This window comes from Pseudomonas sp. CFBP 8770 (assembly GCF_014841705.1).
Lineage (GTDB): Bacteria > Pseudomonadota > Gammaproteobacteria > Pseudomonadales > Pseudomonadaceae > Aquipseudomonas.
The window spans coordinates 343,458-458,800 of the sequence record NZ_JACYUL010000002.1 but is presented as its reverse complement, the minus strand read 5'-3'; the positions used below and the strand labels follow the sequence as shown (position 1 = coordinate 458,800).

Annotated in this window: 87 protein-coding genes, 3 tRNA genes and 1 pseudogene (1 of these 91 only partly in view); 33 read left to right on the top strand and 58 right to left on the bottom strand. The window is 63.5% G+C overall.

The annotated features are described in order from the left end of the window. From IFT98_RS06880 to IFT98_RS06810, 16 genes and pseudogenes are all read right to left on the bottom strand, one after another. Window positions 1-722 carry the 5' portion of a ketoacyl-ACP synthase III gene (locus IFT98_RS06880; RefSeq protein WP_122475930.1) on the bottom strand. It extends 205 nt beyond the left edge of the window, so only the first 722 of its 927 coding nucleotides appear in the window; the start codon lies at window positions 720-722; its stop codon lies beyond the left edge, outside the window. Between the two features lie 270 nt (window positions 723-992). Beyond that, window positions 993-2,576, bottom strand: coding sequence for a flagellar hook-associated protein 3 (locus tag IFT98_RS06875; protein WP_192047838.1), 1,584 nt, complete (start codon window positions 2,574-2,576; stop codon window positions 993-995). 13 nt (window positions 2,577-2,589) lie between these two features. Further along, the gene (flgK, locus tag IFT98_RS06870) at window positions 2,590-4,632 is read right to left on the bottom strand and encodes a flagellar hook-associated protein FlgK (RefSeq protein WP_122794841.1); all 2,043 of its coding nucleotides are present in this window, start codon (window positions 4,630-4,632) and stop codon (window positions 2,590-2,592) included. Between the two features lie 11 nt (window positions 4,633-4,643). Beyond that, window positions 4,644-5,324 (bottom strand): flagellar assembly peptidoglycan hydrolase FlgJ, encoded by a 681-nt coding sequence (flgJ, locus tag IFT98_RS21185; protein WP_446730815.1) that lies wholly within the window; start codon window positions 5,322-5,324, stop codon window positions 4,644-4,646. Then, window positions 5,316-5,846: pseudogene (locus IFT98_RS21180) on the bottom strand (rod-binding protein); the annotation flags it as partial. The pseudogene IFT98_RS21180 and the gene flgJ, both read right to left, overlap by 9 nt. Before the next feature lie 11 nt (window positions 5,847-5,857). Then, the gene (locus IFT98_RS06860; protein ID WP_122475937.1) at window positions 5,858-6,967 is read right to left on the bottom strand and encodes a flagellar basal body P-ring protein FlgI; all 1,110 of its coding nucleotides are present in this window, start codon (window positions 6,965-6,967) and stop codon (window positions 5,858-5,860) included. A 12-nt stretch (window positions 6,968-6,979) separates the two neighbouring features. Beyond that, window positions 6,980-7,675, bottom strand: a complete 696-nt coding sequence (flgH, locus tag IFT98_RS06855) for a flagellar basal body L-ring protein FlgH (RefSeq protein WP_043186005.1) — start codon at window positions 7,673-7,675, stop codon at window positions 6,980-6,982. A gap of 70 nt (window positions 7,676-7,745) precedes the next feature. Beyond that, window positions 7,746-8,531 carry a flagellar basal-body rod protein FlgG gene (gene flgG, locus IFT98_RS06850; protein ID WP_043186004.1) on the bottom strand — a complete coding sequence of 262 codons (786 nt, stop codon included), beginning with the start codon at window positions 8,529-8,531 and terminating at the stop codon, window positions 7,746-7,748. 49 nt (window positions 8,532-8,580) lie between these two features. Next, window positions 8,581-9,318, bottom strand: coding sequence for a flagellar basal body rod protein FlgF (locus IFT98_RS06845; protein ID WP_122475939.1), 738 nt, complete (start codon window positions 9,316-9,318; stop codon window positions 8,581-8,583). A 233-nt stretch (window positions 9,319-9,551) separates the two neighbouring features. Further along, window positions 9,552-9,737, bottom strand: a complete 186-nt coding sequence (locus tag IFT98_RS06840) for a hypothetical protein (RefSeq protein WP_192047915.1) — start codon at window positions 9,735-9,737, stop codon at window positions 9,552-9,554. 13 nt (window positions 9,738-9,750) lie between these two features. Continuing rightward, window positions 9,751-11,061 (bottom strand): flagellar hook protein FlgE, encoded by a 1,311-nt coding sequence (flgE, locus tag IFT98_RS06835; RefSeq protein WP_192047837.1) that lies wholly within the window; start codon window positions 11,059-11,061, stop codon window positions 9,751-9,753. A 28-nt stretch (window positions 11,062-11,089) separates the two neighbouring features. Beyond that, window positions 11,090-11,791, bottom strand: a complete 702-nt coding sequence (flgD, locus tag IFT98_RS06830) for a flagellar hook assembly protein FlgD (RefSeq protein WP_192047836.1) — start codon at window positions 11,789-11,791, stop codon at window positions 11,090-11,092. 15 nt (window positions 11,792-11,806) lie between these two features. Beyond that, window positions 11,807-12,250 carry a flagellar basal body rod protein FlgC gene (flgC, locus tag IFT98_RS06825; protein ID WP_122713719.1) on the bottom strand — a complete coding sequence of 148 codons (444 nt, stop codon included), beginning with the start codon at window positions 12,248-12,250 and terminating at the stop codon, window positions 11,807-11,809. A 3-nt stretch (window positions 12,251-12,253) separates the two neighbouring features. Continuing rightward, a complete protein-coding gene (flgB, locus tag IFT98_RS06820; RefSeq protein WP_122475947.1) occupies window positions 12,254-12,661 on the bottom strand; it encodes a flagellar basal body rod protein FlgB in 408 nt (135 codons plus the stop codon). Window positions 12,662-12,896: 235 nt separating this feature from the next. Further along, window positions 12,897-13,724: a protein-glutamate O-methyltransferase CheR gene (gene cheR / locus IFT98_RS06815; protein ID WP_122476757.1), complete on the bottom strand. Its 828-nt coding sequence runs from the start codon at window positions 13,722-13,724 to the stop codon at window positions 12,897-12,899. Window positions 13,725-13,772: 48 nt separating this feature from the next. After that, window positions 13,773-14,699 (bottom strand): chemotaxis protein CheV, encoded by a 927-nt coding sequence (locus IFT98_RS06810; protein ID WP_122713720.1) that lies wholly within the window; start codon window positions 14,697-14,699, stop codon window positions 13,773-13,775. A 58-nt stretch (window positions 14,700-14,757) separates the two neighbouring features. Here IFT98_RS06810 and flgA point away from each other — a divergent pair, with 58 nt between their 5' ends. The 4 genes from flgA to IFT98_RS06790 all read left to right on the top strand — a co-directional run bounded on the left by flgA (window position 14,758) and on the right by IFT98_RS06790 (window position 17,257). Continuing rightward, complete coding sequence (flgA, locus tag IFT98_RS06805; RefSeq protein WP_122713721.1) at window positions 14,758-15,510, top strand: flagellar basal body P-ring formation chaperone FlgA; 753 nt, start codon at window positions 14,758-14,760, stop codon at window positions 15,508-15,510. 149 nt (window positions 15,511-15,659) lie between these two features. Beyond that, window positions 15,660-15,965, top strand: coding sequence for a flagellar biosynthesis anti-sigma factor FlgM (gene flgM, locus IFT98_RS06800; protein ID WP_122713722.1), 306 nt, complete (start codon window positions 15,660-15,662; stop codon window positions 15,963-15,965). A gap of 49 nt (window positions 15,966-16,014) precedes the next feature. Next, window positions 16,015-16,482, top strand: coding sequence for a flagella synthesis protein FlgN (locus IFT98_RS06795; RefSeq protein WP_122794844.1), 468 nt, complete (start codon window positions 16,015-16,017; stop codon window positions 16,480-16,482). A gap of 28 nt (window positions 16,483-16,510) precedes the next feature. Continuing rightward, the gene (locus IFT98_RS06790) at window positions 16,511-17,257 is read left to right on the top strand and encodes a flagellar brake protein (protein WP_192047835.1); all 747 of its coding nucleotides are present in this window, start codon (window positions 16,511-16,513) and stop codon (window positions 17,255-17,257) included. 35 nt (window positions 17,258-17,292) lie between these two features. Here IFT98_RS06790 and IFT98_RS06785 read toward each other — a convergent pair whose 3' ends face one another. Then, complete coding sequence (locus IFT98_RS06785) at window positions 17,293-18,585, bottom strand: MFS transporter (RefSeq protein ID WP_192047834.1); 1,293 nt, start codon at window positions 18,583-18,585, stop codon at window positions 17,293-17,295. A gap of 116 nt (window positions 18,586-18,701) precedes the next feature. Next, on the bottom strand, window positions 18,702-19,943 hold the full coding sequence (locus tag IFT98_RS06780; protein WP_192047909.1) for a glutamine synthetase family protein: 1,242 nt from the start codon (window positions 19,941-19,943) through the stop codon (window positions 18,702-18,704). A gap of 309 nt (window positions 19,944-20,252) precedes the next feature. Between IFT98_RS06780 and IFT98_RS06775 the strand changes: the two genes are divergently transcribed. Together IFT98_RS06775 and IFT98_RS06770 are read left to right on the top strand one after the other, a co-directional pair. Continuing rightward, window positions 20,253-20,978, top strand: coding sequence for a helix-turn-helix domain-containing protein (locus IFT98_RS06775; RefSeq protein ID WP_163007416.1), 726 nt, complete (start codon window positions 20,253-20,255; stop codon window positions 20,976-20,978). Between the two features lie 108 nt (window positions 20,979-21,086). Further along, on the top strand, window positions 21,087-21,527 hold the full coding sequence (locus tag IFT98_RS06770; RefSeq protein ID WP_185794495.1) for a winged helix-turn-helix domain-containing protein: 441 nt from the start codon (window positions 21,087-21,089) through the stop codon (window positions 21,525-21,527). Here IFT98_RS06770 and IFT98_RS06765 read toward each other — a convergent pair. The 4 genes from IFT98_RS06765 to IFT98_RS06750 form a co-directional block, all read right to left on the bottom strand. After that, complete coding sequence (locus tag IFT98_RS06765; RefSeq protein WP_122713729.1) at window positions 21,524-22,774, bottom strand: HlyD family type I secretion periplasmic adaptor subunit; 1,251 nt, start codon at window positions 22,772-22,774, stop codon at window positions 21,524-21,526. The two genes, IFT98_RS06770 and IFT98_RS06765, sit on opposite strands and share 4 nt — an antisense overlap. A gap of 14 nt (window positions 22,775-22,788) precedes the next feature. Next, window positions 22,789-24,969, bottom strand: coding sequence for a type I secretion system permease/ATPase (locus tag IFT98_RS06760; protein ID WP_192047833.1), 2,181 nt, complete (start codon window positions 24,967-24,969; stop codon window positions 22,789-22,791). Next, entirely contained in the window at window positions 24,966-26,435 is a 1,470-nt protein-coding gene (locus IFT98_RS06755; protein WP_342214137.1) for a TolC family outer membrane protein, read from the bottom strand. The genes IFT98_RS06760 and IFT98_RS06755 overlap by 4 nt, the downstream gene beginning before the upstream one ends. Before the next feature lie 135 nt (window positions 26,436-26,570). Next, a complete protein-coding gene (locus IFT98_RS06750) occupies window positions 26,571-45,518 on the bottom strand; it encodes a BapA/Bap/LapF family large adhesin (protein WP_192047832.1) in 18,948 nt (6,315 codons plus the stop codon). Between the two features lie 603 nt (window positions 45,519-46,121). On the opposite strand from IFT98_RS06750, the gene IFT98_RS06745 reads away from it, so the two are divergent. Then, window positions 46,122-47,264, top strand: a complete 1,143-nt coding sequence (locus tag IFT98_RS06745) for a M14-type cytosolic carboxypeptidase (RefSeq protein ID WP_192047831.1) — start codon at window positions 46,122-46,124, stop codon at window positions 47,262-47,264. A 28-nt stretch (window positions 47,265-47,292) separates the two neighbouring features. Then, complete coding sequence (gene zapE, locus IFT98_RS06740; RefSeq protein ID WP_446730813.1) at window positions 47,293-48,408, top strand: cell division protein ZapE; 1,116 nt, start codon at window positions 47,293-47,295, stop codon at window positions 48,406-48,408. 12 nt (window positions 48,409-48,420) lie between these two features. Here zapE and IFT98_RS06735 read toward each other — a convergent pair whose 3' ends face one another. Continuing rightward, on the bottom strand, window positions 48,421-50,298 hold the full coding sequence (locus IFT98_RS06735) for an AMP-binding protein (RefSeq protein WP_192047830.1): 1,878 nt from the start codon (window positions 50,296-50,298) through the stop codon (window positions 48,421-48,423). 157 nt (window positions 50,299-50,455) lie between these two features. Between IFT98_RS06735 and IFT98_RS06730 the strand changes: the two genes are divergently transcribed. Continuing rightward, entirely contained in the window at window positions 50,456-51,766 is a 1,311-nt protein-coding gene (locus IFT98_RS06730; RefSeq protein ID WP_192047829.1) for a leucine-rich repeat-containing protein kinase family protein, read from the top strand. A gap of 167 nt (window positions 51,767-51,933) precedes the next feature. On the opposite strand, the gene IFT98_RS06725 is transcribed toward IFT98_RS06730, so the two are convergent. Then, window positions 51,934-52,638 (bottom strand): YebC/PmpR family DNA-binding transcriptional regulator, encoded by a 705-nt coding sequence (locus tag IFT98_RS06725; RefSeq protein WP_192047828.1) that lies wholly within the window; start codon window positions 52,636-52,638, stop codon window positions 51,934-51,936. A gap of 113 nt (window positions 52,639-52,751) precedes the next feature. Continuing rightward, complete coding sequence (locus IFT98_RS06720; RefSeq protein ID WP_122475985.1) at window positions 52,752-53,303, bottom strand: NADPH-dependent FMN reductase; 552 nt, start codon at window positions 53,301-53,303, stop codon at window positions 52,752-52,754. A gap of 175 nt (window positions 53,304-53,478) precedes the next feature. On the opposite strand from IFT98_RS06720, the gene IFT98_RS06715 reads away from it, so the two are divergent. Then, window positions 53,479-53,688 (top strand): hypothetical protein, encoded by a 210-nt coding sequence (locus tag IFT98_RS06715; RefSeq protein ID WP_122475987.1) that lies wholly within the window; start codon window positions 53,479-53,481, stop codon window positions 53,686-53,688. Between the two features lie 61 nt (window positions 53,689-53,749). Beyond that, window positions 53,750-54,652, top strand: coding sequence for a LysR family transcriptional regulator (locus IFT98_RS06710; RefSeq protein WP_122794861.1), 903 nt, complete (start codon window positions 53,750-53,752; stop codon window positions 54,650-54,652). Here IFT98_RS06710 and IFT98_RS06705 read toward each other — a convergent pair. From IFT98_RS06705 to IFT98_RS06690, 4 genes are all read right to left on the bottom strand, one after another. Continuing rightward, on the bottom strand, window positions 54,635-55,219 hold the full coding sequence (locus IFT98_RS06705; protein WP_342214136.1) for a GNAT family N-acetyltransferase: 585 nt from the start codon (window positions 55,217-55,219) through the stop codon (window positions 54,635-54,637). The two genes, IFT98_RS06710 and IFT98_RS06705, sit on opposite strands and share 18 nt — an antisense overlap. A gap of 6 nt (window positions 55,220-55,225) precedes the next feature. Next, window positions 55,226-55,957, bottom strand: a complete 732-nt coding sequence (gene dnaQ, locus IFT98_RS06700; RefSeq protein WP_122713741.1) for a DNA polymerase III subunit epsilon — start codon at window positions 55,955-55,957, stop codon at window positions 55,226-55,228. A 125-nt stretch (window positions 55,958-56,082) separates the two neighbouring features. Further along, window positions 56,083-56,535 (bottom strand): ribonuclease HI, encoded by a 453-nt coding sequence (gene rnhA / locus IFT98_RS06695; RefSeq protein WP_122713742.1) that lies wholly within the window; start codon window positions 56,533-56,535, stop codon window positions 56,083-56,085. Further along, the gene (locus tag IFT98_RS06690; RefSeq protein ID WP_122713743.1) at window positions 56,535-57,305 is read right to left on the bottom strand and encodes a class I SAM-dependent methyltransferase; all 771 of its coding nucleotides are present in this window, start codon (window positions 57,303-57,305) and stop codon (window positions 56,535-56,537) included. The genes rnhA and IFT98_RS06690 overlap by 1 nt, the downstream gene beginning before the upstream one ends. A gap of 81 nt (window positions 57,306-57,386) precedes the next feature. Here IFT98_RS06690 and gloB point away from each other — a divergent pair, with 81 nt between their 5' ends. The 8 genes from gloB to fabI all read left to right on the top strand — a co-directional run bounded on the left by gloB (window position 57,387) and on the right by fabI (window position 68,044). Further along, the gene (gene gloB, locus IFT98_RS06685) at window positions 57,387-58,166 is read left to right on the top strand and encodes a hydroxyacylglutathione hydrolase (RefSeq protein WP_192047827.1); all 780 of its coding nucleotides are present in this window, start codon (window positions 57,387-57,389) and stop codon (window positions 58,164-58,166) included. Window positions 58,167-58,265: 99 nt separating this feature from the next. Then, entirely contained in the window at window positions 58,266-59,711 is a 1,446-nt protein-coding gene (locus tag IFT98_RS06680) for a lytic transglycosylase domain-containing protein (protein WP_192047826.1), read from the top strand. A 141-nt stretch (window positions 59,712-59,852) separates the two neighbouring features. After that, window positions 59,853-61,694 (top strand): extracellular solute-binding protein, encoded by a 1,842-nt coding sequence (locus IFT98_RS06675; RefSeq protein ID WP_192047825.1) that lies wholly within the window; start codon window positions 59,853-59,855, stop codon window positions 61,692-61,694. After that, window positions 61,691-63,523 carry an extracellular solute-binding protein gene (locus IFT98_RS06670; RefSeq protein ID WP_192047824.1) on the top strand — a complete coding sequence of 611 codons (1,833 nt, stop codon included), beginning with the start codon at window positions 61,691-61,693 and terminating at the stop codon, window positions 63,521-63,523. The genes IFT98_RS06675 and IFT98_RS06670 overlap by 4 nt, the downstream gene beginning before the upstream one ends. A gap of 1 nt (window position 63,524) precedes the next feature. Next, window positions 63,525-64,598 carry a microcin C ABC transporter permease YejB gene (locus IFT98_RS06665; RefSeq protein WP_122713748.1) on the top strand — a complete coding sequence of 358 codons (1,074 nt, stop codon included), beginning with the start codon at window positions 63,525-63,527 and terminating at the stop codon, window positions 64,596-64,598. 1 nt (window position 64,599) lies between these two features. Next, complete coding sequence (locus tag IFT98_RS06660; protein WP_192047823.1) at window positions 64,600-65,619, top strand: ABC transporter permease; 1,020 nt, start codon at window positions 64,600-64,602, stop codon at window positions 65,617-65,619. Window position 65,620: 1 nt separating this feature from the next. Then, window positions 65,621-67,231, top strand: a complete 1,611-nt coding sequence (locus IFT98_RS06655; RefSeq protein ID WP_122794868.1) for an ABC transporter ATP-binding protein — start codon at window positions 65,621-65,623, stop codon at window positions 67,229-67,231. Between the two features lie 18 nt (window positions 67,232-67,249). Further along, window positions 67,250-68,044, top strand: coding sequence for an enoyl-ACP reductase FabI (fabI, locus tag IFT98_RS06650; RefSeq protein WP_122476006.1), 795 nt, complete (start codon window positions 67,250-67,252; stop codon window positions 68,042-68,044). A 291-nt stretch (window positions 68,045-68,335) separates the two neighbouring features. Here fabI and IFT98_RS06645 read toward each other — a convergent pair whose 3' ends face one another. The 6 genes from IFT98_RS06645 to tig all read right to left on the bottom strand — a co-directional run bounded on the left by IFT98_RS06645 (window position 68,336) and on the right by tig (window position 76,780). After that, on the bottom strand, window positions 68,336-70,210 hold the full coding sequence (locus tag IFT98_RS06645; protein WP_192047822.1) for a SurA N-terminal domain-containing protein: 1,875 nt from the start codon (window positions 70,208-70,210) through the stop codon (window positions 68,336-68,338). A gap of 171 nt (window positions 70,211-70,381) precedes the next feature. Next, entirely contained in the window at window positions 70,382-70,654 is a 273-nt protein-coding gene (locus IFT98_RS06640) for an HU family DNA-binding protein (RefSeq protein ID WP_049858847.1), read from the bottom strand. A 143-nt stretch (window positions 70,655-70,797) separates the two neighbouring features. Then, window positions 70,798-73,194 carry an endopeptidase La gene (lon, locus tag IFT98_RS06635; protein ID WP_192047821.1) on the bottom strand — a complete coding sequence of 799 codons (2,397 nt, stop codon included), beginning with the start codon at window positions 73,192-73,194 and terminating at the stop codon, window positions 70,798-70,800. Between the two features lie 151 nt (window positions 73,195-73,345). Continuing rightward, window positions 73,346-74,632, bottom strand: coding sequence for an ATP-dependent Clp protease ATP-binding subunit ClpX (clpX, locus tag IFT98_RS06630; protein WP_122476011.1), 1,287 nt, complete (start codon window positions 74,630-74,632; stop codon window positions 73,346-73,348). 104 nt (window positions 74,633-74,736) lie between these two features. Beyond that, the gene (gene clpP, locus IFT98_RS06625) at window positions 74,737-75,378 is read right to left on the bottom strand and encodes an ATP-dependent Clp endopeptidase proteolytic subunit ClpP (protein WP_122476013.1); all 642 of its coding nucleotides are present in this window, start codon (window positions 75,376-75,378) and stop codon (window positions 74,737-74,739) included. A 91-nt stretch (window positions 75,379-75,469) separates the two neighbouring features. Then, entirely contained in the window at window positions 75,470-76,780 is a 1,311-nt protein-coding gene (gene tig, locus IFT98_RS06620) for a trigger factor (RefSeq protein WP_192047820.1), read from the bottom strand. A gap of 312 nt (window positions 76,781-77,092) precedes the next feature. On the opposite strand from tig, the gene IFT98_RS06615 reads away from it, so the two are divergent. Then, the gene (locus tag IFT98_RS06615; protein WP_192047819.1) at window positions 77,093-79,261 is read left to right on the top strand and encodes a GAF domain-containing protein; all 2,169 of its coding nucleotides are present in this window, start codon (window positions 77,093-77,095) and stop codon (window positions 79,259-79,261) included. Between the two features lie 85 nt (window positions 79,262-79,346). On the opposite strand, the gene IFT98_RS06610 is transcribed toward IFT98_RS06615, so the two are convergent. The 3 genes from IFT98_RS06610 to IFT98_RS06600 all read right to left on the bottom strand — a co-directional run bounded on the left by IFT98_RS06610 (window position 79,347) and on the right by IFT98_RS06600 (window position 79,682). Beyond that, a tRNA-Leu gene (locus IFT98_RS06610) sits at window positions 79,347-79,431 on the bottom strand. Between the two features lie 57 nt (window positions 79,432-79,488). After that, window positions 79,489-79,564 (bottom strand) — tRNA-His (locus tag IFT98_RS06605). Between the two features lie 41 nt (window positions 79,565-79,605). Then, window positions 79,606-79,682, bottom strand: a tRNA-Arg gene (locus IFT98_RS06600). A 290-nt stretch (window positions 79,683-79,972) separates the two neighbouring features. Between IFT98_RS06600 and folD the strand changes: the two genes are divergently transcribed. Beyond that, window positions 79,973-80,827, top strand: coding sequence for a bifunctional methylenetetrahydrofolate dehydrogenase/methenyltetrahydrofolate cyclohydrolase FolD (folD, locus tag IFT98_RS06595; RefSeq protein ID WP_192047818.1), 855 nt, complete (start codon window positions 79,973-79,975; stop codon window positions 80,825-80,827). A 157-nt stretch (window positions 80,828-80,984) separates the two neighbouring features. On the opposite strand, the gene IFT98_RS06590 is transcribed toward folD, so the two are convergent. From IFT98_RS06590 to IFT98_RS06565, 6 genes are read right to left on the bottom strand one after another with little or no spacing between them, the layout of a single operon-like run. Beyond that, window positions 80,985-82,730 (bottom strand): ABC transporter substrate-binding protein, encoded by a 1,746-nt coding sequence (locus IFT98_RS06590; RefSeq protein ID WP_192047817.1) that lies wholly within the window; start codon window positions 82,728-82,730, stop codon window positions 80,985-80,987. A gap of 46 nt (window positions 82,731-82,776) precedes the next feature. Next, a complete protein-coding gene (locus tag IFT98_RS06585) occupies window positions 82,777-83,049 on the bottom strand; it encodes a DUF2160 domain-containing protein (protein ID WP_122713756.1) in 273 nt (90 codons plus the stop codon). A gap of 10 nt (window positions 83,050-83,059) precedes the next feature. Continuing rightward, on the bottom strand, window positions 83,060-83,860 hold the full coding sequence (locus tag IFT98_RS06580) for a carbohydrate ABC transporter permease (RefSeq protein WP_122713757.1): 801 nt from the start codon (window positions 83,858-83,860) through the stop codon (window positions 83,060-83,062). A 7-nt stretch (window positions 83,861-83,867) separates the two neighbouring features. Beyond that, window positions 83,868-84,734 (bottom strand): carbohydrate ABC transporter permease, encoded by an 867-nt coding sequence (locus tag IFT98_RS06575; protein ID WP_122476022.1) that lies wholly within the window; start codon window positions 84,732-84,734, stop codon window positions 83,868-83,870. Further along, window positions 84,731-85,828, bottom strand: coding sequence for an ABC transporter ATP-binding protein (locus IFT98_RS06570; protein ID WP_192047816.1), 1,098 nt, complete (start codon window positions 85,826-85,828; stop codon window positions 84,731-84,733). The genes IFT98_RS06575 and IFT98_RS06570 overlap by 4 nt, the downstream gene beginning before the upstream one ends. Then, window positions 85,828-86,922, bottom strand: coding sequence for an ABC transporter ATP-binding protein (locus IFT98_RS06565; protein ID WP_192047815.1), 1,095 nt, complete (start codon window positions 86,920-86,922; stop codon window positions 85,828-85,830). Before IFT98_RS06565 ends, IFT98_RS06570 begins: the two co-directional genes overlap by 1 nt. A gap of 256 nt (window positions 86,923-87,178) precedes the next feature. Here IFT98_RS06565 and IFT98_RS06560 point away from each other — a divergent pair, with 256 nt between their 5' ends. Next, window positions 87,179-89,095, top strand: coding sequence for a sigma-54-dependent Fis family transcriptional regulator (locus IFT98_RS06560; protein ID WP_192047814.1), 1,917 nt, complete (start codon window positions 87,179-87,181; stop codon window positions 89,093-89,095). Here IFT98_RS06560 and IFT98_RS06555 read toward each other — a convergent pair. Further along, window positions 88,985-89,815: an IclR family transcriptional regulator gene (locus IFT98_RS06555; RefSeq protein WP_192047813.1), complete on the bottom strand. Its 831-nt coding sequence runs from the start codon at window positions 89,813-89,815 to the stop codon at window positions 88,985-88,987. The two genes, IFT98_RS06560 and IFT98_RS06555, sit on opposite strands and share 111 nt — an antisense overlap. A gap of 232 nt (window positions 89,816-90,047) precedes the next feature. On the opposite strand from IFT98_RS06555, the gene IFT98_RS06550 reads away from it, so the two are divergent. From IFT98_RS06550 to IFT98_RS06520, 7 genes are read left to right on the top strand one after another with little or no spacing between them, the layout of a single operon-like run. Further along, window positions 90,048-91,073, top strand: coding sequence for an ABC transporter ATP-binding protein (locus IFT98_RS06550; RefSeq protein ID WP_192047812.1), 1,026 nt, complete (start codon window positions 90,048-90,050; stop codon window positions 91,071-91,073). Then, entirely contained in the window at window positions 91,070-91,915 is an 846-nt protein-coding gene (locus IFT98_RS06545) for an ABC transporter permease (protein ID WP_122713762.1), read from the top strand. The genes IFT98_RS06550 and IFT98_RS06545 overlap by 4 nt, the downstream gene beginning before the upstream one ends. Before the next feature lie 3 nt (window positions 91,916-91,918). Next, window positions 91,919-92,713: an ABC transporter permease gene (locus IFT98_RS06540; protein WP_122476031.1), complete on the top strand. Its 795-nt coding sequence runs from the start codon at window positions 91,919-91,921 to the stop codon at window positions 92,711-92,713. Beyond that, window positions 92,713-93,003, top strand: coding sequence for a (2Fe-2S)-binding protein (locus tag IFT98_RS06535; RefSeq protein WP_192047811.1), 291 nt, complete (start codon window positions 92,713-92,715; stop codon window positions 93,001-93,003). Before IFT98_RS06540 ends, IFT98_RS06535 begins: the two co-directional genes overlap by 1 nt. Continuing rightward, window positions 93,000-94,355: an FAD-dependent oxidoreductase gene (locus IFT98_RS06530; protein ID WP_192047810.1), complete on the top strand. Its 1,356-nt coding sequence runs from the start codon at window positions 93,000-93,002 to the stop codon at window positions 94,353-94,355. Before IFT98_RS06535 ends, IFT98_RS06530 begins: the two co-directional genes overlap by 4 nt. Before the next feature lie 5 nt (window positions 94,356-94,360). Continuing rightward, window positions 94,361-95,494, top strand: coding sequence for an FAD-dependent oxidoreductase (locus IFT98_RS06525; RefSeq protein WP_192047905.1), 1,134 nt, complete (start codon window positions 94,361-94,363; stop codon window positions 95,492-95,494). After that, a complete protein-coding gene (locus IFT98_RS06520) occupies window positions 95,491-96,531 on the top strand; it encodes an ABC transporter substrate-binding protein (protein WP_122713767.1) in 1,041 nt (346 codons plus the stop codon). The genes IFT98_RS06525 and IFT98_RS06520 overlap by 4 nt, the downstream gene beginning before the upstream one ends. 168 nt (window positions 96,532-96,699) lie before the next feature. Here IFT98_RS06520 and cysS read toward each other — a convergent pair whose 3' ends face one another. After that, window positions 96,700-98,082, bottom strand: coding sequence for a cysteine--tRNA ligase (cysS, locus tag IFT98_RS06515; RefSeq protein ID WP_192047809.1), 1,383 nt, complete (start codon window positions 98,080-98,082; stop codon window positions 96,700-96,702). Between the two features lie 29 nt (window positions 98,083-98,111). Next, window positions 98,112-99,809 carry a glutamine--tRNA ligase/YqeY domain fusion protein gene (locus tag IFT98_RS06510; RefSeq protein WP_122713769.1) on the bottom strand — a complete coding sequence of 566 codons (1,698 nt, stop codon included), beginning with the start codon at window positions 99,807-99,809 and terminating at the stop codon, window positions 98,112-98,114. Window positions 99,810-100,038: 229 nt separating this feature from the next. On the opposite strand from IFT98_RS06510, the gene IFT98_RS06505 reads away from it, so the two are divergent. Together IFT98_RS06505 and lpxH are read left to right on the top strand one after the other, a co-directional pair. Continuing rightward, the gene (locus tag IFT98_RS06505; protein WP_122476043.1) at window positions 100,039-100,542 is read left to right on the top strand and encodes a peptidylprolyl isomerase; all 504 of its coding nucleotides are present in this window, start codon (window positions 100,039-100,041) and stop codon (window positions 100,540-100,542) included. Continuing rightward, window positions 100,539-101,273 (top strand): UDP-2,3-diacylglucosamine diphosphatase, encoded by a 735-nt coding sequence (gene lpxH, locus IFT98_RS06500; RefSeq protein ID WP_192047808.1) that lies wholly within the window; start codon window positions 100,539-100,541, stop codon window positions 101,271-101,273. The genes IFT98_RS06505 and lpxH overlap by 4 nt, the downstream gene beginning before the upstream one ends. A gap of 100 nt (window positions 101,274-101,373) precedes the next feature. Here the strand turns inward: lpxH and IFT98_RS06495 are convergent, their stop codons facing one another. The 3 genes from IFT98_RS06495 to IFT98_RS06485 all read right to left on the bottom strand — a co-directional run bounded on the left by IFT98_RS06495 (window position 101,374) and on the right by IFT98_RS06485 (window position 104,735). Further along, entirely contained in the window at window positions 101,374-102,906 is a 1,533-nt protein-coding gene (locus IFT98_RS06495) for a DHA2 family efflux MFS transporter permease subunit (protein ID WP_122713771.1), read from the bottom strand. Between the two features lie 57 nt (window positions 102,907-102,963). After that, window positions 102,964-104,190, bottom strand: a complete 1,227-nt coding sequence (locus IFT98_RS06490; RefSeq protein ID WP_192047807.1) for an HlyD family secretion protein — start codon at window positions 104,188-104,190, stop codon at window positions 102,964-102,966. 71 nt (window positions 104,191-104,261) lie between these two features. After that, window positions 104,262-104,735, bottom strand: a complete 474-nt coding sequence (locus IFT98_RS06485; protein ID WP_192047806.1) for a MarR family winged helix-turn-helix transcriptional regulator — start codon at window positions 104,733-104,735, stop codon at window positions 104,262-104,264. Window positions 104,736-105,036: 301 nt separating this feature from the next. Here IFT98_RS06485 and dacB point away from each other — a divergent pair, with 301 nt between their 5' ends. Further along, window positions 105,037-106,497, top strand: a complete 1,461-nt coding sequence (gene dacB, locus IFT98_RS06480) for a D-alanyl-D-alanine carboxypeptidase/D-alanyl-D-alanine endopeptidase (protein WP_192047805.1) — start codon at window positions 105,037-105,039, stop codon at window positions 106,495-106,497. Between the two features lie 54 nt (window positions 106,498-106,551). On the opposite strand, the gene rlmKL is transcribed toward dacB, so the two are convergent. Continuing rightward, a complete protein-coding gene (rlmKL, locus tag IFT98_RS06475; RefSeq protein ID WP_192047804.1) occupies window positions 106,552-108,828 on the bottom strand; it encodes a bifunctional 23S rRNA (guanine(2069)-N(7))-methyltransferase RlmK/23S rRNA (guanine(2445)-N(2))-methyltransferase RlmL in 2,277 nt (758 codons plus the stop codon). Window positions 108,829-109,360: 532 nt separating this feature from the next. Between rlmKL and rmf the strand changes: the two genes are divergently transcribed. Continuing rightward, entirely contained in the window at window positions 109,361-109,576 is a 216-nt protein-coding gene (gene rmf, locus IFT98_RS06470; protein ID WP_008368461.1) for a ribosome modulation factor, read from the top strand. An 88-nt stretch (window positions 109,577-109,664) separates the two neighbouring features. Here the strand turns inward: rmf and IFT98_RS06465 are convergent, their stop codons facing one another. The 7 genes from IFT98_RS06465 to rraA all read right to left on the bottom strand — a co-directional run bounded on the left by IFT98_RS06465 (window position 109,665) and on the right by rraA (window position 115,336). Continuing rightward, entirely contained in the window at window positions 109,665-110,693 is a 1,029-nt protein-coding gene (locus IFT98_RS06465; RefSeq protein WP_192047803.1) for a quinone-dependent dihydroorotate dehydrogenase, read from the bottom strand. A gap of 147 nt (window positions 110,694-110,840) precedes the next feature. After that, window positions 110,841-111,875, bottom strand: coding sequence for an OmpA family protein (locus tag IFT98_RS06460; protein WP_122713777.1), 1,035 nt, complete (start codon window positions 111,873-111,875; stop codon window positions 110,841-110,843). Window positions 111,876-111,978: 103 nt separating this feature from the next. After that, window positions 111,979-112,569 carry an RNA polymerase sigma factor SigX gene (sigX, locus tag IFT98_RS06455; RefSeq protein ID WP_122476059.1) on the bottom strand — a complete coding sequence of 197 codons (591 nt, stop codon included), beginning with the start codon at window positions 112,567-112,569 and terminating at the stop codon, window positions 111,979-111,981. 103 nt (window positions 112,570-112,672) lie between these two features. Continuing rightward, window positions 112,673-113,497 carry a mechanosensitive ion channel family protein gene (locus IFT98_RS06450; RefSeq protein ID WP_122794887.1) on the bottom strand — a complete coding sequence of 275 codons (825 nt, stop codon included), beginning with the start codon at window positions 113,495-113,497 and terminating at the stop codon, window positions 112,673-112,675. Between the two features lie 3 nt (window positions 113,498-113,500). Then, on the bottom strand, window positions 113,501-113,743 hold the full coding sequence (locus IFT98_RS06445) for a CrfX protein (RefSeq protein ID WP_122713780.1): 243 nt from the start codon (window positions 113,741-113,743) through the stop codon (window positions 113,501-113,503). Between the two features lie 84 nt (window positions 113,744-113,827). After that, a complete protein-coding gene (locus IFT98_RS06440) occupies window positions 113,828-114,823 on the bottom strand; it encodes a zinc transporter ZntB (protein ID WP_192047802.1) in 996 nt (331 codons plus the stop codon). A 27-nt stretch (window positions 114,824-114,850) separates the two neighbouring features. Continuing rightward, window positions 114,851-115,336: a ribonuclease E activity regulator RraA gene (gene rraA, locus IFT98_RS06435; protein WP_122476067.1), complete on the bottom strand. Its 486-nt coding sequence runs from the start codon at window positions 115,334-115,336 to the stop codon at window positions 114,851-114,853. Window positions 115,337-115,343 lie beyond the last annotated feature (7 nt).

Below are 115,343 nucleotides of genomic sequence, written 5' to 3'. Positions count from 1 at the left end.
GCACTGCCCTGGTGGATGCAGTAGGCGTCGACGTCGGCACTGGTCAAACCCGATTCATCGAGCAATTCGTGCAGGTGCGCCGGTACTTTCAGCAGAGCGAAGTTGAACACCTGTCGGCCGTTCATGAAGAACACGCCATCGGTGACTTTCAGGTGCGGGGCGCCGGAACCGTCGGTACCGAACTTGGCCTTGCCCAGCTGCCAGGGCGCGTCCTCACCCATCCAGGTGGCGGTAGCCGCGTCACCGAACAGCATGGTGGTGTTGCGATCCTCGGGGTCGACGATCTTCGAGTACGGGTCGGCAGTGATCAGCAGGCCGTTTTTCAAGCCAGCCGCTTCCATGAAACCCTTGAGCGCATAGATGCCGTACACATAGCCCGAGCAACCCAGGCTGATGTCGAACGCTGCAACGTTGGTCGACAGGCCGAGCTTATCCTGCACGATGGCGGCAGTGTGCGGCAAGCCCTCCTCGTCCCCGTTCTGGGTGACGACGATCAAGGCATCAATGGACTCGCGGGACAGCTGCGGATTGCTGGCGAACAACGCGTTGGCCGCTTCCACGCAGAGGTCGGAGGTTTCCTGGTCGTCAGACTTGCGCGGCAGGAAGGCCGAACCGATCTTGCCGATGATGAAATCTTCATCCTTGGCGAATTTGGCACCTTGGGCGTAGTTGTCCAGGCCTTCGGCAGGCACGTAACTCGCGATGCTTTTTATGCCAATCATTGTGGCTTCCCAATACAAAGGTAGCTGGAGGCCATTACGCGGAGCGTTTGCGCAATGCCATCGAAAAGGGTGTCAGGCGGCGCCAGCCCTGGTGAGACGGCGCCACTGCTGCCAGAAACGAAGCAGCTGCAGGCCGCTGATTCAGCGGCCCGGCAATACATAAGTGTGAAGATGCACGATTCGACCCATTGGTCACACAGGTATTGTGCCATAGGCGGTAGGAAATGGCGCGCGGCGGGGTCGTGGTAGACGGGGCCTGCGCCCCGCCGATCAGAGTTTGTTGAACAGACTCAGCTGGGAGATCTTCGCGAAGGCCAGCTGCGAGGCCTGCAGCATGGTCTGTTGCAGACTCAAGGTCACCGATGCCGTGGCGAAGTCGGTGTCGGAAATCGCCGACTGCGTGCTTTTGTTGGCCAACGCCAGGCTGACGTTTTCGTCATTCTGGATAGCCAGCGAGTTGAGCCGCGCACCGATCTGCCCACGGGAGATGTCGATGTTCTCGTTGGCGCTGGCCAGGTTGCCCAACGCCGAGTCGGTGGCGTTCTTCAATGCCAGCGCAGACTTGGCGTCGGTCACCGGTATCTCCAGCGCGGACTTGAGCTGGTGCAGCGTATCCAGCACGTTCTGGGTCTTGTGGCTGTTCGCATTGACACTGAAGCTGTCGCCGGCGCCAGCCTGGCCCGAAATATTGAAGGTCACCCCCGCCGCTGTGATCGAGCTGCCAGTGGCACCGGCAACCACTGCACCCTTGCCGATGGCTTGGCTGGAATCGGTCAGCGGTTGGGCGTAGACCTCGTACTCGCTGTCGCTGGTGAACTTGATCACTGCCCCCCCAGCCGGGAACGCTGCGGAATAGCGCTCGGTATCGATCACCTTCGCGCTGGTCAGCTGCGCGGTAGAGGTATTGGCTGCGCTGCGGGTGGAACTGATGCTGTCCGGCTTGCTGCCCAGGCTGAACGTGCGCCCTGCCATGTCGGCATCGGCAACGGTGCCCAGCGCGCTCTGCTTGGCCGCCACGTCGATGTCGAACTCCACACCGTACAGGCTGATAGTGGTACCACCGTCGGCCTTCGGGTCAAAGGTGCCGTTGCCAGTGACCTGCGAGGTCACATCCTGGTTCTTGCTGTTGGTGAGGGTGAACTGCGTGCTGCTGGTGAACGTCAGCTTGTACGGCTGGCCGTCGGTAAACGCCTTGTTGTAGGTAGTCAGCGATTCGAGACGGCCATCGGACACGGTCACCAGGCCGTCGTCGACCACCGGTGCGGTCATGGTGGTTTGCGTACGGCTGGTGTTCACCGCTGTTTCCAGAATGCCGTAACCGGTGTCGTTGGTCGCCAGTTGCAGGGTATCGGACACCTGCAGGCTGAGCTGGGTCTGGTCGCCCTGGTAGGTATAGCTGCCGTCGCTGTTCTGCACATAAGGTGGCGTGCTGGTCTTGGAACCGGAGAACATGTACTGGCCGTTGGCGTCCTTGGTGTTGAGCAGGCCAAGAACGTTCTTTTCGATCTCGCCGATCTCGCTGGCGATCGAGGTGCGGTCGGCATCGCTCAGGCCGCCGTTACCGGCCTGGATGGTCAATTCCTGCGCGCGCTGCAAGGCCGTGGTGATGCTGTCGAGCACACTTTCTTCCTGGGTCAGCGAATTGGTGACGCTGGTCATGTTGCCGCTGTACTGGGTCAGCAAGGTGCTCTGCTGCTGCAGTTGCAACAGCTTGGCGGCGCCGACCGGATCGTCTCCGGCACTCTGGATGCGATTGCCCGAGCTGATCTGCGCCTGGGTCTTGGCGGTGTCCGAGAAATTCTTGGAATAGCCGGTCGCGCTTGTCTCGAAGTACTGAGAAGTGGAAATTCGCATGGTCGACTATTCCTTAGAGGGCGTTGATCAGGACGCTGAATGTTTCCTGCGCAGCCTTGATGATCTGCGAGGACGCCGTGTAGTACTGCTGGAACTTCACCAGGGAGGCGGCTTCGTCGTCCAGGTTGACGCCCGATACCGAGTCGCGGTTGGTCTTGGCCTGGGTCAGCACGGCACCGGTGGCCTTGGTGTCGACGGTGGCCTGGCTGGCCTTGGCGCCAACCCGCTCCACCAGCGACGCGTAAGCACTGGTGAAGCTCATGCCGGGGTTGCCCGCCGTCGCGCCAACCGTGGCCTTGGTCTGCAACGCCAGCAGTTGCGTAGCGTTGCGGTTGTCGGACTTGCCATCGGCGTTGAACGACACGGTGTAGCTGTCGTTGACCGCAGGGGTGCCGCCCACGGTGGTGTCGAAACTGAAGGTCAACTGCTTGCCATCGGCGCCGTTGACGGGCTTGCCGTCGGCACCCACCACCGGCACGGTCAGGCTCAGGTTGTTGCTCTGGCCAGGCACGATGGTACCGCTGCCAATACTGGTACCTGAAGCGTTGAACAGGCTGTAGCTCTGCGCGCCGTCGGTGGTCTTGCCGAACACCAGTTTGACCGGCGACGAGGTTTCAATGCCGCTCTGCAACTGGCTCAGGGCCGTGCCACTGTAGATGTCCAGCTTGCTGCCCAGCACCGGCTGGGTAAAGGTGCCTGTGCCCGAGTTGCCGACGGTCGCCGTGCCGGTGAGCGGCGCGGCGAAGGCCAGCTTGTTCGAGTCGGTCAGCGTGGTGGTGATAGCGCTCGCGCCGCTGCGCGTCGGCGTCACGACGAAGCTGTCGCCGCTGGCAACCTTGCCGTTCAGGCCCAGGGTGACACCGTCGATCACCGGTGCCGGGGTGGCGCCCAGGTCGAAGCTGCCCATCGACGTGCCGTCCGAACGGGTCACGCTGTAGGCGGTGGTGCTGCTGAACTTGACGTTGTAGTCGTAGATGCTCAGCTTGCTGGAGTCGGCAACGGTAACGCTCAGGTTGCCCGAACCTGCGCTGTTGGTGGACGCCGCCAGACTGCGGTTGGCGGTTGCGGTGGCGCTGTTGATGCTGGCGAACACCGACGAACCGAAGTCACCGTTGAGGTCGATACCCCTGCCCAACTGGCTGTTCAGGGTGTCGCTCACGACAATGGCGGTGCGCCCCAGCTCGTTGATTGCCGGGTTCAGGGCATCGCTGCGAAAGCGCAGCAGGCCGCCGATCTCGCCGCCGGTAGTGACCGAGGTCACGTCGGTGCTGTAGCCCTGGTACTGGATGGTCAGGCCATACTGGCTCTTGTCGGCCACACCGGGTGTGGCCACCAGCGAATTGGCCGAGCTGCCGGTCACCAGCGACTGCCCCGAGCCCAGGTAGACGTCGTAGTTGCCGTCGCGCTGCTGCACGCTGACACCGACCAGCTCGTTGAGCTGGCGAACGTTTTCATTGCGCGCATCGAGCAGGCTGTTGGGCGTGGAACCGGTGCCCGACATCTCGGTGATCTGCCGGTTGAGTTCGGCGATGTTGCCACTCAGCTTGTTGACCTGACCGGTCAAGGTCGTCAACGACGCATTGATGCTGTCGTTCTGCTGGCTGAACTGCGACGAAATCGAATTGAAGCGATTGCTCAGGGTTTGCGCCTGGGTCAGCAGCAGTTGCCGCGACGAGGTATCGCTCGGGTTCGCCGCTGCAGTCTGCACGGCGGAAAAGAAGCTGCTGAGCACGGCGCTGATACCGGTGCTGCCGTCAGACAGCAGTTTGTCGATGCTGTTGATCTGGGTGCTGTACGCGCTCGCGTCGTTGCTCAACGCAGTGCTGGTCTGCAGTTGGGTATCCATATAGCTGCTGTAGATACGGCGCACGTCGGAGATCGTGGTGCCGGTGCCCAGATAGCCCACGCCGATGTTCTGCAAGCCACTGGCAGTGTTCACCACCGACTGCCGGGAATAGCCCGCAGTCGCGACGTTGGCGATGTTGTTACCGGTGGTCGCCAGGGATGCCTGGCTGGACGCCAGACCGGACAGCCCTATGGAGATCAGATTCGACATGGGTTCAAACCTTATAGATTCGTGGTAGCGCTGGTGCTGCTGCGAGCGTAGGTCTCATAGCCTTGCATCTGCTTGGCGATCGAAGAGATCTTGCTGGCGTAGTTCGGGTCGGTGGCGTAGCCGGCCTTCTGCAGTTCCTTGACGAATTGTTCGGGGTTGTCCGCGGACTTGACCACGCCCTGGTAGCGATCGTTGTTCTGCAGCAGGCTGACCAGGTCGTGGAAGCTGTCTTCGTACGAGGTGTATGAGCGGAAATCGGCGGTTTCCTTGACCATCTGGCCGTCACGGAATTCGCTGGTGATCGCGCGGGCGTTCTCGCCCTTCCAGTTGCCGGTGGCCTTGATGCCGAACAGGTTGTGGCTGCTGCTGCCGTCGTCGGCGCGCATGATCGATTTGCCCCAGCCGGTTTCCAGCGCCGCCTGGGCGACCAGCACCTTGGGGTCGACACCGATGCGCGCAGCGGCTTTTTCGGCCATGGGCAGCATGGTCGCGATGAACTCGTCGGACGAGGCGAACGCGCGCTTGGCCGGGGCCAGGGGCGGCTGGGCGACGCTCTTCGCCAGGCTGCTGCCCTCGACCGCAGCGCCGCTGCGCACGGTCTTGGCCAGGCTGTTGAGCGGAGCATCGGCCGCCACGTTGATGAGGTTCTTGCTGCCACTGGCAGCCCCTGCTTCGGTGGCCGCCGACGGCACGATGCCGGCCACCAGACGGTCGGCAAGCTTGCTCGGCAACGACAGCCGACGCTGGTTGAGCAAGGCCATGTCGTTGTGGCCCACGCTGCCGGCGGCCTTGGCATCGGCCGATGCGTCGCGAGTGGCACCCAGCGGCTTGTTCAGGCTGTTGTCGGCATGGGCGAACGGATTCGCGCCGGCACGGGCCACGCCCTTGGTCTTGGACAACTGGCGCATGAGCACATCCTGCAGGCCAATGCCGCCACCCTCTTTGGACAGGGTCACGGACAGCTGCTGGTCGTACATCGACTGGTACTGCTTGGTGGTTTCGGTGTTCAGCGGGTTGTCCTTGGCCAACACGTCATTTGCCGAACGCATGGACTTGAGCATTTCACCGAGGAACAGCGACTCGAACTCCTGGGCCACCTTGCGCAGGTTGGCCTCGCTGTCGCGATCCCCGACTTTCAACGAGCTCAGGCGATTGAGGTCTGTGTAAGCCCCTGAATCCCGTGTTCCCGATACTCCGCCATTCGGCATTTCCATCAGCTGTTACCTCAAATCACGATCAGGTCGGCCTGCAATGCGCCGGCCTGTTTCAGGGCTTCGAGAATGGCCATCAAGTCACCGGGCGCAGCCCCCACCTGGTTGACCGCGCGGACGATCTCGTCGAGCGTGGTGCCAGGGCCAAACTTGAACATCGGTTTGGCTTCCTGCTGGGCGCTGACCCGCGAACGTGGCACCACCGCCGTTTCGCCACCGGACAAAGGCCCTGGCTGGCTGACGATCGGATCCTCGGTAATGGTCACCGTCAGGCTGCCGTGGGTCACTGCCGCAGGCGATACCTTGACGTTCTGGCCAATCACGATGGTGCCGGTGCGCGAATTGATGATCACCTTGGCCACCGCCTGCCCGACGTCGACATCGAGGTTCTCGAGGATCGACAGGTAGTCCACGCGCTGGCTGGGGTCGACCGGTGCAGTGACGCGCACCGAGCCCCCGTCAATAGCCTGCGCAACTCCCGGGCCAAGAAGCTCGTTGATCTTGTCGACGATGTGCTTGGCGGTCGTGAAGTCCGAGCGGTTGAGGTTCAGCGTCAGGCTGTTGCCCTGATTGAAGCCACTGGGTACGGCACGCTCGACGCTGGCACCGCCAGGAATCCGTCCTGCCGACGGCACATTGACGGTGATTTTCGACCCGTCGCGGCCTTCGGCGTCAAAACCACCGACGACCAGGTTGCCTTGGGCGATGGCGTAGACGTTGCCGTCGATACCCTTGAGCGGGGTCATCAGCAGGCTGCCACCGCGCAGGCTTTTCGAGTTGCCGATGGACGACACGGTGATATCGACCACCTGCCCCGGCTTGGCGAACGCCGGCAGGTCGGCATGGATCGACACGGCGGCGACGTTCTTGAGCTGCACGTTGCCCGAGCCCGGCGGCACCTTGATGCCGAACTGGGAAAGCATGTTGTTGAAGGTCTGCAGGGTGAAAGGCGTTTGCGTGGTCTGGTCGCCGGTGCCATTGAGGCCCACGACCAGGCCGTAGCCGATCAGCTGGTTCGTGCGCACGCCGGAAATGCTGGCGATGTCCTTGAGGCGCTCGGCCTGAACGCCGAACGCGGCGGACAACAGCAGGGCAGCGGCGATCAGGTGTTTGAAGTTGAGCATGGACGGGCGCACTCAGAAAGGGAACAGTGGGCTGGCGAAGAACCGGTCGAACCACCCCGGCTGACTGGCCTCGGCAAACGACCCGGTGCCCGAATAGGTGATGCGCGCATCGGCTACCCGCGTCGAAGACACGGTGTTGTCGGTGGCGATGTCATCGGCGCGGACCAGGCCGGAAATGCGCACCAGCTCTTCGCCGGTGTTGAGCGTCATCCACTTCTCGCCGCGGACCGAGATGATACCGTTGGGCAGCACGTCGGCCACCGTGACCGTGACCGAACCGGTCAGGCTGTTGTTCTGCGCTGCTGCCGCGGTGCCGTTGGTGGCGCGGGTGCCGCTGTAGCCTGCGTTGAGGCTCAGGTCGCCACTGCCCAGCGGGTTGTTGGTGTTCACACCCGCACCGAACAGCGAGGTCAGGCCCAGGCTGTTGTTGCTGTCCTTGCCGACCTTGGAGTTGGCGCTCTTGCTGGCACTGGTCCGCTCGTTGAGGGTGATGGTGATGATGTCGCCCACGCGGAACGCCTTGCGGTCGCTGTAGAGGTTCTGTTCGAAACCGGCTTGGTAGATCGAGCCGTTGTTGGCGGCAGCAGGCATCGGTGTGCGCGGCAGCACCGGGGCGTAGTACGGGTCGTTGGGCTTGGCCGGCGGCGCGACGCAACCGGTCAGCAAGGCCATTCCACTCAGGGCAAGAACAATCGAGACACGACGCATGACACAGACCTCATGGTGTAGCCGGCGCACGCGGCGCCCAGGTAGCTTGGGGGTTACGGATGGACCCGGGTTACAGGTTCTGGGTCAGGTTCTGCAGCATCTGGTCGGCAGTCGAGATGACCTTGGAGTTCATCTCGTAGGCACGCTGGGTGGTGATCATGTTGACCAGCTCTTCCACGGTGCTCACGTTGGAGTTTTCCAGGGTGTTCTGCAGCACCGTGCCAGCGCCGTTCAGGCCAGGCGTTGCCACTTGCGGCGCGCCGCTGGAGGCGGTTTCCAGGAACAGGTTGCCACCGATGGCCTGCAGGCCGGCCGGGTTGATGAAGTCGGCGGTCTGCAGGTTGCCGATCACCTGCGAGGCGGCGTTGCCGGCCGTAGTGATGGACACGGTGCCGTCGGTGCCCACGGTGAAGGTCTGCGCTTCGTTGGGAACGACGATGGCAGGTTCCAGCGCCAGGCCCTGGGCGGTGACGATCTGGCCATCGGAGTTCAGGTGGAAGGTACCGTCACGGGTGTAGGAAACGGTGCCATCAGGCTGCATTACCTGAAAGAAGCCGCGACCGTTGATGGCCATGTCCAGCGGCTGATCGGTGGTCTGCAGGCTGCCGGCGGTGAAATTCTTCTGGGTGCCGACGATGCGTACACCGGTACCGACCTGCAGGCCCGACGGCAGTTCGCTGTCCTGGGTCGACTGGGCGCCAGGCTGACGTTTGATCTGGTAGAGCAGGTCCTGGAATTCGGCGCGATCGCGCTTGAAACCCGTGGTCGACACGTTCGCCAGGTTGTTGGAAATCGTGGTCAGGTTGGTGTCCTGAGCCTGGAGGCCGGTCTTGCTGACCCATAGTGCTGGAAGCATGTGTCTTCTCCTGGAGCGCCTGGTTTACGGCGCGATCGCTACGCTGGAATTAGATTTGCAAGACCCGGGCCATGGCCTCGTCGCCTTCTTTGGCGGTGCTCATCATCTTGATGTGCAGTTCGAACTGCTTGGAGAGCGCCAGCACCGAGGTCATTTCTTCGACCGCGTTGACGTTGCTTGCCTCCAGGAAACCAGACTCGACGCGCACGGCGGCATCGGCCGGTGCCGGTTGGCCACTGGAGGTGTGGATCAGACCGTCCAGGCCCTTGGTCAGGGTTTTCACGTCCGGATTGACCAGCTTGATGCGGTCGACCTGGGCCATGACGTTGGGCGCCTGGCCCAGACCACGAATGCTGATGGTGCCGTCCATGCCGATCTCGATTTTCTCGTCGGGCGGCACGGCGATCGGGCCGCCGTTGCCCATGACCGGCAAACCATTGCCGGCGCGCAGTACGCCGAGGGCGTCGACGTTCATGCTGGCAGTGCGGACGTAGGCTTCGCCGCCGTCGGGTGTCTGTACGGCGATGAAGCCATTGCCGCCCACCGCGACGTCCAGATCCCGGCCGGTTTCCTGCAGCGCGCCGCCACTGAAATCGGTGGCCGGACGTTCGGTCAGGGCATAGGCCCGCGAAGGAAAGGTGTCGCCGAACACCGGCATGGAACGCGCCTGTTCCAGGTCACGCTTGAAGCCGGTGGTGGAAATGTTGGCCAGGTTGTTGGCATGCGCCTTCTGCGCCAGCGCGTTCTGGCTGGCACCGGTCATTGCCACATAGAGCATCTTGTCCACAGTTGTCTCCCTCGACGGGCGAATGCCGTCTACTGCTGTACTGAGAGAGGTAGAGCAATATGCGGGCCAACTTTATCCATACGGCTACAGCCCTTCTAGGACGGGGCTTGCAGCGGTGCGGCCGGAGCGGACTGAAAGCTTGACGCCGAAAAGTCGGCGCCGGATTGCCGCTAGCGGCAACGGGAGAATGGATTTACGTCACGACACCAGGGCGAGGCTCGACGGCGCCGTGTTCAACGACGGCAGCCGGCGTTGCTGAACGGCCCGGCGAAGCGACGGTAATGCGGGCCAGGGTCGACCTGACTGCACAGGTACCGCCCGCTTGCCAGGCTCTGGTAGATGTACCAGGGCGCTGGCGCCGCCACGGCCATCGCGCCGGTTGCGGCGATGGCCAGGGCTGCACAGAGGCACCGAATCACTGCCCTGCCCTCATCAGGTCATCTGGATGATGGTCTGCATCACGGTACTTTCGGTGGAAATGGTCTTGGCGTTCGCCTGGTAGTTGCTCTGCGCCTTGATCAGGTTCACCAGTTCGGCCGTAAGGTCGACGTTGGAATCCTCTAGTGCCTGCGATTGCAGGTTGCCCATGACGCCGGTATCAGGCGTGCCGATCACGGCGGTACCGGAAGCGAACGACTCTTTCCAGTTGGTGCCGCCGTTGGGCGCCAGACCCTGCATGTTGGCGAAGCTGGCCATGGCCACCTGGCCGATGACCTTGTTCTGGCCGTTGGTGAAGTTGGCGAACATGTTGCCCGTGCCGTCCACCGACAGACCGGTCAGCTCACCCGTGGCGTAGCCGTCCTGGGTCTTGGCCGAGGTGGCCGATGCCGAGTTGTATTGCGTGGTCGCCAGCATGTCCAATGCCACGCCACCGGCATTGGCCGTCGCGCCGTTGGGCGTCCAGGTGCCATCGGCGCCACGGGTGGAAGGCACCCAGCCGGCCAGGTTGAAGCTCTTGTCGGCATTGATGCCCAGGCCACCGGCCACGTCGCCCTGAGCAGGCACGATGAGGCTGCCGTCAGACTTGAAGCTCAAGGTGTTGACCAACGGCGTGGTGGCGGTCGGATCGGACGGATTGCGCCCATCGATGGTGGTGTGCATGGTCCAGCTGTTGGCCGTGGCATCCTTAACGAAGTACTGGTTCATCTGGTGGGCGTTGCCCAGGCTGTCGTACACATCGGTGTTGAACGTGTAGTTGTAGCTCTTGACGTTGCTCGGGTCGAACGGCGTGATGGTTGCCTGCGGCGCGCTGGAGTTGAGGTTGACGGTTTCGGCGATCTTCGAGGTCGCCTTGGGCTGCAGGTTCGCAGAGTCGATTTTAAGGTTGGTCAGCACGCCCGTCTGCACCACGCCGTCCTGGGCGTTGTAGCCCTGCAGGTTGTTGCCGCCCACGTCGACGACGTTGCCGTCCTTGTCGCTGTAGAAGGCACCGGCACGGGTGTAGAGCTTCTGGCCGCCATCGTTGAGCACGAAGAAACCATTGCCGTTGATCGCCAGGTCGAGGCTCTGCCCGGTCGAGGCGATGTTGCCCTGGGTGAACTGCTGCGACACGGCTGCGGTGGTCACACCACTGCCCACGCTGGTCTTGCCGGCCGTGGCGCGGATGGACGCGGCGTACTGGTCGGCGAATTCCGCGCGCGAGGATTTGAAGCCGGTGGTCGCGACGTTGGCAATGTTGTTGCCGGTGACGTTGAGCGCCTTGTTGGCTGCCGAAAGACCGCTGAGGCCGATATTGAAAGTCATGCTGTACTCCTGCGCCGAACGAAGCGGCTCAAATTCCGATGGTTTGGACTTTCGACAGCGCAACGCTACCCAGTCCAGCGAGGTTGAGGGTCAGTTCACCGCCGTTGGTGCCCATCGTGACGCTGTTCACCGTGGCTGGCAGGTAGGTGCTCATGGCCGTGGCGGTACCGTCGACGGTGGCTGCGGCCTTGAAGGTGTAGGTGCCGGCAGCGGCAACCGCGCCGTTGCTGTCCTTGCCATCCCAGGTGAAGGCGGCATTGCCGGCGGACTGGCTGCCCAGATCGATATTGCGCACCAGGTCGCCTTTGGCGTCATAGACGCCGACCGTGGTGTTGCTGCTCGACGAGGTCAGCGCCACCGAGCCGGTGAGGCCCTTGGTGGGGTCGACCACCGCGGTGTCGGTCTGGGCGATGACCGAACGGCCGACCAGCGACGAGGCCTGCAGCGCCTGGGACGATTGGTAGTTGTTGACGATGGTGCCCACCGACGAATTCAGGCTCTGCATGCTTTCCAGGCTGCTGAACTGCGCCAGCTGGGCCACGAACTCGCCGTTGTCCTGGGGATCGAGGGGGTTCTGGTTCTGCATCTGGGTCACCAGCAGCTGCAGGAACGCGTCCTTGCCCAACGCACTGCCGGCGGTGCCGGTCGAGCTGTCGGTGCTGCTGGTGGTCTTCTGCAATGAGTCCAGGACCGAGGCGCTCACGCCATTGTTAATGCTGGTAGTCGTCATCTGCGCTCGCCTCTATCACTGACCCAGGGTCAGCACCTTCTGCATCATGGTCTTTGCGGTGTTCATCAGTTCGGCGTTGGTCTGAAAGGAACGACTGGCCGAGATCATGTCGGCCATTTCCTCGACCACGTTGACGTTCGGGTAGTAGACGTAGCCATCCTTGTTCGCCGCCGGATGGTTGGGCTCGTATCGCGCTTCCAGATCGCTCTGGTCTTCGACCACGCCGGTGACCTGCACACCCTGCCCCGCCGAGTCCTGATCCTGGAACAGCGAACCGCTGTCACCGGCCTGCTGGCCCTGGAGCATGGTGGCGAACACCGGGTGCCGCGCACGGTAGGTCTGGTCGATGCTGGACGATACGGTTTCGGCGTTGGCGATGTTGCTCGCCACGGTGTTCAGGCGCGTGGTCTGCGCGCTCATGCCGCTACCGGCAATGTTGAAGACGCTGGCAAGGGACATGGCTTAATCTCCGCGAAGGGCCGATACCAGCCCTTTGAACTTGCTGTTGAGCAGGGTGAAACTGGCCTGGAAGTTGACCGAGTTCTCGGCGTAGTTCGACTGCTCGATCTGCGCATCGACGGTATTCTGGTCCAGCGAAGGCTGGGTGGAGATGCGGTACTGCAAGGTCTCGTCGCCGGAACTGAAGCCTTGGGCGGCAATGTGCTTGCTGCTGGTGGTCTGCAGGCCGAAGGCACCTTTGCCGTTCTGCTCGTTCTGGGCTGCCAGCACCGAGGCGAAGTCCAGGTCCCGCGCTTTGTAGTTGGGGGTATCGGCGTTGGCGATGTTGTTGGCCAGCACTTCGGCACGCTTGGCGCGAAAGCCCAAGGCCTGCTCGTGAATACCCAGCGCTTTGTCGAAACTGATGCTCATGTTGGTACCTATGCGGCAGACCAGATGGTTCGTGCAGGATAGATAGCAATCCGTGTGCCAAGTCTCGAAAAGCCCGTCCCATGCGGGTTGCGGGCCTGTCAGGCGGTGGGTGATGCCAGAAAAGCGGCAAGAAATTTCCGCTGGAGGGGAAAAGCGGCAACGCTGGCGCCAGAAAAATTGCCGCCCGTGCACCTTGTTCGCACGCCTCGGTGAAGGAGGCGCGCCAGGCGCGAGATCACTTGGCCTGGTAGATGATACCAGGGCTGCACTGCACCATCTGATACAGCTCGGGCAAGCCATTCAAGGCTTCGGATGCACCCAGGAACAGGTACCCGCCCGGCTTGAGGGTGCCATGGATACGGGTAAGGATGTCTTTTTTCACCTGTGCGGAAAAGTAGATCAGCACGTTACGGCAGAACACGATGTCGAACTTGCCCAACGCCGCATAGCTGTCGAGCAGGTTGAACGCACGAAACTCGACGCGACTGCGGATGGGCGCCTTGACTGCCCAGCGCCCTGGCGTCTTGGGGTCGAAGTAGCGCTGCAGACGCTCCTGGGAAAGGCCGCGGCCGATCGCCAGGCTGTCGTACTCGCCGCTCTTGCAATTGGTCAGCATACTGCCGGACAGGTCGGTGGCAACGATCTGCACACCCGATTTCAGCTGTCCCAGGTTGCTGCGCTCGAACTCGTCGATGGTCATCGACAGCGAATAGGGTTCCTGGCCGGACGAGCACGCCGCCGACCAGATGCGCAGGCGTGCGCCGGGGCTGGCCTTGATGCTTTCGGGCAGAACTTTGTTCTTCATCACTTCGAAGGGATAGGTGTCGCGAAACCACAGGGTTTCGTTGGTGGTCATGGCGTCCACCACCTGCTCGCGCAGGCCGCTGCGTGGCTGGGTCTGGATACGCTGCACCAGCTCGCCCAGGGACTTGATGCCCTGCTGCTCCATCAGCTTGTTCAGGCGGCTGGCGACGAGGTACTGCTTGTTCTCGCCCAAGAGAATGCCACAGGCTTTTTCCAGGAAGACCCGGAACTGATCAAAATCCAAATTACCCGTAGACACGGTGCCGCCTCTTGCTGGTTCGGTAGGCCGGGCGCAGGCGCCCGGCATTCATACTGCTGCCTTGATGCGATCGACGACCCGTGCCGCCAGGTCGTCGGGGCGGAACTTGGCAAGGAAATCGTCGGCGCCGACCTTCTTGACCATGGCCTGGTTGAACACCCCTGACAACGACGTATGCAGAATGATGTGCAGCTTCTGCATGCGTGGGTCGCTGCGGATCTCCGCGGTCAAGGTGTAGCCGTCCATCTCCGGCATCTCGATGTCGGAGATCAGCATGAGGAATTCCTCCTCCGGACGCTTGCCTTCGTCGACCATCTTGCGCAGGTATTCCAGGGCCTGGCGACCGTCGTTCAAGGCCACCACTTCAACCCCCACGGTCTGCAGGCAACGGGTTACCTGCTTGCGCGCCACCGATGAATCGTCGACGGTCAACACGCGCAGGGACACGGCCTTTTTGTGGGTCTCTTCGTCCACCACGCCAACCGAGATCGCTTCGGAGGTCGGCGCCACTTCGGCGAGGATTTTCTCGACGTCGATGATTTCCACCAACTGGTTGTCCACGCGGGTGACGGCCGTCAGGTAGTGATCGCGGCCGGTGCCCCTGGGTGGCGGATGGATCTCCTCCCAGTTCATGTTGACGATACGTTCCACCGAATGCACCAGAAAGCCCTGAATCTTGGTGTTGTACTCGGTAATGATGACGAAGGTATCGGTGGACGCCACAAGGCCCGCAGCGCCCGTGGCCATGTCCAGATCGAGGATCGGAATGGTCGCGCCGCGGATGTTGGCCACGCCGCGAACCACCGGATTGGACTTCGGCAATACCGTCAGTTTGGGGCATTGCAGCACCTCCCTGACCTTGAAGACGTTGATCCCGTAGAGCTGCTTGCCATTGAGGCGAAACAACAGCAGCTCCAGGCGATTCTGCCCAACCAGCTGCGTGCGCTGGTTCACCGAATCCATTACACCCGCCATGCCCAAACTCCTCTTGCGACCCGCTCGATATCGGCACGGGCCTTGCTATTAGCACTGCATGAACGCAAAAACGACAGTTTCTCGACACATCGCCGCGTATTTATTCTGGGCCGTTGCCACGGTGGGTGGCGCGGTGCTCGGCAGTGCGGCGCGCGCCGACAATGTCACATTGCCCGAACAGCTTATCGGTGTCACCCAGGGTTTTCTTGAGTTCACTGTTGAAGATTATCTGGCGACCTCGCAAATCCAGGGCCGCTACGAGATCGAAGTGAACAACCTCGACCCACGTCTGCGCATGCCCGGTTGCGACCGGCAACTGTCGGCCACCCTGGAAAGCCCGGCGCAACCCATGGGCCGGGTGACCGTACGAGTGCGCTGCGAAGGCGCTGCGCCGTGGACAGTATTCGTTCCGGCGCAGGTCCGGCTGTTTCGCGAGGTGGTGACCACCACCCGACCGTTGAAGCGCGACAGCGTGTTGACGGAGGCCGACGTGGCGTTGCGCGAACGCGACGTCGGCGCCATGGGTCAAGGCTTCCTGGTCTCGCTGGACGAGGCCGTGGGCATGAAGCTGATCCGACCGACGGTGATCGACCAGGTGCTCACGCCGGTATTCCTCGAGCAACAGGCGCTGGTGCTCAAGGGTGATCAGGTGGTGATCATTGCCCGCAGTGGCACCCTGGCGGTCCGCATGCCGGGCGAAGCGCTGGCGCAGGGTGGCATGAGCGAGCAGATACGTGTGCGCAACCTGAACTCCAAACGGGTGGTCAAGGCGCGTGTCACCGGGCCTGGACAAGTGGAAGTGGCGATGTAAAAGCTGGCCGGCGAACCGGAGTTTTCCTACACTAGGGGCCTACACGGGCCCGTAGCCGCGGCATCGGGCATTTGCGAAACAGCGCCTAAAGTTAATCGGGATTTGGCCGAAAACAAGGCAAGCGTCCAAATACCCAGAGGTTCAGAACAATGGTTATCGACTTCAACCGAGTGGGCAACTCGCCGTCAGTGCAGGGTACGTCGCGTACCAGCGCTGCCAAGGAAGTGGCCGCCGACACGGCCGTGCCAAGCACGCCCGCCGTGAAGAGCGGGGAACCGGTCACCTTGAGCGATCAGGCCCAGCAAATGCAGAAAATCACCGACAAGCTGAGCGATCAGCCGACTGTCAACAGCGCCCGCGTCGCCGAGCTCAAGCAGGCTATCGCCGAGGGCAGCTATAAAGTCGACAGCGAGCGCGTTGCCAGCAAAATGCTCAATTTCGAAGCCCAGCGCTAGCCTAGTCTAGGCGCCGGGGTTTCTGGACGCGTCAACGCCAGGGCTCACCATGCACGATCAAACGCTGTTGCAGCTGATTGAAGAAGACCTCCCGTACGCAGGGCAGCTGCTCGAGCTGCTGCGCGACGAGTCGCAGGCGTTGCAGAGCCGCGACATGGAGCTTCTGGAAACGATTCTGGCGCAGAAGCAGTCATTGATCGTGCTGCTCGAACAGAACGGACGCCGACGCAGCCACTTGCTCATGCAGCTTGGCCTGTCGGCGGATCGCGATGGCCTGCAGGCGCTGGCGCGCCAGTCGCACCTGGGCGATGCGTTGCTGGCCCGGGGCGATGCGTTGAGTCAGTTGCTTGCACAGTGCCAGGCCATCAATGCACAGGTGGGCCAAGGCATCGTGCGCCAGCAAGTGGCGACTGCCAACCAGATCCGCATCCTCACTGGCGCCGAGCCACCGTCGCTCTACAACAGCCGTGGCTCGACCGCGCGAATGGCCACCTACCGCGCCCTCAGCCAGGCCTGACTGCGTGTTCCCCGGAGTAGACCAGAACGTGTCAAACGCATCGAACGTGGAAGACGCCCCGCAACCGCCCAAGGTGCTTGCAACGCCCCTGGAAGTCGCCGCCAACTTGCGCATGCTTCAGGAAAGCCACGACCCGCTCATCATCACGTTTCACGAGCGCGCTCTGCGCTGCCAGAGCTTTGTGGTGGAAGTGGACCGGGACAACCTGCGCATCGTCCTCGATGAAATGATTCCCCGCGAAGGCGAGAAATACCTGGAAGCAGGTGAAGGATTCAAGGTCGAAGGCTTTCATGACGGCGTGCGCGTTGCCTGGGAAAGCCATGGCAACTGGACCATTACCCAGAAGCAAGGCAGCCGCTGCTATGTCGGCGCGCTGCCTGGCCAGGTGGTCTATCACCAGCGCCGCAATGCCTTTCGTGCCGCGCTCAAGCTGTCCCAACTGGTCGATGTGGAAATCGCCGGCAGCCGGCTGAAGAGCACCCTGGTGGGCAAGCTGCTGGATATCTCGGCCCATGGTTGCAAGCTGCGCTTCGAGGGCGACATCGCCGAGCGGTTGCAGTTGGGGCAGATCTACGAGCGCTTCAGCGCCGGCCTGCCCTTCGGCGCCATGAATACGGCGGTCGAGCTGCGCCATCTGCATTTTGAGGAGCGCATCGACACCACCTTCGTCGGTGTGCGCTTCCACAATATTCCGGGGCTGATGCAGCGGCACCTCGAGCGCTTCGTGCATCAATTGCAACGCGACGCACAGCGCTTCGACCGGGACGACTTCTAAACCCAGGCCGCGCCCCAGCGCGGCCTGGCGGCACGCTAGCCGGCCTTGGCGGGTTCTTCGTCGGCCGGCTCGGTGTTCTGCATCTGTTCCTGCACCATGTGTTCATCCACCCGCGGGTCCAAAGCTGCAGCCAACGGCGAGTTGGCGGCCGGCATGGCCACGTGATGCAACGGTGCGTCGTCCACGACGTGCAGGTTGGTCACTGCCTTCGGCCTGATCCGCCATACCAGCACCACGGCGAAGAAACTGAAGAAGGCGTACAGCATCTGGCTGCCGAACTGCTTCATCAGCACCCCTGCCACCAATGGGCCGATACAGGCGCCCACACCGTAGGTCACCAACAGCATGGCGGTGAGCGAAACACGCCGATCGGCCTCGACGTGGTCGTTGGAAAACGCCACGGCCAGTGGGTACAGCGAGAACTGCAGCAGCGACACCAGGAAGCCGGCTGCGAACAGCACCTCCAGCGGCACAGCTGGAATCAGCGCCAGGGGCAGCGCGGCAATGGCGATACCGACTGCCACGCAGCGGATCAGCAGCGCACGGTCGTAACGGTCCGACAGCCAGCCCAGCGGCCACTGCACCAGCAACCCGGCGAAAATGCACGAACCCATGAACAGGCCGACCTGCTCGGTGCTCAGGCCCTGTGCCGAGGCGTACAGCGGCGCCAGACCGTAGAACGAACCGACGATCAGGCCTGAGCCCAGCACGGTGCTCAGTGACTGCGGCACGCGACTGATGAAGAAGCGTGGCTCCATCGGTGCCGGGTGCATGGGCGCCGGGTGAATCCGCCGCGTCAAGGCCACCGGCACCAGGCACAGGGCAAAGCACAACGCGACCAGCATGAGCAGTTCCAGACCCAGCTGCGGATGCACCACCAGAATCAGCTGGCCCAGCACCAGGCCCAGGTAGGAAGCGATCATGTAGCCGCTGAACACCGCACCGCGTTGCTTGCTGTCGGCCTGCTCGTTGAGCCAGCTCTCGATCACCATGTACTGGCACATCATGCCCAGACCGACGATGACCCGCAGGAACAGCCAGGCTGGCAGGTAGTTCACCAGGCCATGGCCCAGCACGGCGGCGCCGACGATACCGGCGCAGGTGGCATAGGCACGGATATGGCCAACACGGGCGATCAACCTGTGGCCGATCTTGCCGCCCAGTGCCAGGCCGAAATAGTTGGCGGCCATCAGCGCACCCACCCACAGGCTGTCGACCTGCTCGGCCGACAGGCGCAGGGCCAGGTAGGTACTCAACAAGCCTGAGCCGATCAGCATCATCAGTGAGGCGAAATACAGGGCTCGAAAGTTTTTCCAGATTTGGCGCATTGCAGGTCCGCGGTAAAGGGTGTCGGAACGATCAGTTCACAGGCGACGCCCTTTTCAGCCACCTCGGTTGAGCGCAGCGGGGAAAAATCGTCACCTGCATGCAAGGTGTTGCAGGGTCAAGCCGGGGCCGCCAGCACCCGGCGTTCCCACGGCGTGATTTCGTCGAAGAAACTCGCCAGCTCCAGGGTCTTGGTCGCAATGTAGCCTTCGATGAACACATTGCCGAACAGTTCCCTGGCCAACGGGCTGCGCTTGAGACGCTCCAGGGCCGCATGCAAGGTACATGGCAACGACAATTCTTCCGGCACGGCCAGGTCGCCCTGCATGGGCTGCGAGGGCTCGAGCCGGTGCTCGATGCCGTGCAGGCCGGCGGCGAGGCTGGCGGCGATGGCCAGGTAGGGATTGGCATCGGCACCGGGCAGACGGTTCTCGACCCTGCGTGCGCAGGCAGCGCTGGCCGGTATGCGCAGCCCGGCGGCGCGGTTGTCATAGGACCAGCAGGCATTGTTGGGCGACGCATAGGGCTGACACAAACGCTGGTAGGAATTCACGTTGGGCGCCAGCAGCGCCGTGAAATCGGCCATGGCCGCCTGTTGCCCACCGATGAAATGACGAAAGGTGTCGGTGGGCTGGTCATGGGCATCGTTGAACACGTTCAGGCCGCTGTCCAGCGCCACCACGCTCTGATGAATGTGCATCGAGCTGCCAGCCACCCGCGCCAGCGGCTTGGCCATGCACACCACGCTCAGCCCATGCTTGAGCCCGACTTCCTTGAGCAAGTGCTTGAACAGGAAGGTTTGGTCGGCGAGCAGCAGCGGATCACCATGCAGCAGGTTGATCTCGAACTGGCTGACGCCCATTTCGTGCATCACCGTGTCGCGCGGCAGCCCCAGCGCTGCCATGCTGCGATAGACCTCGTTGAAAAACGGCCGCAAGCCATTGTTGGACCCCACGCTGAACGCACTGCTGCCATCCTCGCGTCGGCCATCCAGCCCGATCGGCGCCTGGAACGGCAGTAACGGGTCGGGATTGGCGGCGAAGACGAAGAATTCCAGCTCGGTCGCTACCACCGGCGCCAGGCCCAGGCGCGCATAGCGTGCAACCACTGTCTTGAGCAGACCGCGGGTCGACAGCGGGGATGACCCGCCGGTCAACTCCTCGGCATCGCAGACCACCCAGGCACGGGGCGGCTCGCTCCAGGGCAGGCGCTGCAACCGAGTCAGGTCGGCCACCAGTGCGACGTCGCCGTCGTCGGCGCCGTAGTAGCGGCTGGGCGGATAACCGCCCATGATGCATTGCAGCAGCACGCCGCTGGCCAGTTGCAGACGACGACCCTCCAGGAACCCTTCTGCCGTCATGACCTTGCCCCGCGGTACGCCATTGAGATCAGGTGTGACGCATTCGATTTCATCGACACCGCTCAAACGCTCGGCGACCGTACGCAGCCCTTCGCTACTCATTTCTCTGCCCTTGACGCTCAATGCCGTACTCGGCGATGTACACAAAATACGCAACGCAGCGGGCGGGTGACAAGTCACCTGCAGGAAGCGTTGCGAACAAGTCGCTTGCCGATAGCGTAGCGCCAGTACACAGTGTAGTGACTTGGATCCAAGCAGCTCGATGCTGCGCCTTGTTCGTCGGCTCGGCGAACAGCAGGAATGATACACATGGACGTTTTGGCTGCACTGTTTCACCCGCTTGAACCGCGTCTTCTCATGCTTTGCAGCGATACCTCACGGAGCGACTCGCTCGAGCGCTGCCTTCACCACCTTTCCCTGCCCGTCGAGGGCCTGCAGCCGGACTTGCAGCCGACATTCGACTACGAAAAGAGCCGGCACAAGGCCATTCTCGTCGAGCCTGCCCGTGGCGAACGACAACAGGGCGTCCGCTGGGTCGACGACATCCGTCGAGGCAACAGCTGGGCGTCGGTGCTGGTCGCCCTGACCGGCGCCGACCCCGCCATTCGCCAAGCCTACCAACACGCAGGGGCCGACCACGTGCTGCGATTGCCGGGCCCGGAGCAGGAGCGCGAAGCATTCTATCTCGCGCTGTTCCAGAACCCCGACTACTGGAATCTGGCCCCACCGGTGCTGGATCCCGTACGTCTGTGCCTGGAAGACGCGACGCGACGCCTGGACCTGACCTTTGTGCAGGTTCAGGTGGTTCTGGCGCTGCTCTACGCCCCTCATCACCAGCTGAGCTTCGACGATCTGGCGCAACTGCTGGGGCTTAATATGCGCACCTACGACGTGCGGGTGGTGGAGAAATTCGTCAGTCGCCTGCGCAGCAGCATTCGCCGAGCCTTCGGCACCCATGTCATCCAGAGCGTACGCGGTACCGGCTACCGCCTGATTCGCGGCTGCATCTCGCCCCCGCCCATCGCCTTTCGCTGAAAAGCGTTTTTCGACTGACCGATGGCCATTGGCGATTTTTTCAAAGCGTACTAGCCTTGAATTGATAGAGAAATTGGATCCAGCACCACGTTTTGAAGGAACGACCCCATGCCTACGGACCTTGGCAACAAATATTCTTCCGTCTATACGCAGCTCTATACGGCCCATCAAACAGCGGATGATGCGCAGCTCGCACACGGCCGCTGGTGGTTCAACGACATCGACCGAACCCTGACCCAGAACGGTATCAGCGTGGCCTTGACGCGCACCGAGTGCTCGCTGCTGAGCCTGCTCGCCTTCAGCAGCGAGCGGGTGGTCAGCAAGGAAGCGCTGATCGCCGGACTGGGCAAGAACCCCAGCCAGTACAACGGTCTGGAAATGTCCCTGAGCCGCCTGCAAAGCAAGTTTGGCCAATGCAGCGGTGGCGAACGCCTGATCCGCTCGGTACGCAACCGCGGCTACTGCCTGGCCCAGGTGGTGCGTTCGGCTTATTGCCCAAGCTGGAAATCGCCGGGGGGCCAGGCTGCCGAGCCCCCCTGCTCTTCCTAGCGTTCGCGCAGGGCTTCCTTGGCCCTGTTCAGCGGTTTTATCAAATAATCCAGCACTGTCTTGTGGCCCGTGGTGATGTCTACCGTGGCGATCATGCCGGGGACGATGGCGAATTTCTTCCCGGCCTTGTTCTCCAGCGAGTCGGAATCGGTGCGGATGAACACCCGGTAATAGAACACCTCGGGTTTCACTTCATCCTGGATGGTATCGGGCGAGATGGTCACCACCCGGCCGTCGAGCCCGCCGTAGATCGAATAGTCATAGGCGGTGATCTTTACCTTGGCTTGCTGATCGGGATGAATGAAAGCGATGTCGCGGGGTGAAATTCTCGCTTCGATCAGCAGGCGCTCGTCCAGCGGCACGATCTGCATCAATTGGCCATTGGGCGGCACCACGCCGCCGATGGTGGTGACTTCGATGTCCTTGACGATGCCACGCACGGGCGAGCGCAGGGTCAGGCGCGACACCGAATCGGAGCGGCCCTTGAGCACCGCGGTCAGGGTTTCCACATCGGCATTGGCCTTGGCCAGCTCCTCGCGGGCCCGCACCATGTAATCGGAACGGGCTTCGGTGAGCTTGAGCTCGAGCTCAGAGCGCTGCCGATTCAGCCGCAGTACTTCCACCCGGCTGGCCGCACCGGTTCTGGCCAGGTTTTCGGTGATCTGCAATTCGCTGCGCACCAGCCGCAGGGATTCGTTGATGCCGGCCAACGAGTCATCCAGGCCACGACGGCGAACGTTGTACAGCTCGGTTTCGGCCTTGAGCAAAGCCGGATAGGCGTCGAGCTCGGCCGGGAATTTCAGGGGCTTGAGCCCCACTTCGGCCTGCAGGCGGGCGACACTGGCCAAGGTCGCGCGGTATTTCGCCGCGCTCTCGCCGAAGTTGGATTCGGTCTTGGTCGGGTCCAGCTGGGCCAGCACCTGACCGCGTTCGACGATCGCCCCTTCGGTCACGTTCATCTCGGCCACGATGCCGCCTTCAAGCGACTGGATCAGCTGTTCCCGCGAGCTGGGAATGACTTTGCCGGTGCCGGTGGAGACTTCCACGACCTCGAAGAAGAATGCCCAGACGAAAAACGCCAGCAGCATCGCCACCGCGACCCACACCACGCGGGTCGCGCGCACCACGGTGGAGTCGTCGACACCGTCCTGGTAATACGACTGGCCCGGCGCACCGTCTTCGCTGAGCAGCGGGATGCGCTTGAATTCACCGGAGCCCAGCACCTTGAAAGACTTGCCTGTATCCATTGCCCTGCCCTCCTTCATTGAGCCGCGCCCTTGGGACGCGACAGTCTGGCGATGGCGTTTTCCTTGGTGTCGTCGATCACCACCTGACCGTTGTCGACCACGATGATCCGGTCGACCAGGGCCAGCACGCTGGTGCGATGGGTGGCAACGATGATCGTGCGGCCCTGGCCCCAGGTCGCCAGGTTCTGGATCAGCCGGCGTTCGGTGGTTTCGTCCAGCGACGCGGTGGGCTCGTCGAGCAGCAGGATGTGCGGCTGGCGGATCAGCAGACGCGACAGCAGCAGCGATTGGCGCTGACCACCCGACAGGCCGAGGCCGCCTTCGAGAATCAAGTGATCCATGCCGGTCGGGCACTGGCGCACGAAATCCAGCGCGCCGGTGATTTCCAGTGCAGCGATGATCTCCTGGTCCGATGCCTGCCCGGCACCCATGATCAGGTTCTCGCGCAGGCTGCCGTGGAACAGCCGCGAGTTCTGCGTGAGCAGACCGATGTCGCGGCGCACGTCGGCCGGGTCGATATGGCCCAGGGCAACGCCATCGAGGCTGATGCTGCCGCCGCTCAGGTCCAGGCCGCCGGCCAGTGCCTGGAGCAAGGTCGACTTGCCAGCACCGTTGCGGCCAAGCACGGCGATGCGCTCGCCCGGCGCGATGCTCAACTCGTTGACGGTCAGTGCCGGGGTACGTGCCTCTTCGCTGTACTTGAAGCTGGCGCGCTTGAGCTGGTAGCGGCCGCCGATCACCGGCAGGTGCACGCGCTGGGCACCTTCGGGGTGATCGACCGGCAGCAGCATCAGGCGGTTGAGCCCTTCCAGGGCAACCTTGGCCTGCTGCCAGCGGGTCAGCACATGGGTCAGCTGCGACACCGGCGCCATCATCCGCGAGGCCAGAATCGAGGCCGCCACCAGGCTGCCGGTGGTGAGGTCGCCGACGATCACCATGGGCGCACCGAACACGATGACGATGGCGAACACCGCGCTCTGCACGTTCTGCGTCCAGGCCACCAGGCCGTTGGTCAGGGTGCGCAGGCGCAGGCTGCTGTCTGCCGCCACGGCGTTGTAGTGGTTCCATTGCTGCTGGAAGCGCTGCTCGGCCTGCAGGCTCTTGATGTCGTCCATGCCTTGCACGGTTTCGACCAGCATGGCGTTGCGCAGCGCTGATTCGCGCATGGATTCGTTGGCCAGCCGCGCCAGCTTGCGCTGGGCCATCAGCCCCGGCACCACCATGGCCACCAACGCGCACAGCGGAATCAGCACCAGCGGCCCGCCGATCAGGTAGAACACCACCAGGAAGATCAGGAAGAACGGCAGGTCGGCCAGTGCCGTGGCAGTGCTGGATGTGATCAGGTCACGCAGCGATTCGAGTTCGCGCAGCTGCGAGATGAACGAACCGGTGGACTTGGGCCGCGCCGAGTTGCGCAGGCGCATCGCGTGGCCGAAGACCAGGTCGCTGACACGCAGGTCGGCGCGCTTGCCCAGCAGGTCGGTGATCTTCATGCGCATGATGCGCATGATGAAGTCGAAGGTGATCGCCAGCAGCACGCCGCCGAACAGCACGTACAGGGTGGGCAGCGATTCGGCCGGGATCACCCGGTCGTATACCTGCATGGAGAACAACACTCCACCCAGGCCGAGGATGTTGGCCACCAGCGAGGCCAGCATGACGTGCCCGTAGGGCCTGAGGTCGCGCAGCACGATCTTGCGGAACCAATGCTCGTCGTAGGGCTTGATGTAGTCGTTGGTGCGCACGTCGCTGACCGGCCGGGCCGGACGCAGGATCACCGTGCGCAGGGCGTTGTCGAGCAGGGTCTGGCGGTCGATGCTGCTCTGCAGCCCTTGGTCGCCGCTATAGGCGATGCCGATCTGCTCGTCGTCGCCGAGCACCTGGATGATGCCGACCTGGCCGTCCTTGAGCTGCACCACCAGCGGCGTGCGCCACTGGGTCAGGGTGCTCGGGTCGTAGCGGGCGAACTTGATGGTCAGGCCGGCCTGCCGGGCCATCTGCCGCAGGACGTCCTCGACGCTTGAATCGTCGGCACGCAGCGATGCGATACGCACGTTTTCCGCCGAGCATTCCAGGCGGTAGTGGCGCGCCACACCGAGAATCGCGTCGAGCCAGACCTGGTAGTCCTGGCGCGAAAAGGCTTGCGCGGGCTGTACCGATTCCGCGTCCAGGGGCAGGTTCACGGCATCGTTCATGGCAGTATCTCCACGCCTTGGATGGTGCTCTGATCGATCCGGTAGGCACTGCGCAGGGCGCCGGTGCTGTACAGGCAGTCGACCTGCAGGCGACGCAGGTCAGCCTCGGTGTTGGCCAGGTCGAAGCGCGACTGGTGGATCTCCTGTTCGGCGTTGAGCAGGTCCAGCAATGGCCGCGTGCCCAGCTCCAGGTATTGCTGGCCGTACAGCTCGCGGGCTTCGGAAATGCTGCCCTGGCGCGATTGCAGCGAGCCCAGCCGACGGTCCAGGCTGGCGGTTTGCGCCTGCGCTTCGAACAAGCCCTGGCGGGCCTGCAGGCGAGCGGCATCTTCGGCCGAGTCGGCGGCAGTCAGGGCATAGGTGGCTGCGGCGGTGCGCGCGGTGGTGGCACCGCCCTGGTAGAACGGCACGTCGAGGTTGATGAAGATGCCCGCCTGGGTACGGTCGATATTGGAATTGTTGCTGTTGTAGTTGCTGTCCAGGTAGTGGTTCAGCGTAGGGTCGACCGACAGCGTCGGCAGCCCATCGGCGCGGGCCTGGCGAATGGCCGCCTGGGCCTCGACCCGTTGCGCGTTGGCTACCAGGATGCCCGGCAAGGCGTTCATGTCCGGTTCTGCAGCGTTGCAGGAGGCCAGCAGCGACGGCGGAAAGTCGTCGTTGACGTCGAACGGCGCAGCGCGTCCGACCAGGTTGATCAGGTTGGCTCGCCAGCGGTTGTACAGTGCCTGATACTGCAGCAGGGTGGCCCGCGCGCCGTCTTCGCGGGACCTGGCCTGGACCACGTCGGAGCGAGTCGCGGCGCCCATGTCGCTGCGCTGGCGTGCCAGCTCGGCAATGCCGGCGATGCCCTTGATCTGCTCGCGAGCGACCTGCAGCAGGCGTTGATAGCGCTGCACCTCGATGTAGGCCTGGGAGGTGTCGCGCGCCACCTGATCGATGCTCAGCAGTACCTGGGCCTGACTGCGCGCGACGCGGGCCTTGGCAACGTCGACCGCACTGTCGACCTTGCCGAAGTCGTAGAGCATCTGCTTGAGCGAGATGTTCACCGCCTGGCTGGTGCCATTGCCGCCGTAGGAACTGTCGAGACCGCCACGCAGGCCACCGGTGATGCGTGGATAGTAGCCGGCACGCGCCACGTTGATGCCCTCGCCCTGCTGGTACAGGGTGCCGATCGCTTCACCGATGCTCGGGTGCCACTCCACGGCCAGGCGGACGGCCTGGACCAGGCCCAACTGGGTGCCGGTGGCCGGCGTGGCCAGATCGGCGTCATCGAGCCTGGCCCCCGCCGAACTGGTACCGGACAGGACCGCTGGCCTTGCAGCGTTGCGTGGATGCGTCCGGGCCGTCTGCTCGGGACGGGTTTCCAGTCGGCTGGGGCTGATGACCTTGAGCCCGGGTTCGAGGGTGTCTGCGGCATGTGCCGAAAGGCTGTAGAGCGGTGTGATGCCCAGTGCCAGAACGGCCACCGAAATATGCGTTGCAAAAGAGGTGCACTTCAAGCCAATCCCCCACTTCCTGCTCTTGATGGCACGCCCGATTCAGGCGGCGTGCGACTTCCTGCCGCGACGCCGGGCCCGCAGGCCCGACGCTGGTAGCGGGTATCAGACGACACTGATACCGCTCTGGACCCACAGATGGTGCGAGGGGTCCTCCTGGGGAGTGTAGACGTTGTACTGCACGCCGTTGTCCGTCTGCGTGGCGCCCGGCGCCCAGGTTGCGCCGGTCATGTGTACGGTGTCGTGGCTGTCGCCCAGAATCAGAAGCTTGTCGGTGCTGGCGTCGGTGACCGACAGCAGGTCGCTCAGGCTCAAGGTCAGGTTGACCTTGCTGGACTGGCTCAGGTCGATGACCTCGATGTTGTTGATGCGCGCCGCCAAATTGCTCAGGTCGATATCGGCATCGCCGCCGCTCCACTTCAACGTATCGGTCCCGGTACCGCCGTCCACCGACGCGAACGTCTGGTCGTAGATGACGATGGTGTCGTTGCCGTCCTGACCGTGCAAGGTCAGCGCCCCGCCCTGCACGCCATCGAGCAGATCATCGCCCGAAGTGCCTTGCGGGTCGTGCCGGTCGCTGCCGGCAACGGCAGCGTGATCGGCGCTGGTGTCGTCACTGGCGAACGACGCCAGGCGCGCGAAGGTAGCCGGCGCGGCGGCGTTGTTGAGGTTGATGGTCAGGGTGGCGGTATCGCTGGCTCCGGTCGGGTGGTTGAGTTGATAGGTGAACACGTCGGTCTGGCCAATCACGGCGCTGCCCTGGTTCAAGGTCGGTGTATAGGCATAGCTGCCATCTGCGTTGACCAGCAGCGCGCCATGGGCACCGGCAATGGTCACGCCATTGACCCCGGGCAGAACGAAGGCGCCGGCACTCAGTACGCTGAGCGAGGTGTACGAGGAACCCAGTACATCGGCGCCCGCCCCGGTCAGCAGGTTGCCCACCGCCGTGGTGGCGCTGCCGACCACGAAGGTGCTGGTGGACGTCGCCTCTTGCCGTACCGCGGCGGTGTAGCTCGATGCCACTCCCAGGCCACCGTTGGTGACGACCAGGCGGTAGGTGCCGGCAGTCTGGTCCTCGACGCGCACACCCACGCCAGCGCTGCCGACCGCGATCAGGTTGGCACCCGAATAGGACCCTACCTGAACATAGGTGCCGTTGGCCTGCAGCTTGGACAGCACGAAGTTGACCGGCGACAGCAGCGACAGGCCGCTGCCGGTGACCGACAAGGTCAGGTCGCTCAAGGTGTTCGGCGCCACAGTGAATGTGAACTCGCCGCGACCGCCGAGCAAGCTGCTGTCATAGCGACCGATCGTGGCCGTGTTGTCGGTGAACTGACCGACCAGGCTCAAGGCACTCGCCGCGGTGTCATTGATCGCGTCCACCAGGGTGGCATTGGCGGCCAGGTTGTTGGGGTTCCACACCTCATTGACGTTGGCGCTGTCGATGCGCACGTACAGATGGGCCGTCGAGCTCAAGCCATTGGGGTGCACCAACTGGTACTGGAAGTCTTCGACCTTGCCCACGCTGGCGACCGCCCCGCTCGGGTTATAGGTGTACTTACCGGTGGAATCGATGGTGAGCTGGCCGTACAGGCCCTGCACCATGGTGCCCGCACCGGCCGTTACGTAGGTGCCGTTCTTGAGTACCTGCAACACCGCACCGTTGTCCGGCCCGGTGCGGTCGGCCAGGCCGTTCACACCGGGATCGGTGATGACGTTGCCATCCAATGGCGCCGGGGTTCCGGTGAACTGGGTCAGGCTGGTGGTCACGAACTGGATCTGCGTGGTCAGGCTGTCGAGCAGCGAAACCAGACTGCTGGCGACCGTCAGGCGATAGTTGCCGGCTTGCAGCAAGCCGATGTCGGCCTGCACCTGGTTGGTACCCAGCCCGATCAGATTGAGCAACTGCGGATTGGTCGTGCTGTTGGCCAGGGTTACCCAGTTGCCGGCGGCGTTCTGCACCTCCAGAACGAAAGCCGACGCTGGCAGCACACCGAGCAAGGCGTTGTTGGTCACCGTGATCAACGGATCGGTCACGGTACCGGCAGCCACCGTGAAACCGAACGCCTTCACCTGGCCCAGCAGCAGGCTGACACTGGTGTTGGTGTACTCGCTGGCCACCGTGACCGGTGTGATGTTGACCGTAGCGGTTGCCAGGTTGTTGGAGGCGGTCACCGGTTCGTTGACGTCGATGTCCGGTGCCACCACAGCCGCGCCGGCGCTGACATTGCCGCGCCCGTCGGTGAGCGTGACACTCAGGCGCTCGCCGTTGATCTGCGCGGCGGTCAAGGCCACGGTGAAGGTACCATCAGCCCCCACGGTGACCGGCGCCACGTTGAGCACGACGCCGTTGGCCGCCTTGACGCTGACCGTGGCGCCCGGCTCGCCGGTACCGCGCAGGGTCAGGCCATCGCCCGCCACTACCAGCCCGGTGGCCAGGCTCGGTGGGGTCAGGTCCGGCGCGGTGGTGGTGGCCGTCGGCGAAACGTTGGCTGCGGCATCGGCCTGGCTGACGGTCAGCACCTGGCTGTTGATCTGCGCGGCATTGAGGGTAACGCTGTAGGTGCCGTTGGCGGCGACCAGCGCCGTGCCCAGCACGCTGGCGCCACTGCGCACAGTGACGGTGGCCCCCGCCTCGCCGGTGCCCGACACCACTGTGCCGCTGGCACTGATAGTGGCGGTTGGCGCAGCCGGTGGCGTGGTGTCGGCCACACCCAGTTGGCCCGCTGCGGACACGTTGCCGGCCGCATCGGTGAGGGTCACGCGCAGCGCGCCTCCGTTGAGCTGCGGCGCAGCCAGTGTCACGGTGAACAGACCCAGCGCGTTCACCGGCCCTTCGGCCAGCAGAGCGTTGTTGGCCCCGTAGACCTTGACGGTGCTGTTGGCTTCGCCCACGCCGCTCAGGCTCACGCCGCCGACCAGCAACAGCGCGGTCGGTGCGTTCGGCGCGGTGGCATCACGGGCCGTGAGTGTGGTGATCGGCGACGTCAGCCCAGCGGCGTCGGTCTGCACCACGGTCAGTTGCTGACCATTGAGCTGCGCGGCGCTGAGGCCGACGCTGAAGTTGCCGCTGGCATCGACCACGGCGTTGCCCAATGCCACGCCGCCGACGCTGACGGTCACCCGCGCGCCGGCCTCGCCCTGCCCGGTCACGGTGCTGCCATTGGTGGCCAGCGCGACGTTGACCAACGCCGTCGGTGGGGTGGTGTCGAGCGCCAGGAACGGCGTGCCCACCGACACATTGCCGGCGGCATCGGCCAGCTTGACGCTGAGCAATTGGCCATTGAGTTGCGGGCTGCTCAAGGTCACCGCAAAGGTGCCATTGGGCAGGACGGTGGCCGTGCCGATGGCAACCCCTGCAGCGTTGTAGACGGTCGCGATGGCACCGGCTTCACCGGTGCCGCTGAGGGTCTGCCCGGCATTGCTCAGGCCGGTGATGACCGGTGCCACGGGTGCGATGATATCGGGTGCAGCGATGCTGACCGCTGTCGACACGTTCTGCGCGGCATCCACCTGCACCGCCGTCAGGGTACCGCCGTTGGCCTGGGCCACTGGCAGCACCACGGCAAAGCTGCCGTTCAAACCGACCACGCCAGTGCCTACCACCACGCCGGCGGCATTGGTGACCCGCACGGTGGCGCCTACCTCGCCTCGGCCGGTAACGAGCGTACCGGTACCGTTGACGTCCAGTGCGGTGATGGGCACTGGCGCGGTGCTGTCGACCGAGGTGTAGAAGGTCGCGATCGACGTGAGCGCGCCTTTGGTGGCGTGCAGTTCGAGCACCTGGCCGTTGGCCTGGGGTGGATTGAGGGTCACGGTAAAGGTCGTACCGGTGGTGACACCGGTGCCGAGCACGGTCCCGGCGGCGCTGCGCACCACCACGGTAGTGCCCGCCTCGGTGGTGCCGGTCAGGGTCACGCCGTTGCTGGTGATGGTGCTGACCTGCGGCGCGGCCGGTGGCAGCTCCACAGGAATGTTCAACGAGGCGATACCCGAAGGATTGCCCGCCGCATCGGTCTGGATCACGGTCAACAGCTGACCACCGAGGGCAGCCGGCAGCAGCGGCACCTGGAAGTTGCCATTGACGTCGACCACCGCCGTGCCAAGCACCACAGGGGTCTGCCCGACCAGCAACCCGACACTGACGGTCGCCCCGGCCTCACCCTTGCCGGTGAGCACGGTGCCCGCGGCATTCACCACCAGTTGCGTGGCCAGGCTCGGTGGAGTGATATCGGGAACGGTCAAACGTGCCAGCGCGGATTTGTTGCCGGCGGCATCTTGGGCGTACACCTCCAGCGTCCCGCCATTGAGTTGTGCCAGGCTCAGCGGCACGCTGAAGGTGCCATTGGCGCCGACCAGAACGTTGCCTAGCGCAGCGCCCTGAGCGTTGCTCACGAACACTCTTGCGCCCGCCTCGGCCGTGCCGTTGAACAGCAGACCGTTGGCGCTCAGGCCCAACCCTGTCGGCAGCGCCGGTGGGGTCAGATCGGGGGCGTTGACGGTAACCCCGGCGGAGGTGTTCCCCGCAGCGTCGCGCTGGACCAGCAGCAAGGCTTCGAAGTTGGTCTGCGGGGTGCTCAGGGTGACGTTGAACGTGCCGTCCGCTGCAACGACAGCCGTGCCCAGTGTCGCGTTCAGCGGACCGGTGACGGTCACCGTCGCGCCGGCTTCGCCACGCCCGGTGACGATACGACCGTCGGCGCTGACCGCCGTCAGAGTCAATGCCAGTGGTGCGGTGACATCCGGTACGGCAAAGTTGAACGGCAGCGAGACGTTGCCAGCCACGTCGGCCTGGGTCACTACAAGCACCTGGCCGTTGAGTTGAGGGGTAGCCAGGTTGACGGTGAAATTACCATCGACATCGGCAGTGGCCGCGCCGATCTGCACGCCCAGCACGTTCTTGACTACGATGCGCGCGAGCGCTTCGCCGCTGCCGGTCAGTTGCAGGCCGTTGGTCGATACCGCCAGGTTGACCAGTGCGGTCGGGGCCTGGAGATCGGTGGCGGTGATGGTGACCGCAGCGGAGGCGTTGCCGGCGGCATCGACCTGGCGGACGCTGAGCACTTCGCCGTTGATCTGCGCCACGCCGAGCGTGACGCTGTAGGTGCCATCGGCGTTGACCGTACCGGTGCCCACCGACACATTGAGGTTGTTGCGGATGACCAACTGCGCGCCGGGCTCGCCGGTACCGGTGAGCAGCGTACCGGTCGCGTTCAGCGCCAGAATGGTCGGCGCCGCCGGAGGCGTGGTGTCGCCGGCCAGCAGGCTGCCGGGGCCCGAGACATTGCCAGCTGCGTCGGTCAGCGTCACCACCAGCGACTGACCGTTGAGCTGCGCCGGCAACGTCACCTGGAAGGTACCATCGGCGGCTACGGTGGTCGCCGTGCCCAGGGTCACGCCTTCCGCGTTCTTCACCAGCACGGTGGCATTGGCTTCGCCCACACCACTGAGCACGGTACCGCCGGCATTGAGCAGCAGTTGCGTCGGCGCAGCCGGTGGGGTCAGGTCCGGGGCGAAGATCGGTGTGCTCGCACCCACGTTGCCGGACACATCCGTCTGGGCCACGGTCAGCGGCTGATTGTTGATCTGCGCCGGCGACAGGGTCACAACGAAGCTGTTGTCGGCTGCCACTTGCGTGCTGCCCAGGACTACCCCAGCGGCGTCGCGCACGGTCACCGTGGCGCCAGGCTCTCCCCGGCCGGTGACAGTGGCACCGGTGGTGAGGTTGATTGCCACCTGGGTCAGCAAATCGGGCGCAGTGGTGTCCGGCGAATTGATCGTCGCAATTGGCGAGACATTGCCTGCGGCATCGGTCTGCACCAGGTTCAGGAGCTCGCCGGTGATCACCGCGGGCGTCAAAGTGACGCTGAAATTGCCCGCCGCCGATACCGGGCCGCTGCCCAGTACGGTACCGTCCAGGCGGGTCACGCTGACCACGGCACCGGGCTCGCCCTTGCCGGTCAACAGGCTGGTGAGTGCGCCGTCATTGCTGATGGCGATGTTGGTCAAAGGCACCGGCGCGGTGGTGTCGCCCGCCAGAATGGCGCCTGGCACCGACACGTTGCCCGCGGCATCGGTCAGGGTCACGCCCAGCGCCTGGCCGTTGACCTGCGCCTGGCTCAACACCACCTGGAAGCTGCCATCGAGCAGGACCGTGGCGGTGCCCAGAACGACGTTCTGAGCATTGGTAACGGTAACCAGTGCACCGGGTTCGCCCGTGCCGGTCAGCACAAGGCCCTGGTTGATGACCGCCAGATCGGCCGGCGCTGCGGGTGGCGTACGGTCGCCGGCGAGCGTGACGAGGGCCTGCGAAGCGTTGCCGGCCAGGTCGGTCTGCACCACGCTCAAGGCTTGGCCATTGAGCTGTGGCGTGGCCAGGTTGGCAATGAACACCCCGGTCACCGCCACCACAGCAGTGCCCAGCACCACATTGCCAGGGCCGGTGATCACCACGGTCGCACCGGCTTCGCCGCGGCCGGTCAGAACCGTGCCGTCGAGGCTGACCGACAGAGCGCCGAGGTTGGTGGGTGCGGTCACGTCCGGCGCCGTCAGTTGCGCTGGCAGCGAGGTCAGCGCGCCGTCGGCGGCCGTGACCTGGAGGATCTCGCCATTGAGCTGGGTAGCAGAAAGCTGCAACTGGAAGACGCCGCTGCCATCGACGGTCGCGGTGCCCAGAACGGTCCCCTGCAGGTTGCGCACGGTGATCAGGTTACCGACATCACCCTGGCCCACCAACTGCAGGCCGTCGGTGCTGAGCACCAGTGCGGTGGGTACATCCGGGCCATTGGTGTCCGGTGTGGTGACCGTGGCGACGGTCGAAACGTTGCCGGCCAGGTCGGCCTGGGTGACGCTGAGCAAGGTGCGGTCGCCGGAGATCGGATTGAGCGTCACGGTGAAATTGCCGTTGCCATCGACCGTGGCCGTGCCGACCGAAATACCGCCCACGCCGAGTACGGTGACTTGCGCGCCGATTTCGCCCTTACCGGTCAACAGCGCGCCGTCGGCGCTGACCACAAGGTCGGTGACCGGGTTCGGCACAGTGGTGTCGGGCGCGACCACGAGGGTGGTCGACGACACGTTGCCCGCCGCATCGGTCGAGGTGACCAGCAAGGTCTGGCCATTGGTCTGCGCCGCTCCCAGAACGACTTCGTAGCTGCCGTTGGGCGCGACTGTGGCGCTCCCCAGCACATTGCCCTGGGCATCGCTGACGATCACCGTGACCACGGTGCCCGGTTCCGCAACACCCACCACTGCCCCGCCGTTGAGGTCAACGGCAGCGGTAGGAGCCGCAGGCGGCGTGCTGTCCACCGCCGGCACCAGCGCCGTCGGCGAAAGGTTGCCGGCCACATCGGTCTGCGACACCGCAAGGTTGCCGCCGCCCAACTGCGCGACCGGGAACGGTACGGTGAAGGTGCCGGTAACGCCGATGACGACGCTGCCCAGCGCAGTACCATCGGGCGCGAGCACGGTAACGGTGGCGCCCACTTCGCCGCGACCGGTCAGTTGGGTGCCATCGGCACTGGCCAGCAGATCGGTCAGTGCGCCCGGCGCGGTCAGGTCGAGGGCCTGCACTTGCGCAGGCACCGAGACCCGCGCACCGAGGCTGGCAACCACTTCCAGCTGTTCGCCGTTGAGCTGCGGGCTCGACAGCGCGACCGTGAAAGCACCGTTGCCATCGGCCACTGCGGTGCCCAGCACCACGCCGGTGGCACTGCGTACGGTCACGGTATTGCCAGCATCGGCCAGACCGCTCAGCTGCAGGCCGTTCCCACTGAGCAGCAGCGCGCTGGGTTGGTCCGGACCGGTGCCGTCGGGTGCAGTAACGTCGACGTCGTCCGACGCGTTACCCACGGCATCTTCTTGGACAACGGTGAGCACGTCCCCCGGGGCGACGGGGGCAGTGAGGGTGATGAGGAAGCTGCCCGTGGCACCGACCACGCCAGTACCGATCACGGTGCCGCCCGCGTCGCGCACGGTCACCTCGGCAGCAGGCTCGCCGCGGCCAGCCAGCAGATCGCCGTTCGGGCTGATCACCAGCGCGGTCACCGGCGCAGGTGGGGTAGTGTCCAGCGCCAACAGCGTGGTGCTGGCGGACACGTTGCCGGCGGCATCGGTGGAAGTCACCAGCAAGGTCTGGCCGTTGGCCTGCGCGGTGCCCAGGTCGACCTCGTAGCTGCCATCGGCTGCCACCGTGGTAGTGCCCAGCACATTGCCTTGAGCATCGCTGACGATCACAGTGACCACCGTGCCGGGTTCGGCGGTGCCGGTAACCAGGGTGCCGGCAGGATTGAGCACCGCTGCTGGAGCGTCGGGCAGCGTGCTGTCGCGAGCAATCACGGTCACGGCTGTCGATGGGTTGTTGCCGCCGTCCACCTGCACGGCACTGAGCACCTGACCATTGGTCTGCGCGACGTTCAGCGCAACGGTAAAGGCGCCCGTGACGCCGACCGTCGCCGTGCCCAGCACGGCGTTGTCGGGGCCCCGAATGGTCACGATCGAGCCGGCCTCGCCGCGCCCGGTGACCTGCGTGCCGTCGAGGCTGACCAGCAGGTTGCTGATCAGGCCGGGCGGCGTGGTGTCTGCTACCGTGATCAGCGCAGACAGCGATACCAGCGCGCCGCTGGTGGCGATGACTTCGAGGGTTTCGCCATTGGTCTGGGCTGCGTTCAGTGCGACCTGGAAATTGCCCGTGGCGTCTACCACTGCCGTGCCCAGTACCACGCCCGTCACGCTGCGGACGGTAATGGTGTTGCCGACATCGCCCTGCCCGCCGAGGGTCAGGCCATTGCCGCCCAGCAGCAGCGCAGTGGGTTGATCGGGACCGTTGACATCCGGGGCGACCACGACGGTTGCCGTCGACACGTTGCGGGCCGCATCGGTCAAGGTGACGTTGAGCACCTCGTTTTCGGTGGCGGCGCGCAGCAGCACGACTGTGAAAATGCCGTTCGGACCGACCGCTGCGGTGCCGAGCAAGTCGCCGTTGACGGCGCGCACGGTGGCAGTGCTGCCGATTTCGCCCTGGCCGACCACGGTCAGACCATCAAGGCTGACACCCAGGGCAATGGGCGCATCCGGCGCGGTGAGGTCGGCGGCGATTACGGTGATGCTGGTCGAGGTGTTGCCGGCGGCATCGGTCGACGTGACCAGCAGCGTCTGGCCGTTGGTTTGCGGAAACGCCAGGTCGACCTGGAAGGTGCCGTTGGCCGCGACCGTGGCTGTGCCCAGCACATTGCCCTGGGCATCGCTGACCACCACCGAGACCACGCTGCCGGGTTCTGCCTTGCCGATGACCGCCCCGCCCTGCGGCGTGAGCACCACATCGGTCGGCGCTGCCGGCGCTTGCAGGTCCGGTGCGTTCAGCGTGACGTTGGCAGAGAAGTTGCCCGCGGCATCGACCTGGCTGACAGTGAGCTGCTGCAGGTTCACCTGAGGATTGTTCAGCGTGATGGTGAACTGCCCGCTGGCGTTGACGTCGGCGCGGCCCAGCTCGGTGTTGCCGAGCAGTACGCGAACCGAAGCCCCGGCCTCGCCGCGACCGCTGACCACCAGGCCATCGGCGCTGATGAGCACTCCGCTGAGCGCCGTCGGCGGGGTAATGTCCGGCGCCTGCAGCGCAACCGGCACCGAGCCGTTGCCGGCCGCATCGGTCTGCAGCACGTCCAGAAGCTGGCCGTTGGCCTGGGGCGGATCGAGCACCAGGCTGAACGTGCCATTGGCGGCAACCACGGCCGAGCCGAGCACGGTGCCGGCGAGGCTGGTGACGGTGACGGTCGCACCCGCTTCGCCGCGCCCAGTGATCAGGCTGCCGTCGGCGTTGATGACAGGCGCCACCACCGCCACCGGTGCCAGGGTGTCGCGACCAACCACGCTGCCCACCAGGGACAGGTTGCCCGCGCTGTCGCCGAGGGTGACCCTCAGGGTACCGCCGTCGATCTGCGGCGCATCCAGAGTGATCTGGAACGTGCCGTTGGCGTTCACGGTGCCGGCGCCGACCTGGACGCCCAGGGCGTTGCGCACCACCACGCTGGCACCCGCCTCGCCGGCGCCGGTCAACACCGTGCCGACATCATTGAGCACCAGCGCCACCGGCGCCTCGGGCGCTGTCAGGTCCGGTGCGATCAGGGTCACGCCCAGCGACAGGTTGCCGGCCGTATCGGCCTGAGTCACGGTGAGCACCTGCAGGTTGGTCTGGGCAGGCACCAGGTTGACCGTGAAGGTGCCGTCCGTGGCCACCGTGGCGGTGCCGACCGACTGGTTCAGCGCATTGCGCACGGTGACTTGCGCACCTGCCTCGCCGCTGCCGGTAACCAGCGCACCGTTGGCGCTGAGCTGAACGTTGGCAAGCAGGTCAGGCGCGGTGGTATCCCCGGCAGTCAGCGACACCGGAATCGAAACACGACCAATCGCGTCAGTGGCCTGAACACTCAACACTTCGCCATTGCGTTGCGGGGCATCGAGCAGGATGCTGAACGTACCCAACGCATTGACGGTGCCGCTGCCCAGCAGCACGCCTGTGGTATTGGTAACACGGATGAGGGCGCCCGCCGAACCGGTGCCGGTGAGGATCGCGCCTTCCAGTGTCAGCAGCAGATTGGCCGGAGCGATCGGAGCACCGCCATCCGGGCCGTTGACCTGCGCCGGCAGCGAGGGGTTGCCTGCGGCATCGGTTTCGATCACGGTCAGCACGTCGCTGAGGATGGCAGGCCGGTTCAGGGTAACCAGGAAAGTGCCGTTCGCATTCACCGTGCCGGTGCCGAGCAGATCGCCGTTGGCGGCGGTGATGCGCACCGTGGCATTGGCCTCACCCGAGCCGCTGAGCAAGGTGCCGTCGGCGCTGACCACCAGATTGCTGACCGCGACCGGTGGGGTGATGTCGGCTGCCAGCAGGGTGGCCGACTGCGAGGTATTGCCTGCCGCATCGGTGGCCGTGACGCGCAGGGCCTGGCCATTGGCTTGCGCTGTCGCCAGGGTAATGGCGAAGGTGCCATCGCTGCCGGCAACGCCGCTGCCGACGACTTGGCCCTGAGCCCCGGTGATGCTGACGGTCGCACCTGCCTCGGTGACACCCGAAAGCAGCGTGCCCGCCAGGCTCAGCGACAGCCCGGTCGGCACCGCCGGGGCAGTGATGTCGGCTGCCTGCAGGCTGAAGGTTGGCGAGACATTGCTGGCGGCGTCGACCTGCACCAGCGACAGCGTCTGCCCATTGAGTTGCGGACTGGTCAAGGTAACGCTGAAACTGCCGTCCGCGCCTACCACGGCGCTGCCCAGCGATACGCCAGCGACACTGCGCACAGTGACCGTGGCACCGGCCTCACCCGTGCCGCTGACCAGCCGACCGTCGCTGCTGAGCACGACGTTGAGCAGTGCGGTCGGCGCGGTGGTGTCCGGGGCGGTCAGCGGTGTGGCTGGCGAGGTGTTGCCCGCCGCATCGCTCTGCGTGACGGCCAACAGTTGCCCGGCTACCTGCGGCGTGTCCAGGCTGATCTGGAAGCGGCCATTGGCGCCTACCACGCCACTGCCGACGAGGTCTCCGTTGGCATTTCTGATCTGAACGGTTGCACCGATCTCGCCGGTACCACTGAGCAACAACCCGGTGGCGTCGAGCACCAGCGCAGCGGGCGCCAGGGGAATCGAGGTATCGCCTGCCTGCACGCTGACCACTGCGGACTCGTTGCCGGCCGGGTCACGTTGCGACAAGGTGAGGGTCTGGCCGTTGTTCTGGGCCTGGTTCAGGTTGACGCTGAACAGGCCATTCGCATCCACCACGCCAGTGCCCAGCAACACGCCATTGCTGGCGAACACGGTAACCGTGGCACCTGCTTCGCCACGCCCGCTGACCACCAGACCATCGGCGCTTACCAGTGGCTGCAGCACGCTGCCGGGCAGGGTCAGGTCCGGTGCGGTCACAGTCGCCGGCAGCGAGCTGTTGCCTGCCCCATCGACCTGGTTGACCTGCAAGCGTTGCGCATCTATCTGCGGCGGCGTCAGCGTCACGCTGAACTGCCCGTTGATACCGACGACGGCCGTGGCGATGGCCACGCCGGCCGGGTTGAGTACGGTGACCGTGGCGCCTGCTTCGCCGCGCCCGGTGATCAGGCTGCCGTCATTGCTGATGACGACATTGGTCAGCGCCGGAGCCGTGCTGTCGATGGCGGTAAGCTGGCCTGGCAGCGAATTGAAGCCACCGCTGCTGGCGACGACATCCAGTTGTTCGCCATTGGTCTGCGCCGCGCTCAAGGTCAGTTGGAACGTGCCATCGGCATTGACCGTGGTGGTGCCCAGCACGCCAGTGGGGCCACGCACCGTGATGGTGTTGCCAACGTCGGCAATGCCGGTCAGGCGCAGGCCGTCGGCGCTGAGCACCAGCGCGGTGGGTTGATCGGGCCCGTCGGCGTCGGGCACCGTCACGCTGGCGGGCAGCGAAACATTGTCGAAACGGTCGGTGAGCGTCACGCTCAGCACGGCGTTCTGTGCGACGGGTGTGAGAATGACCAGGAAACTGCCAGTCGGCCCGACGGTGCCGGTACCGATCTGCGTGCCTTGGGCATCGAACACGGTAACCGTGGCACCGACTTCGCCTTTGCCGGCCAGCAGGGTACCCGCGGGATTGACCGCAAGATCGGTGGCCAGGTTGGGCGCAGTCAAGTCGGCGGCAATGACGGTGATCGAGGTGGACACGTTGCCGGCGGCATCGGTGGAGGTCACCAGCAGGGTCTGGCCATTGGTCTGCGGCGTATCCAGATTGACCTGGAAAGTGCCGTTGGCGGCAACGGTTGCGGTGCCCAGCACATTGCCCTGGGCGTCGCTGACCACCACCGACACCACCGTGCCGGGCTCGGCCTGGCCAGTGACGGCCGAGCCTTGCGCCGTCAGCACGACGTTGGTGGGCGCGCTCGGCGCCTGCAGGTCAGGCGCGGTCAGGTTGACGTTGGCCGAGAGGTTGCCGGCGGCATCGGCCTGGGTCACGGTGAGCGACTGCAGATTGATTTGAGGTGTGGCCAGCGTGACCGAGAAGCGGCCATCGGCGCCGACCGTCGCGGTGCCCAGTTCGCCCCCGGCACTGGTCAATACCCGCACGGTCGCGCCCGCTTCACCCACACCGGTAACGACCACGCCATTGGCGCTGATGGCAACGTTGTTCAGGGCGATGGGGGCAGTCACGTCCGCGGCGATCAGCGCCACTGGCAGCGACAGGTTGCCCGCAGCGTCCACCTGCTGGACATCGAGCACCTCGCCATTGGCTTGCGCAGGCACCAGGTTGACAACGAAGCTGCCGGTTGCGCCGACCACAGCACTGCCAAGCACAGTGCCATTGGCCGCGGTCACGCTGACCGTCGCGCCTACTTCACCCTTGCCGGTCAGCAACGTGCCCGCCACATTGAGCTGCAGGCCGGTCACCACCCCCGGTGCGGTAACGTCGGCGACGGGCAACGCCGCCGAGGGCGAAACGTTGCCTGCCGCGTCCGTCAACGTCACTTGCAAAGTGGTGCCGGTCAACTGCGCCGTGGTCAGGGTGATCTGGAACGTGCCATTGGCGGCCACGCTACCGTTGCCGATGATCACGCCTGCCGCATCGCGCACGGCGACCGTGGTGCCCGCCTCGCCCACACCGCTCAGAACGGTGCCCTGGGCGTTCAGGCTCAAGCCCGACGCAGCCAGCGGAGCGGTGAAATCCGGGGCGGTAACGCTGACCGCCGCCGAGACATTGCCACCCGCATCGGTCTGGGTGGCGGTCAGTACCTGGCGGTCGATCAGGGCCGGGGTGAAAGCGATGCTGAAGGTGCCATCGCTGCCGACCGTACCGGTGCCGAGCAATTGGCCCTGGGCGCCGCGCACGTTGACCGTGGCACCGACCTCACCCGTACCGCTCAAGGTGCTGCCGTTGGCGCTGAGCTGGACGTTGTCGAGGGCATCGGGTGGCGTGGCGTCCAGCGCCGTGAGCAGGGTCGGCACCGACACGCGCACGCCGTCGCTGGCCTGCACGCTCAGCAGCTCGCCGTTGTTCTGCGCCGGCGACAGGGTCAGGCTGAACTGGCCGGCGGCATTGACCACGGCCGAGCCGAGTACTGCGCCTTGCCCATCGACGACGGTCACGGTGTTGCCGGCCAGGGCAGTACCGGTGAGCGTCACGCCATCGAGGCTGATCACCAGGTTGCCGGGGGCGACCGGCTCGTTGCCGTCCGGCCCGTTGACGGTGACGGGTGTCGATGCATTGCCGGCCGCATCGGTCTCGATCACGTTGAGGACGTCGCTCTGCAGCGCCGCACGGTTCAAGGCAATGACGAAAATACCATTGGCACCCACGGTGCCGCTGCCGATCAGGTCGCCGTTGGCGGCCCGTACGGCGACGCTCGCGCCCACTTCACCGGTGCCCGACAGCGTCAGGCCATTAGGACTGATCGCCAGGTTGCCGACCGCAATCGGCGCGGTGGTGTCGACGGCGACCAGAGTGCTGGCTGCCGAGTTGTTGCTGGCCGCGTCGGTGGCCACGGCCTTGAGGCTTTGGCCATTGGTCTGGGCCGCGCTCAAGGTGATGCTGAAGGTACCGTTGGCTGCCACTGTGCCGGTGCCCAGCAACGCACCTTGTGCATTGGTGATGCGCACGGTGGCGCCGGCTTCGGCGGTACCGGTCAGCACCAGCCCGCTGGCATCCAGTGCCAGCGCGGCCGGAGCGCCGGGCACAGTCACATCGGCAGCGCTGACGAAGGTGGTCGGCGACACGTTGCCGCTTGGGTCGGCCTGGGCGGCGCCCAGGCGTTCGCCGTTGACCTGGGCACTGGCCAGGCCAACGCTGAAGGTGCCATCGCTGCCCACCACGGCGCTGCCGAGCAGTGCGCCATTGGCCGCGCGAACGGTGACCGTGGCCCCGCTCTCACCGGTGCCGGTCACGCTCAGTCCATCACGGCTCAGGAGCACATTGGCCAAGGCGCCGGGAGCCGTGCTATCGGCAGCGGTGATCGCTACCGGCACCGAGGTCTGGCCGGCGCCGTCAGTCTGGGTGACCTCAAGCACCTGGCCGTTGGCCTGGGCCGGAGACAGGCTGACCTGGAACGTACCGTTAGCCGCGACCACGGCATTGCCCAGCTCGACGCCATTGGCACCGACCACGCGCACCGTGGCACCCGCCTCGCCCACGCCGGTCAACACGGTTCCGCTGCTGTTGAGCTGCAAGGCAGCGGGTGCGGCAGGCGCATCGGTGTCGGGCGCTTGCGCCAGGGCGACGGGCGAGCGGTTACCGGCAGCGTCGCTCTGGCTGACGCTGAGGTTCTGGCCGTTGGTCTGTGCAGCGTTGAGCGTAACGCTGAACAAGCCGTCGTTGCCCACCGTTGCCGTGCCCAGGGTGAGGCCGTTGGGCGCGAGCACCGTAACCGTGGCGCCGACTTCGCCGCGTCCGGTCAGGATCAGGCCGTCGTTGCTCACGGCCAATTGCGAGAGCGCGGCCGGTGCGGTGAGGTCGGGCGCGATCAGGTCGACGGCCGTGGCGCTGTTGCCCGATGCATCGGTCTGGACGACCTGAAGCTGTTGGGCGTCCAGTTGCGGTGGGTTCAAGGCGACGCTGAAGGTACCGTCGGTGGCGACGGTGCCGGTGCCGATCATCGCACCATTGGCGCCACGCACAGTGACGCTAGCACCCGCTTCACCGCTACCGGTCACGGTAGCGCCGTTGGCGCTGATGGCGACGCCGCTCACCGGGTCGGGCGCGGTCGAGTCGAGCGCGGTGATTTCTACCGGCACCGAGGCCTCGCCCAGCGCATCGGTGGCGACCACCGACAGCACTTCACCGTTGGTCTGGGGTTGGCTCAGGGTAATGACGAACGTGCCGTTGGCGGCCACGGTAGCCGTGCCCAGCAGGTTGCCCTGGGGGCCGAAGACGTTGACGGTGTTGCCGGCGCTGCCGGTGCCGGTCAACTGCAGCCCATCGCTGCTCAATGCCAGATTGCCAGGCGTGCCCGGGCCAATCGCGTCGGGTGCCGTGATGAAGACCGGGGTCGAGACATTTGCGGCAGCGTCGGCTTGCACCGCGCCGAGCAGGTCGCCTTCGACGGCGGCCGGTGCCAGCGCCGTGCTGAAATTGCCGTTGGCGCCGACCGTGGCAGTGCCGATCACCACGCCTGCAGCATTGCTGATGGTCACCGTGGCACCCGGCTCGCCGCGTCCGGTCAGGGTCAGGCCGTCGGCGCTGATCAGCAGGTTGGTGACCGCATTCGGCGCGGTGGTATCCGGCGCCGTGAAGGGAACTGCTGCCGAGCTGTTGCCGGCTGCATCCACGGCGCTCAACGTCAGTGCCTGGCCATTGGCCTGGGCACTCGACAGGGTGACCTGGAAGGTGCCGTCGGCCGCGACCAGCGCCGTGCCCAGCAGCGTGCCGGCTGCATTCTTCACCGACACCGTGGTACCGGCCTCAGCCACGCCCGAGAGCACGGTACCGCCGGCATTCAGGGCCAGGTTGCTCGGCGCCACCGGCGCTTCCAGATCAGGTGCGGTCAGGGCGACATTGGCCGAGGCATTGCCGGCGGCGTCCTGTTGACCGATGAGCAGCGCCTGGCCGTTGGTCTGTGGCGTAGCCAGGGACAGGCTGAAGGTGCCATCGGCCGCGACCACGCCGGTGGCCAGCAGCACCCCGCCCGCGCCGCTGACAGTGATGGTATCGCCCGGTTGGCCACGGCCGCTCACCAGGCTGCCGTCGGCACTGATGGTGACCTGGCTCAAATCCACGCCGGCAGTGATATCAGGTGCCGTCGTCGGCACTGCGGCGGAAAGATTGCCGGCCGCATCGGTCTGGGTGACGCTGAGCACTTGCCCATCGGCCTGAGCCGGCGCGAGAGTGACGACAAAGTTGCCGGCCTGATCGACCGTGCCGGTGCCCACTACATTGCCTTGGGCATTGCGCACGATCACCGTGGCACCCGGCTCGCCGGTGCCGGTCAAGGTTGCTCCATCGGCGCTGAAGCCGAGGTTGCCGACAGTGGCTGGGGCCGTGCTGTCGGGTGCCACGAACGGCACCGGTACCGAGGCTTCGTTATCGAAATCGGTGGCGATGAGCGTCAGCGTCTCGCCATTGGTCTGGGCCTGGCCGAGGATGACCGAAAAGGTCCCATCGGCATTGACGATGGCGCTACCCAGCAGCACGCCCTGGCTGGTGAATACGCGCACGGTGTCGCCGGCATTGCCGGTACCCGTCAGGGTCAGGCCGTCCTGGCTCAGGTTGAGGTTGTCCGGAGTGCCGGGGCCGATGTCATCGGGCACCAGCATGCTGAACGTGGAGGTGACGTTACCGTTCTCGTCGGTCTGCGTGGCAGTGATCGGTTCATTGGGGGTGAGGCGCAGTGCAAAACGGATGAAAAAGCGGCCGAAAGCGTTCACCACCGCACTGCCGATGGCGTCGCCGGCGGCGTTGGTGATGGTCACGGTGTCGCCCGCCTGGCCGCGGCCGCCGCAGGAGAAACCATCGGCGCTGACGACGAAATCGGTGATCGGTTCGGACACGCTGAGGTCCGGCACCTGCAACTGGCCCGGCAGCGACGCATTGCCCGCCGCATCGGTGGCCACCACGCTCAGGGTTTCGCCGTCGATCTGGGCTGCGCTCAAGGTGATCTGGAAGATGCCGCTGGCGTTGGCTGTACCGGTGCCGAGCAGGTTGCCGGCAGCGTCGCGCACCGCCACGGTAGCGCCTGCTTCGGCGCGCCCGCTGAGCACCAACCCGCTGCCATCAATGCTCAGATTGCTCGGCGCAGCCGGGGCCTCGATGTCTGGGGCCAGCACGTTGGCGGGCAACGACACATTGCCTGAGGCGTCGGTCAGCGTAACCGCCAGGCCCTGCCCGTTGGCCTGTGCAGGACTGAGGTCGACGCGGAAATTGCCGTTGGTGTCCACGGTCCCGGTAGCGATCAGGTTCCCGGCCGCATCGGTGACATTGACCACCGTGCCGGCCTCACCGCGACCGGTCAGCACGCTGCCATTGGCGCTGACGGCCAGGCCGGTCGGCGCGTTTGGAGCGGTGGTGTCGGGTGTCGGGTCAGGCGTCGGATCAGGGGTTGGGCCAGGCGTCAGGTCAGGCGCGATCAGGCCTGCGGCGGGCGATTGGTTGCCCGCTGCATCGGTTTGCGTGGCGCTCAAGGCTTCGCCGTTGATCTGCGGCGGGGTCAGGGTCAGGTTGAACGTGCCGTCGGCCGCTACCACGGCCGAGCCCAGGACCACGCCGGTGGCCGTGGTCAGGGTAACGGTGGCGCCGGGCTCGCCGGTGCCGGTCAAGGTGCTGCCATCTGGGCTGAGCGTCAGCGCACCGGGCGCTGCGGGCGCAGTGGTATCGGGTGCGGTGATGACCACCGGGTCCGAGCTGTTGCCCGAGCCGTCGGTGATGATCACTTCCAGCGATTCACCATTGGCCTGAGGCGCGGGGAACAGCACTTGGAAATTGCCATCGGCATCCACGGTTCCGCTGCCGACAACATTGCCTTGCGCATCGCGAATGGTCACCGCTGCATTGCTTTCGGCGCTGCCCGAAACGCTGCTGCCATCGGCGGCGAAACTGAGCCCGGTCGGGGCGCCCGGTGCCGTCGTGTCAACGGGCGGTACTGGTTCCACGGGCGGTACGGGCGCACCGCCACCGCCGCCGCCACCACCGCCTCCGCCACCCACTGCAGCCGTGGTGGCGCCTACGCCCACTAGGCCGAACGCAGCGAGCAACCAGCCAGGCGTGGCACCGCTGGCGGCCGCACCGGCCAGCAGCAATTCGTCCACGGTCGAGGCTTCGGAGAAGGTAAAGCCGGTAAAGGGTTCGCCGTAGTTGGCCTGCCAGAGAAAACCATCCTGGCCTTCGAAGACCAGCTCGCTCTGTTGCCCGGCCGCATCCACCTTGAAGAAGTCTCCAAGCGTGATCTGTTCACCGGATTTGAGCGTGATGGTCAGGTTGTTGCCGGAACGCGTGGCCGAAGCGACATCGCCGGGATCCACTGGCAGTTTGACCAGACTGGTATCCAACAGCTTTATATTGCCCCAAGCGATTTCCGAGGTGCTTTCCGCCGACTTCGCAGCAACAACGATACTGTCCATACCTACTCCTAGCAGATTCTTGCAGTGCACCACGGGGCACTGCACAAACAACTTCACTCGCACTGGGCGCCGACCGACGCCAGTGATTCAAGGTCTCTTCTAGTACTTGTCCCGAACGGGATGCTGCACACTGGGGCGATTCATCCGTAACAGCCCGGCTGCACGATGAACGATTGACAATTTTCCATGACGAGCCCACCTTAAACTTTTAACTGCTTGTTTTAGATCGACTTATGCAAAACCTTAAACTTGATTACTGCTTTATGGCGCTGCGCCATCTATTGGTTAGGCTAGTACGTGATGCTACTCAAGAGCTGACGATTTATAACAATTCTTGAATATCACATCGCTATCATTGGAAGGAGTGGAGGCAAATTCAGTGGCGCGATATTAGTTTGCGCAACAAGTAAGGCCAGATAATCGATTCATCACTCATTGAAGCGCTTGCGCGATTTGCATGTTGCAGGTGCGCAGGCGAACGCTCCCTCACGCCCCTCGTCCTGGCGCATGAAGATCACCCCCTGAAGTGAGTGCGCTAGTTGCGAAGTGGCCCGGTGCTCGGTGTACAGTGGGCGGTACAAGAACTCACTCCAGGACCCTACCGTGACCCGCCCAGCCCCGCTGATCAGCGCCGACTTCGATAGCGGCAACATCGAAGCCATCGACCTACGCGACCCTCTCGACATCCAACTGGCGATTCGTCCCGACCGGCAGAGCCCACACTTTCAGTGGTTTCACTTCAAGGCCGCCGCGCTGCAGATCGGGCAACGTTACGAGTTCACGCTGCAGAACGCTGCGCAGTCTTCCTATAACAATGCCTGGCACGGTTACCACGCGGTGGCATCCTGCGACCAGCAGACCTGGTTCCGCGTGCCCAGTACGTTCGATGGCCAGGCACTGCGGTTCGGTCTGCAAGCCCAGAACAGCGAGATGTGGTTCGCCTATTTCGAGCCCTACAGCCGGCAGCGGCACGACGCCCTGATCAATCGCGCGATCACCCAGGCCGACCTGCAGCTGCTCGCCGTCGGGCAAAGCTGCGAAGGGCGGGAAATACCGTTGCTGCGCAAAGGCGACGGTGCACCCGGCAAGCGTCGGCTGTGGCTGATCGCCCAGCAACACCCTGGCGAGCACATGGCGCAGTGGTTCATGGAGGGCGTGATCGACCGTCTGCAGGCGAATGATTCGCAGATCCAGGCTCTGCTGGCGGTGGCCGATCTGTACCTGGTGCCGAACATGAATCCCGACGGCGCCTTCCACGGCCACCTGCGCACCAATGCCCGCGGCCGCGACCTGAACCGCGCCTGGCAAGACTCCAGCGCCGAGTACACCCCCGAGGTGTTCTTCGTGCAGCAGCAGATGGACAAGCATGGTGTCGACCTGTTCATCGACGCCCATGGCGATGAGGAAATCCCGTACGTCTTCACGGCTGCCTGCGAAGGCAATCCCGGCTATACACCCCGCATCGCTCAGTTGGAACAGACCTTTCGCGAACTGCTGTGTGCCCGTACAGCAGATTTCCAGGCCGTACACGGCTACACCCGCGACAAGCCCGGCGAGGCCAACATGACCCTCGCCTGCAACAGCGTCGGCGAGCGGTTCGACTGCCTGTCGCTGACTCTGGAGATGCCGTTCAAGGATCACGATGCGGCTCCGGATGCACTTACCGGCTGGAACGGCCAGCGCTCGGCGCGACTGGGCGGCGACGTGCTGAGCGTGCTGGCGCAGATGGCGGCTAACCTGCGTTGACCCCCACGTTGCTCGAGGAGCGCCCCGATTGACCGCACCGCCGTCGCTGCTCGCCTTGTACAGGCGTCTGTTCAAAGCTGAACGCAACGCCCAGCCCTGCGCCGACGCTGGCCACGCCGGTGGCGCATTGCGCGCCTGGTTCAGCGAGCGCGCCCGGCAATCGGGCTATACGCTGGGCGCCGATCAGTCGCGGGTCATCGACAGCATGGCCGAGCGCATGCCCGCGTTGCTGCAGGGCACGTCGGCGAGTGGTCTGTACCTGTATGGGGCCGTGGGGCGCGGCAAGAGCTGGCTGCTCGACGGCCTGTTCCGCGCCGCCCCCGTGGAAGAGAAACGGCGCCTGCATTTCCATGATTTTTTCGCCAAGCTGCATCAGGGCATGTTCCATCACGCTCAGGCGGCGGATCCGCTGGCCAGCACCCTGGATGAACTGCTCGATAACTGCCGCCTGCTGTGTTTCGACGAATTCCACGTGCACGACATCGGCGACGCCATGCTGATCACGCGCTTGTTCAAGGCGCTGTTCGACCGCGGCATCCTCTTGGTGGTGACCTCCAACTACCCGCCGGAAGGCCTGCTGCCCAACCCGCTCTATCACGAGCGCTTCCTGCCCGTCATCCAATTGATCAACGCGCGCATGCAGGTGCTCGAAGTCGGCGGTGCCACCGACTACCGCAGCCTGGCCCAGGCAGGCACGCAGCAGTGTTTCACCCGCGGTCACTACGTATGGCCGGGCACGGCGGCACAGCGTACGCTGCTGCAACTGCCGCCCGCCGACCTGGCACCGCTGGCGTTCACCGTGGGCCACCGCCAGCTGCGTGCCCGCCTGATCACGGGCGAGCGTATTCATTTCAACTTCGCCGACCTGTGCGAGGAGCCAACGGCCGTCATTGATTACCTGGCCCTGTGCAGGCGTTTCGAGTACTGGAGCATCGACCATCTGCCGCTGCTGGACGATTGTTCGACCGCGGTTCAGCAGCGCTTCATCAACCTCATCGACGTACTGTACGACCAGGACAAGACCTTGGTACTGGTCAGCGAGCGGCCCCTGGCCGAGAGCCTGGCAGGGTCGGTCATCGACCTGATGCGCACACGCAGTCGATTGGGACAGCTGATCATGCTGGGCGAGCCCCCGAGCCGGTAGATACTGCTCGCCCTAACGCGCGGCGAGCACCTGAGCGATTTCCTCCAGTATCGCCGGGTCATCGATGGTCGAAGGCGCGACGAACACTTCCTGCGAGGCGATCTTGCGCAGCACCGCCCGCAGGATCTTCCCCGAACGCGTCTTGGGCAGGCGCTTGACCACCAGCACCCGTTGCAGGCATGCCAGCGCCCCGATGGATTCGCGTACCTGAGCCACCAATTGTGCCTGCAGCACGGACGGGCTCACCGTACTGCCGTCCTTGAGCACCACCAGCGCCAGTGGCACCTCGCCCTTGATCTCATCGCTGACGCCGATGACGGCGCATTCCGCCACGTCGGCATGCCGGGCGACCAGATCCTCCATTTCACCGGTCGACAGCCGATGGCCCGAGACGTTGATGACATCGTCGGTGCGCCCCATGATGTGGACATAGCCGTCGGCATCCAGATAGCCACCGTCGCCGGTGTGGTAATAGCCGGGGTAGCGTTCCAGGTAGCTTTGCAGGTAGCGCGGGTGATCACCCCACAGGGTCTGGCTGCAACCGGGCGGCAACGGCAGCGCGATGACGATGGCGCCTTGCTCGCCCGGCGCCAGCAGCTCGCCTTGTTCGTCCAGTACCTGTACGTGATAGCCCGGCACCGCCCGATTGCTCGAACCCACCCGCACTGCCGAGCCTTCCAGGCCCATGCAGGGTGCGGTCACCGGCCAACCCGTCTCGGTCTGCCACCAGTGATCGTGAACCGGCTTGCCGGTCTGTGCCTCGAGCCAGCGATGGGTGCTGGAATCGAGCTTCTCGCCGGCCAGGAACAGCTGCCGCAGCGAACTCAGGTCGTAACCGCGCAGCAGCAATCCCTCAGGGTCTTCCTTGCGGATCGCGCGCATTGCGGTGGGCGCGCAGAACAGCGCGTTGACACCGTACTGCTCGACCACGCGCCAATAGCTGCCAGCATCCGGCGTGCGAATGGGCTTGCCCTCGTAGAGCACGCTGGTGCAGCCGCACATCAGCGGGCCGTAGACGATCAGCGAGTGGCCAACCACCCAGCCGACATCGGAAATCCCCCACCACACATCACCTGCGCGCATGCCGTAGATCGCGCCCATGGCGAAGGTCAGGGCCACCGCATTACCACCGGTTTCGCGCACGATGCCCTTGGGTTTGCCGGTGGTGCCGGAGGTGTACATCACGTAGAGCGGATCGCCGCTGGCCATGTCCACGGCCGCTGCGGGCGCAGCGTCGGCCAACTGTGCCTGCCAGTCCAGGTCGCGGCCTTCCTGCAGTGTGGCCAAAGCCTGCGGACGTTGCAGCACCAGCACCTGTCCGGGAGCCTGGCGAGCCAGGCCCATGGCCTTGTCCACCAGCGGCTTGTAGGCAATCACGCGGTCGAATTCCACCCCGCACGAAGCGGTGAGCAGCAGCTTGGGCCGGCAGTCGTCGATGCGCAGCGCCAGTTCATTGGCAGCAAAGCCACCGAATACCACCGAGTGCACCGCGCCGATCCGCGCGCAGGCCAGCATCGCCATCGCAGCCTCGGGCACCATCGGCATGTAGATCACCACGCCATCACCCTTGGCCACCCCCAGGCGGGTGAGCACGCCTGCCAGCCGCGCCACCTGGTCGAGCAGCTGCTGATAGGTGAAGCGTTGCTGTACGCCGGTCACCGGCGAGTCGTAGATCAGCGCAGTCTGTGCGCCGCGACCCAGCGCCACTTGCCGGTCCAGGCACAGGTAGCTGGTATTGAGACGGCCATCGGCAAACCAGCGATGGGTGCCGTCGGGCTGGACATCGAGCACCTGCTGCGGAGGGTGCGACCAGGCGACCGCCCGGGCCTGTTCTGCCCAGAAGCCGGCAGGGTCGGAAATGGAGCGTTCGTACGCTTGCTGATAGTTCATCGGTAGCAAACCCTGGATTGTTGTTATTGAAGGGCGAGCGTTGAGTATGGCTGGGGTTGGCCGAGCTGCCAGCCGACCAAGGTCGAACGTCGGACGTGGCGTGGCGCGTACGAACCGCTATGATGGCCACCGCGATTTCCTTGATGACGGTTGTCCCATGAATACCCTCGAGCTGCTCGAAGCTGGCCATTTGGCTGGCGCCACCCGCCTGGACCTGGCCTGCGGCCTGACCGAATTTCCCCAGGCCATCTTCACCCTGGCCGACAGCCTGGAGGTGCTCAACCTGAGCGGTAACGCCCTGACCCGGCTGCCCGATGACCTGCACCGGCTGCACAAGCTCAAGGTGCTGTTCTGCTCGGACAATCCATTCACCGAGTTGCCTGCCTGCATCGGCCGCTGCCCGCAGTTGAGCATGGTCGGCTTCAAGGCCAACCGCATCGAACACGTACCTGCGCAGGCGTTGCCGCCACAGCTGCGCTGGCTGATTCTCACCGACAACCGCATCGAGCGTTTGCCCGACGCGCTGGGTGACTGCCTGCACCTGCAGAAACTGATGCTCTCGGGCAACCGTCTGCAAGCCTTGCCCGAGCGGCTGGCACAGCTGGAAAACCTCGAGCTGCTGCGGCTGTCGGCGAACCGCCTGCCGGCCTTGCCCGACTGGCTGCTGCGCCTGCCACGGCTGGCCTGGCTGGCGTATGCCGGCAACCCCATGAGCGACGCCTTCACTACTCCCCACAGCGAGGGCACGCGCGGGCACATCGCCTGGAGCGACCTGCGCCTGGACGAGCGACTGGGTGAAGGGGCTTCGGGCATTATCTATCGAGCACACCTGGACGGCGGGCAGCCGGTGGCGGTGAAGCTGTACAAGGGCGCGATGACCAGCGATGGCTCGCCGGTCAACGAGATGAACGCGTGCATGGCTGCCGGCGAGCATCCGCAGTTGATCGAGGTGCTGGGACGCCTGAGCGGGCATCCCGACGGCACTGCGGGGCTGGTCATGGCGCTGATCGATCAGTCGTTCGCCAACCTGGCGGGCCCGCCCAGCCTGGCTTCCTGTACGCGCGACATCTACGCTGCCGAGCTGACCTTCGATCGCAGCGCCCTGATGCGCCTGCTGCAGGGCATGGCAGCGGTCGGCGCACATCTGCATGCACGCGGCATCAACCACGGGGACTTCTACGCCCACAACGTGCTGTGGCGCGACAGTGGCGAGTGCCTGTTCGGCGATTTCGGCGGAGCCTCGTTCTACCCCGGCGACGGTGGCGAGGTATCGCAAGCGCTGGAGCGGATCGAGGTCCGCGCCTTCGGTCTGCTGTTCGAGGAGCTGTTGACCCGTTGCGCAGAAGCAGACGATGCCCTATGGGCGCTGCAACGCGAGTGCGTCCAGCCGCAGGTACTGGCCCGCCCCAGCTTCACGCAGATCACCCAGCGCCTGGGTACCCGAGGTATCCCCGACGCACTGCAGTGACCGCGGACGCAGCTCGCGCCGCTGCTACAAGGGCAGCGCCAACCCGGAACACGGCAGACACACAACCCCTGTAGCAGCGGCGCAAGCCGCGTCGGCGGCATCCGCAATTTGCCTGACGCACCGCAATCGAGCTGTCACAGCGCGATCTATCCGGACGCTGCAGCGGGTCAGCCGGCGAGGCCGACGTAGACGTTCTGCACGTCGTCGTTGCCGTCGATGGCGTCGAGGAAATCTTCCACTTCGGTTAACTGCGCGGCGTCATCCAGCGTCACCGGGTTTTTCGGCACGTAGCCGATCTTCGCTGACACAACAGTGAAACCCCGCTCCGGCAGTGCCTTGCACACCGCGTCCAGATCGGTGGTTTCGGTCAGGAACAGGAACGCGCCCTCGTCGCCCTCCTCGACCTCTTGCGCACCGGCTTCGATGGCCGCCTCTTCGGCATCGACGTCAGCCGAATCAGGCGTTGCTTCGATCATGCCGTAGTGATGGAAATCCCAGGAAACCGAACCCTCGGCGCCCAGGGTGCCCTTGCGGAACAGCACGCGGATCTGGGAAACGGTGCGGTTGACGTTATCGGTCAGGCACTCGACGATGACCGGCACCTGGTGCGGGGCGAAGCCTTCATACTTGACCAATGTGTAGTTGACCGCATCGGCACCCACGCCGGAGCCTTTCTTGATGGCGCGCTCCAGTGTCTCGCGGGTCATCGAGGCTTTCTTCGCTTGCTCGATCACCAACCGCAGGCGGGCGTTGGTGTCCGGGTCGGCACCGGAACGCGCTGCGATCGAAATTTCCTTGGACAGCTTGCCAAAGATCCGCCCCTTGGCGTTGGCTGCTGCTTCGCGATGTTTAACTTTCCACTGTGCGCCCATTTACCCGCTCTCTTGTTCGCTCGACCCATGCGCAGGCGACTGCTGCCCGCGCGTTGCGGCGCAGTTTACCTGCCCATCGCAAGCGCATCGACCAAAATTCTCCGGGCGCACCCTCAACCCACGCGAGCCACCCACTTGCCGAAGCCGTCGATGAAACCCTGCAGGAACGGCCGGCTCTTCTCCACCACCTGACCGTTCTCGTCGAACAGCCCACCGGCGTGGCCCAGGTACGCCTCGGGCTGCTGCATCATCGCCACGTCGAGGAACACCATGCACTGACGCAGGTGCTGGTTGGCGCCAAAGCCGCCCACCGCACCGGGGGAGACGCTGATGACCGCGCCCGGCTTGCCAGTGAAGTGGCTTTGGCCGTAAGGGCGCGAGCCCACGTCGATCGCGTTTTTCAACGGTGCGGGCACCGAGCGGTTGTACTCGGGGGTGACGAACAGCACCGCATCGGCTTCGCCCAACGCCTGGCGAAAGGTGGTATAAGCAGCGGGTGGGGTGACATCGATGTCTTCGTTGTAGAGCGGCAAATCGCCGATTTCCACGATTTTCAACGTCAGGTTGTCAGGTGCCATGGCCTGCAGCGCCAGAGCCACCTTGCGGTTGATCGACTCTTTTCTGAGGCTGCCGACCAGTACCGCAACCGAATAGACCTTGCTCATGCCCGTACCTCTGTGATGATTGGATCGAGGGGTAGTTATAGATGACTTGGCCCGGTTTGTCCGCCTTCGGTCCGGCGCCCGCACTATTTTTCCTCGCCGGCAAAACTACCTGGATAAACAGGGGTCTACAGTGCCAGCGAGATACACGCAAAATTCTTCAGAGGTTGGAACTAAAATGGCGGTAGTCCTGGTTGGGCAATTTCATGCACGCGATGCGGAAGGTCGTATCTATCCGGTGCATGAGTTTCAGGAGTCGACCCCTGTGGTCGAAGGCAGTGCGCCGACCCGTACCTACAAGCTGGCCATCGGCGATCGGGTCAACCACTTGGGCGACGACCGCTTCCAACTCGTACAGAGCGGCGTGGAAATCATCCGAATCCCTTGACAGTCCGTGCACCCATTCACGCTGACAGCTCCCCCGCGTTGTTAGCCGGCAGGGAACGCGCATGAGACTGCGCCACATCGAAATCATCCAGGCGCTCTGCCAGACCGGCGAACTCAAGAGCGCCGCGCAAATGCTCGATCTCCCTGCCCAGACCCTTGAACAGACCTTGCAGGACGCCGAGCGAAAACTGGGGTTCCTGCTGTTTGCGCGGGCCCGGGGCCGGTTCCAGCCGACCCCGGAAACCTTGCGCATGCAGGCCGCCATTGCCAGCGTACAAACCCATGCGGACCGCCTGCAACGCCTCGCCGACAGCTTGCGCGAACATCAGGATCCCGGGCTGCATGTGGTGTGCACAGCGTCCCTGGCGCACCAACTGCTGCCGCAGAGCATTGCTGCCCTGCGCCGACGCTTTCGCGAAACCCCGTGCACGCTGGGTGTGCAGAACACCGACGCCATGGTGCGCAGCCTGTTGCTGCAGCAGACCGACGTCGGCCTGAGCCTGCACTGTCCCAAGCACGCGTCCATTACCAGCCAGGTGCTGGCCGAAGGCAAACTGCAGTTGCTCGCGCCCCAGGGCTGGCTCTCCCCCAAGCACCGCTATATCGCGCTGCACGAACTGGCGGGACAGGCAATGATCGGTCTGGAAGGCGAAGACCCGCTGAGCCTGGTGCTGGAACACAAGCTTCAAGCGCTGAACCCGCCCCCGCGCATCCAGACTCGCGTGCAGACCTACCAGATGATGCGCAGCATGGTCGAGGCCGGCGAAGGGCTGGCCATCGTCGATCCATTTACCGCAGCGGGCGCGCGTGCCCAGGGGCTGGATACGTGCCCGCTGTCGCCCGCGGTGCCGGTCACCCTTTACGCCCTCACGCGTAGTACGGCGTCGGTTTCCGCAGCGGAGAAGACCCTGCTCGAAATCATCGCGCACAACGCGCAGGCGTTGCTCTCACCCGTTCGCGAATAGCCTGTACCAGAACAGCGCCGTTTCGTGGCTGGCCGCATCGATGGCTTGATAGCGCAGGTAGTCGATGCCACCCAGCCTGAAACCACAGCGCTCGTACAGCCGGCACGCTGGCAGGTTGTTGTTCTGGGTTTCCAGCATGATGCCTGGCAGACCCTGCTTGACCGCCCAGAACCGCACCACATCGAGCAGCGCCTTGGCCACGCCCTGCCCGCGCGCCAACGCATCGACGGCCAGCTCGTCGACATAGGCAAGGTTGTTCCAGTGCCGGCTGACCACCACATGCCCGACTGCTCGCCCGCCGAGCCACGCCACGAAGATGGCACCGCCGGCATTGGGTTGGCGATAGCGGGCGAACTCGGCAGGGTCTATGCCGTAGTCCTTGCGATAGACACGCACCGTCCTGAGCGGCCACTGGGCGACTGGCTGGTTGAACACGGGGGACACATAGCCACTGACCTGGGCACTGAAATCGGCGCCCAGCACGTAGTCGTCGAAACGCTCATCGGCCAGGCGAATGCAGGGTTGGCTGTCGGTCAAGCCACCGACTGCGCCATTGGCAGGCGACACTGCGGGCTACGCGCCCAACTGCGTCCAGAGCGCATCGGCTCCGGCAGCTTTGGCGATGACCTGCAGGCGTGCCAGGTGCTCGTCGAGCTCGGCCTGGCTGGCGCGGATGATCGCCGTGGGCCGGCGATCTGCCGGCAATCGGCGGATCTCGCTGCCCTGCTTGCCACCGCCGTCGCCATCGCTGGCGTTGCCTGCCAGCGAAAGGCTGGTCTGGCCACCGGTCATGGCCAGGTAGACGTCCGCAAGGATCTCGGAGTCGAGCAATGCGCCGTGCAGTTCACGCCCGGAGTTGTCGATGCCATAGCGCTTGCACAGCGCATCGAGGCTGTTGCGTTGCCCCGGATGGCGTTCGCGCGCCATCGCCAGGCTGTCGATCACCGTGCAGTACTCGGCAATGTTGGCCCGCTCGGGCATGCCGGCAATCTTGAATTCGTTGTTCAGGAAGCCCACGTCGAAGGTCGCGTTGTGCGCGATGATCTGCGCGCCCTGGATGAACTCGTAGAGTTCGTCGGCGACCTCGGCAAAGCGCGGCTTGCCCACTAGAAACTCGTCGGTGATGCCGTGGACGCCGATGGCGCCCTCGTCACTGGGCCGGTCCGGCTGCACATAGACGTGGAAATTGCGCCCGGTCAACCGCCGCCCCATCAGTTCGACGCAGCCGATCTCGATCACCCGATGGCCATCGGTGACCGGCATACCGGTGGTTTCGGTGTCGAATACTACGGAACGAACGGCCATGGGCAGAAAACTCTCGAGCAGGGTGAACGAAGATCAAGGTGGAGCGATGAGCCTGAACGGCAACCGGTCAAACTTTAGCACAGCGCAGCAGGGGCTCCTATCCGGTTGCCGGACTACCGAGCCGCCTACGCCTGACGCATGCCACGCACTTCATCGACCCCACGGTTGGCCAGGTCGTCGGCGCGCTCGTTGCCCGCATGGCCGTTGTGACCGCGTACCCACTGCCACTTGACCTGATGGCGATTGACCTGCTCGTCGAGCTGCTGCCAGAGGTCGGCATTCTTCACCGGCTGCTTGGCGGCGGTTTTCCAGCCGCGCTTCTTCCAGTTGACCATCCACTCGTTGATGCCTTTCATCACATACTCGGAGTCGGTCACCAGCAGCACGTCACAGCCGCGCTTGAGTTCCTGCAGCCCGCGAATGGCTGCGGTCAGCTCCATGCGGTTGTTGGTGGTGGTGCTTTCGCCGCCCCACAGCTCCTTCTCCACACCCTTGCACACCAGCAATGCACCCCAGCCGCCGGGGCCAGGGTTGCCCTTGCAGGCGCCGTCGGTGAAGATTTCCACAGTGTCACTCATCAGGCTTTTCCATCGATGTTCGAATTGTCTCGGTTGACCTTGGCCATCGGCAGCGGCAGCAGCTTGCCCATCGGCTCGCGGCGTTGCTGCACCAATGGCCGCAGGCCCACCACCATCTTGCGCGCTACCAATATATAGAAGCCTGCACCGCCGCTCTGCCACTTGCCGGCGACGCGTTCGAGGCCGGCCAGGCGCGCCTGCCAGCGGGGCGAGGCAAGCGGCGGACGATAACATCCGAACCGGCGTTTCTCCAGCCCGAAGCCCAGCAGGTTCAGCCAGTCGGCCACTCGCGAGGCGGAGAAGCAGCGCGCCTGGTGCAGCCCATCCTTGGCGAACACCCGGCGCGCGCCCCAGGCGCTCCACGGGTTGATGCCGACGATCAGCAGGTGCCCACCCGGCCGCACCGCGCTGGCCGCCTCGCGCAGCAGGCCGTGGGGCGACAGGCTGAAATCCAGCCCATGCTGCAACACCACGACGTCGGCAGCATGTTCGCCCAGCGGCCAGGCCTGCTCTTCGCAAACGATTTCGACGCCTGGAAAGGGAGCGCCCATGCGCACGTTGCGGTGGATTTGCCCGGCCACCGGTGGTGGCTCGGCGCTGGGGCCGTAATGCACCAGATAGCCGCCGAAGAAGCGCGCCAGCTCTTCTTCGAGCAAGCGCTGTTCTTCGCGCAGCAGCAACTGGCCGTGCGGCCCGGCGAACCATTCGCGGGCCTGGCCGATCAGGGCCAGCCACTGTGGGTCGGCCTGGGCAAAGGCGGTATCGGTCATGACGATCTCCCACACTGAGGTTCACCTAATGCCGACGGGGCACTAAGATGGACCATTAATCGAAATCAAGCGAACCGAGCCATGATACAGATTCACGCGCTGAACGCTTTCTCCGACAACTACATCTGGTTGTTACAAGACACTGCGGCGCGCCAGTGCGCGGTGGTGGATCCGGGCGATGCCGGGCCGGTCGAGCGGTGGCTCGACGCTCATCCCGACATGCGCCTGACCGATATCCTGGTCACCCATCACCACAACGATCACGTCGGCGGCGTTCAGGCGCTCAAGCAGCGCACCGGCGCGCAGGTCAGCGGGCCTGCCGGGGAATCTATCCCGGCGCGCGACCGCGCCCTGCGCGAAGGTGACAGCCTGGACGTGCTCGGCCTGCACCTGCAGGTCCACGACGTGCCGGGGCACACCGCGGGGCACATCGCGTTCTACCACCTGAGCGACACGCAGCCCCTGCTGTTCCCCGGCGACACGCTGTTCGCCGCCGGCTGCGGGCGATTGTTCGAAGGCACCGCGCAGCAGATGCACGCATCGCTTTCGCGCCTGGCCCAGTTGCCCGATGACACGCTGGTCTACAGTGCCCACGAGTACACCCTGAGCAACCTGAAATTCGCCAGCACGGTAGAACCCGGCAATCCGGACATCGCCGAGCGGCTGGAAGAGGTCACTGCGCTGCGCCAGCGCAATGCGATCACCCTGCCCACCTCGATCGGCCTGGAAAAGCGCACGAACCCGTTTCTGCGGGCCGCTGAAACATCCGTTAAACAAAAAGCAGACGAACGGGCCGGAACCTCTCACAGCACGGCGCAGGCGGTGTTTGCAACCTTGCGTAGTTGGAAAGATAAGTTCTGAAGGGCACTGATTTGTGTCGGAAATTTCTCAAAGGTTGACCGACCTTCGGTCACTTTCTAGAATCGCCCGACATTTTCGCGCGGAACTATCCTCCAGCCAATGTCGTCATCCATACGTAAAACCATCAAGTCCGACGCATTGACGCGACTGGCCCAGGCGATCGCGGTCACGCTGTGCGCCGGCCTGGCCGGCTGCCAGAGCACCGCGAGCGTGTCCTCGGGCGCCGCCCCGGACGCCCGCCCCCATGCCCTGACCGCACACGTGCGGCCCAAGCCGATTTTCGTCAACCAGAGCCAGCCCAAGAAAGCCCCCCAGGACGTGTGGGAGCGTATTCGCGACGGTTTCCAGCTGCAGGACAGCATTGCCATGAACCCGCGCGTCGAGCAGCAGCGCCTGTGGTTCGTCAGCAACCCATCGTTCCTGGAAAGTGCCAGCGGTCGTGGCAGCCTGTACATGCACTACATCGTCGAGCGCCTGGAAGAACGCGACATGCCCCTCGAGCTGGCGCTGCTGCCGGTCATCGAAAGCGCCTTCAACCCGATGGCCTATTCGCGCTCCGATGCTTCCGGGCTGTGGCAGTTCATCCCGTCCACCGGTCGCTACTTCAACCTGCGCCAGACCAACTTCTACGACGGCCGCCGCGATGTCACCGCCTCCACCGGTGCGGCGCTGGACTACCTGAGCAAGCTGCACGAGATGTTCAACGGCGACTGGCTGCTGGCCCTGGCGGCCTACAACGCCGGCGAAGGCACGGTCAGCCGCGCCATGGAGCGCAACGAAAAGCTCGGCCTGCCTACTGACTACTGGAACCTGCCATTGCCGCAGGAAACCCGTGACTACGTGCCCAAGTTGCTCGCCCTGGCCGAACTGGTGCAATCGCCCCAGGCCTACGGCGTCAATCTCAACCCGATCGCCAACCAGCCGTACTTCGACGTGGTGGAGGTCAACCAGCGCGTCGACCTGTCCCGCGTCGCGGCACTGGCCGGCATCGACGAAGACGAGATGTTCCAGCTCAATCCGGCATTCAAGAAGCGCGTCACCATGGAGCCCACCCAGCACCTGCTGGTGCCCACGGCCAAGGCGCAGTTGCTGACCGCCAGCCTGTCGAACATGAAGCCCGAAGAACTGCTGACCCTGGCACCCGCCCAGCGCGTCTTCGACGAAGTGGCGGTGGTGCAGCCCAGCCGGCCCAAGTCGTACACCGTGCGCCGCGGCGACAACCTCGCGTCCATCGCCAAGGCCAACAAGGTCGATACCCGCGACCTGCAACGCTGGAACCGCCTGACCGGCAAGAACCTCAAGGCTGGCCAGACCCTGGTCATGCAGGCCGAGACTCCGGCCAAGGGCCGCCTGGTGGCCAAGGCTGGCTCAGCCCCCAGCGATGCGCAGAAGACCACCACCTACAAGGTGCGCAAGGGTGATTCGCTGTACCTGGTCGCCAAGCGCTTCAATGTCGAGATGCAGCACCTCAAGCGCTGGAATCCGCGCAGCGGCCATGCGCTCAAGCCCGGCCAGACCCTCACGGTCTACCTCAACCGCCGCTGAGTGCGTGCTGGCCTTGGAACGCTCCCCGTGAGGAGCCTTCCAAGGCCAGCTGAACGCCATCATCACTCTTCTTCCTGCTGAGACAAACTGTTACTGTAAGCGCAACAAAGTCATTGCCGACCGGTTCGGATTCATGAATTGATGCGTTCCCTTCCCTTCCGCCTGCTGGCCTGCCTGCTGGGCCTTGCGTTGAGCACCTGTGCCAACGCGACGATCACCCAAAGCCACGGCTATGCGCAATTCGGAACGCTCAAATACCCGGCACGCTTCAGCCACTTCGATTGGGTCAACGCCGATGCGCCCAAAGGTGGCACGTTGCGGACGATGGCATTCGGTACGTTCGACACGCTCAACCCCTATACCTTCAAGGGCACCAGCCCGGTCCAGACCGCGAACTTCCTGCAGTACGGCATCAATGAGCTGAACGAGCCGTTGATGGTGGGCACCGGCCAGTACGCGCCTTCGGGAGACGAGCCTACTTCCAGCTATGGCCTCATCGCTCAGTCGGTGGAATACAACGAAAGCCGCAGCTGGGTGGTGTTCAATCTCAGGCCGCAGGCGCGGTTCAACGACGGCCACCCGATCACCAGCGCCGACGTGGCGTTCTCCTACCGTACCTTGCTGACCCAAGGCCATCCGATGTACCGCACCAACCTGCAGGAAGTGCTGCGGGTCGATGTGCTGAGCCCGACCCGCATCCGCTTCGTGTTCAAGCGCTCGGGCAATCCGCTGCTGATCCTGCGCCTGGGCGAGTTGCCGATCCTGCCCAAGCATTACTGGCAGGATCGGGACTTCCAGGCGACCACCTTCGAGGCGCCGGTGACCAGCGGTCCCTATCGCATCAAGCAGGTGGTACCGGGCAGAAGGCTGATACTGGAACGGGATCGGAACTGGTGGGGCAAGGACCTGCCGGTCAATCGCGGCAAGTACAACTTCGATCGCGTGGAGGTCGAGTTCTACCGGGACAGCGACGTGGCCTTCGAAGCGTTCAAGGCCGGCGAGTTCGACATCTACATCGAGCACCAGGCGAAGAACTGGACCAATGGCTACGACTTTCCCGCGGTGCGTCGTGGCGAGGTGGTCAAGGCGCAGATTCCTCATCAAATCCCGACGCAAACCCAGGGCCTGTTCTTCAATACCCGCCGCCCGGCCTACAGCGACCCCCGCGTGCGCGAAGCACTGGGGTTATTGCTGGATTTCGAGTGGACCAACCGCGCGCTGTTCAGCGGCGCGTATCGACGCACCGAAAGCTATTACCCCAACAGCGAATTCGCCGCCACCGGCCTGCCCAGCGGCAAGGAATGCCTGCTGCTGTCGGCGTACAAAAACGCACTGAGCCCGGCCCTCTTTCTGGAAGCGCCGAGCATGCCCGGTACCGACGGCAACGGCATTCCTCGAGCCACCTTGCGCCAGGCCCTGCAACTGCTCGGCGATGCAGGCTGGACGCTGCAGGGCGACCGCCTGCGCAATGCCGCAGGCCAGCCGTTGCGCCTGGAAATCCTGCTGGTCAATTCCAATCTCGAGCGCATCCTGGGCCCCTATGTCGCCAACCTGGCCAGTATCGGCGTGCAGGCCAACCTGCGCAGCGTCGATCGCGCGCAATACAAACAGCGCCTGGACCAGTTCGATTTCGACATGATCTCGCTGACCCTGCCGCAGACCCTGAGCCCGGGCCTGGAGCAATGGCAGTACTTTCACTCCAGTCAGGCCGCCGTGCGCGGCAGCAAGAACTATGCAGGCATTGCCAACCCGGTGGTCGATCGCCTGCTCGAGCAACTGCTCGGTGCCCAGAGCCGTGACGACCAGGTAGCCGCCGCCAGGGCACTGGACCGCGTGCTGCTGTCGCAGCACTACATGGTGGCCAACTGGTACCTGGACTACCACCGCCTGGCGTACCGCAGCCGGTTGGCGTTCGTCACCACACCGCCGTACACCCTGGGCCTGAGCGCCTGGTGGGTCAAGCCTACGGAGAACACTCGATGATGCCATTACCTGCCTTGGCCCGCGCCCTGGGCGTGGCCGCGCTGAGCCTTGCGGCCAGCCTGGCGCAGGCCGCGCCCCAGCATGCCCTCACCTTGTACGACGAAGCACCGAAATACCCGGCCGACTTCCAGCACTACGACTACGTCAACCCTGACGCGCCCAAGGGCGGCACCTTTCGCCAGAAAGGCGTGGGCAGCTTCGACAGCCTCAACCCCTTCATCAGCAAGGGCGTGCCTGCCGACGACATGGACCTGAACTACGATACCCTGGCGCGGCAAAGCCTGGACGAGCCGTTTACCGAGTATGGCCTGGTCGCCGGGCGCATCGAGAAAGCCCCGGACAACAGTTGGGTGCGCTTCTACCTGCGCCCCGAAGCGCGTTTCCACGATGGCCAGCCGATGCACGCCGAAGACGTCGTGTTCAGTTTCCAGACCCTGATCCAGAGCGGCTCGCCGCTGTATCGCAGCTACTACGCCGACGTCGCCGAAGTGGTCGCCGAAGACCCGCAACGGGTGCTGTTCAAGTTCAAGCACAGCAACAATCGCGAGCTGCCGCTGATCCTCGGTCAACTACCGGTACTGCCCAAGCACTTCTGGGAAGGCCGCGATTTCACCAAGGGCAGCCTGGAGATTCCGCTGGGCAGCGGGCCTTACCGGGTGGCCGAGGTCAAGGCCGGTCGCTCGATACGTTACGAGCGGGTCAAGGACTATTGGGCACGCGACCTGCCGATTAACCGCGGGATGTTCAACTTCGACGTGCTCGACATCCAGTATTACCGCGACAGCACCGTGGCCCTGGAGGCCGGCAAGGCCGGACAATTCGACTTCTGGCTCGAAAGCAGCGCGAAGAACTGGGCCACCGCCTACGACATTCCCGCCGTCCGCGACAAGCGCCTGATCCGCGAAGAAATACCCAACGGCAACCCGACCGGCATGCAGGGCTTCGTGTTCAACCTGCGCAAGCCGCTGTTCCAGGACGTGCGCGTGCGCGAGGCCCTGTCGCTGGTGTTCGATTTCGAATGGACCAACAAGCAGCTGTTCAACGGCGCCTACACGCGCACCGACAGCTATTTCGAAAACTCCGACATGGCTGCCTCGGGCCTGCCAAGCCCGGCCGAACTGAAGATTCTCGAACCGCTGCGCGGGCAGATTCCCGAGCAGATCTTCGACACGCCGTTCAGCAATCCGGTCACCGACGCCAGCGGCATGCTGCGCGAGCAGCAGCGTCGCGCCTATAAACTGCTGCAGGAAGCGGGTTGGCGCATCCTCGACGACAAGATGGTCGATGCCCAGGGCACGCCGGTGAAGATCGAGTTCCTGCTGACCCAGGCCGATTTCGACCGGGTCCTGCTGCCCTACAAGCGCAACCTGGCGGACCTGGGGATCGAACTGGTGATCCGCCGCGTCGACGTCTCCCAGTACATCACCCGCATTCGCTCGCGCGACTTCGACATGATGGTCGGCAGTTTCTCCCAGTCCACCTCGCCCGGCAACGAGCAGCGCGAGTTCTGGGCCTCGTCCAGTGCCGACAAGCCCGGCAGCCGCAACTACATCGGCCTCAGGGACCCGGCCATCGACAGCCTGGTGGAAAGCCTGATCAATGCCACTTCACGCCAGGACCTGGTCGATCATGCCCGCGCTCTGGACCGCGTCCTGCTCTGGGGCCACTACGTGGTCCCCAACTGGCACATCAAGACCTGGCGCGTGGCGTACTGGAACCACATCGGCCACCCGGCCATCACGCCACGCTATGACGTGGGCCTGCAGACCTGGTGGAGCAAGCCCCACGCCACGCCGGCGGTTACCCCCACGCCTTCCGAGACGCCCTGACATGCTGGCCTATACCCTGCGCCGACTGCTGCTCATCATCCCTACCCTGCTGGGCATCCTGATCATCAACTTCGCCATCATCCAGGCCGCCCCCGGCGGGCCGGTGGAGCAGATGATCGCCAAGCTCGAAGGCTTCGACGGCGCCACCAGCCGTATCGCCGGCGGTGGCGCCGAAGTGGCGGTCGCCGGCTCCAGCTACCGTGGCGCACAGGGCCTGGACCCGGCGCTGGTGAAGGAAATCGAGAAGATGTACGGCTTCGACAAGCCAGCCCCCGAGCGCTTGTGGATCATGATCAAGAACTATGCCCAGCTGGATTTCGGTACCAGCTTCTTCCGCGATGCCAAGGTCATCGACCTGATCGTGGAAAAGATGCCGGTGTCTATCTCGCTGGGCTTATGGAGCACCCTGATCATGTACCTGGTGTCGATCCCCCTGGGTATCGCCAAGGCCACCCGCCACGGCAGCCATTTCGACGTCTGGACCAGCTCGGCGATCATCATCGGCTACGCCATTCCCGCCTTCCTGTTCGCCATCCTGTTGATCGTGGTGTTCGCCGGCGGCAGCTACCTGGACTGGTTCCCGCTGCGCGGCCTGACCTCCAACAACTTCGAGGAGCTGAGCTGGGGCGGCAAGGTGCTGGACTATTTCTGGCACCTGGTGCTGCCCGTCGGCGCACTGGTGATCGGCCACTTCGCCACCATGACGCTGCTGACCAAGAACAGTTTCCTCGATGAAATCGGCAAGCAATACGTGGTCACCGCCAAGGCCAAAGGCCTGAGCAATCGGCGCGTGCTGTACGGCCACGTGTTCCGCAACGCCATGCTGCTGGTGATCGCCGGTTTCCCCTCGGCCTTCATCGGCATCTTCTTCACCGGCTCGCTGCTGGTCGAGGTGATCTTCTCTCTCGATGGACTGGGACTGATGAGCTTCGAGGCGGCGATCAACCGCGATTACCCGGTGGTGTTCGGCACCCTGTTCATCTTTACCTTGTTGGGGCTGGTGGTGAAACTGATCGGCGACCTTACCTACACCCTGGTCGATCCACGCATCGACTTCGGCCATCGGGAGCATTGAGATGAACCTGTCTCCCCTCAATCGACGGCGCTTCGAGCGCTTCAAGGCCAACAAGCGTGGCTGGTGGTCGCTGTGGCTGTTTCTGCTGCTGTTCGGCCTGAGCCTGGGCGCCGAACTGATCGCCAACGACAAACCGCTCGCGGTGCGCTACGACGGCGAGTGGTACTTCCCCGCCTTCAAGCGCTACCCGGAAACGACGTTCGGCGGCGAGTTTCCCCTGGAAGCCAACTACAAGAGTCCCTACCTGAGCGAACTGCTGGCGGCCAAAGACAGCTGGACCTTGTGGGCGCCAATCCCGTTCAGCTACCAGAGCATCAACTACGACCTGAGGGTGCCGGCACCGGCGCCGCCTTCCGCGCAGAACTGGCTGGGCACCGACGACCAGGGCCGCGACGTGCTGGCGAGGGTCATCTACGGCTTCCGCATTTCGGTCCTGTTCGCCCTGACGCTGACCATCGCCAGTTCGATCATCGGCGTCATCGCCGGTGCGCTGCAGGGTTTCTATGGCGGCTGGGTAGACCTGGCGGGGCAACGTTTCCTGGAGATCTGGTCCGGTCTGCCGGTGCTGTACCTGCTGATCATCCTGGCCAGCTTCGTGCAGCCCAATTTCTGGTGGCTGCTGGGCATCATGCTGCTGTTTTCCTGGATGAGTCTGGTGGACGTGGTGCGCGCCGAATTCCTGCGTGGCCGTAACCTCGAATACGTGCGTGCGGCCCGCGCGCTGGGCATGCAGAACGGCGCGATCATGTTCCGCCACATCCTGCCCAACGCCATGGTCTCGACCATGACCTTCATGCCGTTCATCCTGACGGGCGCGATCGGCACCCTGACCGCCCTGGATTTTCTCGGCTTCGGCCTGCCTGCCGGCTCGCCATCGCTGGGCGAACTGGTCGCCCAGGGCAAGTCCAATCTGCAGGCGCCCTGGCTGGGTATCAGTGCCTTTACCGTGCTGGCGCTGATGCTCAGCCTGCTGGTGTTCATCGGCGAATCGGCCCGTGACGCCTTCGACCCGAGGAAATGACATGAGCCAGGACAATCTGATCGAGGTCCGCGACCTGGCCGTCGAGTTCGTCGCCGGCGAAAGTCGGCAACGCGTGGTCGAACACATCAGCTTCGATATCCGCCGTGGCGAAACCCTCGCGCTGGTGGGTGAAAGCGGCTCGGGCAAGTCGGTAACTGCGCACTCCATCCTGCGCCTGCTGCCCTACCCACTCGCCCAGCACCCCAGCGGCACCATCGTCTACAACGGCCGCGATCTGCTCACGCTCCCGGAAAAACAGCTCAGGCACATCCGTGGCAACCGCATCGCGATGATCTTCCAGGAGCCGATGAGCTCGCTCAATCCGCTGCACAACATCGGCAAGCAGATCGGTGAAGTGCTGGCCCTGCACAAAGGGCTCACCGGGGCCGCCGCTGCCCGGCGCACCCTGGAGTTGCTCGAGCTGGTCGGCATCGGCGAGCCGCACAAGCGCCTCAAGGCTTTGCCGCACGAGTTGTCCGGCGGCCAGCGCCAACGGGTGATGATCGCCATGGCCCTGGCCAACGAGCCTGAACTGCTGATTGCCGACGAGCCCACCACCGCACTCGACGTCACCGTGCAGCTGAAGATCCTCGAACTGCTCAAGGACCTGCAGGCGCGACTGGGCATGGCCCTGCTGCTGATCAGCCATGACCTGAACCTGGTGAAGCGAATTGCGCACCGGGTATGTGTCATGCAGCGCGGTCGCATCGTCGAACAGGCTACGTGCGAAGAATTGTTTCGAGCGCCTCAGCATCCGTATACCCAGGTTCTGCTGGGTGCCGAACCCAGTGGCGAGCCGGCGGCGACACGGGTTGGCGAACCGATGCTGGCGGTCGACGACCTGCGCGTCTGGTTCCCCATCAAGAAGGGATTGCTGGGTCGTACCGTGGATCACGTCAAGGCCGTCGATGGCATCCAGTTCACCCTGCCCCGCGGGCAGACCCTGGGTATCGTCGGCGAAAGCGGCTCGGGCAAGTCCACGCTGGGCCTGGCGATCATGCGGTTGATCGCCAGCCGTGGCTCGATCCAGTTCCAGGGCACTGCACTGGATGGCTTGGCCCAACAGCAGGTGCGACCGCTGCGCAAGCAGATGCAGGTGGTCTTCCAGGACCCGTTCGGCAGCCTCAGCCCACGCATGAGCGTAAGCCAGATCGTCGGCGAAGGCCTGCGAATACACAAGATCGGCAACGAAGCCGAGCAGGAACAGGCTATCATTGCCGCGCTCGAGGAGGTTGGGCTGGACCCGCAGACCCGCCATCGTTACCCTCACGAGTTCTCCGGCGGGCAACGGCAACGTATCGCCATTGCCCGGGCCTTGGTTTTGAAACCGGCGTTGATCCTGCTGGACGAGCCCACATCGGCGCTCGACCGCACCGTTCAACGCCAGGTAGTGGAGCTGTTGCGTTCACTGCAACTGAAATACAACCTGACCTATTTGTTTATCAGCCACGATCTGGCGGTAGTCAAAGCCTTGAGCCACCAACTGATGGTGATCCGGCACGGTCAGGTCGTCGAACAAGGGGCGGCGCGGGCTATCTTTGCCGCGCCGCAGCACCCTTATACACAGCAGCTGTTGGAAGCAGCCTTCTTGGCCCCAACGGCTGTCGATTAACCTGAAGAGGAACAACACATGGGTTTTCTCGCCGGTAAGCGCGTCCTGATCGTCGGTGTCGCCAGCAAACTGTCCATCGCATCCGGCATCGCTGCCGCCATGCATCGCGAGGGTGCTGAACTTGCCTTCACCTACCAGAACGAAAAGCTCAAGGGCCGCGTCGAAGAGTTCGCCGCCGGCTGGGGCTCCAGCGCCGATCTGTGCTTCCCTTGCGACGTGGCCAGCGATGCTGAAATCGCCTCGGTTTTCGAAGCCCTGAGCAAGAAGTGGGATGGCCTGGACGTGATCGTTCACTCCGTCGGCTTCGCCCCTGGCGACCAGCTCGATGGCGACTTCACCCAGGCCACCACCCGCGAAGGCTTCCGCATCGCCCACGACATCAGCGCCTACAGCTTCGTAGCCCTGGCCAAGGCCGGTCGCGACATGATGAAAGGCCGCAATGGCAGCCTGCTGACCCTGTCGTACCTGGGCGCCGAGCGCACCATGCCCAACTACAACGTCATGGGCATGGCCAAGGCTTCGCTGGAAGCCGGCGTGCGCTACCTGGCCGGTTCTCTGGGCCCGGAAGGCACTCGCGTCAACGCCGTATCGGCGGGTCCGATCCGTACCCTGGCAGCGTCGGGCATCAAGAACTTCCGCAAGATGCTCTCGGCCAACCAGGCGCAGACCCCTCTGCGCCGCAACGTCACCATCGACGAAGTCGGCAACGCCGGCGCGTTCCTGTGCTCTGACCTGGCGTCGGGCATCAGCGGCGAAATCATGTACGTGGACGGCGGTTTCAACACCACCGCCATGGGTGATATCGAAGAGTAAGTCGTCAGGCTGCACTCGATCGAAGAAGACGCCGCTCACCTCGAGCGGCGTTTTTTTTCCTGAGATTCAGAAATCTCCGTAGGAGCGGTCATCTGCCGCGAAAGAGATATCCTGGTTACCCTGACACACCACAGCGCCCCTTCGCGGCCACAGACCGCTCCCACAGGTCCGCGTGAAGACCTGTGAGATTCCAGGCTTTGTGGGAGCGGTCATCGGCCGCGAAAGGGCGCCGCCGATTCGCGGACAAACAAAAGGCCGCTTGCGCGGCCTTTCGTTCATGCATCCATCACCTCAATACTTGGTGATGTCCGCCTTGGTTTCCAGCAACTTGCGGTACGCAGCGAAGTCCTGCTGCCCCATACGCGACGCCAGGAACCGGCGATACTGGGTCTTCTCTTCATCGCTCGGTGCTGCAGCCTCGTTCACGCCGTCCAGGCGCAGAATCACGAAGCTGCCATCCTTGAGCGACACACTCGTGAACTCGGGCTTCTCCCTGGCTTGCGGCTTGGGCATGCGGAACAGCGCCTGCAGCTCGGCCGGCTCGATGCCGTCCTGACCGCGGGTGACCGCCTCCAGCACTTTCCAAGACTGCCCGTCCTGGCGGGCCGCCAACGGCACCTTGCCGTCACGCAGACCGGCCAGCAACGCTTCGCCCTTGGCCTTCACCTGGGCTGCAGCGTGCTGCCTGGCCAACTCGGTACGGATCGGCCCGGATACGGCTTCCAGCGGCAGCTGAGCAGGCTTGCGATGCTCCTTCACACGCACAACGACCATGGTTTCCGGATCCAGCTCGAGCGCGGCGCTGTTGGAACCTTCTTCCAGCACTTCCGGGCTGAACGCAGCCTGGACCACGGCGCGACTGGCAGTGACGCCCTGGCTGCCGCCGTCCCTGCCGAATGGCTCGGAGGTCTGCACCTTGAGGCCCAGCTCCTGAGCAGGCTGCCCGAGGTCGGAGGCTTCGAATGCCGAGTCTTCCAATTGCTTGGTGGCGGTCACGAAACGCTGCTCCACTTCCTGAGTCTTGAGGTCGCTGGTCAGCTTGGCCTTGAGGCTGGCAAACGTCGGTACGTCCGGCGCCTGCACGTCTTCAAGCTTGATCAGGTGCCAGCCGAAATCGGTGCGCACCGGCGCCGACACCTGACCCTTGCTCAGGGCATTGAGCGCCGTTTCGAACGCCGGATCGTACACGCCATTGCCGGCGAAGCCGAGATCGCCGCCATTGTTGGCCGAGCCTGGGTCCTGGGAGACTTCCTTGGCCAGCTTGGCAAAGTCCTCGCCCTTTTCCAGTCGTGCCTGTACTTCCTCGATCCTGGCCTTGGCCTGCGCGTCATCGAGCTTGTCGTTGACTTCGATCAGAATGTGCGCGGCACGGCGCTGCTCGGACAGATTGGCGATCTCTTTCTGGTAGGCGTCCTGAAGGTCCTCGTCCTTCACGCTGATCTGGTCGAAGAACGAAGACTTCTTCAATTCGACATAGTCGATGACCACCTGATCGGGGCTCATGAACTCCTTGGCGTGCTCGTCGTAGTGCGCCTTGATCTCCTCGTCGGTGACCTTGGTCGCCGACGGGTCAGCCTTGAAGGTCAACGAAGCGAAATCGCGGGTCTGCTTCTCGAGCCGGGCGAAGGCGGCAACCTGCTCGTCGGTCACGAAGCTGCTGCCTGCCAGGCCGGCACGCAGCTGGCCGATGAGCATCTCTTCGGAAAGCATCTGGCGGAACTGCAAGCGGCCATAGCCCATCTGGCGGATGACCTGGTCGAAACGTTCGGCGCTGAACTTGCCGTCGACCTGGAATTCCGGTGTCTGGAGCATGATCTGGTCGAGCGCGCCCTCGGAGAAGGCGAACTTGGCGTCATGCGCGCCTTGCAGCAGCAACTTGCGGTCGATCAGACCCTTGAGGGCCGCTTCGCGCAGCATCTTGTCGTCGAGCAGGGCCGGATCGAAATCCTTGCCCAGCTGTTGCATCAGCTGGCGACGTTGCATCTCGGTGGCCTGGCTGAGTTCGTTCAAGGTGATCTCGTCACCGTTGACCTTTGCAGCGTCCTGGCTATGGCTGGCGGCCTGGAAGATCGCGTCGAAACCGGTGAGCGCCATCAATACGATGATCAAACCGATGATGGTCTTGGCAATCCAGCCCTGGGAGTTATCCCTGATGTTCTGCAGCATGCATCCCCCGAAAACGGTCGTACAGATAGAGCGACCGCGGAGAGTAATAGGAATCCGGATAGAAGAAAGGCGCATCCGAGGATGCGCCTTCTCGTAACTCGCGGAGCTTGCTCAGCTCCACTCCTGTTGCCGGCATGGCCTGGCAGCAGGTAGCAAAGGCGTGGCCGAAGCTTAGTTGACAGCTTCTTTCAGGGCTTTACCGGCTTTGAAGCTGGGCTTCTTGGCAGCCGCGATTTCCAGCGCCTTGCCGGTTTGCGGGTTGCGACCGGTGCGCGCCGGGCGATCAGTCACGGAGAACGTACCGAAACCTACCAACACAACCGAATCACCGGATTTCAGGGCGCCCGTCACGGATTCGATCACGGCGTCCAGCGCCTTGCCAGCTGTAGCCTTGGAGATATCAGCAGATGCGGCGATTGCGTCAATCAGTTCCGACTTGTTCACTATAAGTCCCCTTATATCGATATTTTGAGTTGTTTCTAAGTATGTGGTGAAACGTGCGCCGGGTGGCTGTCGAGACAGCAAGTGCCGCTTTATAACAAGGGCTCTAAAAAACTGTCAAGAAAGGCACCCAGTCAAATCAAGGCTCAATGCGTGCTGATTCGTTCCTTGGAATCCGTATCGCGTTTCTCATCCTTGGCGACAATCTCGGAAGCCACATCGGGCAAGGGCTCAGGCGCGTATTGCAGCGCAATTTGCAGGACTTCGTCAATCCATTTAACAGGTTTAATCTGCAGATCCTGCTTGATATTGTCGGGAATTTCCTTGAGATCTCGCACGTTTTCTTCAGGGATGATTACAGTCTTGATTCCACCACGATGGGCCGCCAGCAACTTCTCTTTGAGACCACCAATGGCCAATACCTGGCCACGCAAGGTGATCTCGCCGGTCATGGCGACATCGGCGCGCACCGGAATCTTGGTCAGGGCCGAGACCAGCGCAGTGCACATGCCGACACCGGCACTCGGACCATCCTTGGGCGTGGCGCCTTCAGGCATGTGAATATGCGTGTCGTGCTTCTCGTGGAAGTCCGGCGCAATACCCAGGCTCTTGGCGCGGCTGCGTACCACCGTCTGCGCCGCCGTGATGGACTCGACCATCACATCACCCAGCGAACCGGTCTTGATCAACTGGCCCTTGCCCGGGATCACGGCAGCCTCGATGGTCAGCAATTCGCCACCCACCTGGGTCCAGGCGAGGCCGGTAACCTGCCCCACCTGGTCCTGTTGCTCGGCCAGGCCGTAGCGGAACTTGCGCACGCCCAGCAGGTGCTCCAGCGACTCGGCGGTGACCTTGACGGTGAATTTCTTCAGGTGTGCATGTTCCTTCACCACCTTGCGGCAGATCTTGGCGATCTGACGCTCCAGACCTCGCACGCCCGCTTCTCGGGTGTAGTAGCGAATGATGTCGCGGATCGCCTCGACGTCGATCTCGACTTCGGTCTTTTTCAAGCCGTTGGCTTCGATCTGCTTGGGCGACAGGTACTTGATCGCGATGTTGATCTTCTCGTCTTCGGTATAGCCCGGCAGACGGATCACTTCCATCCGGTCGAGCAACGCCGGCGGAATGTTCATCGAGTTCGAGGTGCACAGGAACATCACGTCGGAAAGGTCGTAGTCGACTTCCAGGTAGTGATCGTTGAAATTATGGTTCTGCTCCGGGTCCAGCACCTCCAGCAACGCCGAGGCCGGATCGCCGCGCATGTCGCTGCCCATCTTGTCGATCTCGTCGAGCAGGAACAGCGGATTGCGCACACCCACCTTGGTCATCTTCTGAATCAAACGACCAGGCATAGAACCGATGTAGGTACGACGGTGGCCGCGAATCTCGGCTTCGTCGCGAACACCGCCCAAGGCCATGCGCACGAACTTGCGGTTGGTGGCATGGGCGATGGATTCGGCCAGGGACGTCTTGCCCACACCGGGCGGCCCGACCAGGCACAGCACCGGACCGCGAATTTTCTTCACGCGCTTTTGCACGGCGAGGTATTCAAGGATACGTTCCTTGACCTCTTCCAGACCGTAATGGTCGGCATCCAGAATGCTTTCGGCGCGTGCCAGATCGAGGCGCACCTTGCTCTGCGCCTGCCAAGGCACCTGCACCAGCCAGTCGATGTAGGTCCGCACCACGGTCGCTTCTGCAGACATCGGCGACATCTGCTTCAGCTTGTTCAGCTCGGCCGTGGCCTTGGCCAGGGCGTCCTTGGGAAGGCCCGCAGCGTCGATGCGCTTTTTCAGCTCCTCGACTTCGTTGTGCCCTTCCTCGCCATCGCCCAGCTCTTTCTGAATGGCCTTCATCTGCTCGTTCAGATAGTACTCGCGCTGGCTGCGCTCCATCTGCTTCTTGACCCGTCCGCGAATACGTTTCTCGACCTGCAGCAGGTCGATTTCGGCATCCAGCAGCGCCAGTACGTGTTCGACACGCGCCGGCAACTCGATGATCTCGAGGATCTCCTGCTTCTGTTCGATTTTCAGCGCCATGTGCGCGGCCATGGTGTCGACCAGGCGGCCAGGCTCATCGATGCTGTTGAGCGAGGACAGCACCTCGGCCGGGACCTTCTTGCCCAGCTGCACGTACTGCTCGAACTGACCGAGCAGCGTGCGCACGAACACTTCGGACTCGCGATCGGGCGCATCGACCTCGTCGATCAACTGCACTTCGGCGCGAACGTGGCCATTGATTTCCAAGAACTGTTCGACGCTGCCGCGCTGCTCGCCTTCGACCAGCACCTTGACGGTGCCGTCGGGCAGCTTGAGCAGCTGCAGCACGGTGGCAACGGTACCCACACGGTACAGGGCGTCCTCACCTGGATCATCATCGGCGGGATTCTTCTGCGCGAGCAAAAGGATCTGCTTTTCGCCAGACATCGCCGCCTCGAGGGCCTCGATGGACTTCTCACGACCCACAAACAGCGGGATAACCATATGCGGATAGACGACGACATCACGCAATGGCAGGAGAGGCAATTCGATGGTTGTCTTCATGATTTCGCCTCTACAGCGGCCCCGAAGGCCGTAAACAGATGGAATTGAGCATGCCTTCAATGTGGGGGCTCGCCCCGCAAAAAACAAGTTCACTGTCTGAAAAACGAAAGGGGCCCGTAGGCCCCTTCCTTGTTTCAGCTCAGATTGTCGATCAGGCGTCGGGGGCAGCCTTCGCCGGCGGCTCGCTGTTTTCGTAGATCAACAGCGGCTTGGACGTCCCTTCGATCACGCTCTCATCGATGACCACTTTGCTTACATCGGTCTGCGAAGGAATTTCGTACATGGTGTCGAGCAGAACGCCTTCCAGGATCGAGCGCAGGCCTCGCGCACCGGTCTTGCGCTCGAGCGCACGACGGGCAACCGACTTCAAGGCGTCGCTGCGGAACTCGAGATCCACACCTTCCATTTCGAACAACTTGCCGTACTGCTTGGTCAGCGCGTTCTTCGGTTCGGTAAGGATCTGGATCAGCGCCGCTTCGTCCAATTCGTCCAGCGTTGCCAGAACCGGCAGACGACCGACGAACTCGGGGATCAGCCCGAACTTGACAAGATCGTCCGGCTCCACTTCGCGCAGCGACTCGCCGACCTTCTTGCCTTCCTGCTTGCTGCGCACCTGGGCACCGAAACCGATACCACCCTGGGTGGAGCGATTCTGGATGACTTTTTCCAGGCCGGAGAATGCCCCGCCGCAAATGAACAGGATATTGCGCGTATCGACCTGCAGAAACTCCTGCTGAGGATGCTTGCGACCACCCTGCGGCGGTACCGAGGCGACGGTGCCCTCGATCAGCTTCAACAGCGCCTGCTGCACGCCTTCGCCCGAAACGTCACGGGTGATGGACGGGTTGTCCGACTTGCGCGAAATCTTGTCGATTTCGTCGATGTAGACGATGCCCATCTGGGCTTTCTCTACGTCGTAGTCGCACTTCTGCAGCAGCTTCTGAATGATGTTCTCGACGTCCTCACCCACGTAACCGGCTTCGGTCAGGGTGGTGGCGTCGGCGATGGTGAACGGAACGTTGAGCAGGCGAGCCAGTGTTTCAGCCAGCAAGGTCTTGCCCGAACCGGTCGGGCCGATCAGCAGGATGTTGCTTTTGCCGAGCTCGACGTCGTCGTTCTTCTTGTCACGCTGGTTCAAGCGCTTGTAGTGGTTGTACACCGCTACCGCAAGAACCTTCTTCGCGCGCTCCTGGCCAATCACGTACTGATCCAGGATGCCGCTTATTTCTTTGGGCGAGGGCAATTTATGCGCGCTGCTCTCGGCCTGGGCTTCCTGCACCTCCTCGCGGATGATGTCGTTGCACAGGTCGACGCACTCGTCGCAGATAAAGACCGAGGGGCCGGCAATCAATTTGCGCACTTCATGCTGGCTTTTGCCACAGAAGGAGCAATAGAGCAGCTTGTTGCCGTTGTCCTCGCCGTTGCGGGTGTCAGTCATTCGATCGATCCAAATCCGATAGGCTTGCAACACAAGATGAAGGCTATTGCGGGCTTTTTCAAGCCCACAGGTGGCTGACATGGCCACCACCCCCATCTGGCTGCTTAGGCGGGCAAGTTGCGCTTGGACATCACAGAGTCGATCAGACCGTAATCGACCGCACGCTCGGCGCTCATGAAATTGTCGCGGTTGGTGTCCTTCTCGATGGTCTCGATGCTCTGGCCGGTGTGGTGCGCCAGCAGCGAATTGAGACGCTCGCGAATGAACAGGATTTCCTTGGCATGGATTTCGATGTCCGAAGCCTGACCCTGGAAACCGCCCAACGGCTGGTGAATCATCATGCGCGAATTGGGCAGGCAGTGACGCTTGCCCGCGGCGCCACCGGCCAGCAGGAAGGCGCCCATGCTGCAGGCCTGGCCAATGCAGGTCGTGGACACGTCCGGCTTGATGAACTGCATGGTGTCGTAGATCGACATGCCGGCCGTCACCGAACCGCCTGGCGAGTTGATGTAGAGATGGATGTCCTTGTCCGGGTTTTCCGCCTCAAGGAACAGCAACTGCGCGGCGACCAGGTTGGCCATGTAGTCTTCCACAGGGCCGATCAGGAAGATCACTCGTTCCTTGAGCAGGCGCGAGTAGATGTCGTACGCACGTTCGCCACGAGCCGATTGCTCGATAACCATCGGGACCAGGCCGCCTGCGGCCTGGATGTCAGAGCTCTGCTGAATATAAGAATTGCGGGACATGTCTCGCACTCACTCCCAAATAGTCATGTCTTGAATACGCATAAGCCAGCGCGAAGGCTGGCTTATGGTGTTTTCGAACCTCAGAGAACGATCACTCGGCTTGTGCTGCTTCCGCCGGCTTGACCGCTTCTTCGTAAGAGACCGACTTGTCGGTCACCTTGGCTTTCTGCAGAACAGTATCCACAACTTGTTCTTCCAGCACAACCGAACGGACTTCGTTCAGCTGCTCTTCATTTTTGTAGTACCACGATACAACTTGCTCAGGCTCCTGGTAGGCCGAGGCCATTTCCTGGATCAGCTCGCGCACACGTGCTTCGTCCGGCTTGAGCTCGTTCTGCTTGACCACTTCGGCAACGATCAGACCCAGTACGACGCGGCGCTTGGCCTGTTCGGTGAACAGCTCGGCCGGCAATTGGTCTGGCTTGATGTTGCCACCGAACTGCTGCACGGCTTGAACGCGCAGACGGTCGACTTCGTTGTCGAGCAGCGCCTTGGGCACCTCGATCGGGTTGGTCGACACCAGACCGTCCATGACCTGATTCTTGATCTTGGCCTTGATTGCCTGACGCAGCTCGCGCTCCATGTTCTTGCGAACTTCGGTGCGGAAGCCGTCGAGACCGGTTTCCTTGATGCCGAACTGGCCGAAGAACTCTTCGTTCAGCTCTGGCAGCTTGGCTTCGGAAACGCTGTTGACGGTGACGGTGAACTCGGCGGCCTTGCCGGCCAGCTCAAGATTCTGGTAGTCCTCGGGGAAGCTCAGGCTCAAGACCTTCTCTTCACCGGCCTTGGCGCCGACCAGGCCGTCTTCGAAACCGGGGATCATGCGGCCCGAACCCAGAACCAGCTGGGTACCGCTGGCCGAACCACCGGAGAACTCTTCGCCTTCGATCTTGCCGACGAAGTCGATGTTCAGCTGGTCTTCGGTCTGCGCGGCGCGATCGGTCTGCTCGTAGCGTACGTTCTGCTTGCGCAGCACTTCGAGCATGTTGTCCAGGTCGCTGTCGGCGACGTCGGCGCTCAGGCGCTCGACTTCGATGCTGTCGAACGCGCCGACTTCGAACTCGGGGAACACTTCGAAGGTGGCGATGTATTCCAGGTCCTTGCCCTTTTCGAACACTTTTGGCTCGACGGCGGGTGCGCCGGCTGGGTTGAGCTTCTGCTCGACCACGGCTTCATAGAAGGAAGCCTGGATGACGTTGCCCAGGGCTTCCTGGCGCGCGTCAGCCTCGTAGCGCTGACGGATGACGCTCATAGGCACCTTGCCTGGACGGAAGCCCGGGATCTTGGCGTTACGGGCGGTCTGTTGCAGACGCTTGTTGACTTCGGCCTCGATGCGCTCGGCGGGAACGCCGATGGTCATGCGGCGCTCGAGAGCGGAAGTGTTTTCAACAGAAACTTGCATGGATTTTCCTCGTTGCACAGACGTTAGCCGGCCATTTCCGACCCCAGATCAAGGGCAAGCATTCTAGAGGCTCGAACTCAAGAAGTCACCCTATGCACAGGGTTGCGCACAAAGTCGCTGCAGAAACCGTCAAACGGCAGCAAAACAAGGCCGGTCAAGGCCTGTAAATGCCCTTGCGGACAAGTTTTGCAAGATAATCTCCGGCTCACTGGTATCCTATGCAGAGGATAAAGCCATTACCTTGCACTTACATGTGGAGATCCCGGCCATTCTCTCGCTTCCCCAAGCAACCCCTATTCTTGCAGGACCCTCATGGCCATAAGCCCTGACACGCCGGTTTCCCTCGCCAACTGCGAGGACGAGCCCATTCACCGGCCCGGCGCCATTCAGCCCCACGGCGCGCTGATCGCCCTGGACGGCGAAGGTCGCGTGCTGACCCGCAGCGCCAACCTGATGGCCGTCACCGGACTGGATGTACTGCCGGGCACTACTCCGAACAACGAACTGCTGGGCGCCGATGTCCTGGCGTTGATCGCCGAGGGCCTCGCCAGCAGCGATCACTGGGCGAACAGCGTCGAGAGCGTCCTGCTTGGCCGGCTGTTCGACGTGGTTGCCCATCGCCATCTGCAAGTGCTGTACCTGGAGTTCGAACCGCGACGCACCGCCAGCGGTTCGTTCAGCCAATTTGCCCTGTACGCGCAACGCATCATCAGCCAGATGCAGAACCGCCACGATATCGACGCGTTGCTGAGCCGCGTAACGGCGGAGATCCGCAACATGACGGGTTTCGACCGGGTCATGGCCTACCGCTTTCGACCCGACCTGTCGGGCGAAGTCATCGCCGAGGCGCACCGCGAGGACCTCGAGAGCTACCTGGGCCAGCGCTACCCGGCATCGGATATCCCTGCCCAGGCACGCCTGCTCTATATACTCAATCCGATTCGCCTGATCGCCGACGTGGCCTACGCACCGGCGCCGTTGACACCATCGGTGGATCCACGGACCGGCCAACCGTTCGACCTCAGCTTCAGCACACTGCGCAGCGTTTCGCCGATTCACTGCGAATACCTGACCAACATGGGTGTACGCGCATCGATGAGCGTGTCGATCGTTGTCGGCGGCAAGCTGTGGGGGTTGTTTTCCTGCCATCACATGACGCCCAAGACGATGGCGCATCCGTTGCGCATGTCTTTCCAGGTCATCTCGCAGGTGTGCAGCGCGCTGGTCGAGCGGCTCGAGCACAACCTGGCCACCCAGACCCTGAAACAGGCCAGTGACCAGCAGCAGACCCTCATGACCCTGGCGCGCGACTCAGAAGATCTGGTCAGTGCATTGGCGGGCGAGTCGGACAACATTGCCGCCCTGATACCCTGCGATGGCGCCGCGGTGGTGATGTCGGGGCGCACCCAGAGCATCGGCGGGCACTTCGACCCGCTGTGTCGCCAGGTGCTGGAACACGTCGAGCAGGACCCGAACCTCGAGGTCTTCCACACCGAGAATTGGCAGGGTTCGGAGAGCGAGCGCAATACCAGTGGCTACTGCGGCATTCTGGCGGTCCGTTTCCATCGCCAGGAATCGGGCTGGGTGATGTGGCTGCGCAAGGAAGAAATCAACAATGTGCGCTGGGGCGGCAAGCCGGAGAAGATCATCAAGGTCGGGCCGTCCGGAGCGCGACTGACCCCACGGGGCTCGTTCGAGGCCTGGGAAGAAGTGGTGCGCGGACGCTCGGCCAGCTGGAGCGATACCGACATCGACATCGCCGAGAAGCTGCGACGTGACCTGGTCGAATTGTGCCTGAGCCGCGCCAGCGAGATCGATGGCATGCGGCAGCGCCTGATCGCCATGCTCGGTCATGACCTGCGCAATCCCCTGCAATCCATCTCCATGGCCGCAGCCATGCTGTCCTCGAACGAGACACGCGACACCGAGCTGCGCAAGCACATCAGCCACTCCAGTGGCCGCATGGAACGCCTGATCAGCCAGATCCTGGAGATGAGCCGCCTGCAGTCGGGCCTCGGCATCATGGTCAATCGGGTTGAAACCGATCTGTCGGCGCTGGTCGAAAGCATCGTCGATGAAACGGCGGTGGCTTTTCCCGGCCTGACCATCGAAGCGCGCATCCAGCCGGATGTGCGCGCCATGGTCGATCCGGACCGCTACGCGCAGGTCATCACCAACCTGCTGGGCAACGCCCGCTACCATGGCACGCCGGATACGCCAGTACTGATCAGCTTGAGCACGGAGCAAAACAGCACGCGGTTGTCGGTCCTCAACCAGACCACCCCGGTGGCCCCAGAGCGCCTGTCGACCCTGTTCCAGCCGTTCAAGCCGCACAGCGGTGAAAACCTGCGCAACAAGAACGGGCTGGGGATCGGGCTGTACATTTCGCAGGCCATCGCGGTTGCGCACAGTGGCAACCTGAGCGTCGAGCAGAACGGCAATGTCATTACCTTCAGCATGGTCCAGCCCGTGGAGGCGTGAATCGCCGACTGAAACGCAGACACGAAAAAGCCGCCCGTAGGCGGCTTTCACGTTGCGCAGCAGGCCGAGGCCTGGCTGTACTTGTTGGTGCGGACGAAGAGACTCGAACTCTTACACCTTGCGGCGCTGGAACCTAAATCCAGTGTGTCTACCAATTCCACCACGTCCGCGTGTAGCTTTTAAAGCAAAGGCGCCGGATCGGTAAGAATCGGGCGCCTTTCGGAATATGGGGTGGACGATGGGGATCGAACCCACGACAACAGGAGTCACAATCCTGTGCTCTACCAACTGAGCTACGCCCACCATATTGCGTTTACTGCGTTACTTGTGCCAAAGCTGCCTAATGGCGCACCCGGCAGGACTCGAACCTGCGACCATCCGCTTAGAAGGCGGATGCTCTATCCAGCTGAGCTACGGGCGCTTTTGAGTCTGTAGTCCTTGCAGATTACAAATCCAGAGCTTCAGTCGGTGATGACAAACAAGCCTTGAAACTGCCTGTTTTGCTCTACCTTCTTCACCAGTGCTAGGCCCTGCCCGACAAGTGCGACGAATGTTATAGGCGAGCCTTAGGGTCGTCAACTCTTTTTTGAAAAAAATTCATTTAATTAAAGGGCTTAGGAGGTTTCGCGAAGCAAGCGCCTTTGCCCTGGGCGTGCGACATGCGAGAATGCGCGCACATTTTCATTCCTTTTCGATGGTTAATCACGCGTCATGACTGCACAACTTATCGACGGCAAGACGATCGCCGCCAACCTGCGCCGGCAGATCGCTCAACAGGTTGCCGAGCGTCGTCGGCAAGGCCTGCGCACGCCAGGCCTCGCGGTGATTCTGGTGGGTACCGACCCCGCCTCCCAAGTCTATGTTTCGCACAAGCGCAAGGACTGCGAGGAAGTCGGTTTCGTTTCCCAGGCCTTCGACCTGCCGAGCACCACCTCCCAGCTCGAACTCGAGACGCTGATCGACACGCTTAACGCCGACACCAAGATCGACGGCATCCTGTTGCAGCTGCCGCTGCCCGAGCACCTGGACGCCTCGCTGCTGCTCGAGCGCATTCGCCCGGACAAGGACGTCGATGGTTTCCATCCTTATAACGTCGGCCGCCTGGCCCAGCGCATTCCGTTGCTGCGTCCGTGTACGCCCAAGGGCATCATGGCCCTGCTGGAAAGTACCGGCCAGGATCTGTATGGCATGGACGCGGTGGTGGTGGGCGCCTCCAACATCGTCGGCCGGCCGATGGCCATGGAGTTGCTGCTGGCAGGCTGCACCGTGACCGTGACCCATCGGTTCACCAAGGACCTGGCGGGCCACGTGGGCCGCGCCGATCTGGTGGTGGTTGCCGCGGGCAAGCCAGGGCTGGTGAAGGGCGAATGGATCAAGGAAGGTGCGCTCGTGATCGATGTGGGCATCAACCGTCAGGACGATGGCAAGCTGGTCGGCGACGTGGTCTATGAAACCGCCCTGCCCCGGGCCGGCTGGATCACCCCGGTGCCAGGCGGCGTGGGCCCGATGACCCGCGCCTGCCTGCTGGAAAACACCCTGTATGCAGCAGAGACGCTGCACCGGTGATGTAGACCCTTTTTCGCGGCCGCTGACCGCTCCCACAGAGGGTCCGATGTCCGTGGGAGCGGTCCGTGGCCGCGAAAAGGGCGACGCGGTCTATCAGGCAAACCGCAGCGCGGCGTTCGCGGCCGCTGACCGCCCCCACAAATGACCGCGCCTGCTGCTATTTCTTTGCGTCCTCCCACGACTTGACCAGCTCGGCGTAGCCCACGGTCTGACCCTGGGGTTTTTCGTTGGCCAGTTTGGGCTTGGGTGCGCCGGGCTGGTCGAACCAGTACTGGGCGTCGCGCTCGGGGTTCATCTTCGGCCCGCACACGGGTTGCACCTTGCTGCGTTCCAGGCGCGTCATGATCGCGTCCTGGTCCTTGGCCAGGCCATCGAGCGCCTGCTGTGGGGTCTTCTCGCCGCTGGCCGCCTCGGAAATGTGGCTCCACCACAACTGCGCCAGACGCGGATAGTCAGGCACGTTGGTGCCGGTCGGGGTCCATTGCACGCGAGCCGGGCTGCGGTAGAACTCCACCAGGCCGCCCAGCTTTGGCGCCAGATCGGTCATGGCCTGGGAATTGATGTCCGATTCGCGAATCGGCGTCAGGCCGACGATGGTCTTTTTCAGCGACACCGTCTTCGACGTCACGAACTGCGCGTACAGCCAGGCTGCCAAGCGCTGCTTCTCGGGCGTCGATTTGAGGAAGGTCCAGGCGCCGGTGTCCTGATACCCCAGCTTCATGCCCTCCTCCCAGTACGGGCCCTTGGGCGAAGGCGCCATGCGCCATTTCGGCGTGCCGTCGCCATTCATCACCGGCAGGCCAGGCTTGGTCATGTCGGCAGTGAACGCGGTGTACCAGAAAATCTGCTGGGCGATGTTGCCCTGGGCCGGTACCGGGCCGGATTCGGAGAAAGTCATGCCCTGAGCCTCGGGCGGTGCGTAGGCACGCATCCAGTCGACGTATTTCTGCGTCGCATAGACAGCCGCCGGGCCGTTGGTATCACCGCCACGGGTCACGCTGGAACCCACCGGATGGCAATCCTCCACGCGAATCCCCCACTCGTCCACCGGCAAGCCGTTGGGCAGGCCCTTGTCGCCACCGCCAGCCATGGAGAACCAGGCATCGGTAAAACGCCAACCCAGCGAGGGGTCTTTCTTGCCGTAGTCCATGTGCCCGTAGATGCGTTTGCCGTCGATCTCCTTGACGTCCTCGGAGAAGAACTTGGCGATGTCCTCGTAGGCCGACCAGTTGACCGGGACACCCAGCTCGTAGCCGTAGATTTCCTTGAATTTCTTCTTCAACTCGGGGCGTTCGAACCAGTCGGCACGGAACCAGTACAGGTTGGCGAATTGCTGGTCGGGTAGTTGATAGACCTTGCCGTCGGGCGCGGTGGTGAACGAGATACCGATGAAATCCTTGAGGTCGAGGGTCGGCGAGGTGGCCTTCTTGCCCTCGGGACTGGCCATCATGTCGGTGATCGATTCGCTCTTGCCGTAGCGAAAGTGGGTGCCGATCAGATCCGAGTCGTTGACCCAGCCATCGTAGATGTTCTTGTCCGACTGCATCTGCGTCTGCAGCTTCTCGACCACATCGCCTTCCTGCAACAGATCATGGGTCAGCTTGATCCCGGTAATCTCGCTGAACGCCTTGGCCAGTGTCTTGGCTTCGTATTCATGGGTGGTGAGCGTTTCGGACACCACGTTGATGCTCATGCCGCGGAACGGCTTGGCGGCCTCGATGAACCACTGCATCTCCGCCATCTGCTGCTCGGGTGTGAGGGTGGAGGGCTTGAATTCGGCCCCCACCCATTTCTTCGCCGCGTCTTCATAGGCATCCGCCCATGCCGCGGCGCTTAGCCCCGCGCACGCCAGCGCGGTCGCCAGGGCAATGCTATGTCGCAGTTTGTTGTTGTTCTTGTACATAGTGACCTCCTGTTTGGAATTTTTGCGTTGCGCAGATCCGCATGGCTCAGCCCCAACGCACTACCGCCAGCAACCACACCAGGGACAGCGCCGAGGCAACCCAGATGCTCCAGTCGGTAACGCCGATCACCAGCAGGTGCAGGTAGGCGCTACCGAGAAGACCGATGAACAACCGATCGCCGCGAGTGGTCGCGATCGGCAGGAACCCGCGCCGCTCGGTGCAGGGCGAGCGCAATTCGTAGAACGTCATGCCAGCGAGCAACAGCGCGATAGCGCCGAAGAACAGGGCAGTCGGTAGAGTCCAGGCCATCCACTCCATCACAGGCTCCTCATACGCGGCCCAGGGCGAAGCCCTTGGCCACATGGTTGCGAACGAACCAGATCACCAGCATGCCGGGCACGATGGTCAGGACGCCGGCCGCAGCCAGCACACCCCAGTCGATGCCCGAGGCTGAAACGGTACGGGTCATCACCGCTGCGATCGGCTTGGCATTGACCGAAGTCAAGGTGCGCGCCAGCAGCAACTCCACCCACGAGAACATGAAGCAGAAGAAGGCCGTGACACCGATCCCCGAGCCAATCAGCGGCATGAAGATCTTCACGAAGAACTTCGGAAAGCTGTAGCCATCGATGTAGGCGGTTTCGTCGATCTCCTTCGGCACGCCGGACATGAAGCCTTCGAGAATCCACACCGCCAGCGGTACGTTGAACAGGCAGTGCGCGAGCGCGACGGCGATGTGCGTGTCGAACAGGCCGATGGATGAGTACAGCTGGAAGAACGGCAGCAGGAACACCGCCGGAGGTGCCATGCGGTTGGTCAGCAGCCAGAAGAACAGGTGCTTGTCGCCTAGGAAGCGGTAGCGCGAGAAGGCATACGCGGCCGGCAGCGCGACACTGAGCGAGATCAGCGTGTTGAGGCTCACGTAGTACAGCGAATTGATGTAGCCGGTGTACCAACTGGGGTCGGTGAAGATCACCCGATAGTTGGCCAGGGTGAAATCATGGGGAAACAGGGTCAGCCCGCCGAGGATTTCGCCGTTGCTCTTGAACGACATGTTCAGCAACCAGTAGATGGGCACCAGCAAAAACAGGATGTACAGCAGCAGGGGGATCAATTTGCGCTTGCTCATGGCTGCCTCAACCTTGCTTGTCGTTGTGGGTCATGGCGGTATAGAACAGCCAGGACACCAGCAGGATGATCAGGAAGTACACCAGCGAGAAGGCTGCGGCCGGGCCCAGGTCGAACTGACCCACGGCCATCTGCGTCAGGGTCTGGCTGAGGAACGTGGTGGCATTGCCCGGCCCGCCACCGGTCAGCACGAAGGGCTCGGTGTAGATCATGAAGCTGTCCATGAAGCGCAGCATGACCGCGATCAACAGCACGCTTTTCATCTTCGGCAACTGGATGTGCCGGAACACCGCCCAGTTCGAGGCGCGGTCGATACGCGCAGCCTGGTAGTACACGTCGGGGATGGCGCGCAGGCCTGAATAGCACAGCAGCGCCACCAGCGAAGTCCAGTGCCACACATCCATGACCAGCACCGTGACCCAGGCGTCCACAGTGTTGGACGCATAGTTGTAGCTGATGCCCATGGCGTTGAGCGTGTAGCCCAGCAAGCCGATGTCGGCGCGGCCGAAGATCTGCCAGATGGTGCCCACCACGTTCCAGGGAATCAGCAGGGGAATGGCCATGACGATCAGGCACAGCGACGACCAGCGGCCCTTGGCCGGCATGGTCAGGGCGATGGCGATGCCCAGCGGTATCTCGATCAGCAGCACGCAGCCCGAATAGATGAACTGGCGCAGCAGCGAATCGTGCAGGCGTGGGTCCTGCAGGACCTGGCGGTACCAGTCGGCGCCGACGAAGTAGCGGCTGGATTGGTCGAAGATGTCCTGCACCGAATAGTTGACCACGGTCATCATTGGAATCACGGCGCTGAACGCCACCAGCAGGAACACCGGCAGCACCAGCCACCAGGCCTTGTTGTTCTGGACCTTGTTCATGGGTTCACCTCCAGCAGACGGTCATCGGCATAGACCATCAGCCACTGCGCGGGAAAACTGATGAACACCGTGCCTTCAGGCACGGTGCGGTCCTCGGGCAAGCGCACCTTGAAGGTCTGGCCGCCGAGCACCAGGGTGAGAATCTTGTAGGTGCCCAGGTCTTCCAGGTGGACCTGTTCACTGTGCAGGGCCGCCTCGAAGCCTTCGTCCCAGACCCGGATGAACTCGGGGCGGATGCCGATCTGCAGGCGTTGCCAGCCGCCCTGGGCAATGCGCGCCTGCAAGGCCTCCGACAACGGCACATGAATGCCGCCGAAGCCGACCCCGCCACGCTCGGGCTGGACATCGACGAGGTTCATGCCGGGGCTGCCGATGAAGTAGCCGACGAAGGTGTGCGCCGGTCGTTCGAACAGCTCGCGCGGGGTGCCGAACTGGACGATCTGGCCGCCGTACATGACCGCGATCTTGTCGGCGAAGGTGGATGCCTCGAGCTGGTCGTGGGTGACGTAGACCATGGTGATGTTGAACTGCTCGTGGATCTGCTTGAGCTTGCGCCGCAGTTTCCATTTCAGGTGCGGGTCGATGACCGTCAGCGGCTCATCGAAAAGGATCGCCGAGACGTCGTCGCGTACCAGGCCGCGGCCCATCGACACTTTCTGTTTTTCGTCGGCACTGAGATTGCGCGCCTTGCGCTGCAGCAAGCGTTGCAAGTCGAGCACCTCGGCCACTTCCTGCACCCGAACCTTGACCTGTTCCTCGGACTTGCCCTGGTTGCGCAAGGGGAATGCCAGGTTGTCGAATACCGTCATGGTGTCGTACACCACCGGAAACTGGAACACCTGGGCAATGTTGCGCTGCTCGGGTGGCAGCTCGTTGACTACCTTGCCGTCGAACAGCACCTGCCCGTGGGAGGGGCTGAGCAACCCGGAAATGATGTTGAGCAAGGTCGATTTGCCGCACCCGGACGGGCCGAGCAAGGCGTAGGCGCCGCCCTGCTCCCAGATGTGATCCATCTCGCGGATGGCATAGTCTTCGGGCCCCGCCGGATGGGCGCTGTAACTGTGGGCCAGGTGCTGCAGACGTATCTCGGCCATCAGGCAGCCCTCGCTACACGCAGGCCGGGGGCCTGGACCAATTGTCCGTCGCGCTGGAACACGAACAGCTTGTGGGTCGGGATGTACACCGGTATGGCCGCGTCCACCGCATAGTCGTGGACGCCCGGCAGATGCAGCACCAGCGAAAAGTACTCGTTGCGTACGTGCAGGAACGTCTCCGAGCCGCTGATTTCCGCAAGCTCCACGGTTACCGCCAGTTCCAGGTCGTCGTCATTGCTGGGGGTCAGGCCGATGTGGCTGGGTCGCACGCCGAAGCGGTAATCGCCATCGGGGACGCCGGACAGGTCGAGATTGCGGGCGAAGTGAACGAAGTTGGCGAAGCTGACTTCCTGACCACCGATGCGACCTTCGATCAGGTTGATCGGCGGTTCGGAAAACAGCTCGGCCGCCAGCACCGTGGCTGGCCGGTGGTAGACCTCCGGCGTCCTGCCACTCTGAATCACCCGCCCCTCGTGAAGAATGGTGGTGGTGCCGCCCAGCGCCAGGGCTTCGTTGGGTTCGGTGGTGGCGTACACGGCAATGGTATGGCGGGTCAGGAACAACTCGCGCATCTCGAAACGCAGTTCTTCGCGCAGCTTGTAGTCGAGGTTCACCAGCGGTTCGTCGAACAGGATCAGTTCGGCATCCTTGACCAGCGCGCGGGCCATGGCCGTGCGTTGTTGCTGGCCACCGGACAATTCCAGCGGGTGGCGCTTGAGGAACGGCTCGATCCGCAACATGCGTGCGGTCTGCAACACGCGCTCCTCGATCTGCTCGCGGGCCATGCCGGCCTGGCGCAGCGGCGAGGCAATGTTGTCGAAGACGGTCATGGTCGGGTAGTTGATGAACTGCTGGTAGACCATGGAGACGTTGCGCTGGCGCACCGGTTTGCCGGTCACGTCCACACCGTTCATCAACACGCGGCCCTGGTCAGGTTTGTCCAGGCCGGCCATCAGCCGCATGAGGCTGGTCTTTCCAGACAGGGTACGTCCCAGCAGAACGTTGAACGAACCGGGTTCCAGCACCAGCGACGCATTGTCGATGTACAGCTGATTTTCCACACGACGAGTGACCTGCTCGAGCACAAGGGACATGGCGGCGCCTTTTTTATTATTGGAAGCGGTTGCGGCTTCGCATCGGTACGACTGCTGGCAAACCCAGAGCGATAACCGTGCCAATTGCCGCCAGTCGCGGCTGCAAGCGCCAGCCAAACGGTTCGAGGATTCGTGGCGACGACAGACGGGGTTCATCACTGAACAAAAATGAACGCCTGGCGCATTGACAATGAACAGCCGTGAACAACACTGCATGAACAAAAACAACAAGGCCGCGCGCCGGGATACTCGAACCATGTCCGTATCCAATCCACTGCTTGCCCATGACCAGCTCATTCAACGCTCCTGGGCTCGCTGTCGCGAAGCGGGGCTGGAGCATCATCACGCGCCGCGTTTCGAGCCGCTGGCGCTCGGTGCACTGCAACAGATGCTCGACTGTCATCACGCCCTGCTGCACACCACCCATCGCGAAGTACTGCCCTACTACGAACACATCCTGGGCAACTCGCGCTGCTTGATTCGGCTGGCGGACGCGCAGGCGCGCGTGCTCAGATCGTGGGGAGAGCAGCCGGGCGCCATCCGCAGCCACGCAGGTTTCGTTCCCGGCGCCTGCTGGCTGGAAACGTCGGCCGGGACCAATCCGATCGGCACTGCACTGGCCTGCCGCCAGGCCGTGCATGTCGAGCCCGACGAGCACTTTCTGCTTGCCAACCGTCTGATGAACGGCTCGGCGTCACCGATCTTCGACGCGCAACGGCGAATGGTCGCGGTACTGGACGTTTCCAGCGACAGTCACCTGCCGCCTTCGCACACCCTCGGGTTGGTGAAGATGATGAGCCAGACGGTCGAGAACCGCCTGATCCTCGAGGCGTTCGCCGACCGGCATTACCAATTGATCTTCAATACCGGGGTCAACAACCTCGACAGCCAGTGGGCCGGGCTGCTGGTGTTCGACGACAACGGTCGCGTGCTGGCCGCCAACCGTCGCGCCGACAGCCTGCTGGGTGTCGAGCTTCCGGGGCTGACCGTGCAGCAGGTGTTCCGGCTGACGCCGCAGGCACTGCTCGACCATCCGCCGGAGCGCACGTTCGCCTTGCAGCCGCCAGGGCGCAACCGGTTGCAGTGCCTGCTCAAGAAACCGCTGGTGTGCGCCGCTCCGGCTGCAGCGCGACGTGGCACCGACCCGCGCCTGGACAAAGCCATGCAGCAGGGTCTGCGCCTGTTGGAGAAGGACGTGCCGTTGCTGCTGCGCGGTGACACCGGTACCGGCAAGGAAGTGTTGGTCAAGGCCCTGCACCGGGCCAGCAGCCGCGCGTCTTGCCCGCTGATTGCGGTCAACTGTGCGGCGATTCCCGCCGAGCTGGTCGAGTCGGAACTGTTCGGCTACGAGCGGGGCGCCTTCACCGGGGCCAGCCAGAAGGGCAGCCCCGGGCTGGTGCGCAAGGCCGACAAGGGCATTCTGTTCCTCGACGAGATCGGCGACATGCCGTTGCCCACCCAGGCACGGCTGCTGCGCGTATTGCAGGAGCGCTGCATCCAGCCGCTGGGCTGTGGCGACCCGATACCGGTGGACATTCGTCTGATTTCCGCGACCCATGAGGATCTGCGCCAGCGGGTGCAGGCCGGCCTGTTCCGCGAAGACCTCTACTACCGCCTGGCTGGCATGACCCTGCACCTGCCGACCCTGCACGCGCGCAGCGACAAGCGCGAGCTCATCGAACAGGTGTGGGAGTCGCACCGCGAACCTCAGCAGAGCGCCGGTTTCAGTGCCCAGGTGTGGGCCGCATTCATGGCTCACCCCTGGCCTGGCAACGTGCGTCAGTTGTCTGCGGTGGTCAAGGTCGCGCTGGTACTGGCCGATGAGGAGCTGATAGGCCTGGACCATCTGCCCGAGGATTTTCTTCGCGAGGCGGGCCCGTTGCCGGCGCAGGAACAGGCCTTGCCGCGCCCGCTGCTGACCCTGGCCAAGGTCAGTGATCTGGGCGAGTTGCTGCAGGCCAGCGACGGCAACATCTCGCGCCTTGCCAGGCGCCTGGGGGTCAGCCGCAATACGCTGTACAAGCGCCTGCGCGAGCAGGGACATGCTGGGCAAGACGCCTCTTCAGACCCTGCCAAACGTCTGCGAGGGCCTGCGCAGGGTCGGGTCGAAGGGGTTCAGCCGTGGGCCGATGGCAGCGGCTTCGCGCTTGAGCAGCTCGACCACCGTGGGTAGACGGTCGGGGCCAAGTCGATCGCTGATGGTGGCCACGCTGAGGGCCGCCACCGCGTGGCCGTTGCGGTCGAGTATCGGCACTGCCAGGCCTGCCATGCCGGGCAGCACACCGGTGTTGCGCGCGGCATAGCCGAGCTGGCGAACGCTGTCGACTTCCGAGCGCAGCAGCACTTCGTCGTACAAGTGCAGGTCCTTGAGCCGGGGCAGGTTGTAGTGGATCACGGTTTCGCGCTCGTCTTCGGGCAGGAACGCGAGGATCGCCAGGCTGCCTTGCCCTACCCCCAGCGCAACACGACCGCCGATGTCGCCGGTGAAGGTGCGTATCGGGTAGGGCCCTTCGCTGCGGTCCAGGCAGATGGCATCGAAACCGCTGCGCGCCAGTAGAAACAGCGAGTCGCCCAACGACGCCGACAGCCGCAGCAGGCTGGGGCGCGCCAGCTCGCGCAGGTTGCTGCCATTGCCGGCGCGGGCGGCCAGGGCGAAGAACTCCAGGCTCAGCCGATAGCGTTTGCTGCGCGCATCCTGCTCGACCATGCCCTCCTCCACCAGCCCGCGCAACAGGCGGTGCGTAGTGGGTTGCGACAGGCCGATGCGCTCGGCGAGCTGGATGACGCGTTCGCCCTCGGTCGGCGCTGCCGACAATCCACGCAACACGGCAAACAGCCGGGAGACACCGCCCACACCTGGCTCCGAATTCCGTTCAGTGGAATCGTATTTCATATTTTGCTCATCCGATTTCATTGAAAGGATTAATGTGAAAATAACCACCCGCTCAGTGAAATAAGCGCTTTCGCCATCCTAGTCTTCGTCCTACTCTTCGTCCACGGGGCGAGACCAACAATAGCCGGCAGCCGACTCAGAACGAGCGCCACCCCATCGCAGGACCCCTTTCGCCTCTGCCCTCGATCAACGCACCGCACATGCGGCCGACAACGACAGGTAGAACGCAGCCATGGCCTTTCTCGAACTTCAAGCACTGTGCAAACGCTACGGACCCGTGCAGGCCGTGGTGGCGACCGACCTGAGCGTCAGCCAGGGCGAGTTCGTCTCGCTGCTCGGCCCTTCGGGTTGCGGCAAGACCACCACGCTGCAGATGATTGCCGGTTTCGTCGATGTGACCAGCGGCCGGATCGTGCTCGACGGCCGCGACATCACCCATGCCAAACCCAGCAGCCGCGGCCTTGGCGTGGTGTTCCAGAGCTACGCGCTGTTCCCGCACATGAGCGTGCGCGACAACGTGGCTTTCGGTTTGAAGATGCGCAAGGTTGGCAGCAGCGACATTCGTACCCGTGTCGACCAGGTGCTGGCGCTGGTGCGCCTGACCGCCCATGCCGAGCGTTACCCTCGCGAGCTGTCCGGGGGCCAGCGTCAGCGTGTGGCCCTGGCCCGCGCACTGGTGATCCAGCCGCCGGTGCTGCTGCTCGACGAGCCACTGTCCAACCTTGACGCGAGCCTGCGCGAGGAAATGCAGTTCGAGATTCGTCGCATCCAGTGTGAAGTCGGCATCACCACCCTGATGGTGACCCACGACCAGGCCGAGGCCTTGTCGATCAGCGACCGGGTGGTGGTGATGCAGGCCGGTCAGGTCACCCAGATCGACGAGCCCTACAAGCTCTACGAGCACCCCCGCACGCCGTTCATTTCCGGTTTCGTCGGCAAGGCCAACCTGCTGCCCGGCGAGTACGACGCGCTGGGCCAGCCACAGGTCTTGGCACAGGCCGGGGAAGGCGAACTGATGTTGAGCCTGCGCCCGGAGAAGATCGATTTCTGCAACGCCGATGAAGGGCGCATCCAGGGCCGTATCGTGACCCGCTATTTTCTCGGCAGCCAGTGGCTGTATCGCTTGGAAACCGTGCTCGGCGAAATCACCGTAGTGCGCCGCAACGATGGCAGCGCACCGCTGGCCACCGGCGTCACCGTCGGCCTGGACTGGCCAGGCGAGCTGCTTCGAGTGCTCGCTAGCGAGGCCTGCGCATGAGCCGCGGATACCTATTGTCGGCGCCGGCGCTGGCACTGTTCGTCGGCCTGCTGATCGTCCCGCTGGGCCTGACCCTGGTGCTGTCGTTCAACCTGTTCGACTACGAAGTGGGGGTCAAGAGCGACAGCTACACACTGGCCAACTACGCCGCCCTGCTCAGCGACGGCTATTTCTACGAGATTTTCTGGCGGACGTTCTGGATCAGCGCCCTGGTGACCTTGCTGTGCGTGGTGATCGGCGTGCCGGAGGCCTACATCCTCAGCCGCATGGGCACGCCGTGGCGCTCGATCTTCCTGATTCTGATCCTGACCCCGCTGCTGATTTCGGTGGTGGTGCGCGCCTTTGGCTGGAGCCTCTTGCTGGGCGCCGATGGCCTGATCAACCAGGCTATCGCCGCCTTGGGCGGGCGGCCGCTGAAAATGCTCTATACACCGTTCGCGGTGATTCTGGCGCTGGTGCATGTGATGTTGCCGTTCATGATCATCCCGGTCTGGACCTCGCTGCAGAAGCTCGACCCGGCTGCCGAGCAGGCCGCGCAATCGCTGGGCGCAAGCCAGGCGAAGGTGATGCGTATGGTGGTGCTGCCGCAGATCATGCCCGGCGTGCTGTCGGGCACGCTGATCGTCTTCGGCCTGGCGGCCAGCTCGTTCGCCATTCCCGGCCTGCTCGGCGGACGCCGTTTGAAGATGGTCGCCACGGTGGTCTACGACCAGTACCTGTCGGAACTCAACTGGCCCATGGGCGCGACCATTGCCGTGGCGCTGTTGCTGGCCAACCTGCTGATCATGCTGTCTTGGAACCGCCTGGTCGAAGGTCGCTACAAGAAAGCCCTGGGGGAATGATCGATGTCCAAGAACGGTCCGTTGGCCCTGTCGTTTCATGCCCTGGTAGTGGTGTTCATGCTGGCCCCGCTGGTGGTGGTGTGCCTGGTGGCGTTCACCCCGGAGAACACCCTCACCCTGCCCACTTCCGGATTTTCCCTGCGCTGGTTCCGCGCCGTGTTCGAGCGCGCCGATTTCATCGACGCGTTCTATAACAGCCTGATCCTGGCGGTGGTCGCTGCAACCCTGGCGACCCTGATCGCCGTGCCGGCGGCGCTGGCGATCACCCGCTATCACTTTCCGGGACGCGACTTCCTCAATGCGCTGTTTCTCTCGCCGATCATCATTCCGCACCTGGTGCTGGGCGTGGCGATGCTGCGCCTGTTCGCGCTGATGGGGGTCAATGGCAGCTTCGTCTGGCTGATGCTGGCCCATGTGGTGGTGATCACCCCTTATGTGCTGCGTCTGGTGATCGCCGCCGCCATCGGCATCGACCGCAGCGCCGAGCAAGCGGCGGAATCGCTGGGCGCCAGCCGTTTCACCCTGTTTCGCCAGATCACCCTGCCGATGATCCTGCCGGGGGTAGCCGGGGGCTGGCTGCTGGCGTTCATCAACAGCTTCGACGAGGTGACCCTGTCGATCTTCGTCACATCGCCCGCAACCCAGACCCTGCCGGTGCGCATGTACGTGTATGCCACCGAGTCCATCGACCCGATGATGGCGGCCGTGTCGGCGCTGGTGATCGCCTTGACCGCCGCGACCATGATTCTGCTCGATCGGGTGTATGGCCTGGACCGCGTACTGGTGGGGAAAAACTGATGGCTTTGTTCAAGCGCCTGGCCGAGCTCGATCGCGCGTCGGTACCCTTCACCCTCGATGGACAAGCGGTGGCCGGTCTGGCCGGGGATACCCTGCTCACTGCGGTACTGACCTGCGCCGAGCACCTGCGCGGCAGCGACTTCAGTGCCCAGGCCCGTGCCGGTTTCTGCCTGATGGGCGCCTGCCAGGATTGCTGGGTGCGCTTGGGCGACGGCCGCCGCGTGCGCGCCTGTGCCACGCCATTGGCAGCCGGCATGCAGGTCGACCGCGAACCGGGGCGGCGCTCGTGAACGTGGTGGTGATCGTCGGCGCCGGACCTGCCGGCATCCGTGCCGCGCAGACCTTGGCCGCCCATGGCCTGCGCCCGTGCCTGGTGGACGAAGCCCTGCAGGGCGGCGGCCAGGTCTACCGACGTGCACCGGACAACTTTCAACGTCCTGCCAGCCAGCTCTATGGCTTCGAAGCGCGCAAGGCAGGTGCGGTGCATCAGGCGTTGGACGCATTGCGCGGGCAGATCGACTACCGTCCCGACACGCTGGTATGGAACGCCGAGGACGGTTACCTGCACACGCTCAACCAGCAGCGCGTCGACACCGTTGGATACGATCGGCTGTTGATCGCCACCGGCGCAACCGACCGCATCCTGCCGGTGCCGGGTTGGACGCTGCCCGGCGTCTACAGCCTCGGCGCCGCGCAGATTGCCCTGAAGGCCCAGGGGTGCGCGATCGGCGAGCAGGTGGTGTTCGCCGGCAGTGGGCCGCTGCTGTACCTGGTGGCCTATCAATACGCCAAGGCCGGCGCGCGGGTGCTGGCGGTACTGGACAGCTCGCCGTTCGCTGCTCAGGTCGCGGCCCTGCCCCGGCTGCTGCGTCAGCCCCTGACCCTGGCCAAGGGCTTGTATTACCGGGGCTGGTTGACCGCCCACGGGATCGCCGTGCATCAGGGCGCGAACCTGGTCACGGTCGACGGCCAGCGCCGGGTCGAAGCCGTCACCTGGCAGCAAGGCGGCAAACGACACACCCTGGCCTGTGACGGGTTGGCCTTCGCTCACGCGCTGCGCAGTGAAACGCAACTGGCAGACCTGCTCGGTTGCGCGTTTGCCTGGAGCCCGCTCAACCGGGCCTGGCTGCCGAGCCGCGACCAGGCCGGACGCAGCAGCGTGCCGGGGGTCTACCTGGCTGGTGATGGCGCTGGGATCATGGGCGCCGATGCGGCGGAAATGGCCGGCGAGCGCGCCGCCCTGGCCCTGCTCGAAGACCTGGGCGTGGCCGTCGACGCCAGGCGTGGTGCGCACCTGGAACGGCAACTGGCGCGCGCCCAGGGGTTTCGCGCCGGCTTGGAAGACGCCTTCCCGTTTCCCGAGGACTGGGCCCGCCAGGCACCCGATGAATTGATGCTCTGCCGGTGCGAGGAAATCAGCGTCGGCGCGGTGCGCGAGGTGGTCGCCCAAGGGCATACCGATATCAACCGAGTCAAAGCCCATTGTCGAGTCGGCATGGGCCGTTGCCAGGGGCGCATGTGCGGCAGTGCAGCGGTGGAAATCATCGCTCAGGCGGCCGCGTGTGCACCGCAGGCAGTGGGTCGCCTGCGCGCCCAGGCGCCCATCAAGCCGCTGCCCTTCGGTGTGGAGGTGCAGCCTTGAGCCAAGTGTGCGAAACCGATGTGATCATTGTCGGCGGCGGAATAGTCGGTGCTTCGGCAGCCTTGATGCTGGCGTTGCGTGGTCAGCGAGTGGTGCTGCTGGAGCGCGATTTCTGCGGCTCGCGGTCCAGCGGCGTGAACTACGGCGGCGTGCGCCGTCAGGGCCGTTCACTGGTGCAGTTGCCGCTGTCGCAGCGTGCCCATGAGCTGTGGAGCGATCTGCCTGGGCTGATCGGCATCGACGGCGAGTACGTGCGTTCCGGTCATTTGAAGCTGGCCCGCAGCGATTCCGACATGGCCCGGCTGCAAGACTGGGCCGACGCCGCCGCGGATTTCGATCTGGGTGTGGAGCTGCTTGACCGTCGTCAGTTGCGCCAGCGTTTTGCCTGGGTGGGCGACGTGGCCGTGGGTGCGTCACTGTGCAGCGCGGACGGGCATGCCAACCCGCGCCTGGTATCGCCCGCCTTCGCGGCAGCGGCCATGCGAGCGGGTGCACGGATCGTCGAGCAGGTGCAGCCGCTGGCCTACGACCATGACGGCCAGGCGTTCGTGCTGGCCTGCAGCAACGGCGAACGGCTGCGCGCACCCTGGCTGCTCAACTGTGCCGGGGCCTGGGCCAACCACATCGCCGAACAGTTCGGCGAGCAGGTACCGATGACCAGCGGCCACCCGGCAATGCTGGTGACCGAACCGCTGCCTGTGGTCATGGACGTCAGCACCGGGGTCGAGGGCGGTGGTATCTACGCACGCCAGGTAGCACGGGGCAATTGCGTGCTCGGCGGCGGGCAGGGGTTCGCCGTGGACACATTGCGGGCACGGCCCGGTCAGCTGGCCACTCTGGATATCCTGCGCAACGCCGTCGAGTTGTACCCGTTCCTGCACGGCGCGCAGGCGATCCGTACCTGGAGCGGGACCGAAGGCTACCTGCCCGATCGTGAGCCGGTGATCGGCCACAGCCTGGTGCAGCCGGGCCTGATCCATGCATTCGGCTTTGCCGGAGCCGGTTTCCAGATCGGCCCGGCAGTCGGTGAAGCCTTGTCGCAACTGATCGTCGAGGGCAGCAGTCGAGCGCCGATCGACGCGTTTTCCATCCAACGCTTTTCTCCCCTTGAACTGCATACAGGAAGGTCGCTTTCATGAAGCCAGTCAAACGTACGGTTCACGCACTCTCCCTCGCCGCCCTGCTGGCTGCCACAGGCGCACAGGCCGGGCCTACGCTCTACCTGGGCATGAACGGCGGCACCATGGAACGCCTGTATGCCGACAAGGTGCTGCCGGCGTTCGAGCAAGCCAACGATGTGAAGGTGGTCATCGTGCCAGGTACTTCGTCGGACATTCTCGCCAAGGTCCAGGCCAGCAAGGACAATCCGCAGATCCACGTGATGTTTCTGGACGACGGCATCATGTACCGCGCCATCTCCATGGGCTTGTGCGACACCCTGCAGGACAGCGATGGCCTGGCGGCCATCCCGGCCAAGGCGCGGATCAAGGATCAGGCGGCTGCCGTCAGCCTGGGGGTGACCGGGCTGGCCTACAACACCCGCCTGTTCAAAAAGAATGGCTGGGCCGCTCCTACCTCGTGGATGGACATGGCCGACAGCCGTTTCAAGGAAAAGCTGGTGTTTCAGTCACTCGCCTCCTCGACATTCGGCCTGCACGGCTTCTTGATGTTCAACCGTTTGCAGGGCGGCAGCGAAACCGACGTCGAACCTGGGTTCAAGGCGTGGCCAAAGACGGTCGGGCCGAATGTGCTGGAGTACATTGCCAGTTCGGCGAAGATTTCCGAGATGGTGCAGACCGACGAGGCGGCGCTGTTTCCGCTGACGCCGACTCAGGTGACCGCCTTGAAACTGCGCGGAGTGCCCGTTGAATACGCGCAACCCAAGGAAGGCGCGGTAGTGCTCAACGTGGCGGAATGTGTGATCGCCAAGAACGACCAGCCCGAACTGGCCCAGAAGCTGGCAGCTTACCTGCTGAGCCCCGAGGCCCAGGCACCGGCACTGGAGGAAGGCGACCAGATACCGTCCAACCCCAATACCCCAACCACCGACAAGACCCGTGGGCAGGTGCAGGCGATGGAAAAGTATCTGGAGACGGCGGTGGCCATCGACTGGGACCAGGTCAACCAGCTCCGCCCAGCCTGGAACGCCCGCTGGAGCCGCTCCATCGAGCGCTAGGCCATGCACCGAGTCGCCCGGTTCGCGGCCGCTGACCGCTCCCACAGGGGCACTGCGATGTACCTGTGGGAGCGGGCTCTGCCCGCGAAAGGCGCGACGCGGTCCAATTGGTACACCGCAGTGCCCGGTTCGCGGCCGCTGACCGCTCCTACGGGGAATGTTGCTGGATCAGTCCGCGAGGCGCCAGGTCGTGACACCTTTGCTGTCTTCCAATACCACACCCATGGCGGTCAACTCGTCGCGGATGCGGTCGGATTCGGCCCAGTCCTTGCCGGCACGTGCCGCCAGGCGGGCGGCAATGAGCGCGTCCACTTGCGCCGCGTCCACACGCCCGGCAGCGCCGGCTTGCAGGAATTGCTCGGAGTCGAGCTGCAACACCCCGAGCAGATCACCCAGTTCGCGCAAACGACCGGCCAAACCTGCGGCGGCATCAACGTCACTGTCACGCACGCGGTTGATCTCACGCACCAGATCGAACAACACCGCACAGGCTTCCGGCGTACCGAAGTCATCGTTCATGGCACTGGCAAAGCGCTCGACGAACACTTCGCCACCCGCCGCCGGCACCTTGGGCAAGCCCTTGAGCGCATGGTAGAAACGCTCCAGCGCGCCCTTGGCTTCCTTCAGGCTGTCTTCGGAATAGTTGATCGAGCTGCGGTAATGGCTGGAAACCAGCAGGTAGCGCACCACCTCGGGTTGATACTTCTCCAGCACATCGCGAATGGTGAAGAAGTTGTTCAGCGACTTGGACATCTTCTCGCCGTTGATACGGATCATCCCGCAGTGCAGCCAGGCGTTGGCGTACGGCTTGCCGGTGGCCGCTTCGCTCTGGGCGATCTCGTTCTCGTGGTGCGGGAATTCGAGGTCGTTACCACCACCGTGAATATCGAAGGTGTCACCCAGGCAGCAGGTCGACATCACCGAGCACTCGATATGCCAGCCCGGACGGCCAGGGCCCCACGGCGACTCCCAGCTCGGCTCGCCGGGCTTGACGCCCTTCCACAGGACGAAATCCAGAGGATCCTGCTTGGCTTCTTCCACTTCGATGCGCGCACCGATGCGCAGGTCTTCGACCTTCTTGCGCGACAGCTTGCCATAGCCCTGAAACTTGCCGACCCGGTAGTACACGTCGCCGTTGCCCGGCGCGTAGGCATAGCCCTTGTCGATCAAGGTCTGGATCATCGCCAGCATGCCGGGAATGTGCTCGGTGGCACGCGGTTCCTGGTCCGGCTTGAGGATGTTCAGGCGCGCCTCGTCCTCGTGCATCGCATCGATCATGCGCGCGGTCAGGGCATCGAAGCTTTCGCCGTTGTCCCGCGCACGGTTGATGATCTTGTCGTCGATGTCGGTGATGTTGCGCACGTAGGTCAGCTCATAGCCGCTGTAGCGCAGCCAGCGCGTGACCAGATCGAAAGCGACCATGCTGCGCCCGTGGCCCAGGTGGCAGTAGTCGTAGACGGTCATGCCGCACACGTACATGCGCACCTTGTTGCCGTCCAGCGGCGTGAAGACCTCTTTGCTCTTGCTCAGCGTGTTGTAGATGTTCAGCACAACGATTCCTCAACTTGGCCTGGCGAGGCTCAGCCCCACGAGTCACGCAGGGTGACGGTACGGTTGAACACCGGACGACCCGGTTGTGTGTCGACCAGGTCGGCGCAGAAATAGCCTTCGCGCTCGAACTGGAAACGGTCTTCCGGCGCAGCGTTGGCCAGCGACGGTTCGGCGCGGCAGCCGCGCAGTACCTGCAGGGAGTCGGGATTGATGTTGTCGAGGAACGTCGCGCCGTCTTCGGCCTTCTCCGGGTTGGCCGAGCGGAACAGGCGATCGTACAGGCGCACTTCGCACTCGACGCTGGCGGCGGCCGGTACCCAGTGGATCACGCCCTTGACCTTGCGCCCTTCCGGATTCTTGCCCAGGGTGTCCGGGTCGTACGAGCAACGCAGTTCGACGATGTTGCCATCAGCGTCCTTGATCGCTTCGTCGGCACGGATCACGTAGCTGCCACGCAGGCGCACTTCGCCGTTGGGTTCCAGGCGCTTGTAGCCCTTGGGCGGCTCTTCCATGAAGTCGTCGCGGTCGATGTACAGCTCGCGCTCGAACGGCAAGGCGCGCACGCCCATGTCTTCCTTGGGGTGGCGCGGCAGCTCGAGCTGCTCGACCTGGCCTTCCGGATAATTGGTGATCACTACCTTGAGCGGGCGCAGCACGCACATGGCGCGCGGTGCGTTGCGGTCGAGGTCGTCACGGATGCTGAATTCGAGCATCGACATGTCGACCACGCCGTCGGAACGGTTGGTGCCTATCATGTCGCAGAAGTTGCGGATCGACGCCGGGGTGTAGCCGCGGCGGCGGAAGCCCGAGAGCGTCGACATGCGCGGATCGTCCCAGCCCTGCACGTGCTGCTCGTCGACCAGTTGCTTGAGCTTGCGCTTGGAAGTCAGCGTGTAGTTGAGGTTCAGGCGGCTGAACTCGTACTGACGCGGGTGCGCCGGCACCGACAGATGGTCGAGGAACCACTCGTAGAGCGGACGATGCCCTTCGAATTCCAGGGTGCAGATGGAGTGCGTGATGCCTTCGATGGCGTCGGACTGACCGTGAGTGAAGTCGTAGTTGGGGTAGATGCACCAAGCGTCGCCGGTCTGGTGGTGATGGGCGTGGCGGATACGATAGAGAATCGGGTCGCGCAGGTTCATGTTCGGCGAAGCCATGTCGATCCGCGCACGCAGCACGCGCTCGCCGTCCTTGAACTCGCCGGCCTTCATGCGCGCGAACAGGTCGAGGTTTTCCTCGACGCTGCGCTCGCGGAACGGGCTGTTGCGGCCAGGCTCGGTCAGGTTGCCGCGGTATTCGCGTGCCTGCTCGGGGGTCAGGTCGCAGACGTAGGCGTCGCCCTGCTTGATCAGCTCCACGGCCCAATCGTGCAGCTGGTCGAAGTATTGCGAGGCGTAACGCTCTTCACCGGCCCACTCGAAGCCCAGCCACTTGATGTCGCGCTTGATGGCGTCGATGTATTCCTGGTCTTCCTTGGCCGGATTGGTGTCGTCGAAACGCAGGTTGCAGACACCGCCGAATTCCTGCGCCAGGCCGAAGTTCACGCAGATCGACTTGGCGTGGCCAATGTGCAGATAGCCGTTGGGCTCCGGCGGGAAGCGGGTGACGATCTGGCTGTGCTTGCCGGCGTCCAGGTCAGCCTGGACGATCGGGCGCAGGAAGTTGGCGGGCACGGCAGGGCCATTGCCTTTGGAGTTGGGAGCGTTGTCGGCGGTGGGCTTGCTCATTGGAATCCTTGAACGAACGATGCGTCGGCAGCCAGGGTAGGCCGACCAAATCAAAGCGCTTATCATAGCCGAAGCGGTCAACCGGCTGACAGGCCAGCCCCGACAAACTATCGGGTAAATCCTGCAGCGCGGCAAAAAACAGCCTTTGAATAGGCATCGTCGCCTGTAAACTGGGCGCCGTCGCTAGCGAATTTCCACAGAACATTCTCCACAGAACAGAGAGAGACCCATGTCCAAAGTCAAACTGACCACCAACCACGGCGTCATCGTCCTGCAACTGAACGCCGAAAAGGCCCCGCTGACCGTGGCCAACTTCCTCGAGTACGTGCAGGCCGGCCACTACGAGAACACCGTGTTCCACCGCGTGATCGGCAACTTCATGATCCAGGGCGGCGGTTTCGAGCCTGGCATGAAAGAGAAGAAAGACAAGCGCCCGAGCATCCAGAACGAAGCCGACAATGGCCTGCCGAACAAGAAGTACTCGGTAGCCATGGCGCGCACCATGGAGCCGCATTCGGCTTCGGCGCAGTTCTTCATCAACGTGGGCGACAACAGCTTCCTCAACCACACCGCGAAAACCACCCAGGGCTGGGGCTACGCGGTGTTCGGTGAAGTGGTCGAAGGCCAGGACGTGGTCGACAAGATCAAAGGCGTGTCCACCACCTCCAAGGCCGGTCACCAGGACGTACCCGCTGAAGACGTGATCATCGAGAAAGCCGAGATCGCTGAGTGATACTGCTGATCTCCGATCTGCACTTGCAGGAAGAACGCCCGGACATTACCCGGGCGTTTCTGGATTTCCTCGGCGGGCGTGCGCGCTCAGCCGAGGCGCTGTACATTCTGGGCGACTTCTTCGAAGCCTGGATCGGCGACGACGCCATGACCCCTTTCCAATCGTCCATCTGCGCAGCGCTACGCGCGCTCAGCGACGGTGGCACGAAGATTTTCCTGATGCACGGCAACCGTGATTTCCTGATCGGCTCGAGCTTCTGCAGGAAGGCCGGTTGCAGTCTGCTGGCGGACCCGAGCGTGGTGCGCTTGAACGGCGAGCCGGTGCTGTTGATGCACGGCGACAGCCTGTGCACGCGCGACGAGGGCTACATGCGCCTGCGCCGTGTGCTGCGCAACCCGCTGACCCTGTTCATCCTGCGTCACCTGCCGCTGGGCACGCGCCACAAGCTTGCCCGCAAGCTGCGCAATGAAAGCCGGGCGCAGACCCAGATGAAGGCCCGTGACATCGTCGATGTAACGCCTGAAGAGGTGCCGCAGGTGATGCGGCAACTCGGCGTCGCCACCTTGATTCACGGGCATACCCACCGCCCGGCGGTGCATGAACTGCAGATCGGCGATCTACCGGCACGGCGTATCGTGTTGGGGGACTGGGATCGACAGGGGTGGGTGCTGCAAGTGGATGAACAGGGCTTCAACCTGGCGCCGTTCGATTTCCCGGCGTTGGCGGTCTGATACACGGCGCCGCCCTGTTCGCGGCCACTGACCGCTCCTACGGGTAGATCGCGGTGCCCCTGTAGGAGCGGTCAGTGGCCGCGAGCAGGCACCACTGTTTTCAATGCCCACCACCGGCCGCCGGCCCGGCCTTGGCGGTGAACGGTGGCTTGGCCAGCCAGACCAGCAGCACCAGCCCGGCGAAAATCCATCCCATCAGGGTGAAATAGTCAACCGTACTCAACATGTATGCCTGGCTGTTGACCATCTGCTCCATCCGCGCATACGCCTGAGGCGTGTGGCCGCCCATCTGCTCCAGCGCATGGCGGGTCACCGGATCGTAGGTGCTGATGCTCTCGGTCAGGTAGGCATGATGCTGGTCGGCGCGGCGAATCCAGATCCAGGTCGTCAACGATGCGGCGAAACTGCCACCCAGCGTACGCAGGAACGTCGCCAGGCCCGACCCGTCGGCGATCTGTTGCGGTGGCAGGTCCGACAGCAGAATGCTCAAGGTGGGCATGAAGAACAGCGCAACGCCGGCGCCCATGAACAGTTGCACCAGCGCCACATGCTGGAAATCCACCTGACTGTTGAAGCCGGCGCGCATGAAACAACTGGTACCGATGGCGACGAACGCAAGACCGGCGAGCAGACGCAAATCGAACTTGTGCGCGTACTTGCCGACAAAGGGCGACATCAGCACCGGCAGGATGCCGATCGGTGCCACGGCCAGGCCGGCCCAGGTGGCGGTATAGCCCATCTGGGTCTGCAACCACTGCGGCAGGATCAGGTTGATGCCGAAAAACCCGGCATAGCCAAACACCAATACCAAGGTACCGATGCGGAAGTTGCGGAAGGCGAACAGGCGCAGATTCACCACCGGATGCTCATCGGTCAGCTCCCAGATGACGAACGCCGTCAGCGCCACCGCCGATATCACCGAACCGATGATGATGAACGAAGATTCAAACCAGTCCAGATCGTTGCCCTTGTCCAGCACCACCTGCAAGGCACCGACGCCGATGATCAACGTGATCAGCCCGACATAGTCCATGGGCTGCCTGCTCAGATGCACCGGCCGCTTAGCCATCTGCTGACGCACCACCGCACAGGCGAACAAACCGATGGGAATATTGATGAAGAAGATCCACGGCCAACTGTAGCTGTCGGTGATCCAGCCACCCAGAATCGGCCCGGCGATCGGCGCCACCACCGTGACCATCGCCAACAGCGCCAGGGCCATGCCGCGCTTGGCCGGTGGATACACGGCAATCAGCAGCGTTTGCGTCATCGGGTACAGCGGTCCTGCGACCAGCCCCTGCACCACGCGAAAGCCGACCAGCTCGGGCATCGAGGTGGAGATGCCGCACAGAAACGAGGCCAGCACGAACAGCATCGTGGCCCATAGAAACAGCTTCACTTCACCGAAGCGCCGACTCAGCCAGCCGGTCAGCGGCAAGGCGATGGCGTTGCTCACCGCGAACGAAGTGATGACCCAGGTGCCCTGCTCGGAACTGACCCCCAGGTTGCCGGAAATGGTCGGCAGGGCGACGTTGGCAATGGTGGTGTCGAGCACCTGCATGAAGGTCGCCAGCGACAGGCCGATGGTGCAGAGCAACAGGCTTGGCGGCGTGAACGAGGCTTTGGAATCCATGACCGACCCTTTGCAATGCGATGTCGCGCCGGCCCTTCGAGGGCCGGCGCAGGCGAATCAACGCGTGGCCGTGGTACCGGCCGCTGCGCTGTTGTCGTGGATCAACTGGGCGATCATGGCGTCCGCTTCACCCAACTGCTTGTCGTAGACGTTGGTGGTGAACGACGCCTGCTGCGGCGGTTGCTGGGCCAGCACTGGCCCGCTCTGGTCGTGCAGATCCACATCGACCACCGTCGACAGGCCGATGCGCAGCGGGTGCTCGCTCAGCTGCTCGGGGTTGATGTGGACCCGCACTGGCACCCGTTGGACGATCTTGATCCAGTTGCCGGTGGCGTTCTGCGCCGGCAGCAGGGCGAACGCGCTGCCGGTGCCGGCGCCCAGGCTGTCGATGGTGCCGCTGTACTTCACCTCGTCGCCGTACAGGTCGCTGGTGATGTCCACTGGCTGGCCGATGCGCATGTGGCGCAGCTGGGTTTCCTTGAAGTTGGCGTCGATCCACAGCTGGTTGAGCGGAATCACCGCCATGGTCGCGGTGCCCGGCTCGATGCGTTGCCCCAGTTGCACGGTGCGCTTGGCCACATAGCCGGTCACCGGAGCGATCAAGGTGGTGCGCGCGTGGGCCAGATAGGCCTGGCGCAACTGCGCTGCCGCGGCGCGCACGTCGGGGTGATTGGACACCTGCGTGGCATCGACCAGAGCGGTCGATGTCGCCAGTTGCTGCTGAGTGTTGCTCAAAGCGCTCTGCGCCGAGATCAGATCGTCGTGGGCATGGGAAAGCTCTTCCTGCGAGATCGCCCCGTCGGATGCCAAGTTCTTGCGGCGGCCATAGTTGTCCTGTGCACGTTGCACTTCCGCCTTGCGTGCGGCGACCTGGGCCTTCATGCCATCGACGTTGCTGTAGAGGCCACGCACCTGACGCACCGCCTTGGCCAGGTTGGCCTGGGCGTTCTGCAGATCGATCTGCGAGTCGTTCGGGTCGAACTGCACCAAGGGCTGGCCTTCGTGGACGAGATCGCCGTCATCGGCGCCGATGCTGATCACCGTGCCCGTGGTCAACGGGGTGATTTCCACCACATTGCCGTTGACGTAGGCATCGTCGGTGCTCTCGTTCCAGCGCCCGTACAGGGTGTACCAGGCCCAGACGCCCAGGCCGCCCAGCACTACCAGGGCAAGCAGGATGAACAGCCAGAGCTTGCGCTTGCGACGATTGCCCGGCGCCTTGGCGTCGGCCGCCGGCGTTGCGGGCGGTTGCTGGGTAGCGTTGGAATCAGTGGCAGTAGCCATGGCAGTTCACCTGAAAGGATTCGGTCGGTGTTGCATCGAGCAGGTCGGTTCGTGCGCTCAGATCGGAGTATTCAGCCAGCGGCGGCACCCAGCGCCAACAGGGGGTCCCCGGCCGCCTGCAACAGCTTCTTGAGAATCCGTTCCAGCTCGACGATCTCTTCGTGTTCGAGCATTCCCACCAGCTCGTTCATGGCGTTGGCCCCGATGACCGGCAGGCGCGCCGCCAACGCCTGACCCTCTTCGGTCAGCATCAGTTGCACCTGGCGTCGATCGGCAGCGCTGCGCTGGCGCTTGATCAACTGCTTGTGTTCCAGACGGTCGAGCATGCGCGTCATCGATCCGCTGTCCAGCGACAGGTAGCGCGACATTTCCGCCGGCGTGTCGATGCCGAACCGCGCATTGATGATCAGCACCTTGAATTGCGCTGCGGTCACGCCATAGGGCACCAGGTGCGCGTCCAGCAAACGATCCTTCAATACCGATCCACGGCCAAGCAGCAGGCCGAGGTTGCAAGTGTGAAAGTTCTCGGGGGTGTAGTGATTCATGGGCGGGAGGCTGTCCACCTGTTATCCGAATGCACGCCTGGGCACGTGTCTGAACACAATATGTAAATGTTCGAAACATAATGTTACTGCTTAGGCAGACAATGTCAAGGCAATGGTTAGCTTGCTAACTTTTACGTCGACTGGGCGCTTTCACAGGAAAAATTCACTCCATCCCGATGCCCGTTGGCCAAAGCACGCAACGCTTGGGGCATAATGCGTGCGTTTCACCCGTAGTGGGGGTCTCCATTTCCTTATATGGCCCTCGTTTTCGTCATCCCTCGCCCGCAGGGTTTTCACGCTCATGATCAAATCTTTTCGTCCAATACTGCTCGCCAGCCTGATGCTGCCCCTGGCACTTCCCATCGGTGCGGCACCCCTGAACACCACCCTGCCGCCCAAGGTTCAACAGGCCATCAAGGCCAGCAAGCTGCAGAACGATGCGCTGTCACTGGTCATGCTGCCGCTCAACGGCCCCGGCAGCCCGACCGTGTTCAACGCCGACGTGTCGGTCAACCCGGCGTCGACCATGAAGCTGGTCACCACCTACGCAGCACTCGAGCTGCTGGGGCCGACCTACCAGTGGAAGACCGAATTCTTTACCGACGGCACCCTGAGCAACGGCGTGCTCAACGGCAACCTCTACCTCAAGGGCGGCGGCGACCCCAAGCTGAACATGGAAAAACTCTGGCTGCTCATGCGTGACCTGCGTGCCAATGGCGTGCGCCAGGTGACGGGTGACCTGGTGCTGGACCGCAGCCATTTCGTGCAGCCGCAACTGCCAGCGTTCAACGACGACGGCGGCGACGAGAACGCACCGTTCCTGGTGCGCCCGGATTCGCTGCTGGTCAACCTCAAGGCGCTGCGCTTCGTCACCCGCAACGACACCGGCAAGGTACTGGTATCGGTCGAACCGCCCATCGCCACCATCCGCATCGACAATCAAGTCAAAGCGCTGCCGGGCAGTAAATGCACCGGCGACGTGCGCTACAACCCGATCACCCAGGCCGATGGCATGACCGTCGTGGTCAGCGGTCAGTTGGCCGAAGGGTGCAGCTCGCAAACCTACCTTTCGCTGCTCGACCACCAGAGCTATGCGGCCGGTGCGGTGCGGGCCATCTGGAACGAACTGGGCGGCAGCATTCAGGGAGGTGATCGCGTAGGCACCGTGCCAAAGACCGCGCGAGTACTGGCGCGGGCGTTCTCGCCTGACCTGGTGGAAATCATTCGCGACATCAACAAGTACAGCAACAACACCATGGCCCAGCAACTGTTCCTCAGCCTGGGTGAACGCTACCGCAACGAGGCCGACGGCGACGACGCCAAGGCAGCGCAGCGGGTGATTCGCGGGTGGTTGGCGAAAAAGGGCATCACCGCATCGCATCTGGTGATGGAGAACGGCTCGGGGCTGTCCCGTGACGAGCGCGTCAGCGCGCGGGAGATGGCAACCTTGCTGCAGGCGGCCTGGAAAAGCCCATACGCCGCCGAGTTCATGGCGTCGATGCCAATCGTCGGCATGGACGGCACCATGCGCAAGCGCCTGAAACGCACCGCGCTGCAGGGTGAAGGCCACATCAAGACCGGCACCCTGAACACCGTTCGCGCCATCGCCGGCTACAGCCGTGACAGCAACGGCAACACCTGGGCGGTGGTCGCCATCCTCAACGACCCACGCCCGTGGGGCGCGTCGTCGGTACTGGATCAGGCACTGCTGGACCTGTATTCGCAGCCAAAAGCCGCGTCTACGTCGCCCAACATCCAGTAGGCACCACAACCTGCGGCTCTGCCCGCGAAGGCAGCGCCACATCTCCTCAGTGAATCACCGCGCCTGAATCTTCCAGGCCCGGTGGATCTTGCCGTTGCGGGCGAAATCCTGATCCACCGTCTGCGCCGTGATGTCCTCGACCGCATAGCGCTCTGCCAGATTCGCATCCAGCTGGAACTTGCGGAAGTTGTTGGAGAAATACACCGCCCCTCCCGGCGCCAGGCGAGCGACCGCCAGGTCCAGCAGCTCGACGTGGTCGCGCTGGACATCGAACACCCCTTCCATGCGCTTGGAATTGGAAAAGGTCGGTGGGTCGATGAAGATCAGGTCGTACTCGTCACGACTGGCCTGTAGCCAAGCCATCACATCGCCCTGCTCCAAGCGGTTCTTGTCCGAGAAACCATTCAGCGACAGGTTGCGCCGCGCCCAATCCAGGTAGGTCTTGGACAAGTCGACGCTGGTCGTGCTGCGCGCTCCGCCCTTGGCCGCGTGCACGCTGGCCGTGGCGGTGTAGCAGAACAGGTTGAGGAAGCGCTTGCCGGCCGCCTCCTTCTGAATGCGCAGGCGCATCGGCCGATGATCGAGAAACAGACCCGTGTCCAGGTAGTCGGTCAGGTTCACCAACAACTGCACGCCGCCTTCCTGCACCTGGGTGAACTGACCCTGGGCACTCTGGCGCTCGTATTGGCGGGTCCCGCTCTGGCGCTCGCGGCGCTTGATGATGACCCGGCTCTTGTCGATGTTGAGTGCCTGCGGAATGGCTGCCAGGGCATCGTAAAGGCGTGCCGAGGCCTTCTCCGGGTCGATCGACTTGGGCGCGGCGTATTCCTGCACGTGCACCCAGTCGTGGTACAGATCGATGGCCATGGCATATTCAGGCATGTCCGCGTCGTACACCCGGTAGCAGTCGATGCCCTCGCGGCGCGCCCATTTGCCCAGAACCTTGAGGTTCTTCTGCAGCCGGTTGGCGAACATCTGCCCGCCTTCGCTCAGCCGCGCCTGCTCCACCACCGGCGCGGGCGTCGGCGCCGGCTTGAGCGGATTGCCGTTCTTGTTCACCCGTGCATACGGATCGGCCAGCGGTGGCGCGGTGTCCACCAGCTCGGCTTGCTCACGCGCGGCCTGGCGTTGCTCGGGGGTGCGTCGTTCGCCGGTGACGAACTGGTCAGGCACCACCTTGATCAACAGCAGCTTGCAGGGCAACGCTCCGTTCCAGAACGAATACTGCTTGTGACTACGGATACCCATGCGCTTGCCAAGGTCGGGCGCGCCGGTGAACACCGCCGCTTCCCAGTTCAGGCAGGCCTGGCGCAGACGCTCGCCCAGGTTCTGATACAGGTACAGCAGGCTTGCCTCGTCACCCAGGCGCTCGCCGTACGGCGGGTTGCAGATAACCAGGCCTTTCTGATTCTGATCCGGACGTGGCTCGAAGGTCGCTACCTCGCCCTGATAGACCTTGATCCAATCGCTGAGCCCAGCCCGCTCGACGTTGTTGCGGGCCGGCTGGATCAACCGCGGATCGGCTTCGTAGCCACGAATCCACGCCGGCGTCTTGGCCAGCCCGACCTCGGCGCGAGCCAGCGCTTCGTCATGCAGCTTGCGCCACATCGCCGGGACGTGGCCCAGCCAGGCACTGAAGCCCCAACGGGTGCGCTTGAGGTTGGGCGCGATGTCGGCGGCAATCATCGCCGCTTCCACCAGAAAGGTCCCTACACCGCACATCGGGTCAGCCAAGGCGCCGCCCTCGGCGGCGATGCGCGGCCAGCCCGCACGAATCAGGATGGCGGCCGCAAGGTTTTCCTTGAGCGGCGCCGCGCCTTGCTGCAGCCGGTAGCCTCGCTGGTGCAGGCTGTGTCCCGACAGATCGAGCGAGAGAATGGCCTCTCCGCGGTCCAGACGCAGATGCACGCGCAGATCCGGATTGAGCTTGTCGACGCTGGGGCGCTCGCCGCTGGGGGCGCGCAGCTTGTCGACGATGGCATCCTTGACCTTCAGCGCACCGAAGTGAGTGTTGTCGATGCCCGAACCGTGCCCACTGAATTCCACGGCGAGGGTCCCGTCGGGCAGCAGGTGGTCCTGCCACTCGACATCCAGAACGCCGTGATAGAGGTCTTCGGCATCTTTCATGGCAAAGCGCTTGAGTACCAGCAGCACTCGGTTGCCCAGCCGCGACCACAGGCACAGCCGGTAGGCGGTTTCCATGTCGGCCATGCCGCGCACTGCGGAGGTGTGCTCGCGGGTTTCCTCCAGGCCCAGGGCGGTGGCTTCTTCGGCAAGCAAGCCTTCGAGGCCCTTGGGGCAGGTGAGAAACAGTTCAAAACGGTCCGACATGGTACTTCCTGGCCCATTTGGGCATTGATGAGACGGCAAGCGCATTGCCGTCTCGAGGTTCAACCAGGCGCCTTACGCAATGGAGCGCCCGAGCGACACCACCGTGGTGTCAATCCACTCCACCTGCCGCCTCGAAGGGCGAGAAGCCGGAGCAGAAGCTGATTCTGCTGAAAAAAGGATCGCCTGCGCGACCCTTCGTCGATTTTCCGTGCCATTGAAATCGTGATGATTCGCAATGGCATATTGACCTCATTTCGCGCTGCAAGCCTTGTTTTGGACGGGCTTGCAGTGGGATTACGTTTGAAGCACCTGCTTACTTATCGCCCATACCGCGAAATCGTTACGTGCTTATGACAAAACGATCATTCACATCCTTAGGCTCAACGTTTAGAAATCACCTCAGGTCGTCGCCGCAATGGCGAAGACATCACTGCTCGCCACGCCGGCAGCGAGCGCGATACTGGCAGATATCTGCCTGGCCTCAGACGAGGCCAACGGGACATTACAGTCAATAGACAGAGGGCAACACCCTATGAGAAGACTTAAGCGTGATCCGTTGGAACGAGCATTTCTACGCGGATACCAGTATGGCATCCATGGCAAATCCCGCGAGCTTTGCCCTTTTACTCTACCGTCGGTACGCCAAGCCTGGATCAACGGCTGGCGCGAAGGACGCGGCGACAACTGGGACGGTATGACCGGCACTGCGGGAATCCATAGGCTCAACGAACTTCACGCCGTCGGCTGACACTCTTTTTCCTTTTCACCATGCACGCCCAACCAGGGCGGCGGGCTAGCGCCCAGGGGCCTCTTCGAGGCCCCTTCCGCGCCTCGCATCACTGCCTTGCGCGCAGCGCCGCGATCGCATCCACCGACTCGCGAATCAGCGCAGGCCCCTTGTAGATGAACCCCGAATAGATCTGTACCAGGCTGGCACCAGCGGCAATCTTTTCGGCCGCATGCCCTCCCTCGGTAATCCCGCCTGCTGCAATGATCGGCAATCTGCCATTCAAGGTCTCAGCCAGCACCTTGACGATGTGAGTGCTTTGCTCCCGCACCGGCGCTCCTGACAACCCACCGGCTTCGTCTCCGTGAACCAGTCCCTCGACACCTACCCGGCTGAGGGTGGTATTGGTAGCGATCACTGCTTCCATACCTGCGTCGACCAGTGCTTGTGCCACCAGCACGGTTTCTTCATCGCTCATGTCCGGAGCGATCTTGATCGCCAGTGGCACATGCCGTCCGCTCTGCCCGGCCAGCACCACGCGCCGTGCCGCCAGCGTATCGAGCAATTGCTTGAGCGAATCACCGAACTGCAGGCTGCGCAGCCCGGCGGTATTGGGCGAGCTGATGTTGACGGTGATGTAGCTGGCGTGGTCGTAGACCTTGTCCAGACAGATCAGGTAGTCGTCTACGGCGCGCTCGACCGGGGTGGTGAGGTTCTTGCCGATATTGATACCCAGCACGCCCCGATACCTGGCCGCCTTGACCCGCTCGACCAGGTTGTCGACACCTAGATTGTTGAAGCCCATGCGGTTGATGATTGCGCAGGCTTCAGGCAGGCGAAACAAACGGGGCTTTGGATTGCCCGGTTGTGGACGTGGCGTCACCGTGCCGATTTCCACCGAGCCGAAACCCAGCTGGGAGAAGCCGTCGATGGCCGCACCGTTCTTGTCCAGGCCCGCTGCCAGCCCCACCGGGTTGTCGAACTGAAGGCCCATGACCGTGACCGGAAGGCGCGCCGGCGGCTTGGCGAGCAGGCCGTTCAGGCCAAGGCGGCCACCGGCGCCGATCAGGTCCAGTGACAGGTCATGGGAGGTTTCGGCGGACAATTTGAACAGCAGCTGGCGGGCCAGATTGTACATAGGCGGGCTTGGCTCGGAGGAAGCGATAGAGGGGTGCGATTGTGCCAGATCCGGGGCCGGTTAGGTATGGTGACGCGCGGCAGAGGTCAAATCGCAGGCAAAGAAAAGCCCGGCCTGAGCCGGGCTTTTCGTTGAAGCGGCAGCTAATTACTTAGCTTGGGCTTCTACTTCAGCTTCTACGCGACGGTTTACAGCGCGGCCAGCGTCAGTGGCGTTGTCAGCCACTGGGCGGGTTTCGCCGTAGCCAACCGACTGAACGCGGTTGGATTCAACACCGTACTGACCGGTCAGCACTTGCTTGACAGCAGCAGCGCGACGCTCGGACAGCTTCTGGTTGTAGGCATCAGGACCGACGGAGTCAGTGTGACCTTCAACAGTGGTGGTGGTCTGTGGGTACTGCTTCATGAAGTCAGCCAGGTTCTTGATATCGCCATAGCTGTTGGTCTTCACGACCGACTTGTCGAAGTCGAACTTGACGTCCAGCTCAACGCGAACGGTTTCGGCAACGGCTGGGCAGCCATCAGCGTCAACGGTAACGTTGGCAGGGGTGTCAGGGCACTTGTCGACGTTGTCGCAGACGCCGTCGTTGTCGGAGTCAGCGCAGACTTCAGCTACTGGAGCTGGAGCAGCGGCTGGAGCAGGCTTGGAGCCGCCACCGAAGTTCACACCAACGCCGACGGCAGGAGCCCACTCGGTGTCGCCCTTGTCGATGTTGTACAGAGCTTCAACGCCGGCACGGGCGTAGAAGTTCTCGGTGAAGTAGTACTTTGCGCCGCCGCCGAGCTTGGCGAGGGTGGAGTGGTCACGACCACCGCGGTCCTGGCCAATGCTCTGGTGTGCGAAACCAGCGGAGACGTACGGACGCAGACCGGCGCCTGGAGTACCGAAGTGGTAGAAAGCGTCCAGGGCGGCATCGGAGCCCTTGATGTTCTTGCCAGCATCGCTACGGATGTTGTGGACTTCGTCGTAGGACAGAGCCAGTTCAACGTCGTCGGTCAGGAAGTAGCCAATCGAGCCACCGAACAGGTTGCCGTCGTTCTTGTAGTCACGGGCGCTGTCAGTCATGTACTTCTTGGCGAAGCCTTCCACCTCGACTGCGCCTTGGCCTTGTGCCAATACGCCGAACGAAGTTACGGCAACAAGAGAACCAATGGCAAGGCCCAAGGTGTTTTTCAGTTTCATCCGTTAAATCCCCATCTGGTGATTGTTAAGCGCCCCTCATCCGGGGCAGCTCGACGGCAAGTCTAGCAGACCTTGCCGATACGTTAGAGACCTTTGCGCCGAACTAAGTTTCGGACAGGTCTGCAAATTTATCGCGGAGCTTATCTAAGGCCCGCTTGTACCGCATTTTGGTGGCGCTCAAGCCCATGTGCATGATGTCGGCGATTTCCTGGAATTCCAGTTCCGCTACGAATCGCAGCACCAGAATCTCCCGGTCTATCGGGTTCACGAACACCAGCCATCGGTCGAGACCACCGCGCTCCTCCGACTTGGGCGCCTTCTCTTCGGATGCCTCCTCGAGCGGATCGAGACTCAGGGCATCCATCAAGCGGCGCTTGCGCCTTTCCTTCCGGTACTGCGTGATGCATTCGTTATAGGTGATGCTGTAAAGCCACGTCTTGAATTTCGACTTACCCTCGAAATTCTTTAGCCCGTACAGCACCTTCAGCATCACTTCCTGACAGACATCGTCAGCGTCACGATCGTTCCCTAAATATCTTGCACAGACGTTGAAGAGGGTTCGCTGGTAGCGACGCATCAGCTCTTCATAGGCCCGCGTGACATGGAACAGCTCCTCGTGCGAACGCGCCACCAACTCCTCGTCAGAGAGCTCGCGGGGATCGTAGCGCACGGGCAGCGTATGTACTTTATTCAAAACAGGTCGGCCCGAAGGTCAGGTCCCCGAAGGTCAGGTCATTGGCCGCCAAGGCATGATCGCTCAGCCTTTTTGCGGCGGCATACATTAGCAAAACGTTGACCTATCGGCTACTCACCCTCTGTTCCAGCAGCTCGCGATTGGACATCGAGACCAGCTCGCCTTCGTCGGTCATGACCGTCGTCTTGACGGTGCCGATTTCCTCGATCTGGCCTTCGACCCCTCCAACCTGCACCTGCTGGCCCACCTGAAACATTTCCCGCACGTAGATTCCGGCCAGTATCTGACTGGCGATTTCACGGCTGCCCAGCCCCATTGCCAGTGCAGCGGCCAGACCAACGGTAATCAAGGCGATGACGATCACGTGGTTCAACAGGTCGGTCTTGACCTCCAGCTGGCTGATGGCCACCGAAATGCTGATGATGATCACCAGCCATTGCGCCACACGTCCCAGGCCACCGGCGTAATCGAGCCCTACCCCTTCGGCGGCGCCACGCACCAGGCCATTGACCAGTTGCGCCAGCAGTACACCGACCAGCAACACCAGGGCTGCACCGAACACCTTGGGCAGGTACAGCGCCAGCATGTCCAGGGTCGCCGACACCCGCTGCAGCCCGAGGGATTCGGCGGCCGAGACCAGGAAAATCAACAGCACGAACCAATAGACGATTTTGCCGATGAGGGTCGAGATCGGCACCCTGAGGCCGCCGCGGCCCAGCAACTTGGTCAGACCGGTGCCCGCCATCAGGCGGTCGAGCCCGAACTTGGCCAGCAGCTTGGACAACAGCGTGTCGAGCAGCTTGGCGACCAGAAAGCCCAGCAAAACCACCACCAACGCCCCGAACAGGTTGGGGATGAAATTGGCGACCTTGGTCCACAGGGCGGTCATCGCCGCCACCAGGCTTTGAGTCCAGGGGTCCAGTTCCATTGATCAATCAGCCTTATCCGCAGCGGCGGAATCCGTACGACGAGACACCGGCGCGATATTCGCCGAACCACTGTTCACCGCGATCATGAACGCCTGACCCCAGCGGCCTATCAGGCTGAAGAGATCGCCCGCGCCGACCTGTCGGTTGGCGGTCTTGAGCACTCGCCCCAGCGCGGCGCGGTCGTCGCGGCCCGGCGCTTGAGCGTTGAGCATGTCTCGCAGGGATTCTTCGAACGGATCAGGCATGCATACCTCGCGAATTTCATTCAAAGACGAGACCCTGCTGCGGTGAGTCACAAAGGTCTCGGCGAGCACAGGGTAAATTCCGCGTCAGACCCAGCGCAAGCGTCGAAACAACAACCACTGGCCCAACGCCACGGCCACCATCAATGCGCAGGCAATGGTGAAGCCATAGGGGCTGTCGGAACCGGGAATGCCGCCGACGTTGATGCCCAGCAGACCGGTCAGAAAGCTCATCGGCAGGAAGATCCCGGTGATGATGCCGAAGCGATACATGGTGCGGTTCATGCGCTCGCTCTGACGCCGGTCTTCGGCCTCCAGCACCAGCCCGACGCGCTCGCGCGCCAGTTCCAGCTCTTCCAGGTAGCGGGTCAGGCTGTTGTTGAGCTCGTTCCAGTAGTCAGCATCGTCGTCGACGAACCAGGGCACCTTGTTGCGCGCCAACTGGCCAAAGATATCGCGCTGCGGCGCAAGGAAGCGTCGCAAGCCGGCCGCGCGTCGGCGCAGCTGCAGGATGCTGCCATGCTCAGGCGTGTACCGTTCGTCGGCGTCGAGTTTGTCTTCTTCCATATCGACGATATCGGAGAGGTCTTCGACCAGCGCCTGGACCTTTTCGGTCAGGTGCTGAGCCAGATAAAGAATCAACTCCGAAGCGGTTTTCGGCCCCTTGCAGGCGGCGAATTGCTCGAGCAGGTCGTCGGTCGCGCGCAATGGCCGCAGGCGCAGGGAAATGATGCGCTGGGCCTGGGCGAAGATCCGCACCGAGACCATGTCCTCGGGCTCGGCGCCGGGATTGAGATTGACCCCACGCAGGAACAGCAGCAATTCATCGTCGGGCAGCGGTACCAGGCGCGGCCGGGTGTTTTCCTCCAGCAGCAGGTCGCAGCTGAATTCGCTCAGGCCACTGCTGCGGCGCAACCAGTCACGGGTCTGGGGATGGCTGCGGTCCCAGTGCAGCCACAGGCTCTGGTGGGGTTGCAGCTGCAGCCCGTCGATATCGGTCCGGGCAACCGACTGCGCCCCCCCCTTACCGTCCAGCAACAAGGCATGCACCAGGCCCCATTGCGCATTTTCTTCCTCGTACATCGTGTCCCCGTTACTGATGGAAAGTTGTCATTCAGGCATGCTCAGTGCCTCTGGCGAGACGATGATGCCGTTGTTGTCGGCATACAGATAGTGGCCGGGAACGAATGTGACACCGGCGAAGCTGACCTTCACATCGAGATCACCCAGACCCCGCTTGACGGTCGGCATCGGATGGCTGGCCAGGGCCTGAACACCGACATCGGTTTGCGCCAGCATGTCGACGTCACGCACGCACCCATAGATGACCAGCCCTTCCCACCCGTTCTCCGCGGCTTTCTGGGCAAGCATGTCGCCCAGCAACGCCTTGCGCAGCGAGCCACCACCGTCGACCACCAGCACCTTGCCGGTGCCATCCAGAGCCACCTGCTCGCGGACTCGCGAGTTGTCCTCGAAAGTCTTGATGGTGACGATCTGGCCGCCAAAGGAATCGCGGCCACCGAAATTGCTGAACATCGGTTCGAGCACCTCGACGTCGGGGTAGGCATCGCACAGGTCGGGGGTCAAATAGTGCATGGCATTG

What these genes read in the sequence shown, in the direction of transcription:
- IFT98_RS06875 (WP_192047838.1), bottom strand. Translation starts at nt 2,576, where the DNA reads ATGCGAATTTCCACTTCTCAGTACTTCGAGACAAGCGCGACCGGCTAT.
- flgK (WP_122794841.1), bottom strand. Translation starts at nt 4,632, where the DNA reads ATGTCGAATCTGATCTCCATAGGGCTGTCCGGTCTGGCGTCCAGCCAG.
- IFT98_RS06860 (WP_122475937.1), bottom strand. Translation starts at nt 6,967, where the DNA reads ATGCTCAACTTCAAACACCTGATCGCCGCTGCCCTGCTGTTGTCCGCC.
- flgH (WP_043186005.1), bottom strand. Translation starts at nt 7,675, where the DNA reads ATGCGTCGTGTCTCGATTGTTCTTGCCCTGAGTGGAATGGCCTTGCTG.
- flgG (WP_043186004.1), bottom strand. Translation starts at nt 8,531, where the DNA reads ATGCTTCCAGCACTATGGGTCAGCAAGACCGGCCTCCAGGCTCAGGAC.
- flgE (WP_192047837.1), bottom strand. Translation starts at nt 11,061, where the DNA reads ATGACTTTCAATATCGGCCTCAGCGGTCTTTCGGCAGCCAACAAGGCG.
- flgD (WP_192047836.1), bottom strand. Translation starts at nt 11,791, where the DNA reads ATGACGACTACCAGCATTAACAATGGCGTGAGCGCCTCGGTCCTGGAC.
- flgC (WP_122713719.1), bottom strand. Translation starts at nt 12,250, where the DNA reads ATGTCCCTTGCCAGCGTCTTCAACATTGCCGGTAGCGGCATGAGCGCG.
- flgB (WP_122475947.1), bottom strand. Translation starts at nt 12,661, where the DNA reads ATGAGCATCAGTTTCGACAAAGCGCTGGGTATTCACGAGCAGGCCTTG.
- IFT98_RS06810 (WP_122713720.1), bottom strand. Translation starts at nt 14,699, where the DNA reads ATGGCGGGTGTAATGGATTCGGTGAACCAGCGCACGCAGCTGGTTGGG.
- flgA (WP_122713721.1), top strand. Translation starts at nt 14,758, where the DNA reads ATGAACGCAAAAACGACAGTTTCTCGACACATCGCCGCGTATTTATTC.
- flgM (WP_122713722.1), top strand. Translation starts at nt 15,660, where the DNA reads ATGGTTATCGACTTCAACCGAGTGGGCAACTCGCCGTCAGTGCAGGGT.
- IFT98_RS06795 (WP_122794844.1), top strand. Translation starts at nt 16,015, where the DNA reads ATGCACGATCAAACGCTGTTGCAGCTGATTGAAGAAGACCTCCCGTAC.
- IFT98_RS06785 (WP_192047834.1), bottom strand. Translation starts at nt 18,585, where the DNA reads ATGCGCCAAATCTGGAAAAACTTTCGAGCCCTGTATTTCGCCTCACTG.
- IFT98_RS06780 (WP_192047909.1), bottom strand. Translation starts at nt 19,943, where the DNA reads ATGACGGCAGAAGGGTTCCTGGAGGGTCGTCGTCTGCAACTGGCCAGC.
- IFT98_RS06775 (WP_163007416.1), top strand. Translation starts at nt 20,253, where the DNA reads ATGGACGTTTTGGCTGCACTGTTTCACCCGCTTGAACCGCGTCTTCTC.
- IFT98_RS06770 (WP_185794495.1), top strand. Translation starts at nt 21,087, where the DNA reads ATGCCTACGGACCTTGGCAACAAATATTCTTCCGTCTATACGCAGCTC.
- IFT98_RS06765 (WP_122713729.1), bottom strand. Translation starts at nt 22,774, where the DNA reads ATGGATACAGGCAAGTCTTTCAAGGTGCTGGGCTCCGGTGAATTCAAG.
- IFT98_RS06760 (WP_192047833.1), bottom strand. Translation starts at nt 24,969, where the DNA reads ATGAACGATGCCGTGAACCTGCCCCTGGACGCGGAATCGGTACAGCCC.
- IFT98_RS06750 (WP_192047832.1), bottom strand. Translation starts at nt 45,518, where the DNA reads ATGGACAGTATCGTTGTTGCTGCGAAGTCGGCGGAAAGCACCTCGGAA.
- IFT98_RS06735 (WP_192047830.1), bottom strand. Translation starts at nt 50,298, where the DNA reads ATGAACTATCAGCAAGCGTACGAACGCTCCATTTCCGACCCTGCCGGC.
- IFT98_RS06730 (WP_192047829.1), top strand. Translation starts at nt 50,456, where the DNA reads ATGAATACCCTCGAGCTGCTCGAAGCTGGCCATTTGGCTGGCGCCACC.
- IFT98_RS06725 (WP_192047828.1), bottom strand. Translation starts at nt 52,638, where the DNA reads ATGGGCGCACAGTGGAAAGTTAAACATCGCGAAGCAGCAGCCAACGCC.
- IFT98_RS06720 (WP_122475985.1), bottom strand. Translation starts at nt 53,303, where the DNA reads ATGAGCAAGGTCTATTCGGTTGCGGTACTGGTCGGCAGCCTCAGAAAA.
- IFT98_RS06715 (WP_122475987.1), top strand. Translation starts at nt 53,479, where the DNA reads ATGGCGGTAGTCCTGGTTGGGCAATTTCATGCACGCGATGCGGAAGGT.
- IFT98_RS06710 (WP_122794861.1), top strand. Translation starts at nt 53,750, where the DNA reads ATGAGACTGCGCCACATCGAAATCATCCAGGCGCTCTGCCAGACCGGC.
- dnaQ (WP_122713741.1), bottom strand. Translation starts at nt 55,957, where the DNA reads ATGGCCGTTCGTTCCGTAGTATTCGACACCGAAACCACCGGTATGCCG.
- rnhA (WP_122713742.1), bottom strand. Translation starts at nt 56,535, where the DNA reads ATGAGTGACACTGTGGAAATCTTCACCGACGGCGCCTGCAAGGGCAAC.
- IFT98_RS06690 (WP_122713743.1), bottom strand. Translation starts at nt 57,305, where the DNA reads ATGACCGATACCGCCTTTGCCCAGGCCGACCCACAGTGGCTGGCCCTG.
- gloB (WP_192047827.1), top strand. Translation starts at nt 57,387, where the DNA reads ATGATACAGATTCACGCGCTGAACGCTTTCTCCGACAACTACATCTGG.
- IFT98_RS06680 (WP_192047826.1), top strand. Translation starts at nt 58,266, where the DNA reads ATGTCGTCATCCATACGTAAAACCATCAAGTCCGACGCATTGACGCGA.
- IFT98_RS06675 (WP_192047825.1), top strand. Translation starts at nt 59,853, where the DNA reads ATGCGTTCCCTTCCCTTCCGCCTGCTGGCCTGCCTGCTGGGCCTTGCG.
- IFT98_RS06670 (WP_192047824.1), top strand. Translation starts at nt 61,691, where the DNA reads ATGATGCCATTACCTGCCTTGGCCCGCGCCCTGGGCGTGGCCGCGCTG.
- IFT98_RS06665 (WP_122713748.1), top strand. Translation starts at nt 63,525, where the DNA reads ATGCTGGCCTATACCCTGCGCCGACTGCTGCTCATCATCCCTACCCTG.
- IFT98_RS06660 (WP_192047823.1), top strand. Translation starts at nt 64,600, where the DNA reads ATGAACCTGTCTCCCCTCAATCGACGGCGCTTCGAGCGCTTCAAGGCC.
- IFT98_RS06655 (WP_122794868.1), top strand. Translation starts at nt 65,621, where the DNA reads ATGAGCCAGGACAATCTGATCGAGGTCCGCGACCTGGCCGTCGAGTTC.
- fabI (WP_122476006.1), top strand. Translation starts at nt 67,250, where the DNA reads ATGGGTTTTCTCGCCGGTAAGCGCGTCCTGATCGTCGGTGTCGCCAGC.
- IFT98_RS06645 (WP_192047822.1), bottom strand. Translation starts at nt 70,210, where the DNA reads ATGCTGCAGAACATCAGGGATAACTCCCAGGGCTGGATTGCCAAGACC.
- lon (WP_192047821.1), bottom strand. Translation starts at nt 73,194, where the DNA reads ATGAAGACAACCATCGAATTGCCTCTCCTGCCATTGCGTGATGTCGTC.
- clpX (WP_122476011.1), bottom strand. Translation starts at nt 74,632, where the DNA reads ATGACTGACACCCGCAACGGCGAGGACAACGGCAACAAGCTGCTCTAT.
- clpP (WP_122476013.1), bottom strand. Translation starts at nt 75,378, where the DNA reads ATGTCCCGCAATTCTTATATTCAGCAGAGCTCTGACATCCAGGCCGCA.
- tig (WP_192047820.1), bottom strand. Translation starts at nt 76,780, where the DNA reads ATGCAAGTTTCTGTTGAAAACACTTCCGCTCTCGAGCGCCGCATGACC.
- IFT98_RS06615 (WP_192047819.1), top strand. Translation starts at nt 77,093, where the DNA reads ATGGCCATAAGCCCTGACACGCCGGTTTCCCTCGCCAACTGCGAGGAC.
- folD (WP_192047818.1), top strand. Translation starts at nt 79,973, where the DNA reads ATGACTGCACAACTTATCGACGGCAAGACGATCGCCGCCAACCTGCGC.
- IFT98_RS06590 (WP_192047817.1), bottom strand. Translation starts at nt 82,730, where the DNA reads ATGTACAAGAACAACAACAAACTGCGACATAGCATTGCCCTGGCGACC.
- IFT98_RS06585 (WP_122713756.1), bottom strand. Translation starts at nt 83,049, where the DNA reads ATGGAGTGGATGGCCTGGACTCTACCGACTGCCCTGTTCTTCGGCGCT.
- IFT98_RS06580 (WP_122713757.1), bottom strand. Translation starts at nt 83,860, where the DNA reads ATGAGCAAGCGCAAATTGATCCCCCTGCTGCTGTACATCCTGTTTTTG.
- IFT98_RS06575 (WP_122476022.1), bottom strand. Translation starts at nt 84,734, where the DNA reads ATGAACAAGGTCCAGAACAACAAGGCCTGGTGGCTGGTGCTGCCGGTG.
- IFT98_RS06570 (WP_192047816.1), bottom strand. Translation starts at nt 85,828, where the DNA reads ATGGCCGAGATACGTCTGCAGCACCTGGCCCACAGTTACAGCGCCCAT.
- IFT98_RS06565 (WP_192047815.1), bottom strand. Translation starts at nt 86,922, where the DNA reads ATGTCCCTTGTGCTCGAGCAGGTCACTCGTCGTGTGGAAAATCAGCTG.
- IFT98_RS06560 (WP_192047814.1), top strand. Translation starts at nt 87,179, where the DNA reads ATGTCCGTATCCAATCCACTGCTTGCCCATGACCAGCTCATTCAACGC.
- IFT98_RS06555 (WP_192047813.1), bottom strand. Translation starts at nt 89,815, where the DNA reads ATGAAATACGATTCCACTGAACGGAATTCGGAGCCAGGTGTGGGCGGT.
- IFT98_RS06550 (WP_192047812.1), top strand. Translation starts at nt 90,048, where the DNA reads ATGGCCTTTCTCGAACTTCAAGCACTGTGCAAACGCTACGGACCCGTG.
- IFT98_RS06545 (WP_122713762.1), top strand. Translation starts at nt 91,070, where the DNA reads ATGAGCCGCGGATACCTATTGTCGGCGCCGGCGCTGGCACTGTTCGTC.
- IFT98_RS06540 (WP_122476031.1), top strand. Translation starts at nt 91,919, where the DNA reads ATGTCCAAGAACGGTCCGTTGGCCCTGTCGTTTCATGCCCTGGTAGTG.
- IFT98_RS06535 (WP_192047811.1), top strand. Translation starts at nt 92,713, where the DNA reads ATGGCTTTGTTCAAGCGCCTGGCCGAGCTCGATCGCGCGTCGGTACCC.
- IFT98_RS06520 (WP_122713767.1), top strand. Translation starts at nt 95,491, where the DNA reads ATGAAGCCAGTCAAACGTACGGTTCACGCACTCTCCCTCGCCGCCCTG.
- IFT98_RS06510 (WP_122713769.1), bottom strand. Translation starts at nt 99,809, where the DNA reads ATGAGCAAGCCCACCGCCGACAACGCTCCCAACTCCAAAGGCAATGGC.
- IFT98_RS06505 (WP_122476043.1), top strand. Translation starts at nt 100,039, where the DNA reads ATGTCCAAAGTCAAACTGACCACCAACCACGGCGTCATCGTCCTGCAA.
- IFT98_RS06495 (WP_122713771.1), bottom strand. Translation starts at nt 102,906, where the DNA reads ATGGATTCCAAAGCCTCGTTCACGCCGCCAAGCCTGTTGCTCTGCACC.
- IFT98_RS06490 (WP_192047807.1), bottom strand. Translation starts at nt 104,190, where the DNA reads ATGGCTACTGCCACTGATTCCAACGCTACCCAGCAACCGCCCGCAACG.
- IFT98_RS06485 (WP_192047806.1), bottom strand. Translation starts at nt 104,735, where the DNA reads ATGAATCACTACACCCCCGAGAACTTTCACACTTGCAACCTCGGCCTG.
- dacB (WP_192047805.1), top strand. Translation starts at nt 105,037, where the DNA reads ATGATCAAATCTTTTCGTCCAATACTGCTCGCCAGCCTGATGCTGCCC.
- rlmKL (WP_192047804.1), bottom strand. Translation starts at nt 108,828, where the DNA reads ATGTCGGACCGTTTTGAACTGTTTCTCACCTGCCCCAAGGGCCTCGAA.
- rmf (WP_008368461.1), top strand. Translation starts at nt 109,361, where the DNA reads ATGAGAAGACTTAAGCGTGATCCGTTGGAACGAGCATTTCTACGCGGA.
- IFT98_RS06465 (WP_192047803.1), bottom strand. Translation starts at nt 110,693, where the DNA reads ATGTACAATCTGGCCCGCCAGCTGCTGTTCAAATTGTCCGCCGAAACC.
- IFT98_RS06460 (WP_122713777.1), bottom strand. Translation starts at nt 111,875, where the DNA reads ATGAAACTGAAAAACACCTTGGGCCTTGCCATTGGTTCTCTTGTTGCC.
- IFT98_RS06450 (WP_122794887.1), bottom strand. Translation starts at nt 113,497, where the DNA reads ATGGAACTGGACCCCTGGACTCAAAGCCTGGTGGCGGCGATGACCGCC.
- IFT98_RS06445 (WP_122713780.1), bottom strand. Translation starts at nt 113,743, where the DNA reads ATGCCTGATCCGTTCGAAGAATCCCTGCGAGACATGCTCAACGCTCAA.
- IFT98_RS06440 (WP_192047802.1), bottom strand. Translation starts at nt 114,823, where the DNA reads ATGTACGAGGAAGAAAATGCGCAATGGGGCCTGGTGCATGCCTTGTTG.
- rraA (WP_122476067.1), bottom strand. Translation starts at nt 115,336, where the DNA reads ATGCACTATTTGACCCCCGACCTGTGCGATGCCTACCCCGACGTCGAG.